Genomic DNA, 92,611 nt, shown 5'->3' on the forward strand with positions numbered 1-92,611 from the left:
AACGCGGCTTTCGCTCACCGTTGCGAGGTCCCGTATATTACGTTTTCCTCGTTCAGAGTCAAGTGATTATTTTCGCTTTTCTCTGCTGGTGTTCATCTCTGAACCCCGCTAACCCGGCGGCCTGTAAGCCGTTGTTCCGTGTCAGTGGAGGCGCATTATAGGGAGTTCTCAGACGTTGACAACCCCTCTTTTAAAAAAAACTTTCAACCGTCTCTTTTTTGCTCAAAACCGTGCTATAGCGCCAGTTTTTCGAGCGTTTCAAAGCCATAACGGCGTAAAACGGGTAAAAGTTGCTCAGTCTCTTTCGTGATAGCCATACAAAACGCGATATTCGCATCGGTAGATTTCGCATCCGGCGCTTCGTGTTCCAGCAGCCAGGCAGTACGACGAGCGATAGCCGCACCCGAATCCACCAGGCGCGTCCCCTCCGGTAACACCTCCAATAACTCTTCCTGTAATAGCGGGAAGTGGGTACAGCCCAGCACAACGGTATCCGGAGGTTCGGGCATCCGCAGCCACGGACGAAGAATACGACGCAGCTCGTCGAGTGATACCGCCTTTCCATGCAGCTTCGCTTCGGCCATCTCCACCAGCTCGGCCGAGCCCAGCATCGCAATCTGACATTCGTTAGCAAAACGGTCGATCAACTCGCGGGTATAAGGACGCTTTACCGTGCCTCGCGTTGCCAGCAAACCCACTATGCCGTTCGCCGTCAGACGCGCGGCAGGCTTTATTGCAGGGACAACGCCCACAACCGGGAACTGGAATTTTTCACGCAGGGCGGGAAGAGAAACGGTGCTCGCCGTATTACAGGCGATGACGGCCAGCGCAAGGGGATAGCGTTTTTGTACCGCAGTGACGATTTCAACCACACGCTCAACAATAAAATCTTCGCTCTTTTCCCCATACGGGAAAGCGACGTTATCGAAGGCGTAGATGTAATGGAGATCCGGCAGGAGATGCCGAATCTCATCATAGACCGAAAGCCCACCGACGCCGGAATCAAACACCAGCACGGTGGGACGCGGATTAGAAGGTGTAGCTGCCAGACAAGGTGTATTCCCGTCCTGCAGTTTGGTAGCCATAAACTGTCTCGTAATCTTTATCGAACAGGTTGGCTATTTTACCACGAACTGTGAGATGTGAGGTGACAGGATACGAAACTGCGACATCCCAAAGGCTGACACCGCCCATTTTCACGCGTTCTGACGAATAGGTGTCAGGATCAATCGCGACATCATAGCGGGTGCCCAGATAACGGTAGGCAAGGTTCCAGTCGAGATCCCATACCTGCCAGTCAAGCTGGTACTTAACCTGCTGCTTAGAACGGCGGGCCAGTACTTCGTTGGTTTTGGCATTACGCGGGTCGACGTAATCATATGAAATCTGATGTCCGACCGGGCCAGTATCGAACTGTGCCGTCGCTTCCACACCTTTAATACGTGCTTCGTCAACGTTGTAGTAACGATACGTATGCGGATCGCTGTTAATAAGATTATCAATGTCATTTCGATAGCCGGTGATACGCCAGTTGACCGGTCCCGTCAGACCTTCAAAGCCCCCTTCCCACTGCTTACTCTCTTCCGGTTTGAGGTCCGGGTTACCATAAGAGGCGCTGTGGATCTGGCTCATGGTTGGTGCTTTAAATGCGGTACCGTAGGAGGCAATCACGCGATAGCCATCCACAAACTCCCACGCCGCGCTGGTTTGCCATGTGCCATGGTTACCAAAGTTGGAGTTGTCGTCATTACGCGCCGCCGCTTCCAGCGTCACGCTGCTGAACTGCTGCATTGCCGAAACAAACACGCCGGTATTGCGTTGCTCGTACCCTTTATCCAGGTAGCCCGTTCCGGCCTGCGTCTTCTGCTTTTGCCAGTCCAGACCTGCGCCAATGTTGCCGTGACCGACTTCCACGGTGTTGAGCCATTGGGTGGTGTACTGCTTCACGTCATCCATGGTGGCGGAATCAGCGTAACGCCCTTTCTTCGGATCATAGTTCTGATCTTTACTGCGACCGTAACCCGCGACCAGCTGTGACTGGAAAATCCCCTGGTTGTAACGCAGACCGGTATCCCAGTTCTGGCTATAGAGCTGGCGAGTATCAGGTCGTCCATCCACCATAAAGTTGTCGTCGTAGTGATCGTAACCGTCGTACGCGGTGCGGTTGTCATAACCAAAGCCACGGAAGAAGCCGCTCACGCTATCGGTAATCTGCTGTTCCACGGAGCCGTACAGCGTTTTACTCATAAAGCCATCGCGGTCCGGCTGGCGCGGAGCATCTTTGGCATCAATATCAAAACCACGGGTATAGGTGTAGTTACCCGCCATGGTGATTTTGGTTTTATCCAGCACCTGCTGGAAAGCGCCGTCATAGGTCTGATAACCCTTAGAGCCGACGCCCGCTGAGATTTCCGCACCCGGCTTGTCACGTCCGGTGATGATGTTGATCACGCCGCCAATCGCATCGGAGCCATACAGGGCCGAACGCGGACCACGGATGTACTCAATACGCTGAATCAGCGAGGTTGGGATTTGGCTCAGATCGGGAACGTTGCTGATCCCGGCGTTATTCAAAGGAATACCGTCAATCAGCACCAGCACATGGCGAGATTCCGTTCCGCGAATAAAAGTCGAAGAGTTCGAGCCCATTCCACCGCTTTGCGCGATATCCACGCCAGGCAGACGTGACATGATTTCCACCACGCTTCTGGCCTGCCAGCGTTCAATATCTTCGCGCGTCACCACGGACGTCGGTGCCAGAACAGTTTTTGCCGGTTGTTCAAAACGATTTGCCGTCACCACCAACGAGTCTGCGCTATCCTGCGCCCAGCCCGAAAATGCCGTGACGGACAACGCCGTCAACAGCGATACTTTTTTAATCATTGTTAAAGCATCCACAATATAAGAAGGATGCCGCAGGCCTCATCGATAGCACGCGATGATGAAACCAAATGCGACGTGATCCCGGCAGGTCTTCGGGCTAGGTGGCTATATAAGGATGAAGACTTCCCATTTTCACAGTGTCTACAACGCTCATCCCGCCAGTCTTTACCGCTGCGCGTCAGCTCCAGATTTACACTGGATTCCCTTTTCACTCTCAGGAGACCGGAAACAGAATGCTACAATTAGACACGTATGGATGTCCAGACAGCTATTGGCCATTAAATCTGGACATCCCCTGAACAATGCCTACAATCGCCGCGTAATTCTTTATCACTCAGGACGCATCATGACCCCAGAACACCTCCCGACAGAACAGTACGACGCGCAGCTGGCAGAAAAAGTTGTCCGCCTGCAAAGTATGATGACGCCTTTCAACGCGCCCGTTCCCGAGGTGTTCCGCTCTCCAGTCAGCCACTACCGCATGCGCGCCGAATTCCGCATCTGGCACGACGGTGACGACCTGTACCACATCATTTTCGATCAGCAGACGAAGTCCCGTATCCGCGTGGACAGCTTCCCGGCAGCGAGTGAGCTTATCAACCAGCTGATGACGCTGATAATGGACGGCGTGCGCAACAATCCGATGCTGCGTAACAAGCTGTTCCAGATTGACTACCTGACCACGCAAAGCAATCAGGCGATTGTCTCCTTGCTATACCACAAAGCGCTGAACGACGAGTGGCGCGAGCAGGCAGAAGCGCTGCGCGATGCGCTACGGGCGCAGAATATCAACGTTCACCTGATTGGCCGGGCGACAAAAACCAAAATCATGCTGGATCAGGACTACGTCGACGAGCGCCTGCCTGTGGCGGGTAAAGAGATGGTCTATCGTCAGGTGGAAAACAGCTTCACCCAGCCGAATGCCGCGATGAACGTGCAGATGCTGGAGTGGGCGCTGAAGGCGACGGAAGGGTCAACGGGCGATCTGCTTGAGCTCTACTGCGGTAACGGCAATTTCTCGCTGGCGCTGGCGCGTAATTTCGACCGCGTCCTCGCAACGGAAATCGCCAAGCCGTCGGTAGCCGCCGCGCAGTACAATATTGCCGCTAACCATATCGACAACGTGCAGATCATTCGTATGGCCGCGGAAGAATTCACGCAGGCGATGAACGGCGTACGCCAGTTTAACCGCCTGGAAGGGATCGATCTGAAGAGCTACCAGTGTGAGACGATTTTTGTAGACCCGCCGCGCAGTGGCCTGGACAGCGAAACCGAGAAGATGGTGCAGGCGTACCCGCGTATTTTGTACATCTCCTGTAATCCGGAGACCCTGTGCAAGAACCTGGAAACGTTAGGCCAGACGCACAAGGTTGAACGTCTGGCACTGTTCGATCAGTTCCCGTATACGCACCATATGGAGTGCGGCGTACTTCTGACGGCTAAGTAAATATCCGGCATTTTGGCAGGTGGCGCTTCGCTTACCTGCCCTACAAAATTCTCTACTCCGGTAACTGGCTCTTGCGGCTACGCATGCGCGAGCCAATCCAGAACACCAGCGCCACAGACAGTACCGCAGGGAAGAAGTTAGAGCCGATATCCGGATACTCCGCGCGAACCACGGTGCTATACAGCAATACGCCCAGAATAAAGCAGGCAGCGGCCAGCCCCGGTAACCCCACCGGCATGGTGCGGTTCAGGTAACGTTGATGCAGGCAGTAAACCGTCAGCACCAGCGCTATAAGCGGGAAAATCGAAAATGGAACGATTGAGCTAAAAATAGCGGCAAACGTACCATTAATGGATAAGCCAGCGATCAATGCCAGCAACAGCGTCCCTTTATCCTGACCTGACTGTTTCATTACTCACCTTCACTCTTCGGTTTGATGTGCCAGTTTCTCTTGTTCACGGCGATACCAGTAGTACGCGCCTTTGGAGATCATCCTGAGCTGCAATACCAGTCGCTCTTCGAGCTGCTTGCGTTGTTCAATGCTGACGTCCAGCGCTTCGGCACCCGCGCTGAAAACAATCGTCACCATCGCCTCAGCCTGTGCTTCAGTAAAGGCACGCGGCATATGGTTTTCGAGTTCAAGATAGTCGGCAAGTTCCGCGATGAAATGCTGAATTTCACGCGCGACGGCGGCACGAAACGCCGCCGATGTGCCCGAACGCTCGCGCAGAAGCAGACGAAACGCGTTGGGGTTATTGCCGATAAATTCCATAAAGGTCGATACGGAGGTGCGGATCACGCTGCCCCCTTTGGCGATACGCTGACGCGCCTGGCGCATCAGCTGGCGCAGCATCAGACCGCTCTCGTCGACCATAGTCAGGCCCAGTTCATCCACATCACGGAAATGACGATAGAAGGACGTTGGCGCAATCCCGGCCTCGCGTGCGACTTCGCGCAGGCTCAAACTGGCAAAACTCCGCTCAGCACTCAGTTGACTGAATGCGGCTTCCACCAGCGAACGCCGGGTTTTCTCTTTTTGTTGTGCTCTTACGCCCATCACGATAGTTGAATCCTTCCAAAGGCCTGATGGCACTATACCAGAGAATAAAATTAATCTGTTTGTCTGGCTTTGTGAATGATTGTTTACGTGCGGTTTGTGCTCCACTGCCGGAAAAAAGCACAACGATAATTGGGTTACTCCGGCAATGATGTTATGATTCTGTTGCTTTTATGTATAAGAACAGGTAAGCCTTACCATGCCACATTCCTACGATTACGACGCAATAGTTATTGGTTCCGGCCCCGGCGGCGAAGGTGCTGCTATGGGTCTGGTGAAACAGGGAGCCAGAGTAGCGGTCATCGAGCGCTACCATAATGTCGGCGGCGGTTGCACCCACTGGGGCACCATCCCTTCGAAAGCCCTCCGCCACGCCGTTAGCCGCATTATCGAATTTAACCAGAACCCTCTTTACAGCGACCACTCCCGACTTCTTCGTTCCTCTTTTGCTGACATCCTGAATCACGCGGATACCGTTATTAACCAGCAGACACGCATGCGTCAGGGATTTTATGAGCGTAACCACTGTGAAATTTTGCAGGGCAACGCGCATTTTGTGGATGAACACACCCTGGCACTCGAATGCCACGACGGTTCGGTTGAAACCATCACGGCTGAAAAATTTGTGATTGCCTGCGGTTCACGCCCGTACCATCCCGCCGACGTCGATTTCTCGCACCCACGCGTCTACGACAGCGATTCGATTCTGAGCCTGCACCATGAACCCCGCCACGTCATTATTTATGGCGCAGGGGTCATTGGTTGCGAATATGCGTCGATCTTCCGCGGGATGGACGTCAAAGTTGACCTGATCAACACCCGCGACCGCCTGCTGGCTTTCCTCGATCAGGAGATGTCTGACTCCCTCTCCTACCACTTCTGGAACAGCGGCGTGGTGATTCGTCACAACGAAGAGTACGAGAAAATTGAAGGCTGTGACGACGGGGTGATCATGCACCTGAAGTCCGGCAAGAAGCTGAAAGCAGACTGCCTGCTGTACGCCAACGGCCGTACCGGCAACACCGATTCCCTGCAGCTGGAAAATATCGGGCTTGAGACCGACAGCCGTGGTCAGCTCAAGGTCAACAGCATGTATCAGACCGCCCTGCCGCACGTCTACGCGGTTGGTGACGTGATTGGCTACCCGAGCCTGGCCTCTGCTGCCTACGATCAGGGCCGAATTGCCGCTCAGGCGCTGGTGAAGGGTGAAGCAACGGCGCACCTGATTGAAGATATTCCGACGGGCATCTATACCATCCCGGAAATCAGTTCAGTCGGGAAAACCGAGCAGCAGCTAACGTCAATGAAGGTGCCTTACGAGGTGGGTCGTGCGCAGTTTAAACATCTGGCGCGGGCGCAAATCGTGGGGATGAGCGTGGGAACGCTGAAAATTCTTTTCCATCGCGAGACGAAAGAGATCCTCGGGATTCACTGCTTCGGTGAACGCGCCGCGGAAATCATTCATATCGGCCAGGCAATCATGGAGCAGAAAGGTGGTGGTAACACCATTGAGTACTTCGTCAACACCACCTTTAACTACCCGACCATGGCGGAAGCCTATCGGGTAGCCGCGCTGAACGGCTTAAACCGCCTGTTTTAACGCGCTGTCAAAATGGCCATCCATTGCACCGCGGATGGCCTCTGCCAGCTGCTCATAGCGGCTGCGCAGCGGTGAACCCGGACGATAAACCAGGCCAATCGTACGACGCGGTTCCGGCTTAATGCATGGCAGATAGACCACGCCATCACGTTTACGCTCGTGCGGCACCGCCAGCGCAGGCAGAAGCGTAATACCGCTTCCCGCCGCCACCATATTACGCAGCGTTTCCAGACTGGTTGCCCGGAAATGGGTATCTTCATCGGCACCCGCTTCGAAGCAGAAGCCCATAGCCTGGTCGCGCAGGCAGTGGCCATCTTCCAGCATCAGCAGCTTTTCTCCGGCCAGATCGGCCATCGGCACGCGATCGCGGTTCGCCCACGGGTGATCTTCATAGATCGCCAGTATCATCGGCTCATCGAACAGCGGTACTTCAATAAAGGCTTCACTCTCTTTTACCAGTGCAAGAATGGCGCAGTCGAGCTTGCCGCTGTCCAGCTGCGCCAGCAGCTGATGGGTTTGCGCTTCGTGCAGGTACATTTCGAGTTTCGGGAACGTCTGGTGCAGCATCGGAATGATGTGCGGCAACAGGTACGGGCCAACGGTTGGGATCAGGCCAATATGCAGCGGGCCGGACATGGCCTCCCCCTGCTGGCTTGCCATTTCCTTGAGCACTTTGACCTCGCGCAGCACGGTGCGCGCCTGATCCACCAGCAGAAGACCTGCCTGTGTGAACAGAACCTTACGACTGGTGCGCTCCAGCAGCATCACGCCCAGCTCGTCTTCAAGCTTGCGGATCTGGCCGCTCAGCGTGGGCTGGCTGACGTGGCAGGAATCTGCCGCGCGGCGAAAGTGACGATGCTCGGCTAACGCTACCAGGTATTCAAGATCACGAATATTCATTATTCATCCTCCGTCGCCACGATAGTTCATGGCGATAGATAGCATAGCAACGAACGATTATCCCTATCAAGCATTCTGTTGAATAATACACCACATAGACGAGGCGGCACGTGTTTGACCCTTGACGTCCCCGCACCGTCAACGAGTTTCTCTCAAAACTCGAACAACTAAAGCCAACGTGAACTTTTGCGGACCCCGTGGTCCGCTTTTTTTTTGCGTAAAAAACCGGAGATAAAAGCAAAATGGCAATCGCAGTTGCCATTTTTAGTGATTAATCCCTTTCCCCTGAAGATTTTCATAAGCATCTCTTATCTGGCGCAATGCGAATTAAATTTCGTAAATTGCCCTCATTTATTCGTTTGCTGAACCGTTTTCGCAGCAATTGACGACGGGGGTTTTACGTGGCTTTATAAAGGGAGATGACAAAATAATGTCCAGAAAATTTTCGCCTGGGCATAAACAAAAATGATGGGGTGACTGGGTTTTTATGAACGAACAATATTCCGCGTTGCGTAGTAATGTCAGTATGCTCGGCAAAGTGCTTGGAGATACCATCAAAGACGCGTTGGGGGAGAACATCCTCGACCGCGTTGAAACCATCCGCAAGCTGTCTAAATCTTCCCGTGCCGGTAACGAGGCCAGTCGTCAGGAGCTGCTCACCACCTTGCAGAACCTCTCAAACGATGAGCTGCTGCCCGTTGCGCGCGCATTCAGCCAGTTCCTGAACCTGGCTAACACCGCTGAGCAATACCACAGCATTTCGCCAAATGGCGAAGCGGCAAGCAACCCGGAAGTCATTGCCCGCACCCTTCGTAAACTGAAAGACCAGCCAGACCTCAACGAAGCCACCATCAAAAAAGCGGTGGAGTCACTTTCGCTGGAGCTGGTGCTGACCGCACACCCCACTGAAATTACCCGTCGCACCCTGATCCACAAAATGGTGGAAGTGAACAACTGTCTGAAGCAGTTGGATAACAAAGACATTGCCGACTACGAACGCAACCAGCTGATGCGTCGTCTGCGCCAGCTGATTGCCCAGTCCTGGCACACCGATGAAATTCGTAAGCATCGCCCAAGCCCGGTGGACGAAGCTAAATGGGGCTTTGCGGTAGTAGAAAACAGCCTGTGGGAAGGGGTGCCGAACTACCTGCGCGAGCTGAACGAACAGCTGGAAGAGAACCTTGGCTACCGCCTGCCGGTCGATTTCGTTCCGGTCCGCTTCACCTCCTGGATGGGCGGCGACCGCGACGGCAACCCGAACGTGACCGCGGAAATTACCCGTCACGTCCTGCTGCTGAGCCGCTGGAAAGCGACCGACCTGTTCCTGAAAGACATTCAGGTGCTGATCTCCGAGCTGTCGATGGTTGAAGCGACGCCGGAACTACGCGCGCTGGCAGGTGAAGAGGGTGCCAGCGAACCGTACCGTTTCCTGATGAAAAAACTGCGCGGTCAGCTGATGGCCACTCAGGCGTGGCTGGAAGCGCGTCTGAAAGGTCAGCGCCTGCCAAAACCAGAAGGCCTGCTTAGCCAGAACGAACAGCTCTGGGAGCCGCTGTACGCCTGTTATAAATCACTCCAGGCCTGTGGGATGGGCATCATCGCTAACGGCGAACTGCTCGACACCCTGCGCCGCGTGAAGTGTTTCGGCGTGCCGCTGGTGCGTATCGACGTACGTCAGGAAAGTACCCGCCATACCGAAGCGCTGGGCGAGCTGACCCGCTACCTCGGCATCGGCGACTATGAAAGCTGGTCCGAAGCCGACAAACAGGCCTTCCTGATCCGCGAGCTGAACTCGAAGCGCCCTCTGCTGCCGCGCAACTGGGAGCCAAGCAACGAAACCCGCGAGGTGCTCAACACCTGTAAAGCGATCGTGGACGCGCCGAAAGGATCGGTGGCCGCCTATGTGATCTCTATGGCGAAGACCCCTTCCGACGTGCTGGGCGTTCACCTTCTGCTGAAAGAAGCGGGAATTGACTACGCCCTGCCGGTCGCCCCGCTGTTTGAGACCCTCGACGACCTGAATAACGCCAACGACGTCATGACCCAGCTGCTGAATATCGACTGGTACCGCGGCTTTATCCAGGGCAAACAGATGGTGATGATCGGCTATTCCGATTCCGCGAAAGATGCAGGCGTGATGGCGGCATCCTGGGCGCAGTATCAGGCGCAGGATGCCCTGATCAAAACCTGCGAGAAAGCCGGTATTGAGCTGACCCTGTTCCACGGACGCGGTGGCTCGATTGGCCGTGGCGGCGCGCCTGCACACGCAGCCCTTCTGTCACAGCCGCCGGGAAGCCTGAAAGGCGGCCTGCGCGTCACCGAGCAGGGCGAGATGATCCGCTTCAAATACGGTCTGCCGGAAGTGACCATCAGCAGCCTGTCGCTTTATACCAGCGCTATCCTGGAAGCAAACCTGCTGCCGCCGCCGGAGCCGAAAGCATCCTGGTGCCATATCATGGACGAGCTGTCTGATATCTCCTGCGATCTGTACCGCGGCTACGTGCGTGAAAACAAAGATTTCGTTCCTTACTTCCGCTCGGCCACGCCTGAGCAGGAGCTGGGTAAACTGCCGCTGGGCTCACGTCCTGCGAAGCGTCGCCCGACCGGTGGCGTAGAGTCTCTGCGCGCGATCCCGTGGATCTTCGCCTGGACGCAAAACCGTTTGATGCTGCCCGCCTGGCTGGGTGCTGGTGCCGCGCTGCAAAAAGTGGTGGAAGACGGTAAACAGAGCGAGCTGGAGACCATGTGTCGCGACTGGCCATTCTTCTCTACCCGTCTGGGCATGCTGGAGATGGTCTTCTCGAAAGCTGACCTGTGGCTGGCGGAATACTACGATCAGCGTCTGGTGAAACCTGAGCTGTGGGCGCTGGGCAAAGAGCTGCGCGAACTGCTGGAAGGCGACATCAAGGTGGTGCTGGACATCGCCAACGACTCACACCTGATGGCGGACCTGCCGTGGATTGCCGAGTCTATTCAACTACGTAACATCTACACCGACCCGCTGAACGTCCTGCAGGCAGAGCTGCTGCACCGTTCGCGTCTGGCGGAAGAAGAAGGGAAAGAGCCGGATCCGCGTGTTGAACAGGCGCTGATGGTGACGATTGCGGGCGTTGCGGCGGGTATGCGTAACACCGGCTAATGCTTTACGCCCGGCGGCGCTGCGCTTGCACGGGCCTACGATAAGTAGGCCGGGTAAGCGTCGGCGCCACCCGGCAAAATTCGGTAGTCTCCTTATGCATTCCGATATCACCCAAATTTTGACTGACCTGGTGAACCGCACGTTACCGCTGGGTCAGATTCATTTCTCAGCGCTGGCTGAACAGCACCCCCGGACCTCTCCCTGCCTCGGCATTACCCTTGATACCCCCTGCGAGGCTATGTTTTCTTTTTTTGGACAAATCACGCCTCCCGCGCCTCACCCCCTGAGCATACATTTCGGTAAGCAGCTGCTGACTATCGAGTTACAGCATGACAATACGCTTTTACAGCAGTTCCAGATTGCCCGACGCGGCCCGCGAACGGGGGCTTTTCTTCTTCAAACGCTTACCGAATTACAGATGCAGCCTGAGGAGCAGGACACAGCAAGGCTGGTGGTTTTAAGCTTGCTCAGCCACTGCCGGGATCTGCTTGGCAGCGAAATTCATACCGACAGCCGTAGCCGGGCACTATTCGAAGCCGTTCGGAGCTATATCGAAGAAAATTATGCCTCTTTGTTAACTCGCAAATCCGTGGCACAGGCGTTCTACATCACACCAAACTACCTTTCCCATCTATTCCAGAAAGTCGGCAGCGTCGGATTCAATGAGTATTTAACAAAAACGCGCCTGGAACATGCGCGCCAGCTGCTGAAAGGCTACGATCTCAAAATTAAAGATATCGCCCCACGCTGCGGATTTACGGACAGCAACTACTTTTGCCGTCTCTTTCGCAAGCACACCGAACGTTCCCCTTCCGAATATCGACGTCAGTACCACAGTCAGCTGATCGCCAAAAAATAGCACTGTGATCGCTCTCGCACTTCGTTAAGGACATTACATTTGTCCAGTATTTAGCAAAATTGGCCTGTATCCGCTCTGCCTGCCCACGCCTTATCCTTTATTCAACCTTTCTGACTTAAGGAAAAATAATGGAACTGTACCTGGATACCGCCAACGTGGCGGAAGTTGAACGCCTGGCGCGCATTTTTCCCATAGCGGGCGTCACCACCAATCCGAGCATCATTGCCGCCAGCCGTGAATCCATTTGGGACGTGCTGCCGCGCCTGCAAAAAGCCATCGGGCCAGAAGGCACGCTGTTTGCTCAAACCATGAGCCGCGATGCAGAAGGCATGGTGGAGGAAGCCAAACGTTTAAGTAACGCCATCCCGGAAATTGTGGTGAAAATCCCGGTGACGGCTCAGGGGCTCATCGCGATTAAAGCATTGAAAAAAGAGGGGATAACCACGCTGGGAACCGCCGTTTACAGCGCGGCGCAGGGCTTGCTCGCCGCACTCGCAGGAGCGAAATATGTCGCGCCGTATGTAAACCGCGTTGACGCTCAGGGCGGGGACGGCATTCGCATGGTCCAGGAACTGCAGTCCCTTCTGGAGCTGCACGCGCCGGAAAGCAGGGTGCTGGCCGCCAGCTTCAAAACGCCGCGTCAGGCGCTGGACTGCCTGTTGGCGGGATGCGAGGCAATCACGCTTCCCTTAGACGTAGCGCAACAAATGCTCGGCACGCCAGCGGTAGAGTCAGCCATAGAGAAGTTCGAGCAGGACTGGAAAAACGCGTTTGGTAACCTCAACCTCTAAGGGAGAACTGTTATGGACCGTATCATTCAATCACCGGGAAAATATATCCAGGGCGCTGATGTGCTTACCCGTCTCGGCGACTATCTGAAACCCCTGGCCAATCGCTGGCTGGTTGTCGGCGATAAATTTGTGCTGGGTTTTGCCGAAGAGACCCTGCGTCAGAGTTTTAAAAATGCGGAACTCTATGCCGAAATAGCGCCATTTGGCGGCGAGTGTTCACAAAATGAAATCGATCGGCTGAAAAAACTGGCCGACGGCGCCGACTGCCTGGCAGTCCTGGGCATCGGCGGCGGTAAAACGCTGGATACCGCCAAAGCGCTGGCTCACTTTATGGACGTGCCCGTCGCCATTGCACCGACTATTGCCTCCACCGATGCGCCGTGCAGCGCCCTTTCCGTTATCTACACCGACAGCGGCGAGTTCGATCGCTACCTGATGCTGCCGCACAACCCGAACATGGTCATTGTGGATACCAAAGTGGTAGCAGGTGCGCCGGCACGTCTGCTGGCCGCCGGGATTGGCGATGCGCTGGCGACCTGGTTTGAAGCACGCGCCTGCTCGCGCAGCGGTGCGACCACCATGGCGGGCGGCAAATGCACGCAGGCTGCACTCGCGCTGGCCGAGCTGTGCTACAACACGCTGATTGAAGAGGGTGAAAAGGCCATGCTTGCAGCGGAACAGCATGTAGTAACACCGGCGCTGGAACGCATTATCGAAGCCAACACCTATCTTAGCGGCGTAGGATTTGAAAGCGGCGGACTGGCGGCGGCACACGCTATTCATAACGGTATGACGGCGGTACCGGACGCGCACCACTTCTATCACGGTGAAAAAGTGGCGTTTGGCACGCTGACGCAGCTGGTGCTGGAAAACGCGCCGGTAGAAGAAATAGAGACCGTCGCGGCGCTTTGCCACAGCGTGGGGCTGCCGATTACGCTGGCACAGCTAAATATTAAAGAAGATATTCCGGCCAAAATGCGGCTGATCGCAGAGGCGTCCTGTGCGGAAGGAGAAACCATCCACAATATGCCTGGCGGCGTGTCGCCGGATCAGGTTTACGCGGCGCTGCTGGTGGCTGACCAGTATGGGCAGCGGTTCCTGCAGGAGTGGGAGTAACTGGCATGAATAAAAATCCCCGCATCGGCGGGGATTTTTTTGCCCGTAGGCCGGGTAAGGCGTAGCCGCCACCCGGCACAAGGGTTACTTCACGTCAAACCGGTCCAGATCCATTACCCTCGCCCATGCTGCAACGAAGTCGCGGACAAACTTCTCGTGTGCATCATCACTGGCATAAACCTCGGCCAGCGCGCGCAGCACGGCGTTTGAACCGAAGACCAGATCGGCGCGGGTGGCGGTATATTTCACTTCACCGCTGGCGCGATCGCTTCCGGCAAACAGCTCATTTGATTCGTCGGTCGCCTTCCACTGGGTATTCATGTCCAGCAGGTTCACGAAGAAATCATTGCTCAGCACGCCTTCGCGGTTGGTGAACACGCCGTTCTTACTGCCATCAAAGTTGGCACCCAGCACGCGCAGGCCGCCGATCAGCACCGTCAGCTCCGGTGCGGTCAGCGTCAGCTGTTGGGCTTTATCAATCAGCAGGGATTCCGTCGTGGACACATCCACCTGAGCACGGTAGTTGCGGAAGCCATCAGCAACCGGTTCGAGCAGGTTAAACATCTCGATATCCGTCTGATCCTGACGCGCATCCACGCGTCCCGGCGTAAACGGAACGTTGACGTAAACGCCCGCCGCTTTTGCGGCCTGCTCAACGCCTACCACGCCCGCCAGCACGATAATGTCGGCCAGAGAGGCTTTGTTGGTGGTGCGCTGGATAGCTTCCAGAGCCGGCAGCGCACGAACCGCTGCGGCGTTCACGTCCCAGTCACGCTGAGGGGCAAGCGCCAGACGCGCACCGTTGGCGCCGCCACGCTTATCGCCACCGCGGAAGGTCGATGCCGACGCCCAGGCCACAGAAACCAGCTCGCTCACGGAGAGGCCAGAGGCCGCAATTTCCGCCTTCAGACTTTCAATGTCCTCTTTGGTCGGATTGAATACCGCCTCCGGCAGCGGGTCCTGCCAGATCAGATCTTCTTTCGGCACTTCCGGGCCGAGGTAACGCGATTTTGGTCCCATATCGCGGTGGGTCAGTTTGAACCACGCGCGCGCGAAGGCTTCGTTAAAGGCCTGCGGGTCGTTCAGGAAACGGCGGGAAATCTTTTCGAATTCCGGGTCAAAACGCAGCGTCAGGTCGGTAACCAGCATCGTCGGCTTACGTTTTTTGGACGGGTCGAACGGGTCAGGCATGATTTCCGGCGCATCCACGGCTTCAAACTGAATCGCACCCGCGGGGCTGCGGGTCTGCACCCATTCGAATTTGAACAGGTTCTCGAAGAAGTAGTTGCTCCACTGGGTCGGGGTTTGTGACCAGATGACTTCCAGACCGGAGGTAATAGCATCAGCGCCCACGCCCGTGCCGAGCGTGCTCGCCCAGCCGAGGCCCTGCGCTTCAATCGGTGAGGCTTCCGGGTCAGTACCCACGTGGGTGGCTTCACCCGCGCCGTGGGTTTTGCCGAGGGTATGGCCGCCTGCAATCAGCGCCACGGTCTCTTCGTCGTTCATACCCATGTTGCCAAAGGTGGCGCGAATCGCTGCCGCCGCTGACAGCGGCTCGCCGCTGGCGTTTGGCCCTTCCGGATTGACGTAGATCAGGCCCATTTCGGTGGCAGCCAGCGGACGCTTCGCCAGCGCTTCCGGGTCACGGTGGGTCAGCCAGGCTTTCTCATCACCCCAGTTCACGTCCAGATCCGGTTCCCAAACGTCTTCACGTCCGGCACCAAAACCAAAGGTGCGGAAACCCGAGTTTTCCAGCGCCACGTTACCCGCGAGGATAAACAGGTCAGCCCAGGAAATTTTTTGTCCGTATTTTTTCTTGATTGGCCACAGCAGACGGCGCGCCTTATCCAGGCTTACGTTATCCGGCCAGGAGTTCAGCGGCGCAAAGCGCTGTTGACCGCGTCCAGCCCCACCGCGCCCGTCAACGGAGCGATAGGTACCCGCGCCGTGCCAGGCCATACGGATAAACAGGCCCGCATAGCTGCCCCAGTCGGCAGGCCACCACGGTTGAGAGTCGGTTAAGAGTGCTTTGAGGTCGCCTTTAAGGGCGGAGTAATCAAGTTTGCTGAATTCTTTGCGGTAGTCGAAGTCTTCACCCAGCGGGTTCGAACGATTGGAATGTTGGTTAAGAAGATCGATGCGGAGTTGTTTTGGCCACCAGTCGCGGCTGCCTGTACCTGCGCCCGCGCTGTGATCGACGCCGCCCTGGTGGAACGGGCATTTGCCGACTGATGCCGCTTTATTGGTCTCGTCTGACGTGCTCATCGCTATGCTCCCTTTTACAGTGTTACCGTTACGATATACACCACTAGCAATAAGTTATAGTTGAATTAATCCACAGATTCGATAGCTGATACCTTTTAACTTTTTGCCCTATTAAAAAGCCCTCAATTTAAGAGGGCTTTTGGTGTTTTACGCGGGGCGAACGCCCAGAGTGTGGCAGATGGCGTAGCTCATTTCCGCACGGTTTAGCGTGTAGAAGTGGAAATCTTTCACTCCTTCACGGCTTAAAATTTTCACCATGTCCATCGCGATATTAGCCCCCACCAGCTTGCGGGTTTCCGGGTCATCGTCCAGCCCTTCGTACATTTTGGACATCCACAGCGGAATGCGGACATTGGTCATATCAGCGAATTTCTTCGCCTGCTTGAAGTTAGAGACCGGCAGAATACCTGGGATAATTTCAACGTCGATGCCCGCGGAGACGCAGCGGTCACGGAAGCGCAGATAGCTTTCGACATCGAAGAAGAACTGGGTAATGGCGCGATTCGCGCCGGCGTCCACTTTACGCTTGAGGTTAAGCAGATCGGCCTGGGCGCTTTTCGCTTCCGGATGCACCTCAGGATAAGCGGCAACGGAGATATCAAAATCAGCCACGTCTTTCAGCAGCGCGACCAGATCGGCGGCATACATGTCCGGCTTACCGCTGCCCGGCGGCAGATCACCGCGCAGTGCGACAATATGACGGATGCCGTTATTCCAGTAATCCTGGGCGATAGCCCGTAACTCGTCGCGGGTCGCGTCGATACAGGTGAGGTGCGGCGCCGCTTCCAGACCGGTACGATCTTTGATGCCTTTGATAATGCTGTGCGTACGATCGCGCTCGCCGGAGTTAGCGCCGTAAGTCACGGAAACGAACTTCGGCTTCAGGCTGCTGAGACGATCGATAGAGCTCCACAGGGTTTGCTCCATTTCACTGGTGCGCGGCGGGAAAAATTCAAAAGAGACGTTAATCTGACCGTTTACTTCGGCCAGGCTCTGATTCAGTGCTTCCCGCTGGTTGGCGTGAAAAAAGCTCATACCTTACCTCTATCAATCACATGTCGTTGTCTGTTGTCTTGTGAACTTCTATACGTTTAGACGTCCAGATGTAAAAATGACGGAAAAGCAGAGGGACGTCAACATAAATAATCAACAATAACGGTGAGGTTTGCTCAGACAAGATGAAGAAAGTTCATGATGGGGAGTGAGACATCCCCTGCCCAGGACCTTACTGCCCTTTGGGTAAAGGGGAAAAGACCGCACCAGGCAGTCTTCTCCCTATGGGGTGTACGGTGCGGTTTTAATGCCAGCAGAAGTGATGCACAACCTGAGTAATCAGTTCGCGGGTTGGCTTGATGAAGCGGGTTTCCAGATATTCATCCGGCTGGTGCGCCTGGTTGATGGAGCCGGGGCCAAGGACCAGCGTAGGGCAAAGCGTCTGAATAAACGGCGCTTCGGTGCAGTAGTTCACCACGTCGGTTTTCTCACCGAGCAGCTTTTCCACCACCTCAACCAGCTGATGGTCCGGCGGGCATTCGTAACCCGGGATCGGCGGATGCAGTTCGGAGACAGTCAGGCGGCCCGGCCAGCGCTCGCTCACCGGGGCCAGCGCCTCATTCAGCAGGCCGTCGAGATCGCTGAGGGTCATACCCGGCAGCGGGCGGATGTCCATATGCAGTTCGCAGCAGGCGCATATACGGTTCGAGGCATCGCCGCCGTGCAGGCTGCCGAGGTTCAGGGTCGGATACGGCACGGTGAACGCGTCATAGTGATAGCGCTCTTTCAGATCGTCGCGCAGGGCCATGATGCGCCCGATGGCGTCATGCATCAGCTCAATGGCGTTCACGCCGCGCGCCGGGTCGCTGGAGTGGCCGGACTGGCCGAGCACGCGCACGGCCGTAGAGATATGGCCTTTGTGCGCGCGAATCGGTTGCAACGACGTCGGCTCGCCGATGATCGCGCAATCCGGGCGAATCGACGTGTTTTCAGAGAAGTAGCGCGCGCCAGCCATGCTGGTTTCTTCATCAGCGGTCGCCAGAATGTAGAGCGGTTTTTTCAGCTTCGTCACGTCCACGTCACGCAGCGCGTCGAGGATAAAGGCGAAGAAGCCTTTCATGTCGGCGGTGCCCAAACCGTAGAGCTTGTTGTCATGCTCGGTCAGGGTGAACGGATCGCGCGTCCAGCGGCCATCGTCAAACGGCACGGTGTCGGTATGACCGGCCAGCAGCAGGCCGCCCGCACCGGTTCCGGTGCTGGCGAGCAGGTTAAATTTGTGGCGGGTTCCGGGAACGGGCTGAACCTCAACGTTAAACCCAAGATCGCTAAACCAACCCGCCAGCAGATTGATTAAAGACTCATTGCTCTGATCCAGCGCTTCTTCCGTTGCGCTGATGGACGGTGTGGCAATCAGGGCGCGGTAGATCTCGATAAATGGCGGTAAGTTCATTTTCATTGTTGACACACCTTAGGTCGTGATAGTATCAATATTCATGCAATAAATGTGAATAAAAATACATTAACGTTGAGCATAAAGGAACCCGATGTTGAATACGCTGATTGTAGGCGCTAGCGGTTATGCGGGCGCAGAGCTTGTAAGCTACGTGAATCGCCATCCACATATGACCATAACCGCTTTGACCGTGTCAGCGCAAAGCAATGATGCAGGAAAGTTAATTTCCGATTTGCATCCGCAGCTTAAGGGCCAGGTCGATCTGCCGCTGCAGCCCATGTCTGACATCAGCGAGTTTACCGACGGCGTCGACGTGGTGTTTTTAGCCACCGCGCACGAGGTCAGCCACGACCTGGCGCCGCAGTTCCTGGCGGCTGGCTGCGTGGTCTTCGACCTCTCCGGCGCGTTCCGCGTTAACGACGGCGCGTTCTACGAAAAATATTACGGTTTCACCCATCAGCATCCGGATCTGCTGGAAAAAGCGGTGTACGGCCTGGCGGAGTGGAGCGCAGACAAACTGAAAGAAGCTGACCTGATTGCCGTTCCGGGCTGCTACCCGACTGCAGCGCAGCTTTCCCTGAAGCCGCTGATCGACGCAGGCCTGCTGGATCTGAGCCAGTGGCCAGTGATCAACGCCACCAGCGGCGTGAGCGGTGCAGGCCGCAAGGCGGCGATCTCCAACAGCTTCTGCGAAGTGAGCCTTCAGCCGTATGGCGTGTTTAATCACCGTCATCACCCTGAAATCACGACGCATCTGGGCGCGGACGTCATTTTCACCCCGCACCTGGGCAGCTTCCCGCGTGGGATCCTCGAAACCATCACCTGCCGCCTGAAACCGGGCGTGACCAAAGAGCAGGTGAACGAGGCCTTCACGCAGGCGTATGCGGACAAACCGCTGGTGCGCCTGTACGACAAAGTCGTGCCGGCGCTGAAAAACGTGGTCGGTCTGCCGTTCTGCGATATCGGCTTTGCCGTTCAGGGTGAGCATCTCATCGTGGTGGCCGCAGAAGATAACTTACTGAAAGGCGCTGCCGCACAGGCAATGCAGTGTGCAAATATTCGTTTCGGTTTCCCGGAAACGCAGGCTCTTATTTAAGGTGTGATGATGAACCCATTAATTATCAAACTCGGTGGTGTACTGCTGGATAGCGAAGAAGCGCTGGAGCGTCTGTTTACCGCGCTGGTGAACTATCGCGAGTCACATCAACGCCCGCTGGTGATTGTACACGGCGGCGGCTGCGTGGTGGATGAGCTGATGAAAGGGCTCAACCTGCCGGTGAAAAAGAAAAACGGCCTGCGCGTGACGCCTGCTGACCAGATTGACATCATTACCGGCGCGCTGGCGGGTACGGCGAACAAAACGCTGCTGGCGTGGGCGAAGAAACACCACATCGCGTCCGTTGGCCTCTATCTGGGCGATGGCGACAGCGTAAAAGTGACCCAGCTCGACGAAGAGCTCGGCCACGTTGGACTGGCGCAGCCTGGTTCGCCTAAGCTGATTAATACGCTGCTGGAAGGGGGTTTCCTGCCGGTGGTGAGCTCAATCGGCGTGACCGAAGAGGGCGAGCTGATGAACGTCAACGCTGACCAGGCAGCAACCGCGCTCGCGGCAACGCTGGGCGCGGATCTGATCCTTCTCTCCGACGTGAGCGGCATTCTGGACGGAAAAGGCCAGCGCATCGCAGAAATGACGGCAGAGAAAGCCGAGCAGCTGATTGCGCAGGGCATCATCACCGACGGCATGATCGTCAAAGTGAACGCCGCGCTGGATGCCGCGCGCACGCTGGGCCGCCCGGTGGATATCGCCTCCTGGCGTCACGCGGAACAACTGCCTGCGCTGTTCAACGGTACGCCGATTGGCACGCGTATTCTGGCGTAATCGATTTAACGTTTTGTAGGCCCGGTAAGCGCAGCGCCACCGGGCAATGAAATTCAAAGATATTAAGGAAGCATGTTATGGCACTTTGGGGTGGGCGTTTTACACAGGCAGCGGATCAGCGGTTCAAACAGTTCAACGACTCTTTGCGCTTCGACTACCGCCTGGCCGAACAGGATATTGTCGGCTCTGTGGCCTGGTCCAAAGCGCTGGTGACGGTGGGCGTACTGACCGCAGACGAACAATTACAGCTGGAAGAAGCGCTGAATAATCTGCTGGAAGAGGTGCGTCTTAACCCGCAGCAGATCCTCGAAAGCGATGCTGAAGATATTCACAGCTGGGTGGAAGGCAAACTTATCGACAAGGTCGGCCAGCTGGGCAAAAAGCTGCACACCGGACGCAGCCGTAACGACCAGGTCGCCACCGATCTGAAGCTATGGTGTAAAGATACCGTTGGCGAACTGCTGGCGGCTAATCGTCAGCTGCAGAGCGCACTGGTGGAGACCGCGCAGAACAACCAGGACGCGGTGATGCCGGGATATACCCACCTGCAGCGCGCCCAGCCGGTGACCTTTGCGCACTGGTGTCTGGCCTACGTCGAGATGCTGGCGCGTGATGAAAGCCGTCTGCATGACACCCTTAAACGTCTGGACGTCAGCCCGCTGGGCAGCGGCGCGCTGGCCGGAACCGCTTACGAAATCGACCGTGAACAGCTGGCAGGCTGGCTGGGCTTTGCCTCCGCCACCCGTAACAGCCTGGACAGCGTGTCTGACCGCGACCACGTGCTGGAGCTGCTCTCCAATGCCTCGATCGGGATGGTGCACCTGTCGCGCTTTGCCGAGGACCTGATCTTCTTTAACTCTGGCGAAGCGGGCTTCGTCGAGCTGTCCGACCGCGTGACCTCAGGCTCATCCCTGATGCCGCAGAAGAAAAACCCGGACGCGCTGGAGCTAATTCGCGGTAAATGTGGCCGCGTGCAGGGCGCGCTGACCGGCATGATGATGACCCTGAAAGGGCTGCCTCTGGCGTATAACAAAGACATGCAGGAAGACAAAGAAGGACTGTTCGACGCGCTCGACACCTGGCTGGACTGTCTGCATATGGGCGCGCTGGTGCTGGACGGCATTCAGGTGAAACGTCCACGGTGCCAGGAAGCGGCGCAGCAGGGCTATGCGAACTCTACCGAGCTGGCGGATTATCTGGTGGCGAAAGGCGTACCTTTCCGTGAAGCGCACCATATTGTGGGTGAAGCGGTAGTGGAAGCTATTCGTCAGGGTAAACCGCTGGAAGATCTGGCGCTGGCCGACCTGCAGAAGTTCAGCGCGGTTATCGGGGATGATGTGTATCCGATTCTTGCGCTGCAGTCTTGCCTGGATAAGCGTGCCGCGAAAGGCGGCGTGTCGCCTAAGCAGGTGGCACAGGCGATAGCGGATGCGAAAAACCGTTTGGTTTAATCTGTCCTGACTGGAGCCCTCTCCCACCGTGCGGGGAGAGGGCCAGGGTGACGAGTTACAGCAGCTTAGCCAGACGGTTGATGTCGGACTGAATTGCTCCAGCGGTAACATCGCGGCCCGCGCCAGGACCGCGGATCACCAGCGGGTTATCGCGGTACCAGCGGCTTTCGATGGCGAAGACGTTATCACACGGCAGCAGCGCCGCCAGAGGATGCTCAGGACGCACCGCCTCGACGCCGACCCGCGCCTTTCCGTTGGCCTCAAAACGCGCCACATAGCGCAGTACCAGCCCCATCTCGTTCGCCGCTTCCAGACGCTGTACCATCTGCTCGTTAAGCTCTTCACCATTTTCAAAGAAATGGTCCACAGAACCTTCTTCACAGCCGGCTGGCACCAGTGATTCGACGCGTACGGAATCCGGTTCGATGTCGTAGCCGGCTTCACGCGCCAGGATTACCAGCTTACGCATCACGTCTTTACCGGAAAGGTCAACGCGCGGATCGGGTTCCGTTAAGCCCTGCTGCCACGCCTGATCCACCAGGTCGGTGAACGGTACGGTGCCGTCAAACTGCAGGAACAGCCAGGAGAGCGTGCCGGAGAAGATACCGCTCAGCGCCAGAATGCTGTCGCCGCTTTCAATCAGGTCACGCACGGTGTGGTTAACCGGCAGGCCCGCGCCCACGGTGGCGTTATACAGCCAGTGACGGCCAGTTTTTTCAAACGCGTCGTGGATCTGACGGTATTTATCGGTGCTGCTCGCCCCCGCCAGCTTGTTGGCGCTGATGACGTGGAAACCGTGGCTGGCGAAATCAAGGTACTGATCGGCAAGCTGTTCGCTGGCGGTAACGTCCAGCACCACCAGATCGTCATACGGGTGCGCGCGCATCCACAGGAACAGCGACTCTTCATCCTGCTCAACCGCTTCATCGTTAAAGAAGGCAAGCGCGCGGCTGGCGTCCAGCCCTTCGTAGTTCAGCAGGCTGCGACGACTGTCTACCACGCCCGCAAGAATAAATTCAAACCCGGTACGCGCCGAGAGCGTCACCTGTTCGCGGGCAAACAGCTCAAGCCAGCGGGAACCGATATTACCTTTCCCGAACAGCACCAGGCCGATGCGTTTTTCCGCGCGGAACAGGGAGGTATGCAGACCCTGAATCAGGCTTTCGGTTGGCCCTTTGCGCAGAACGGCAACCAGGCTGATGCCCTCTTCCGACTGCCAGGTGAACTCCACTGGCTGGCCTTTCAGCTGCTGCCAGAAGCGGTGGCAGTGCAGCGGGTTACGGGTGACGCCCGCGCCCACCATCGCCACCAGAGCCAGCCCCTGACGCAGGCGAAGTTCGCCCGGCAGGCCTGCTTCATCCAGAATTTTCAGCGCGCTGTCCGCCACTTCTGCGGTATAGCAGAACTGCAGCAGCTGGCGGTCATTGTGAACACCCACGGCCAGCGGACGCACCTGAGCACGTTTCAGGATCGTGTCGATCTCTTTATGCGCCAGCTTGAAGTCCTGCCCCGCAGGCACCTGGAACTCAATCAGGCAGATGTCGTCATGACTGGTGACAATACGTGCCCCGGTACCGGACGCCAGCACGCGCTCAATGCGCGTGGAGCCTTGATCCGGGGTGTAACTGCAGCGCAGCTGGAGGTCGATATCGCTGCCGGAAACCGGCTGCAGCGTGCGCGCGTGCAGTACCGGCGCAGCCAGACGCGCCAGTTCACTGGCTTCATCCAGGCGCAGCAGCGGCAGCAGGCAGGCATCCTTAACTTTACGCGGGTCCGCGCTGTAAACACCGGCCACGTCGCTCCAGATGGTGACGCGGGACACGCCCGCCAGGGCACCAATCTGCGTTGCCGAGTAGTCCGATCCGTTACGGCCCAGCAGCACGGTTTCGCCCGCGTTGCTGCGGCTGATAAAGCCGGTGACGACAATACGTTTGCCCGGGTGCTGCACCAGCAGCTGTTGCAGCAGCGGGTAGGACAACCCTTCATCCACCTGCGGCTGCGCGGCGCGTTCGGCGCGCAGGAAATCACGCGCGTCGAGCCAGGCCGCTTCCACGCCCAGGTGTTGCAGCACGGCGGCCATCAGGCGTGCGGACCACACTTCACCGTGGCCCACCACTTCGGCATACACCGCATCGGTAATACCGCTGTCCAGCAGGGCAGCCAGACGCTCAAGGTCATGGGTGAAGGCACCGATCAGCCCGTCCGCCACGTCCGCAGGCAGCAGGCCGGCAATCAGCTCGCTCTGGTAACGACGTAAGGACTGTTGCACCTGATGCGCAGAAAGGCGATCGGTCTGGCTCAGTTTCAGCCAGCTAATCAACTGGTTGGTGGTGCTGCCCGCTGCCGAGACAACCATCATGTCACCCGGCTGTGAATATTCCGTCATGATCCCTGCAACGCGCAGGTAACATTTCACATCAGCAAGACTACTACCACCAAACTTGTGCAGCTGACGACCCTTCGCCCCTGCCTGCGCTATCACACTCATGATTACCCCTTGGCTGCGATCCGGAAGCCATTTTCCAGATCGGCAATTAAATCTTCAGAATCTTCAATGCCGGTTGAGATACGCAGCAGCGTCTCAGAAATCCCGGCGGCGGCACGTGCTTCCGGTGCCATACCTGCGTGCGTCATGGTTGCGGCGTGGGAGATCAAGCTTTCAACCCCACCTAAGGATTCCGCCAGCGTAAACAATGACAGCCCGCTCAGGAAGCGACGCAGCGTTTGCTCGTCACCGTCCAGTTCAAAACTTAACATCGCGCCAAACCCTTTCTGCTGGCGCGCGGCAATCTCGTGCCCCTGATTTTCCGGCAGCGACGGGTGATAAAGCTTTTTCACCAGCGGCTGGGTTTTCAGGAAATCGACAATCGCCTGGGCATTGCGCTGCGCCACGTCCATGCGCGGCGAAAGCGTGCGGATGCCGCGCAACAGCAGATAGCTGTCGAAGGCGCCCGCGGTGACGCCAATGTTATTGGCCCACCATGCCAGTTCGGTGACAACATCCGGATCTTTGGCAATTACCACGCCTGCCACTACGTCAGAATGGCCGTTCAGATATTTAGTGCATGAATGCAATACCAGATCGGCACCCAGTGCGAGTGGGTTCTGAAGGGCCGGACTGAGGAACGTATTATCCACTACACTTATCGCTCCCGCATCCCTTGCGAGCTGACAAATTTTCGCAATATCGACAACGCGCAACAATGGATTGCTTGGACTTTCCACCAGAACCAGCTTTGGTTTCTCTGCCAGAGCCTGTTTCAGCGCCTGTTCGTCGTTTTGATCGACAAACAGCACGCGATAGCAGCCGCGTTTTGCCAGGCTATCAAACAGGCGATAGCTGCCGCCGTAGCAATCGTGTGGGGCAACCAGCAGATCGCCCGGTTTCAGGAACACGGTGGTCACCAGGTGAATGGCGGACATCCCGGTATTGGTTAATACAGCCCCTGCGCCCCCTTCCAGTTCCGCAAGCGCGCGCTGGGTCACGTCACGCGTAGGGTTGCCACGACGCGAGTAATCATGCGCGCGGGGTTCATTAAATCCGGTGAAGTTGTAGGTACTGGAAAGATGAATCGGCGGGACAACGCAGCCGTACTGCTCGTCATCATTTAATCCGCTACGCACTGCAATAGTGGCCTGTTTACGCGTCATGGTGAGGGCTTCCTGGCGAATGAGGTGAAAAGTCAGGCACCAGAGTAAACATTGAAAGTATGGACGTCAATACATCTGGACATCTAAACTTCTTTGCGTATAGATTGAGCAATGCGCAAATAGCCGTTAAAATTATATGCTTTAGTGCACGCTGCAGCGGCAATATCCGTGCCACGGTATCGTCTCTACGGTAAACTAGACAAGATTGCGGTTCAAAACGGGTGGTTACAGGTTTTGCACCTTTAGATAAATGACTGAGAGGATTAAAGGTATCTCATGGCTGAATGGAGCGGCGAATATATCAGCCCATACGCTGAGCACGGTAAGAAGAGTGAGCAAGTAAAGAAAATTACGGTTTCCATTCCTCTGAAGGTGTTGAAGATCCTCACCGATGAACGTACGCGTCGTCAGGTGAACAACCTGCGCCACGCGACCAACAGCGAACTGCTGTGCGAAGCGTTTCTGCATGCGTTTACCGGTCAACCGTTGCCGAACGATGAAGATCTGCGCAAAGAGCGTAGTGATGAAATCCCGGAAGAGGCGAAGGTGATCATGCGTGAACTGGGTATTGACCCGGAGACGTGGGAATACTGAGAAGCGGATACAAAAAAGGCACCTTGCGGTGCCTTTTTTTCGGGAAACTTATTTAGCGCCCGGGATGCTGAAACGCTTGTTGAAGCGGTCAACACGGCCACCGGTTGCAACATCACGCTGCTTACCAGTGTAGAACGGGTGGCATTTGCCGCACACGTCCAGGTTCAGATCGTGACCCACGGTAGAGCGGATCTGGATAGAGTTACCGCAAGAACAGTTTGCAGTAATCATTTCGTATTTCGGGTGAATATCTTTTTTCATGGGAGAACCTCAGTTAAGGCCGCGTCGCTCTTCCAGCCCTAACGCCAGACACCACGCGATGTTGATTGTAAGTTCTTTGGCGTAAAGTACACCAAAGGCGGCGAATCATACAGAATTTGACCAACGTATGCAAACTGATCCGCACGCCGCTTTTACTAATGTGTATACTAACGCGCCACTTTTCAAGTCAGGAAGATTCGATGCCCGTCGCTCACGTTGCCCTGCCCGTTCCGCTTCCCCGCACCTTTGACTATCTGCTGCCCTACAGCATGAGCGCCAAAGCGGGCTGCCGCGTGACCGTGCCGTTTGGCAAACAGCAGCGCGTGGGGATCGTCGTATCCGTCAGCGATAAAAGCGAGCTACCGCTTAATGAGCTGAAATCAGTCGTTGAGGTGCTGGACAGCGAGCCGGTTTACTCCACCAGCATATGGCGACTGCTGCTGTGGGCGGCGGATTATTATCATCACCCGATCGGCGACGTCCTGTTCCACGCTCTGCCAATTATGCTGCGTCAGGGCAAGAGCGCCAGCCATGCGCCAATGTGGTACTGGTTTGCCACGGAGGAAGGCCAGGCCGTCGACATCAACAATCTGAAGCGCTCGCAGAAGCAGCAGCAGGCGCTGGCGGCGCTGCGTCAGGGGAAAATCTGGCGGCATCAGGTCGACGAGCTTGAGGTCAGCGAAACGGCGCTACAGGCATTAAGAAAGAAAGGGCTAAGCGAACTGGCCAGCGAAGCGCCTGCTCTGAACGACTGGCGGGAGAGTTTCTCCGTTTCAGGGGATCGCCTGCGTCTGAATACCGAACAGGCCACCGCGGTAGGCGCGATTCATAGCGCCTCCGATCGTTTCTCTGCCTGGCTGCTGGCGGGGGTCACCGGTTCCGGCAAGACCGAAGTCTACCTGAGCGTGCTGGAAAACGTGCTCGCTCAGGGGAAACAGGCGCTGGTGATGGTGCCGGAAATTGGCCTGACGCCGCAAACCATCGCCCGATTTCGCGAACGCTTTAACGCGCCGGTTGAGGTGCTGCACTCCGGCCTGAACGACAGCGAACGCCTCAGCGCCTGGCTGAAAGCGAAAAACGGCGAAGCGGCGATTGTGATCGGCACCCGTTCATCGCTGTTTACGCCGTTTAAAAATCTTGGCGTTATCGTGATCGACGAAGAGCACGACAGCTCCTATAAACAGCAGGAAGGCTGGCGCTACCATGCCCGCGATCTGGCGGTCTATCGCGCGCACAGCGAGCAAATTCCCATTATTCTGGGTTCCGCCACGCCAGCGCTCGAAACGCTGCACAACGTGCGCCAGCGTAAATACCACATGCTTCGCCTGACGCGTCGGGCGGGGAATGCTCGTCCGGCCATTCAGCACGTGCTGGATCTGAAAGGTCAGCAGGTTCAGGCCGGGCTTGCGCCTGCACTGATTACCCGCATGCGCCAGCACCTGCAGGCGGGGAATCAGGTCATTCTGTTTCTGAACCGCCGCGGATTCGCCCCCGCCCTCCTGTGCCACGACTGCGGCTGGATTGCCGAATGCCCGCGCTGCGACCACTACTATACCTTCCACCAGGCCCAGCGGCATTTGCGCTGCCACCACTGTGACAGCCAGCGTCCGGTGCCGCGCCAGTGCCCGTCATGTGGTTCAACGCATATCGTGCCGGTCGGTCTGGGAACGGAACAGCTGGAACAGGCGCTTGGGCCCTTCTTCCCGGACTTGCCTATTTCGCGTATTGACCGGGACACCACCAGCCGCAAAGGCGCGCTTGAGCAGCAGCTGGCGGAAGTGCATCGCGGCGGCGCGCGCATCCTGATTGGTACCCAGATGCTGGCTAAAGGTCACCATTTTCCGGACGTGACGCTGGTCGCCCTGCTGGACGTGGACGGCGCGCTGTTCTCGGCAGATTTTCGTTCAGCCGAGCGCTTCGCCCAGCTTTATACCCAGGTAGCCGGACGTGCAGGACGCGCCGGTAAACAAGGCGAAGTGGTGTTGCAAACGCACCACCCGGAGCACCCGCTGCTGCAAACCTTGTTGCACAAAGGCTATGACGCCTTTGCCGAGCAGGCGCTGGCCGAGCGCCAGACTATGCAGCTACCGCCGTGGACCAGTCACGTCATCATCCGCGCGGAAGATCATAACAACCAGCAGGCGCCACTTTTCCTGCAGCAGCTGAGAAACCTTCTGCAGGCCAGCCCGCTGGTGGATAATCAGCTGTGGATTTTGGGCCCGGTGCCCGCCCTCGCGCCAAAACGCGGCGGCCGTTTCCGATGGCAGATTTTGCTCCAGCACCCTTCGCGTATTCGTCTTCAGCATATCGTCAGCGGCGCGCTGGTGCTGATTAACACCCTGCCCGAAGCGCGAAAAGTGAAGTGGGTGCTGGACGTCGACCCCATCGAAGGCTGAAGCTGGATCGAAAAATTTAACTCTCCTCACATTTTTTATGAAAATTCTGTAACCGATTCCATTAACAATCTGTAAAAATGGTGATGTCAGAAGTTCGGTGTTCAGGCGAGGAGAAGACGTTGAAGTCCAGGAAAGAGGTTGCACCGGCGACCATGAAAGACGTTGCCCAGAAAGCACAAGTCTCTACGGCAACGGTATCCCGCGCATTAATGAACCCGGATAAAGTCTCCCAGGCGACCCGTAACCGGGTGGAGCAGGCTGCGCTGGAAGTGGGCTATTTCCCACAGGCGATGGGGCGTAACGTTAAACGCAACGAGTCGCGCACCATTCTGGTGATTGTGCCGGACATCTGTGACCCCTTCTTCAGCGAGATTATCCGCGGTATTGAAGTCACCGCGGCGGAACAAGGTTACCTGGTGCTGATTGGTGACTGTGCTCATCAGAATCAGCAGGAAAAAACCTTCATCGACCTTATTATCACCAAGCAGATCGACGGCATGCTTTTGCTTGGCTCTCGTCTGCCGTTTGATGCCAGCATTGAAGAGCAGCGTAATTTACCGCCGATGGTCATGGCCAACGAGTTTGCGCCAGAGCTGGAGCTGCCGACGGTCCATATCGATAACCTCACCGCCGCGTTCAACGCCGTAAATTATCTCCAGGAGCTGGGGCATAAGCGTATTGGCTGCATCGCCGGACCGGAAGAGATGCCGCTGTGTCACTACCGTCTGCAGGGCTACGTTCAGGCGCTGCGCCGTACCGGCGTTACCGTCGATCCGCACTACATTGCGCGCGGTGATTTTACCTTCGCTGCAGGTGGACAGGCGCTGGAGAAACTTCTGGACCTGCCTGAGCCGCCAACCGCCGTATTTTGTCACAGCGACGTGATGGCGCTGGGCGCATTATCGTATGCCAAACGCCGCGGTCTTCGCATACCGAAAGATTTATCGATCATCGGATTCGACAATATTTCGCTTTCGGAATTTTGCGATCCGCCGCTCTCAACGGTCGCTCAGCCGCGCTACCAAATCGGCCGCGAAGCGATGCTTCTTCTGCTGGATCAGCTTCACGGTCAAACAGTTAGCAGCGGCTCGCGGTTGCTGGACTGTGAACTGATCGTCCGCGGCACTACCCAGGCATTGACTTAAAGTAAACGTCTTTCGGATACCCTTATCTGGTCAAAGCCCCGCCGCTTAAGTAACATGGCGGACTGACGAACGAATAAATACAGCGAAACGATAGTGGCACAACGAGATTATGTACGTCGCGGCCAGCCGGCACCTTCGCGACGCAAAAAGAGTAGCTCAAGGAAAAAGCAACGTAACCTGCCTGCTGTCTCGCCAGCAATGGTCGCTATTGCTGCGGCTGTAGTCGTCGCCTTTATTGGTGGCCTGTACTTCATCACGCACCATAAAAAAGAAGAGTCTGAGGCGCTTCAGGCCAGTAAAGTTGCCGGAAATGGCCTTCCTCCGAAGCCTGAAGAGCGCTGGCGCTATATCAAAGAGCTGGAAAGCCGTCAGCCTGGGGTACGTGCGCCAACTGAACCTTCTGCGGGTGGTGAAGTGCAGAATGCGAATCAGCTAACGGATGAACAGCGTCAGCTGCTGGCACAAATGCAGGCCGATATGCGCCAGCAACCTACGCAGCTGAACGAAGTGCCGTGGAATGAGCAGACCCCGGCACAGCGCCAGCAAACGCTGCAGCGACGTCAGGCGCAACAGCAGATCCAGCAGCAACAGCAGCAGTGGGCACAAACCCAGCCGGTGCAGCAGCCTAAGGCACAGCCGCGGGTAACGGAACAGCCGTATCAGCAGCCGACGCGTACGGTGCAGTCTCAGCCTGTCCAGCAGCAGCCGAAAACTCAGCCGCAGAAACAGGCGGCTCAGCCTTATCAGGATCTGCTTCAGACGCCAGCGCATACCACCGCGCAGCAGCCGAAAACTCAGCAGGCTGCGCCGGTGACCAAAGAGACCGAAGCGCCGAAGCAGACGGCTGAGAAAAAAGACGAACGCCGCTGGATGGTGCAGTGCGGTTCGTTCAAAGGCGCGGAGCAGGCGGAAACGGTGCGTGCGCAGCTGGCCTTCGAAGGGTTTGATTCGCGTATTACCACCAATAACGGCTGGAATCGCGTGGTGATTGGGCCGGTGAAAGGCAAAGAAAATGCCGATGGCACCATTTCGCGTTTGAAAATCGCCGGTCACACAAACTGCATTCGACTCGCCTCCGGGGGTTGAAACCCCCAAAATCCCCCCCATCTATCATTTAATTCAGCCCTGAGCACAGGCTCAGGGCTTCTGTTTCCCGATTCTGTAACCAGGGGGTCTGCTCGTGACAACAATAGTAAGTGTACGCCGTAACGGCCATGTGGTAATCGCCGGTGATGGCCAGGCCACGCTGGGTAATACCGTCATGAAAGGCAACGTGAAGAAAGTACGCCGTCTCTACAACGACAAAGTGATCGCCGGTTTTGCAGGCGGCACGGCGGATGCCTTCACGCTGTTTGAACTGTTTGAACGCAAACTGGAAATGCACCAGGGTCATCTGGTGAAAGCTGCCGTTGAGCTGGCAAAAGACTGGCGTACCGACCGCATGCTGCGCAAGCTCGAAGCGCTGCTGGCCGTGGCCGATGAAACCGCTTCGCTTATCATCACCGGTAACGGTGACGTGATTCAGCCGGAAAATGACCTGATTGCCATCGGCTCTGGCGGCCCGTATGCCCAGGCTGCAGCCCGCGCGCTGTTGGAAAATACCGACATGAACGCGCGTGATATCGCGGTGAAGGCGTTGGATATTGCAGGTGATATCTGCATCTATACCAACCACAATCACACCATCGAAGAATTGACCTCCAAAGCGTAAGGATCTCCCATGTCTGAAATGACCCCACGCGAAATTGTCAGCGAACTGAACAAACACATTATCGGCCAGGATAACGCCAAGCGCTCCGTGGCTATCGCTCTGCGTAACCGCTGGCGTCGTATGCAGCTTGACGAAGAGCTGCGCCACGAAGTGACGCCAAAAAACATTCTGATGATCGGCCCGACCGGGGTCGGTAAAACCGAAATCGCCCGTCGTCTGGCGAAGCTGGCTAACGCGCCGTTCATCAAAGTTGAAGCCACCAAGTTCACCGAAGTGGGCTACGTGGGTAAAGAAGTGGACTCCATCATCCGCGATCTGACCGACTCGGCGATCAAGATGGTGCGCGTCCAGGCGATCGAGAAAAACCGCTATCGCGCGGAAGAGATGGCCGAAGAGCGCATTCTCGACGTGCTGATCCCACCGGCAAAAAACAACTGGGGCCAGGCAGAACAGCAGGCAGAACCGTCTGCTGCACGTCAGGCGTTCCGCAAAAAACTGCGCGAAGGCCAGCTGGATGACAAAGAGATTGAGATCGATCTCGCTGCCGCGCCAATGGGTGTGGAAATCATGGCACCTCCGGGCATGGAAGAGATGACCAGTCAGCTCCAGTCCATGTTCCAGAACCTGGGCGGACAGAAGCAGAAAGCGCGTAAGCTGAAAATTAAAGACGCGATGAAGCTGCTGATTGAAGAAGAAGCGGCGAAGCTGGTGAACCCGGAAGAGCTGAAGCAGGATGCTATCGACGCGGTTGAGCAGCACGGTATCGTGTTTATCGACGAAATCGACAAAATTTGTAAGCGCGGCGGCAACAGCTCCGGCCCGGATGTGTCCCGCGAAGGCGTTCAGCGCGACCTGCTGCCGCTGGTAGAAGGCTGCACCGTCTCCACCAAGCACGGCATGGTGAAAACGGACCACATCCTGTTTATCGCATCAGGTGCCTTCCAGGTTGCCAGCCCGTCGGATCTGATCCCGGAGCTGCAGGGCCGTCTGCCTATCCGCGTTGAGCTGCAGGCGCTGACCACCGAAGATTTCGAACGTATCCTGACCGAGCCAAACGCCTCTGCTACCGTACAGTACAAAGCGCTGATGGCGACCGAAGGCGTGAACCTCGAGTTCACCGAAGACGGTATCAAACGTATTGCCCAGGCCGCATGGCAGGTGAACGAAACCACCGAAAACATCGGTGCGCGTCGTCTGCATACCGTGCTGGAACGCCTGGTCGAAGATATCTCTTATGACGCGAGCGACCTGAACGGTCAAACCGTTACCATTGACGCAGAATATGTGAGTAAACATCTGGATGCGTTAGTGGCAGATGAAGATCTGAGCCGTTTTATCCTATAATCGCGGTTACTGGATTCTCATCACGTTTAATGGGGGCTAATGCCCCCATTTTTATTGGCTAAATACTTATGACTGACATCAGCCGTACGCAGGCGTGGCTCGAAAGTCTGCGCCCTAAAACACTTCCTCTGGCCTTTGCCGCGATTATCGTCGGCACCGCCCTTGCCTGGTGGCAGGGTTATTTCGATCCGCTGGTTGCCGCGCTGGCACTGATTACCGCCGGCCTGCTGCAAATCCTCTCCAATCTCGCCAACGACTACGGCGACGCGGTAAAGGGCAGCGACAAGCCTGACCGCATAGGGCCACTGCGCGGAATGCAGAAAGGGCTGATTACCCAGGCGCAGATGAAACGCGCGCTGATTATCACCGTGGTGCTGATCTGCGTTTCCGGACTGGCGCTGGTAACGGTGGCGTCTAAAACCGCCAGCGATTTTATTGGTTTCCTGGTGCTGGGTTTATTAGCCATTATCGCGGCCATCACCTACACCGTCGGCACGCGTCCTTACGGCTATATTGGACTCGGGGATATCTCCGTACTGGTGTTCTTCGGCTGGCTGAGCGTGATGGGAAGCTGGTACCTGCAGGCGCATACGGTGATCCCTGCCCTGTTCCTGCCGGCGACCGCTTGCGGTCTGCTGGCGACAGCTGTGCTCAACATCAACAACCTGCGCGACATCGACAGCGATCGCGAGAACGGCAAAAATACCCTGGCGGTTCGTCTGGGGCCGGTTAATGCCCGCCGCTATCACGCCTGTCTGCTCATTGGCGCGCTGGTTTGCCTGGCGCTGTTTAACCTGATTTCCTTACAGAGCCTGTGGGGCTGGCTGTTTGTGCTTGCCGCGCCGCTGCTGATTAAGCAGGCCCGCTTTGTGATGCGTGAACTCAGCCCGTCCGCCATGCCGCCGATGCTGGAACGTACTGTAAAAGGCGCGTTGCTGACTAACCTGTTGTTCGTCATCGGGATTGTTTTAAGCCAGACGCTGCGTTAGCTGACAAATATCAATTAACAATTGATGATTTTGCCAACAACGCATTTCGCACGATATACTGAACACATTCGCAGCAACTGAGCGTTAAACCTATGAAATACGATACCTCCGAGCTTTGTGACATCTACCAGGAAGATGTCAACGTCGTTGAACCGCTGTTCTCCAACTTTGGTGGGCGGTCATCATTTGGCGGTCAAATCGTCACGGTGAAATGTTTCGAGGACAACGGGTTGCTGTACGATCTGCTCGAACAGAACGGCCGCGGCCGCGTTCTTGTGGTCGACGGCGGCGGTTCCGTGCGCCGGGCATTAATTGATGCTGAACTGGCCGGCATTGCCGTCCAGAACGAGTGGGAAGGCCTTGTGGTGTACGGTTCCGTGCGCCAGGTGGACGATCTGGAAGACCTGGATATCGGGATTCAGGCCATCGCGGCCATACCGGTAGGGGCGGCGGGTGACGGCATCGGCGAAAGCGACGTGCGCGTCAATTTCGGGGGCGTGACCTTCTTCTCCGGGGATCATCTCTACGCCGATAATACCGGCATTATCCTTTCCGAAGATCCGCTGGATATCGAGTAATTAAACCGTCAGCGTGAACCATAAAAAAACCGCCAACAGCAATGTGGCGGTTTTTTTGTCCCTCGGGATTCGCGGTCCGTTGGGGAGTTTTGCAACCTTTAACCAGGATTTTTATCTTACCCTGGTTCAAATCTCAGGTAACCCCATCGACCCTTTATAAATTCCTAATTTCCTTTGAAAACCTTAACTACGCTACTGTTGCTCATTATGATGCATCGTCCCTTTCCGCCATCTCGCACATGGGCATCGGTCCAGAGAAAGGTGTATTAACAACCGTAAAGCAACCTTTAACCGGGCTTGTGTCCACCGACTTATCACCGGTGGTGAACGGTGGAGCGGTTAGCTGCAGGGACCGCATAATGAAACGCTATTTATGTATCGCGTTCATTGTCGCCAGCGTACTCGTTGTAAAGAGTGATGAACCGAATGTGTTCGTTACTTTTGCTATGACAGCGCAGGACAAGTAGCGTTAAGGCCGCCTCTGGCGGCCTTTTTTATGGTTGGATGTCAGTTAGCAAGAACCATAAAAAAGCCGGGTGGCGGCATCGCCTTACCCGGCCTGTTCAGTTCATCCCAGTGGGGATCAGACTTCTTCCATACGTCCCAGCAGCGCCTGCAGGCGATCCTGCCAGCCGTTCTGCTGTTCGCGCAGCTGGTTGTTTTCGCGCTCCAGTTCTTCGCGGCCGTGCTGCGCGTTCTGAACTTCCTGCGCCAGGCTGTTGTTCTTCTCTTTCAGCTCTTCAATTTCCATCTGCAGCAGGGTGATGGTGTCAATCGCCTGCTGTACTTTCGATTCCAGTTTCTCAAACACTTCTAAAGACATGATGCTACCTCTCCTGAATTGCAAGGCGACGCTTTAACATAAACGCGCACGACATATACCGTCGATTGTATGGAGCGCGGCGCTCTGTGTCCAGCGACACACCGCGCAGATCGCGGTTTGCAACACTTTTAGGTCTGGTCCTGGTGTGTTCGCGTCATATACCCCTAAATTGTTAGCTGATTCGTTAATGAAATGATTCAGCTCACATTCCGGCACTGATCCTGTACTGCTGCAAAGATGTGCTTTATGGCGCGAAAACGCTCATTTTATTGACGCAGACCACACATTTCGATTTCGATATTTCTCGTTTTTGCTCGTTAACGATAAATTAACACTATGTCTACAGGGCATCGTGGCTGTCACGGGCGGTCATGCTAACAATAAACATCAATTTCTTCAGGATTCCGATTATGAGTCAGACATCAACCTTAAAAGGCCAGTGCATTGCCGAGTTCCTTGGTACCGGGTTGTTGATATTCTTCGGAGTGGGCTGTGTCGCTGCACTGAAAGTGGCGGGTGCCAGTTTTGGTCAGTGGGAAATCAGTATCATCTGGGGTCTGGGCGTGGCGATGGCCATCTACCTGACAGCAGGGGTTTCTGGTGCACATCTTAACCCGGCGGTGACAATCGCACTGTGGCTGTTCGCGTGCTTCGACGGACGCAAAGTAGTTCCTTTCATTCTTTCTCAGTTTGCCGGCGCGTTTTGCGCAGCGGCGTTAGTTTACGGGCTTTATTACAATCTTTTCATCGACTTCGAACAGACGCATCATATGGTACGCGGCAGCGTCGAAAGTCTGGATCTGGCAGGCATCTTCTCAACCTACCCTAACCCGCACATCAATTTTGTGCAGGCGTTCGCAGTTGAAATGGTGATTACCGCTATTCTGATGGGCGTTATCCTGGCGCTGACCGACGACGGAAACGGCATTCCGCGCGGCCCGCTGGCACCCCTGCTGATTGGTTTGCTGATTGCGGTAATTGGCGCATCCATGGGCCCGCTGACCGGCTTCGCGATGAACCCGGCACGTGATATCGGACCAAAAGCGTTCGCCTTTATCGCAGGCTGGGGCGACGTCGCCTTCACAGGTGGCAAAGACATTCCTTACTTCCTGGTACCGCTGTTTGCGCCGGTTGTCGGGGCTGCGCTGGGTGCGTTTAGCTACCGCAAATTAATTGGTCGCCACTTACCGTGCGACACCTGTGTGGAAGAGGAGAAGGAAACGACTTCTACCGCACAACAAAAAGCTTCGCTGTAATCTGACTACGGGACACATACCATGACCGAAAAAAAATATATCGTTGCACTCGACCAGGGCACTACCAGCTCCCGCGCTGTCGTAATGGATCATGACGCGAACATCGTCAGCGTTTCACAGCGCGAATTTGAGCAAATTTATCCTCGTCCAGGCTGGGTAGAACACGACCCGATGGAGATTTGGGCGTCACAAAGCTCCACGCTGGTCGAAGTGCTGGCGAAAGCCGATATCAGTTCCGACGAGATTGCCGCGATTGGTATCACTAACCAGCGTGAAACGACGATTGTCTGGGAACGTGAAACCGGTAAACCTATTTACAACGCCATCGTCTGGCAGTGCCGCCGTACCTCTGAGATTTGCGAACAGCTGAAGCGCGACGGTATGGAAGAGTACGTGCGCAGCGCCACCGGCCTGGTGGTTGACCCGTACTTCTCCGGCACCAAAGTGAAATGGATCCTCGACCACGTGGAAGGTTCACGCGAGCGTGCTAAACGCGGCGAGCTGCTGTTCGGTACCGTTGACACCTGGCTTATCTGGAAGATGACCCAGGGACGCGTCCACGTCACCGATTACACCAACGCCTCGCGTACCATGCTGTTCAACATCAACACCCTGGAGTGGGATGACAAGATGCTGGACGCGCTGGATATCCCACGCGCGATGCTGCCTGAAGTGCGCAAGTCTTCTGAGGTTTACGGCCAGACCAACATCGGCGGTAAAGGTGGCACCCGTATTCCTATCGCCGGTATCGCCGGTGACCAGCAGGCGGCGCTGTTCGGCCAGCTGTGCGTCAAGGAAGGGATGGCGAAGAATACCTACGGCACCGGCTGCTTTATGCTGATGAACACCGGTGAGAAAGCGGTGAAATCAGAAAACGGTCTGCTGACCACCATCGCCTGCGGCCCGCGCGGCGAAGTGAACTATGCCCTGGAAGGTGCTGTGTTCATGGCCGGTGCGTCTATCCAGTGGCTGCGTGACGAGATGAAGCTGATCAGCGATGCATTCGACTCCGAGTACTTCGCCACCAAAGTGAAAGACACCAACGGCGTGTACGTGGTGCCTGCATTCACCGGTCTGGGCGCACCCTACTGGGATCCGTATGCACGCGGCGCAATTTTCGGCCTGACGCGCGGTGTGAACTCTAACCACATTATTCGCGCCACTCTGGAATCCATCGCCTACCAGACCCGAGACGTGCTGGAAGCGATGCAGGCGGACTCCGGCATTCGTCTGCACGCCCTGCGCGTGGACGGCGGTGCGGTAGCGAATAACTTCCTGATGCAGTTCCAGTCCGACATTCTGGGCACCCGCGTTGAGCGCCCTGAAGTGCGTGAAGTGACGGCGCTGGGTGCGGCGTACCTTGCCGGTCTGGCGGTAGGCTTCTGGCAGAACCTGGACGAGCTGCAGGAAAAAGCGGTTATCGAACGCGAGTTCCGCCCGGGCATCGAAACCACCGAGCGTAACTTCCGCTACAGCGGCTGGAAGAAAGCGGTGAAACGCGCCCTGGCGTGGGAAGAACACGAGGAGTAAGACAAACTTACCCCTCACCCTAACCCTCTCCCCAAAGGGGAGAGGGGACTTAAAACACCCCTCCCCACTCTGTGATAAACTTCGTGCAATTCCTTTTGATTGCACGAGTACCTCATGAAACGTGAACTTGCTATCGAGTTTTCCCGCGTCACCGAAGCGGCCGCCCTTGCAGGCTATAAGTGGCTGGGTCGTGGCGATAAAAATACCGCAGACGGTGCAGCCGTCCATGCCATGCGCATTGTACTTAACCAGGTCAACATCGACGGCACCATCGTGATCGGCGAAGGCGAGATCGACGAAGCGCCAATGCTCTATATTGGTGAAAAAGTCGGTACCGGCAAAGGCGATGCCGTGGATATCGCCGTCGACCCGATCGAAGGTACCCGCATGACCGCAATGGGTCAGGCCAACGCCCTGGCGGTGCTGGCCGTGGGCGATAAGGGCTGCTTCCTTAACGCGCCGGATATGTACATGGAAAAGCTGATTGTCGGCCCTGGCGCGAAAGGCGCAATCGACCTTAGCCTGCCGCTGGAAGAGAACCTGCACAACGTCGCCAAAGCCCTGGGCAAACCCCTTAGCGAACTCACCGTGACGATTCTGGCGAAACCGCGCCACGACGCCACCATCGCGCAGATGCAAAAGCTCGGCGTGCGCGTGTTTGCCATTCCAGACGGTGACGTTGCCGCCTCGATCCTGACCTGCATGCCGGACAGCGAAGTAGACGTGCTGTACGGCATCGGCGGCGCGCCGGAAGGTGTGGTCTCTGCGGCAGTGATCCGCGCGCTGGATGGCGATATGCAGGCCCGTCTGCTGCCCCGCCACGAGGTGAAAGGCGACAGCGAAGAGAATCGCCGTATCGGTGAAAACGAGCTGGCGCGCTGCGAAGCGATGGGCATCGAGGCTAATAAAGTGCTCGCGCTGGACGAGATTGCCCGTAGCGATAACGTGGTCTTCTCGGCGACCGGCATCACCAAAGGCGATCTGCTGGACGGCATCACCCGCAAGGGCAATATGGCGACCACCGAAACGCTGCTGATCCGCGGTAAATCACGCACCATTCGTCGTATCCAGTCTATCCACTATCTCGACCGCAAAGACCCGGACGTACAGACGCACATTCTGTAAAACCGTTTGATCGATAGAGCTTTCCGGCCCTGACGGGCTGGAAATTGTCACCACAAGTACGGAAGATAGAACAGAGAAACAGCACAGGAGAAGATCATGGCGGACTGGGTAACAGGTAAAGTCACAAAGGTACAGTTCTGGACCGATGCGCTATTTAGTCTCACCGTACATGCTCCCGTTCACCCGTTTAAAGCCGGGCAATTTGCAAAGCTGGGACTGGATGTCGACGGCGAGCGCGTGCAGCGCGCCTACTCTTACGTTAACGCGCCTGATAACCCGGATCTCGAATTCTATCTGGTCACCGTTCCTGACGGTAAGCTCAGCCCGCGCCTTGCCGCCCTTAAGCCCGGCGACGACGTGCAAATTGTGAGTGAAGCGGCAGGCTTCTTTGTACTCGAAGAGATCCCGAATTGTGACACGCTCTGGATGCTGGCAACCGGTACGGCCATCGGCCCTTATCTCTCTATTTTGCAGTACGGCAAAGATCTGGAGCGCTTTAAAAACATCGTGCTGGTGCACGCTGCGCGCTACGCCGCGGACCTGAGCTACCTGCCACAGATGCAGGCGCTGGAGCAGCGGTACGGCGGAAAGTTAAAGATTCAGACGGTGGTTAGCCGCGAAACCGTAGCAGGAACGCTTACCGGTCGCGTGCCGGCGTTAATTGAGAGTGGAGCCCTGGAAGAGGCGGTGGGTTTGCCGCTGAACGCTGAAACCAGCCACGTCATGCTGTGTGGCAACCCGCAGATGGTACGGGACACGCAGCAGCTTCTGAAGGATACCCGGCAGATGACGAAACATCTTCGCCGCCGGCCGGGCCATATGACCGCTGAACACTACTGGTGATCAGCGGTATTTCACCTCAACGGTATCGTTACCGTATTTGTTTTCGCTCTGGGTGCCGATAAACGCACCCAGATCGACAATCATCATCACGAAGATGACCGAAGGCAGCAGCCTGCCCACAACCCACGGCAGGATGGACGGAAGCATCGCCCAGTTCCCCGCCACCAGCATCCACGCCAGAATAATCAGAAATGCCCACGCGCCGGAACGACCGCGATCGTGCAGGCGTTTAACAACAACAGCCGCCGTTGGCCATAGCAGGCAGACCAGCGCGAAGGCCGCCGTTTGCGTGCTCAGCCATGCGTTGTAAGCAACGAAAAACAGAAGCAGCATGGCGACAACCCACGTCACCATCCAGATCCAGAAATCACGGCGTCCAATACGCCCTTTGAATGAAAACAACCACTGCTGTATGGTCATGTAAGGTTCCTTATTATCGTATAGCGCGCATTTTACCCTGGAGTTGTGACCTTTTGACAAGCCGACCAGATATCGTTTTAATCATGAGCACTTACGGCCAGGGACAATGTTGATGAAAAGTTCGGCACATTCTCTTTTCCTGTGTTTAGCGGTGCTCAGCGCGGGTTTTCCCCTGCACGCCGCCGAAACCACTGCCCCGAGCACAGCGCCGTATCTGCTGGCGGGCGCCCCGTCGTTCGATCAGTCCATCAGCCAGTTTCGTGAAGCCTTCAATCAGGCCAACCCCACGCTGCCGCTGGATGAGTTTCGCGCCATTGATGGCTCCCGCGATACCCCCACACTGACCCGTGCGGCAAGCAAGATTAATGAGAATTTGTATGCCTCGACGGCGCTGGAGCGCGGAACGTTAAAAATCAAAAGCATGCAAATCACCTGGCTGCCGATACAGGGGCCAGAGCAGAAAGCCGCGAAGGCGAAGGCGCTGGAGTACATGAGCGCGGTCCTGCAGGCGTTTACCCCGGCACTGACGAAAAAGCAAAGCCAGCAAAAGCTGCAAAAACTCCTCGCTGCCGGTAAAAACAAGCGTTACTACGCCGATACCGAAGGCGCGATCCGCTATGTTGTGGCGGACAACGGCGAAAAAGGACTGACCTTCGCTGTTGAACCGATTAAGCTGGCACTATCTGACACTCTCGGCGGGGCGAATTAATGACAAAAAGCAAAGCCTTTCGAGGGAAAATCTCTATACTGATTCACAGACCATGCTGCCCGACAGGGCGGCCATATTCCTTAATTCGCTTATTTAGCGTGGAGAATTGAAATGCGACATCCTTTAGTGATGGGTAACTGGAAGCTGAACGGCAGCCGCCACATGGTAAACGAACTGGTTGCGAACCTGCGTAAAGAGCTGGCTGGCGTGACCGGCTGCGCGGTTGCGATCGCTCCGCCGGATATGTATCTGGATCTGGCTAAACACGCCGCTGACGGCAGCCACATCATTCTGGGCGCGCAGAACGTTGACGTTAACCTGTCTGGCGCTTTCACCGGTGAAACCTCCGCTGAAATGCTGAAAGATATCGGCGCGAAATACATCATCATCGGCCACTCCGAGCGTCGCACCTATCACAAAGAATCCGATGAGTTCATCGCGAAGAAATTCGCCGTGCTGAAAGAGCAGGGTCTGATCCCGGTTCTGTGCATCGGTGAAACCGAAGCAGAAAACGAAGCGGGCAAAACTGAAGAAGTGTGCGCACGCCAGATCGATGCAGTGCTGAAAACCCAGGGCGCGGCAGCGTTCGAAGGCGCGGTTATCGCTTACGAGCCAGTCTGGGCGATCGGTACCGGCAAATCAGCAACCCCTGCACAGGCTCAGGCTGTTCACAAATTCATTCGTGACCACATTGCGAAAGCTGACGCCAACGTCGCTGAGCAAGTGATTATCCAGTACGGCGGTTCCGTTAACGCTTCCAACGCTGCTGAGCTGTTCACCCAGCCAGACATCGATGGCGCGCTGGTTGGCGGTGCATCCCTGAAAGCGGACGCTTTCGCGGTGATCGTTAAAGCGGCAGAAGCGGCTAAACAGGCGTAATTGCCTTTGTGGCGGGTGGCGCTTCGCTAACCCGCCCTGCGGTTTTGTAGGCCCGGTAAGCGTCAACGCCACCGGGCTTTTTTACAGCCGTCCCAGCAGGCTAAACCACAGATAATCCAGCGGCAGCAGCACCAGATACGTTGCAATAGCCAGCGCCAGACAAAGCACCATCCCCGCCCTGGCAGGCACCTTTCCTAACCCCATCGCCACCACAATCGGCGACGCCTGATAGGGCAGCAGCGGCGTGGAATAGCCCAGCACCTGAATCATGATCACCGACAGCAGCGGAAAACCGGTCGCGTCCGAAAAACTCTGCGCCAGAGTGGTATACAGCGCCGGAACGCCGTTGGCGGTCATAATGAAGTTGAGTGCGGTGGTAATACCGGTCAGCGCCAGGAAACTGGTGAACGGTCGGCCTGCATCCAGCGGCATAATGCGGAGCAACGCCTCGCCCACCGCCGTTCCGATACCGGTTTGCGTCACGACGATCGCCAGCCCCAGAATACCGGCAACGTAGATACAGGTGCGCATATTCACCCCCGCAGAAAACTCTTCCCCGGTAATGAAACCAATGCGCGGCAGCATAACGATGATCGACGCCGCCAGCCCCGTCCACGCGGGCCCCACGCCGTGCCAGCTCTCCGTAACCCACATCCCCAGCACCACCGCCAGCAGCCAGGCAAGACGCTTTTCGTCCCGCCCCATAGGCTCAGACGGCGCCTGTTCTTTCGGCGGTTTTGGGCTGCCGGGAAATAGCCAGCAGATGAGGCCAATCAGAATCAGGCCTTTGAGAATGCCCAGCACCGGCGTGTGCAGCAGCAGATAAGGGACATAGTTCAGATGGATGCCGTACGAGCCTTCCGCCGCACCGCTCATCACCAGGTTAGGGACGTTAGCGGGCAGAATCGTCGCCGAAAGCTGGAAAGTCCCAAACCCTACCGCCAGCGCCAGACCAAACCACGCTCGGGAGCCGTCTGCGATACCGGCGCGTTTCGCCATCGCGGCGACAATCGGCATCAGTAGCGCAATACGTCCCATATTCGACGGCATCACAAACGCCAGCGCGTAGCTCAGCAGCACCACGCTCGCCACCATCAACACCCAGGAGTCGGTGAGCCTTGCCGACAGCGCCCTGGCGGCCCTGTCTGCCAGTCCGGTTTTACGGATCGCCACGCCGAGCACGAATCCGCTGAAGACCAGCCAGAAAGCAGACGAGGCAAAACCGCCGAAAATCACCTCCGGCGGGGCGATCTTCGCGGTCATTGCCGCCGTAAAGAACAGCAGCGCGGTGATAAATTCCGGCAACAGCGACGTCGCCCATAGCACGATAGTGACGCCAACGATCAGTGAGGGTACCAGCAGAGGAAACGTTGACCAGAGCGACATACCTGTCTCCTGTAGAATTTTTCAGCAAGTCTACGGCGACAGGCAGGGCGAGTAAACGCTATTTATGGTGGGGTCAATTCAGAATAGCGCATTGATGATCCTGCAGTTCCTCAGCTGACGCGCGGTTAAGCATCAGCAGGTTACGTTCGGTTGCCAGCAACACAAACGAACCATCGGACTGCTGTGCCATCGCCAGGGCGAAGCGCCCCATATGGTCGCGCGCTTCCGGCAGCTCTTCAGCCAGCATTATAAACGGGCTGCGCTGCACCAGCTCATTCTCCGTCACCCGACGAGCAAGATACTCATGCCCTTCCAGCCCGCCGGGAAGCGGCAGCCACTGGGTGCTGATTTCTGCCTGCGCGGCGTTGAGTTTCTCGCGCACGTCCGGGCGAAGGCAGGAGATATGAATATGAAAGTGGTTCTGCGTGCGCCCTGTCGGGGAGTTAATCGTCAGCGAAATGGCGCTGTCAGGCACCTCGGCTCCGCGCTTCAGGGTCATAAAGCTGCGCGACTGCCAGGCCAGCCAGAAAAAGTTCGGCGTATGCGCTTCGGTCAACAGCGGGCTCTCGGTGCCGTTGATGCGATAGGTCGGCATCAGCAGGTATTGCAGCGGCCCGTTGCGGTCTTTAAATATCACATAGCCTGCATCCGTTTTCACCTGCGCACACGGTGCCGGGTTACGATTCTGGATCTGATTCGGCACACACTGGTCGAGAACGATATGTCTTAACGCATTCGGATTACCCGCCTTCATCCAGTACACGCCGCCAGCGGCAAGGGCGATGACAATGAGGATCAATAAGATAATTTTTTTCACAACGCGTTCCCTGTTTTCGATTGAGGCAAAAGAGTAACGCAAAATGATGACCAAATAAAAAACCCGGCGGATTTCTCACGCCGGGTCACCGTGTCACAGGTTACTGGTTAGCGCTGGCTGATTTGGTCGAAGGTACCGCCATTAGAGAAGTGCTCTTTCTGCGCTTTCGTCCAGCCGCCGAACTCGTCATCGATGGTGAAGAGTTTCAGTTTAGGCAATACGCTTTCGTATTTCTTCGCAACAGCCGGATCGCGTGGACGATAGAAGTTTTTCGCCGCAATTTCCTGGCCTTCTGGCGAATAGAGATACTTCAGGTAAGCTTCCGCCACCGCTTTGGTATCTTTCTTCTCAACCACTTTATCGACCACGGAAACGGTCGGCTCAGCCAGAATCGATTCGCTCGGGGTCACGATCTCGAATTTGTCTTTACCCAGTTCGTTGGTCGCCAGCAGTGCTTCGTTTTCCCATGCAATCAGCACGTCGCCAATCCCGCGCTCGACGAAGGTGTTGGTGGCACCACGCGCGCCGGAGTCCAGCACCTCAACGTTTTTATACAGCGCCTTCACGAACTCCTGCGCTTTGGCCTGGTCGCCGTTGTTGTGATGCAGCGCGTAACCCCATGCGCCCAGGTAGTTCCAGCGAGCACCGCCGGAGCTTTTCGGGTTCGGGGTAATCACAGAAACGCCCGGTTTGATCAGGTCGTTCCAGTCTTTAATTTGTTTCGGGTTGCCTTTACGCACCAGGAAGACGATGGTCGAGGTGTAGGGTGCGGAGTTATCCGGCAGGCGTTTGATCCAGTTTTTGTCAATGCGACCGCGCTCGGCGATCGCGTCGACATCGTAGGCAAGCGCCAGGGTCACCACGTCGGCTTCAATGCCGTTGATGACGGAGGTCGCCTGCTTGCCAGAACCTCCGTGAGACTGGCGAACCACGACATTGTCGCCGGTTTCCTGCTTCCAGTGTGCCGCAAACGCTTTGTTGTATTGCTCGTACAGTTCACGCGTCGGGTCGTATGACACGTTTAGTAACTGAATGTCCTTAGCCAGAACGCTGGTCGATGCCAGCAATAATGTTAAACCCACGCCCCATTTATTCATCGCCCAGCTCTCTTGTGTAGTGTTTTGATGAATGCAGCGTGCCAGAAAGCGAATCGAGGATTAAAGAATAAAAAAAGATTGGCTATAACGTAGTGGAATAAAAAAGCGTCCACGCATAAAAAAAAGCCGGGTGGCGGCTACGCCTTACCCGGCCTACGTGTCGTGCTTTTGTAGGCCCGGTAAGGCGTAGCGCCACCGGGCAACAGAGCCGATCAGTACAGTTTTTTCGCGCAGTCCAGCCAGTCACCTTTGAACGGACGCTTCATGTTTTCAATCGCGTCGATGATGTCGTGGTGAACCAGTTTTTCGTTCTGAATACCGACGCAGCGGCCGCCGTGCCCCTGCAGCAGCAGATCGATCGCGTACGCGCCCATACGGGACGCCAGAATACGGTCGTAAGGGCCTGGGGAACCGCCACGCTGGATGTGACCCAGTACGGTCGCGCGGGTTTCGCGTTTGGTTTCGGCTTCGATGTACTTCGCCAGCTCGTCAACGTCACAGATGTGCTCGGTGATAGCGACGATCGCGTGTTTTTTACCCTTCGCGATGCCCGCTTTGATTTCAGCCACCAGATCTTCACGGCTAAATTCGACTTCTGGCACGACGATAAATTCGCAACCGCCCGCAATGGCAGCCGCCAGCGTCAGGTCGCCACAGTAACGGCCCATCACTTCAACGATAGAGATACGCTGGTGAGAAGACGAGGTGTCACGCAGGCGGTCAATCGCTTCAACAACGGTACCGAGCGCAGTAAAGAAGCCGATAGTGTAGTCAGTGCCTTTGATGTCGTTGTCGATGGTTCCAGGCAGACCGATGCACGGGAAACCCATTTCGGTCAGACGTTTTGCACCCATGTAGGAACCGTCACCGCCGATAACCACCAGGGCGTCCAGACCACGTTTCTTCATGTTTTCGATAGCCACTTCACGAACGTGTTCGTCGCGGAATTCCGGGAAGCGCGCAGAACCGAGGAAAGTACCGCCACGGTTGATCATGTCAGACACGCTGTAGCGGTCGAGCTGAACCATACGATCTTCATACAGGCCCAGATAACCGTCATAAACGCCAAAAACTTCCAGGCCTTCCGTCAGCGCTGCACGGACAACACCACGAATTGCCGCGTTCATGCCCGGCGCATCACCGCCGCTTGTCAACACACCGATTTTCTTAATCATGACTACCTCTGAACTTAGGAATGCAAAATTGAAATCTGTTGCCGGAAGAAACTTATCGACCAACGAATACTGCAAATAGTATATCAATCCCTTCCAGCTGAATTGATTCAGGTCAGACCAAACGGCGGTAATTTATACACAAAATGCTGGCCTGGCTCACTTTTTTACAACGAATTACGAAAGCCCAACATGACCGGGTACAACCGAGCAGGGATCCTGGTGAATGATGACGTCTGAACCAGGAAAACGCTGCAAAATCGCCTGCTCGACCTGCTCAGCAATAACGTGAGCCTGTACCAGTGGCAGGTTGTCTTCCATTTCAATATGAATCTGTATAAAGCGGGTCGGCCCTGACTGCCGCGTTCGAAGATCGTGTGCACCGCTGACGCCGGGCCAGGAGGTCACGATAGAAAAAATTTCATTACGTTCTGAGTCCGGGAGGGCGCGGTCAAGCAGTGATTGCACCGCTTCATACCCCATCCGCAGAGCGCTATATAAAATATAGATACCAATCCCTAACGCAAACAACGCATCGGCGCGATGCCAGCCATACCAGGCCAGACCGAGCGCAATAAGAATAGCCCCATTCATCATAACATCAGATTGATAATGAAGCATATCCGCCCTTACAGCCTGACTTTGCGTTTTGCGAACAACCCAGCGCTGGAACGTTACCAGAACGAGTGTGCATATAAGCGCGACTATCGTCACAACGACTCCCACGCCGGGATCGTTCATCGGTGTTGGCGAGACGAGATGCTGAATGCCGGTTAAAAACAGGAACAGCGCAGAGCCGGAAATGAACATACTTTGCGCCAGCGCGGCCAGCGACTCCGCTTTGCCGTGCCCAAAAGTGTGCTCTTCGTCCGCTGGCTGCAGCGAGTAACGCACCACCAGCAGGTTGGTCAACGAGGCGGCAATATCCATCAGCGAGTCCACCAGCGCCGCCAGAATACTGACCGAACCGGTATACCACCACGCAAAGATTTTAATCAGTAACAGGCTGGAGGCCATGACGGTCGCCGCAATGGCGGCCCGGCTGACCAGTCTTCCATAGGATTGATTCATAAACGCTCCTGTCATGTTATGCCGCTAGTATAACGGAAGCATTGGGAGTCAAAGGATGAATAAACGGTTAACAAAAGAAATGACGAGCAAAAGACCTGTCGCAGATGAAGAGAAATAGATTATGCAGGATTACAATCACACTATTGATAGAAATGGCTTTTATAACGAGATATTCGCCCGTGACGTTCATCAATAAGAAAGCCCCGTTTAAAAGGGGCTTTCCTGATTTGAAACCTGAAAATGCTAAGTCAGCACTTAACCATATTTTCTGGCAAAGTCGTCTTCAGAGGTGCACAGATAGATAATAAACTCAATGAAGGCAATGACTGACGGTATGAAGGTCCAGCAAAAGATGAGGTAAAGGAATCCCTGGCCAATCTTACCTAAGTAAAATTTATGTGCGCCCAGGCCTCCTAAGAAGAAAGCGAGCAATGCTGCGGTAAGCTTATTTTTACTTCCTGCTGCAACCTGGCTTGCGCCACAATGCGGACAGGCCTTAGCGGTACTGTGCAACTCCTTGCCACATCCTCGGCAAAAAACCATTCCTGACATGATATCCCCTTTTGTTTCTTATCAGTAGCTTGCATATTTTACAAACAATTCAGAAAAATACTATTTTAAAAAGAATATATCGTCGGAATGAAAATAATGAGCCCTTGATTTAGGGGGGTAGAAGAAGGAATAAAAAAAACCCCCACATCATGTGGGGGAAGACAGGGATGGTGTCTATGGCAAGGAAAACAGGGTTTACTGGTTACTACGGGTACTGCTATTGCTACTGAAAAACGTCGTTTCTGAGCTTCGCTGCATCCGTGCAACCTCTCGCAGCTGGTCCATTCTCTGCTGATGTCTGGTGTTCAAAACCGCTTGCTGCTCGGGCGTTAGCAGATGGAACATCTGGTTGCGGACCTTCGCCATCTCTACCTGGCGGGCAACCTGTTCCTGTGCCATTTTTTCGGCCTGAGCGCGTACAGCGCTTTCGTCAAAATTTTCTGCGGTGACAAGGCGATGCATTGTCTCCATTTCGCTAACATTAACAGGGGGCTGGTCGTGTCTTGCCCTCTGCATCAGATCTCGCATCTGTTGACGCTGATGTTCGGTTAAACTTATGCCGTCAAACATATGGCTTTGGCTGCTGTTCTGCGTTGCGCCCTCTTGTAAGGGACTGTTATCGCTGATGATAGCTTCAGCAGCCTGGCTAAACGCACTGAACGCCAGCGTTGAGGCCATGACGGCAGCGGTAACTTTGCGCATCACTTGCTCCCAAAAATCTTTCGTGTCGCGATTCAACGAGAGACAGTCTACGATTCAGGCTGCAAACATGCGTCAGGGGGTGTAAAACAACGTAAAGTCATGGATTAGACAGCCTTGATGTCGTAATTTCTGCCTCGGAGGTATTTAAACAATGAATAAAATCCTGTTAGTTGATGATGACCGAGAGCTCACATCCCTTTTAAAGGAGTTGCTCGACATGGAAGGTTTCAACGTCCTGGTTGCCCATGATGGCGAGCAGGCGCTGAGTCTCCTTGACGACAGCATCGATTTACTTTTGCTCGACGTGATGATGCCGAAGAAAAACGGTATTGATACGTTGAAAGAACTTCGCCAGACACACCAGACTCCCGTAATCATGCTGACCGCACGCGGCAGCGAACTTGATCGCGTACTCGGCCTTGAGCTTGGCGCGGATGACTATTTACCAAAGCCGTTTAACGACCGTGAACTGGTTGCCCGTATTCGCGCTATCCTGCGTCGTTCCCACTGGAGCGAACAGCAGCAAAATACCGACAACAGCTCACCTACACTAGAAGTCGACTCCCTGAGCCTCAACCCGGGCCGTCAGGAAGCGAGCTTTGATGGCCAGACGCTGGAACTGACCGGCACGGAGTTCACCCTGCTATATCTGCTGGCGCAGCACCTCGGCCAGGTGGTTTCGCGTGAACATCTAAGCCAGGAGGTGCTGGGCAAACGCCTCACCCCGTTTGACCGCGCCATCGACATGCACATCTCTAACCTGCGCCGTAAGCTGCCTGAGCGTAAAGACGGTCACCCATGGTTTAAAACCCTGCGTGGTCGCGGTTATCTGATGGTTTCCGCTTCATGATAGGAAGCTTAACCGCCCGCATCTTCGCCATTTTCTGGCTGACGCTGGCACTGGTTTTAATGCTCGTACTGATGTTGCCAAAACTCGACTCACGCCAGATGACGGAGCTTCTCGACAGCGAGCAACGTCAGGGCGTGATGATCGAGCAGCACGTGGAAGCCGAGCTGGCAAACGATCCGCCAAACGATTTAATGTGGTGGCGCAGGCTGTTTCGCGCTATCGACAAGTGGGCGCCGCCCGGACAACGCCTGCTGCTGGTGACCAGCGAAGGCCGCGTGATTGGGGCCGATCGCAATGAAATGCAGATTATCCGCAACTTCATTGGCCAGGCGGATAACGCCGATCATCCCCAGAAGAAGAAATATGGGCGCGTAGAGATGGTGGGGCCTTTCTCCGTCAGGGACGGAGAAGATAATTATCAGCTCTACCTGATTCGCCCCGCGAGCAGCTCCCAGTCCGACTTCATCAACCTGCTGTTTGACCGCCCTCTCCTGCTGCTGATTGTTACTATGCTGGTCAGCTCGCCGCTGCTGTTATGGCTGGCGTGGAGCCTGGCAAAACCGGCGCGTAAGCTGAAGAATGCCGCCGATGAGGTGGCACAGGGTAACCTGCGACAACACCCTGAACTGGAAGCCGGACCGCAGGAGTTCCTTGCCGCCGGGACCAGTTTTAACCAGATGGTGAGCGCTCTCGATCGCATGATGACCGCACAGCAGCGCCTGCTGTCGGATATCTCGCACGAGCTGCGCACCCCGCTTACGCGCTTACAGCTTGGCACCGCGCTGCTGCGTCGCCGCAGCGGGGAAAGCAAAGAGCTGGAACGTATCGAAACCGAAGCTCACCGCCTGGACAGCATGATCAACGATCTGCTGGTCATGTCCCGCAATCAACAGAAAAACGCGCTGGTTAGCGAAACGGTGAAAGCGAATCACCTCTGGCACGAGGTGCTGGACAACGCGGCATTCGAAGCAGAGCAGATGGGCAAATCCTTCACCGTCAACTTCCCGCCGGGCCCGTGGCCGCTCTACGGTAACCCCAACGCGCTGGAAAGCGCGCTGGAGAATATCGTGCGTAACGCCCTGCGCTACTCGCATACGAAGATTGAGGTGGCGTTCTCGGTGGATAAAGACGGGATCACCGTCATTGTCGACGACGACGGTCCTGGTGTCAGCCCGGAAGATCGCGAGCAGATTTTCCGTCCGTTCTATCGTACCGATGAGGCGCGCGACCGGGAATCCGGCGGCACGGGGCTGGGTCTGGCGATTGTTGAAACCGCCATGCAGCAGCACCGCGGCTGGGTGAAAGCCGACGACAGCCCGCTGGGTGGACTGCGGTTAACGCTGTGGCTACCATTGTACAAGCGTTCGTAACCCCCTCACCCTAACCCTCTCCCCGAAGGGGAGAGGGCCGGGATCAAGGGCACTACTTACCCCACAATCTCCGGGAATTATCCTCGATCCTGCTGCTCAAACGTCGCTTCTGCATCGTTCTTGTCCAGCTGGTCGATAGCCCCGCAGCCGACAGCAGGCGATGATACTGCTCGTCATCAAACGGCATATGCCACGCAATGGCGCAGGCGTCATAAACAGACACCTCACTCAGGCGTGATACCAGCTCGAGCGGCGCATCTGCTGAAACCTGCCCGGCCAGCACCACCCGGTACAGCCAGCCGGTTTTACCCGCGCTTTGCATCTGAGCCGACATGTCATGAATACCGAAATGGAAGTTGAGCTTGAAGCACGGCGAGCGCGGCTGCGTCACCTGGATCAGGGCATCGCCCCAGCGGTAGATATCACCAATAAATACATTCTTTTCGGTAAGTCCTTCGGTGGAGAGATTCTCGCCAAACGCGGGAGCAACGAAGAGATCCGCCTGCTCCGGGAACTCTGCCTTCCAGTGCTGATAGTGCTCGCGCGGGTAGTGGCACAGCGCGCGCTCCGGCCCGCCGTGGATTTTCTTTTCGGCCTGCTCGTCGCCAGCAAGCCCGAGGTCGGTCAACGTCAGCTCACCGTCGACCTGAATTTTGGCGATGGCGCTCGGGCGGCTGCCGTCGTACTCCCTTACCTTGCCTGTAAATACATTCACCGGATAATGCATCGCTGCTCCTTTCTGCAGATACAAAAAAAGCGAGCCATCAGACTCGCTTCTCACAGGCGTCAATGCAACCTTATTTTTTAGCGGCGAAACGCGCTGCTGCTTCGTCCCAGTTCACCACGTCCCAGAACGCTTTAATGTAGTCCGGGCGACGGTTCTGGAATTTCAGGTAGTAAGCGTGTTCCCACACGTCCAGACCCAGGATTGGGAAGCCGGATGCGCCAGAGATCGCTTCACCCATCAGCGGGGAGTCCTGGTTAGCAGTAGAAACAACCGCCAGTTTGTCACCTTTCAGTACCAACCACGCCCAGCCGGAGCCGAAGCGGGTTGCAGCGGCTTTCTCGAACTCCGCTTTGAAGTTGTCAACGGAACCGAAGTCGCGCTCGATAGCCGCTTTCAGGTCGCCCTGCAGGGTGGTACCGGTTTTCAGGCCTTTCCAGAACAGGCTGTGGTTTGCGTGGCCGCCCGCGTTGTTACGCAGCACGGTTTTCTTGTCCGCTGGCAGCTGGTCCAGCTTGGTGATCAGCTCTTCAACAGGCAGGTTAGCGAACTCTGGCAGGCTTTCCAGCGCGGCGTTCGCGTTATTCACATAGGTCTGGTGGTGTTTAGTGTGATGGATTTCCATCGTCTGCTTGTCGAAATGCGGTTCCAGTGCGTCGTAGGCATACGGCAGGGATGGCAGTGTATAACTCATAATCCTCTCCATTATTGTCGGGCGGCACAGCTGTTAATGCCGCGTAAGCAGTTGGTTCATTATAGTTAATTAAATGATATTGAAAATGATTATCAATGCCGTAGTTTTTATAAGGTTATTCATTTTTTGACCAACGCAGGAATAGTGAATGTGTTCAGGGCGTTAATGGACTTCCAGCGCCTTATTGCCTGCCGCAATCTCCTCCCTGCTGCTGAGCGTAAACGCCGACACCACCGTAATCGCCAGCACGAAACAGCCCAGCATCAGATACGTCTCCTGGAAGCCGATCCGGTCATACATATTTCCGGCAAACGCGGAGAGAAAGATCGCTGCCGACTGTTTGGCAAACTGGAAGCCAATCAGGTAGATAGTCGCCGAAAGACGCGTATCAAACACCCCGGTGATGTACTTGAAGGCCCCCACCAGCAGGAACGGCACCTCCAGCGCGTGCAGCATCTTCAGGGCAATCACTTCTACGGCGGTGGTGGCAAACGACGAGCCGATAATGCGCGTCGCCATAATCACCCCGGCGATGAGCAGCGTGTTTTTCGCGCCGATGCGGTTAATGATCCATGGTGAACAAAACATGATGATCGCGTTGCAGATTTCCCCGGCAGTGGTCGCAAAACCAAAGGCGCGAGTGCCCTCCTGCGGCGTGGCGAAGAACGTTTTGAAGAAGGTAGCAAACTGCTGGTCAAAGACGTCATAGACGCAGGCCACGCCAATCACGTACAGAATAAACATCCACATCCTGCGCTGACGGAACAGGCTAAAGACCGTTTTCGCGGTGATCTGCGGCTGGTTGGCACCCAGCGCATTCATCACCTGCGCCGTCTGGTTGGGTTTTGGCTTCGCGACCACCAGCAATAGCATCAACAGCAGCGCCGCCGCCGAACCCATCCAGAAAACATACGACGGATCGATGCCGAACAGGATCCCGCCCGTGGAGGCGCATAGCCCCCAGCCGAGGCAGCCAAACATGCGCGCCTTACCGTACTCAAAAAAACTGTTACGGCTCACGCGTTCAATGTAGGCCTCAATGGCCCCTGAGCCCGCCGAAAAGACAAAGCCGATATACATGCCGCCGCTCAGCGCGCCCAGCCAGATGTTGGCTTTTAGTAACGGCGCGAAGACGTAGAGGAAGAAAGGGGCAAACAGGAACAGCAGCACGGAGATGATCCACAGCAGGTGTTTTTTTAGCCCCAGTTTATCCGAGATCACCCCAAGCACCGGCTGGAAGGCAATGGCCGAGAGTGAGATGCAGGAAAAGACGATGCCGGTATGGGTTTTGTTCAGGCCGATGATATCCGACAGCCAGATCGGCAGGAACGGAAAGCAGGTGGCCATGATGAAGAAGTAGAGAAAGAAGAACAGCCCGAAGATCCAGAAGTTAGGGTTGTCTTTGTGGGTACAGGTTGTTGTGTTCATTATTTTTATCCTCAACGGAGGGCCGGCTGTCCGGCCCGTCACCTTTACACGCGTTCAACGCCAATCAGAACGGCGGTTTCCGGATCCAGAATCGGCAGCGCAATGCCCGCCTGCATCAGCCACTCGCCGCTCGCCGTTTGCGGTGTTTCCATCCATGCCGGCAGCTTGCGCATGGTATGTCCCCCCTCACCGGTGATGTGAATATCAGGGTGATCGAGCAGCGAAATACGATACTGCGCGCTGGGCTCAAGCCCCGGCATGCGCAGCGGCATCATCAACGTGTAGTCCGGCATGGCGAGCTGGCTGACGATAAACAGCCCCTGCGTTTTATCTTCGCTCACAATACCCTGTGCCAGCGTAGTGGCATCAGGCATATCCACGCGCCATTGTGTGCCCTGATGAATAACCTCGCGCCACTGCCTGTACAGCGCGGCGTAACGGCGATAGCCTTCGCGCTCCTTCTCATCGACGGTGAGGGGATCAAGTTCCAGCCCCATATGGCCAAACAGCGCCGTTAGACCGCGAAATTCAATGCTGTGCTGGCGGAAGGTGGCGTGACATTTATGATGACCGATATGCGCCCCCATCACCTCCGGCGGAAAGAAATAGCTCATGCCGCGCTGGATGGTGTTGCGCTCCAGCGCATCGTTGTTGTCCGAGGCCCAGAAGCGGTGGCAGCGCGTCAGCACCTCATAGTCAATTCGCCCCCCGCCGGATGAGCAGGATTCAAATTCGATGTGCGGAAAACGTTCACCCAGCACGTCCAGCAGGCGATAAAACTGGCGGGTTTGCGCGTCAGCGGCGGCCTTCCCGTCGTGACCCGGCTGTACCAGCTCACGGTTCATGTCCCACTTCACGTAGTCGACTTCATGTTCACCCAGAAGCCAGCTCATGCGTTCCACAAGATAATCAAATGCTTCCGGGATACTCAGATTGAGCACCAGCTGGTGCCGCCCGGTGTGTTGTTTGTAGCCCGGCAGTGCCAGCACCCAGTCAGGGTGCGTGCGGTACAGATCGGAATCCGGGTTGATCATCTCCGGCTCAACCCAGATGCCAAACTCCATACCGAGCCGTTTGACGTGGTCGATCACCGGCGTCAGGCCGTTCGGGTATTTTTTCTCATCCAGATACCAGTCGCCCAGCGCGGCATGGTCGTCATTACGGCCTTTGAACCAGCCGTCGTCAATGATGAAGCGCTCCACGCCCAGGGCGGCAGCCTCGTCGGCCATGCGCATGATGTAGTCCGGATCGTGGTTGAAGTAGATCCCTTCCCAGGTATTGAGGTGCACCGGGCGCGGTTTGTTTTCCGGGAAGCGGATAACGTTGTTGCGCAGGTAGCGATGAAACGGCTGGCTCATGCCGTTCAGGCCATGCGTGGAATAGCTGGCATACAGGCGCGGCGTCCAGAGCGTATCGCCCTCCTCAACCGCCATTTCGCCCGGCAGGTAGAGGGCTTCAGCCTGCAGATAGCGGCGGCCGTCGGTTTTGGCTTCCGCACGCAGGCGGTGGTTGCCGCTCCAGCCCAGATGCACGCCCCAGACGTCGCCGTGCATTTCGCTGAACGACGGCGTCCCGGCAATCAGCGCCGGGAAGTGTTCATGGGAGGTTTTACCCCGGCGGTTTTCAATCACAAAGCTGTCGTGTTCAAGCGTCACGCGATGCGGCTGAAATTCCCGGATCCAGCGACCGTGGAAGGCCATCACCTCCTGAGCGCGTTCGGCCACCGGCAGCGTGACGGCGAAACGGTCCACCTGCCACGCCTGCGCTTTCAGGTTCGTTAAACCGTGACGAACCACCAGCACGCCGCTGGCATCCAGCGCCAGCTCGCTGGTCAGACGCAGGCCCGCATGTTCATCTTCCGCCGTCACCGTCAGGGTTTGTCCTGACTGCTGTACGTCTGTGGTGGTGAACATGGGTGAACCGTCCAGCCCCTGCCGATGCCCCTCAATGCCGGGAGCACCAAACAGACCGTGCCCCAGCTCGGCCATCAGCGTGACCGGGGAGTCGACGTCAAGCCTGCCGTTGGCAACAGGGCGCGCGATCATAGCAACATCCTGTGGCGAAAAGTGCTGAAGGTGCGGCCCCCAGTAGAGAATTTCGGCGAACGGGTACGTTTTGATCACCACATCTACCGTGTTGCTTTCAAGTCGTAAAACGGAATCTTGCATCAGACATCTCCTGTCATCGGGATGATCTGAGTGTTGATCCGAAACGTTTCGGATACAAACCAAAACGTTTCGGTTTTGTGATCGGGTTTAGAAAATGGAGAGATTCAGGCCGTTTGGCCGGGAGAAAATTCGGGCTGCCAGAGCACCTGAAGCCGTTCAATATCGTCGCCGTTAATCAGCTGACGCACCATATCGGCAATCTGTTTCCCGACGCCCTGGCGGGTGGACTGGATCACTGCCGCCACGTCGGCATCGACGATACTGTCCTGCGGGAGCCCGTCATAAACAACCAGCGCAACGGCGCTCTCGCCGGTCAGACGGCCCAGCTCTGCCAGCGCCATCGCCGCGCCGTCACCGTGAGTGTTGCAGTCGGTAATGATGGCCGTGGGCGGCTGCGACAGCGAGAGAAGCTCTTTCGTGGTGGCATAACCCACGCGGCGCGAAGGGGGCATGGCGCGCAGCCATTCGCTGGAAAGCCCGGCTTCCCGCAACGCGTCCAGATAGCCCTGACGACGCTGGGTGATGAATGCCTGATTGTTGCTTTCGCCCAGTAGGGCAATGCGCTGATGGCCTTTCCCGATTAGCCAGCGTGTAGCATTGTACGTACCGGCATAGTTGTCGAAGTCGAACCACGCGTACGGCTGCGGTAGCTGGCTGCGACCAAGCGCCAGAAAGGGAAATCCGGCGGCCTGCAGCTGCTCAAGTCGCGGATCGCGATCCAACGTGTGGGCCACAATCAGCGCATCCACGCGGCGGCTTTGCACCATGCGCATATAGCTGTGCTTATCCGCCAGATCGTCGTCGGCGATAAGCAATAAGTCGATCTCATGTCGCGCCAGTTCGTGGCTAATTTCGCCGACCATGTCCATAAATACGCTGTTATTGAGCGGAACAGGATGGACCGGGAACACCAGCCCAACGGCATCAATTTTGCCCATCTTCAGGCGGCGGGCGAAAGTGTTAGGCCGATAGCCGCGTCGCTGGGCTTCCGCTTCTACGCGAGCGCGCGTCTCGGCGGAGACGTCGTCATATCCGTTGAGGGCGCGGCTGACGGTGGTGACTGACAGCCCCAGTTCTTTGGCAATGGCTTTAAGCGACATGAGTTTCCGTATCTCTGTTAGTTTTGTTCCGCCACCAGCAGCGCGTAAGTGTCTGGCTCCAGGGCCTTGAAGATGTGCGGCTGGTCGGCGGGATAACAAATGTAATCCCCTGCGCCGAGCTCTTCCGCCGCGTCGAGCAGGCCGACCAGCGCCCGGCCCTGCGTCACAATAATATGTTCAACAGAGCCCGGCGGATGCGGCTGAGAAATACGATCTGCGCCCGGTTGGGTCATCAGAAGATAGACATCGCGGCGCGCGCCGGGTGGGCATGCCGCCAGTAAAATGGCTTCATAATTAGCCTGTCCGGCGACCACTTTTGTCCCTTCACCACGGCGGATCACCTGCGTGGTCGGCAACTGCGGCTCAAGCAGGCGGGCGAAAGGAATATCCAGCGCCACGCAGAGCGACCACAGCGTTTCCAGGCTAGGGTTACCGTTGCCGGACTCCAGCTGGGAAAGCGTGGATTTAGCGATCCCGGCACGGCGGGCAATTTCCGCCAGCGAAAGCCCGGTGCGCAGACGTTCCCGCACCAGACTTTTAGCGATCAGGCTGATTGGCTGCGTCATATAACGGCCTCTTGTTCTATAAAACGAACGAATCGTTCGCCTTGAAAATCAGTTTCGTTGCGTTCATTATAATGGATACACGTTCGATATGGCTAAAAATGTATGAAGCATCATCTCTCTTGTCTGAAAGGCGACACCATAAAAGCAATCATCCTGGTCTGCCTCGCGGTGGGCGTGGTGGGAATGTCCTACGGCTCGCTGGCGATGGCCTACGGTTTCCCGGTCTGGGTGCCGTTTGTGCTCTCCATCACCGTACTCGCGGGCGCGTCAGAGTTTATGTTTATCGGCATTGTAGCAAGCGGCGGTAACCCGCTGGCGGCTGCAGCCGCGGGTTTGCTGGTCAACGCGCGCCACGTGCCGTTTGGCGTGACGGTGCGTGAGCTGGTCGGTAAGCGCGGTCTGAGCCTGTTGGGCTGCCACATCATGAACGACGAAAGCGTGGTGTTTGGCCTGTCGCAAAAAACCGCCGAGCAGCGTAAAGCCGCCTACTGGCTGTGCGGTTTAGGCGTCGCCATCGTCTGGCCGCTTGGCGCGCTGCTGGGTGCCATGGTCGGCAAACTGCTGCCGGACCCGGAAACCATAGGCCTGGATGCGGTATTCCCGGCGATACTGCTGGCATTAGTGGTTCCCGCATTTAAAAACCGCACCACGCTGATACGCGCCTGCAGCGGTGCCGTTCTGTCGCTGGCCGCCGTGCCGTTTGCCCCGGTAGGTCTGCCGGTACTGCTCTCTTTACTCGGTCTTGCCGCGAGGAAAAAATAATGGAAAACATGACGTTCTTTATTCTCGGCATCGCCATTTTGTCTGCGGGAACCTATTTGATGCGTCTTGGCGGAGCGAAACTGGGCAGCAGGCTGGCATTGTCAGAGCGTTCACAGGCGCTGCTGTCAGATGCGGCAACGGTATTGCTGTTTTCCGTGGCGCTGGCGACCACGTTTTATGAAGGTGACCACTTTGCCGGCATGGCGCGCGTGCTGGGCGTGGCGTTTGCAGTGTTTTTGGCCTGGCGGAAGATGCCGTTAATTGTGGTGATCGTAGCGGCGGCAGTGGTAACCGCGCTGCTGCGCGTGGCGGGCATAAACTAAAAAAGCGCCCCGGGGGCGCTCTTTCGACGGTGTGACAGCTTATTTAGTCAGTTCAGCGGTCATGTGTACGCGGTTACCTGAGAACGCCTGGGTAATTTTGTACGATGACGCGCCGGCTTCCTGAGCCTGAGCCGCGATTTTAGCTTCTGCGCCATCAATGGTAGAGGCGGTTGCGGTTACGGTCTGTGCAGCGAAAGAACCGAAAGAAGTAGCCAGAGCGATTACAGCGACAAAATTTTTGATGCTTTTCATGATATAAACCCTTTCATTAAGTTGTTTTGGTAAGGCACCGTGCCTTGATGAGATAAATAGTAGACCTCATCATGATCAACTAAAAGCGGAAGGATTTGCTATTATCATTCAAAATTACTGATCAACTATCAATCGTTGTGGATGGGTATAAATCGTCGCCCTTCCCGGCTTGCAGAAGCCCACCAGCGTCAGGTTGCAGCGCTCCGCCACCTCCACCGCCAGCGTTGTTGCGGCTGAGACCGCAAACAGAATTTCCACACCGCACATGGCGGACTTTTGCACCATCTCGTAGCTGGCCCGGCTGGAAACGAGTGCTGCCCCCTGCTTCCAGACCTCACTTTCACGTGCCCGGCGACCGAGCAGCTTGTCCAACGCCACGTGGCGGCCAACGTCCTCATGTCCCCCGGCAATATCCCCCGACGGCAACACCCATGCCGCCGCGTGCGTGCAGCCGCTCAGCTGGCCGATGGGCTGTACATCATTCAGGTGCTCAAGCGCAGGGTCGAGGTGCGCCAGATTAAAGGTCTGAGTAAACGGCAGTGGTGAAACAGGTTTGCCAATATCGTTGAGCTGCTCAACGCCACACACGCCGCAGCCGGTACGCCCGGCCAGCGCGCGACGGCGCTCTTTCAGCCCCATAAAGCGGCGGCTGGAGAGTTCGATCTGCACTTCAAGACCGTTGCAGGCCTGCACCACGTCCATACCGTAGATCTCCTGCGGATGCTCGATGATGCCTTCCGAGAGGGAAAAACCGATGGCGAACAGCTCAAGATCTTTCGGAGACGCCATCATCACCACATGCGAGATGCCGTTGTAAACGAGCGCAACGGGTACTTCTTCCGCCAGAAAATCGGGCGTGGCATGGGTGATGTGGGGCGGTCGGTGTACCGACAGTTCCACAATGCCGGCAGGCAGGGGTGACGAGTGGAGAACACGGTTTTGTTTAGACACAGCGGTATTCCTGAACAACCACGGAAGCGAGCGTGCTATTGCAGCATAAACCACAGGCTGTACGCATAGTATGGATCAACTTTTCGACAACCATTCTCCTACTCATTTAGCAGGGGTGCAACCTGCCACCGGCTACACCGCTTTAACATGCAGAGCTGTTAACGTGATCAATATCACACTTTATAATCAACATGGTGATAATACGTTCACTTTGTATTAACGCCATTAGAACAGCGGTACCGACAATGTGGTATTCTGATGATATCCCTCGTGGAATTGAGGGATTAACGCAAATTTTTCTCCTTTGCGGTCATTTCTCAACCGCGAAGTCAAAACTACATATGTAAGCAATGTCGAAACAAGGAGTGACCCATGCAGGTCAGCAGAAGGCAGTTCTTTAAGATCTGCGCTGGCGGTATGGCAGGCACCACGGCAGCGGCACTGGGCTTTGCGCCCGGCGTAGCGCTGGCGGAAACGCGGCAGTATAAACTGCTGCGCACCCGTGAAACCCGTAATACCTGTACGTACTGCTCTGTCGGTTGCGGGCTGTTAATGTATAGCCTCGGCGACGGTGCTAAAAACGCCAAAGCGTCTATTTTCCATATCGAAGGCGACCCGGATCATCCGGTTAACCGCGGCGCATTGTGCCCCAAAGGGGCCGGTCTGGTGGACTTTATCCACTCCGAAAGCCGTCTCAAATTCCCTGAATATCGTGCGCCTGGATCCGACAAATGGCAGCAAATCAGCTGGGAAGAGGCGTTTGACCGCATCGCAAAACACATTAAAGAAGACCGCGATGCCAACTTTGTTGAGAAGAATGCCGACGGCGTCACGGTCAACCGCTGGCTCTCCACCGGGATGCTGTGTGCCTCCGCTTCAAGCAACGAAACCGGTTATTTAACCCAGAAATTTACGCGCGCACTCGGTATGCTCGCGGTCGACAACCAGGCGCGTGTCTGACACGGACCAACGGTAGCAAGTCTTGCTCCAACATTTGGTCGCGGTGCGATGACCAACCACTGGGTCGACATCAAGAACGCCAACCTCATTGTGGTGATGGGCGGTAACGCCGCTGAAGCGCACCCTGTCGGGTTCCGCTGGGCGATGGAAGCCAAAATCCACAACGGTGCGAAACTGATTGTGATCGATCCCCGCTTTACGCGTACTGCGTCAGTGGCGGATTTCTACACCCCTATTCGTTCAGGTACTGACATCACTTTCCTGTCAGGCGTATTGCTGTACCTGATGACCAACGAAAAATATAACCGCGAATACACCGAAGCCTATACCAACGCCAGCCTGATCGTGCGTGAGGATTACCACTTCGAAGATGGCCTGTTCAGCGGTTACGACGCCGAAAAACGCAAATACGACAAAACCAGCTGGAACTACGAGCTGGATGAAAAAGGCTTTGCGAAGCGCGACACCACCCTGCAGCACCCGCGCTGCGTGTGGAACCTGCTGAAAGAGCACGTTTCCCGCTACACGCCTGAGGTTGTCGAAAACATCTGCGGTACGCCGAAGGCGGACTTCCTGAAGGTGTGCGAGCTTATCGCCGAAACCAGCGCGAAGGACAAAACCGCGTCGTTCCTGTACGCCCTCGGCTGGACGCAACACTCCATCGGTGCGCAGAACATCCGTACCATGGCGATGGTTCAGCTCCTGCTCGGCAACATGGGTATGGCTGGCGGCGGCGTGAACGCCCTGCGCGGTCACTCCAACATTCAGGGTCTGACCGACCTCGGCCTGCTGTCTCAGAGCCTGCCGGGCTACATGAACCTGCCAAGCGAGAAACAGACCGACCTGCAAACCTACCTGACGGCCAGCACGCCTAAACCGCTGCTTGAAGGCCAGGTGAACTACTGGGGCAACTATCCGAAGTTCTTCGTCTCGATGATGAAAGCGTTCTTCGGTGATAAAGCGACGGCTGAAAACAGCTGGGGCTTTGACTGGCTGCCGAAGTGGGACAAAGGTTATGACGTTCTGCAGTATTTCGAGATGATGCACCAGGGCAAAGTGAACGGCTATTTGTGCCAGGGCTTTAACCCGGTGGCCTCGTTCCCTAACAAGAACAAGGTTGTTGAGTCGCTGTCGAAACTGAAGTTCCTGGTGACGATTGACCCGCTCAATACCGAGACCTCGACCTTCTGGCAGAATCACGGCGAATCGAACGACGTCGATCCGTCGAAGATTCAGACCGAAGTGTTCCGTCTGCCATCGACCTGCTTCGCGGAAGAGAACGGCTCTATCGTCAACTCCGGACGCTGGCTGCAGTGGCACTGGAAAGGTGCGGACGCCCCGGGCATCGCCATGAACGACGGCGAGATCCTGGCCGGCATCTTCTTACGCCTGCGTAAGATGTATGCGGAAGAAGGCGGCGCGAACCCGGAACCCGTGCTGAACATGACCTGGAACTACTCGACGCCGGAAAATCCTGCGCCAGAAGAAGTGGCGATGGAGAGCAACGGTAAGGCGCTGGCGGACGTTATTGACCCGGCCACCGGCACCGTACTGGCGAAGAAAGGCGATCAGCTCAGCACCTTCGCGCACCTGCGCGATGACGGTACTACCTCCAGCGGCTGCTGGATCTTTGCCGGTAGCTGGACGCCGAAGGGCAACCAGATGGCCAACCGCGATAACGCTGACCCGTCGGGCCTTGGCAATACGCTGGGCTGGGCATGGGCGTGGCCGCTCAACCGCCGTATCCTCTATAACCGCGCATCCGCTGACCCGCAGGGTAACCCGTGGGATCCGAAGCGTCAGCTTCTGAAGTGGGACGGTGCGAAATGGGGCGGCGTGGATATTCCGGACTACAGCACTGCCGCACCGGGCAGCGACGTTGGGCCGTTTATCATGCAGCCTGAAGGGATGGGGCGTCTGTTTGCTATCGATAAGATGGCGGAAGGTCCGTTCCCGGAACACTACGAGCCGTTTGAGACGCCGCTGGGCACCAACCCGCTGCACCCGAACGTGGTCTCAAACCCGGCAGCCCGTATCTTCAAAGGCGACTTTGAAGCGCTGGGTAAAAAGGACAAGTTCCCGTACGTGGGCACCACCTACCGTCTGACCGAGCACTTCCACTACTGGACCAAGCACGCGCTGCTTAACGCGATCGCGCAGCCGGAACAGTTTGTGGAGATCGGTGAGAAGCTGGCGAACAAGCTCGGCATTGCCCATGGCGATACCGTGAAGGTCTCCTCTAACCGTGGCTACATTAAAGCCAAGGCGGTGGTGACTAAGCGTATTCGCACGCTGAACGTTCACGGTCAGCAGGTGGATACCATCGGTATTCCGATTCACTGGGGCTATGAGGGCGTGGCGAAGAAAGGGTTCATTGCGAACACCCTGACGCCGTTCGTCGGTGATGCGAACACGCAGACGCCGGAGTTTAAGGCCTTCCTCGTGAACGTGGAAAAGGTGTAACGGAGACGACTTATGGCTTATCAATCTCAAGACATTATCCGTCGTTCCGCGACTAATGGTTTCACGCCCGCGCCTCAGGCGCGGGACCACCAGCAGGAAGTGGCGAAGCTTATCGACGTGACCACCTGTATCGGCTGTAAAGCCTGTCAGGTGGCCTGCTCTGAGTGGAACGATCTGCGTGACGAAGTGGGTCACAACGTCGGGGTGTACGACAACCCGGCGGACCTGACCGCCAAGTCCTGGACGGTGATGCGTTTCTCGGAAGTTGAGCAGAACGACAAACTGGAATGGCTTATTCGCAAAGACGGCTGTATGCACTGTGCGGATCCGGGCTGCCTGAAGGCATGTCCGTCAGAAGGGGCTATCATTCAGTATGCCAACGGCATCGTCGACTTCCAGTCCGAACAGTGCATCGGCTGCGGCTACTGCATCGCGGGCTGTCCGTTCGACGTACCGCGCCTGAACCCGGAAGACAACCGCGTCTACAAATGCACCCTGTGCGTTGACCGCGTAACCGTCGGCCAGGAGCCTGCGTGCGTGAAGACCTGCCCAACCGGCGCTATCCACTTTGGCTCCAAAGAGGATATGAAAACGCTGGCGGCAGAGCGCGTGGGAGAGCTGAAAACCCGTGGTTACGACAACGCGGGCCTGTACGATCCGGCCGGGGTTGGCGGTACGCACGTGATGTACGTGCTGCACCACGCCGACAAGCCGAATCTGTATCACGGTCTGCCGGAGAACCCGGAAATCAGCGCCACCGTGAAGTTCTGGAAAGGCATCTGGAAACCGCTGGCAGCGGTCGGTTTTGCTGCCACCTTCGCAGCGAGCATCTTCCACTACGTCGGCGTCGGTCCGAACCGCGCGGAAGAGGAAGACGACAACCTGCATGAAGAGAAAGACGAGGTGCGCAAATGAGAAAACGTGACACCATCGTGCGCTACACCGCGCCGGAACGCATCAACCACTGGGTCACCGCCTTCTGCTTCATGCTGGCGGCGATAAGCGGGCTGGGGTTCTTCTTCCCGTCCTTCAACTGGCTGATGCAGATCATGGGGACACCACAGCTGGCGCGCATCCTGCACCCGTTTGTAGGCGTCATCATGTTCGCGTCGTTCATCATCATGTTTTTCCGCTACTGGCACCATAACCTAATCAATCGGGATGATATCTTTTGGGCGAAGAATATTCGTAAGATCGTCGTCAACGAGGAAGTGGGTGACACCGGGCGTTATAACTTCGGCCAGAAATGCGTATTCTGGGCGGCGATTATCTTCCTGGTCCTGTTGCTGGTGAGCGGCGTGATCATCTGGCGTCCGTACTTTGCGCCTGCTTTCTCAATCCCGGTGATCCGATTCGCGCTGATGCTGCATTCATTTGCCGCAGTGGCGTTAATTGTGGTTATCATGGTGCATATCTACGCCGCCCTTTGGGTGAAAGGCACCATTACCGCGATGGTGGAAGGCTGGGTAACCAGTACGTGGGCGAAGAAACATCACCCGCGCTGGTACCGTGAAGTCCGCCAGAAACAGGAAAAGTCATCTGAATGAGTATTCGCATAATCCCGCAAGATGAGCTGGGGTCGAGCGAGAAACGCACGGCGGATTATATTCCGCCGTTGTTATTCCCCAGACTCAAGAACCTCTACAACCGCCGCGCAGAGCGTCTGCGCGAGCTGGCAGAGAACAACCCGCTGGGCGATTTTCTGCGTTTTGCCGCGTTGGTCGCCCACGCGCAGGAAGTGGTGCTGTACGACCACCCGCTGCAAATGGATCTGACCGCGCGTATCAAAGAAGCCAACGCGCAGGGCAAGCCGCCGCTGGACATTCACGTCCTGCCGCGCGACAAGCACTGGCAAAAGCTGCTGCATTCGCTGATTGCCGAGCTGAAGCCGGAGATGAGCGGTACCGCGCTGGCGGTCATTGAGAATCTGGAAAAAGCCTCTGACCTGGAGCTGGAAGAGATGGCGAGCGCGCTGTTTGCCTCCGACTTCGCTCTGGTGAGCAGCGATAAAGCGCCGTTTATCTGGGCTGCGCTGTCGCTTTACTGGGCGCAAATGGCGAGCCTGATCCCCGGCAAAGCTCGCGCCGAATACGGCGAGGCGCGCCAGTTCTGCCCGGTCTGCGGCTCAATGCCGGTTTCCAGCATGGTGCAAATCGGCACCACTCAGGGGCTGCGCTACCTGCACTGCAACCTGTGTGAAACCGAGTGGCACGTGGTTCGCATCAAGTGCAGCAACTGCGAGCAGACCCGCGATCTGAATTACTGGTCGCTGGAAAATGAAGAAGCAGCAGTGAAAGCCGAAAGCTGCGGCGACTGTGGCACTTACCTGAAGATTCTGTATCAGGAAAAAGACCCGAAAGTCGAAGCGGTGGCCGACGATCTTGCCTCGCTGATTCTGGACGCGAAGATGGAGCAGGAGGGATTCGCCCGCAGCTCGATCAACCCGTTCCTGTTCCCGGGTGAAGGGGAATAACTCCCTGTTACAGTGCCGGGCGGCGCGTGCTTGCCCGGCCTGCAGTTCGACAGCATTACCCGCCGTCTTTCATGTCAGATGCTCTCCATTCTCGTTGAGAGACGCGTTATCGCCTTTGCGAGCCGCTTTCCAGATTGTTGCCCTCAACAATATTCTTGTTTTCTTTTGAATCAAACCAGGCTATAAAACTGTTTATCCATACAGTAAAAGGGAATTTTCATGGCGCTGGAACAGGGTATTGCACAGCTGGTTCAGGGATTTATCGCTGCAGGGCGACCCTCGTCACGTCGCCAGAGCGTTGAGGTGCGACGAGCAGGCTATATTGCCAGCACGGGGCTTGCCGGGGAGACCGAAACGCGCGTACAGGTGGAGACGCTCGTTCTTGACGGTCTTACCATTCGGGTGTTTTCACCTCTCAATGCACCTGAAATATTGCCTGCTGCCATTTACTATCATGGCGGATGTTTCATCAGCGGCGGCTTTGATACCCATGACAACCAACTCCGCCAGTTAGCCTGCTACGGCAATTGCCGGGTGATCGCGATTCAGTACAGGCTGGCCCCGGAGCATATTTTCCCCGCAGCACATGACGATGCGGAAAAAGGTGCAGATCTGGTCTGGCAATATGCGGACAAACTGGGCGTGGATAAAAACCGGATCACACTTTGCGGAGACAGCGCAGGAGGCCATCTTGCGCTGGTAACGTCATTGCGGCTCAACGCGAAAGGACGATGGAAACCCGCACAGCTCATTCTTATCTATCCCATGCTCGACGCCACCGCCAGTTTTGAAAGCTATGCCCTCAATGGCACGGATTACATTATTACCCGTGATACCCTGCTCAGCGGGTATGAAATGTACCTCGCCGACATCGAACGCCAGCATCCCGAAGCGAGCCCGCTGTGGCGCGATGATTTTTAAGGACTTCCGCCAGTTCACATCATTACCGCAGAGTACGATCCGCTGTGCGATGAGGGAGAAATGTTATATCAGCATTTGACTGAGCAGGGTGTGAAGTGTACCGCTCAGCGCTGGCTGGGCGTCATCCATGGCTTCTTTCAGCTTGGCGGCGTTAGCCAGTCTGCGCGAGACGTTATGCGGGATATCGCCGGGCGGATTCAGCACGCCCGGATAACGTGAACAGAAGATTACTCCTCCTCGTTCCCACCCTCTTCATACGCGCCAAAAGGCTTCGCCGGAAGAACGATATAGGTACCTTCAAAAACCGCGCCCGGTGTTTTATCGCCAAATAGTTCAACCTGCATTTGTACGCGAGCCTTGCGGCCGCGTGCCAGGCGGTCCAGATCGCCGCCCAGCGACCCCAGATCGGCCACCGCGCTCGGTTTACCGCTGATCGGTGCGCTATAGCGGATATGAGCATCAGCAAGAATGATGGTGCCACCCAGATGGCGCTCGCGCAGCATCAGCCAGATAAGCCCCCAGCCGGTAAGCGTGGCCAGTGAGAACAGACTTCCGGCAAAGAGGGTGTGGTGGGGGTTCTGATTGCCAGTTTCCGGCATGGTGGTAATAAATTTTTGTCCGGTGTACTGCTGAATGCGCACGCCCATTTTTTCGCTGAGCGGAATGTGCTGATACCAGGCCTGCTGCAGCTGTCCGCACCAGTCGGCGCGATGCAGAATATCGTCCAGCGTGGCGATGGGTTTGATCATCAAAAAATGACGAATCGGGGTGGTTTGCGGGGTTGTGATCTCCCCCTGATTCACAAAACCGAGTTTAGCGAAGAATTCTACTGCATCTTCGCGGGCGCTACAGGTAACGCGCTTAACGCCTTCCTGACGGGCGACGGATTCCAGGGTCATCGCCATTAGCGTCCCCAGACCTTTGTCCTGCACGGAGGGATGAACCGCCATAAAGCGAATAGACGCTTCGTTATCGGCGTTGATATACAAACGCCCGACGGCCACAAGGTTGCCCTCTTCGTCCATCACCATCTGATGGTGGGCCATCGCGTCCCAGGCGTCGCGCTCAGAGCCTTTTGGCTGATGTAATGGCTTGCGTAGCATTTCCCAGCGGAACTGGTAATAAGCGTCTAACTCTTCTTCCGTTTGCGGTACTCGAAGGTGATACATAGCTGTACTCTCTCTTGTTACCCGCGGCCATGCCGTAAGTATGCTCATACCTGGAGCCAGAATGTGACGGGACCATCGTTCACCAGCGATACCTGCATATCTGCAGCGAATCGTCCGGTTTGCGTATTCATTTCCTGCTGGCGACAACGCTCTACAAAGTACTCGTAAAGTGCTTCAGCACGATCTGGCGCGGCACCTTTCGAGAAACTCGGGCGCATGCCGCGCTCGGTATCCGCTGCCAGCGTAAACTGGGAAACCACCAGCACGCTGCCGCCCGCCTGCTGGACGTTCAGGTTCATCTTGCCTTCCGCATCGCTGAAAATACGGTAGCCCAGCACGCGCTCACACAAGCGGTTGGCTTTTTGTTCGTCATCATCCTTTTCGACACCTAACAACACCAAAAGTCCTGGGCCAATTTCACCCGTCACCTCTCCCTCCACGGTGACGCTGGCACGGGTTACGCGCTGTATCAATGCAATCATGGTTGGTCTGCTTCTTGTTGTTTTTCAGCTTCTGCTGCTTTTTTAAGTTCGCGGTATACACCGAGAGTGACAGTTATTTCAGCACCAAGCAAGACGATACACCAGGTCCAGTAGACCCAGACAAACAAAATGGGGATCACCGCCAGCACGCCGTAAATCAGCTGATAGGACGGAAACATGGTGATGTAGAGGGCAAACCCTTTCTTACCGAGCTCAAAGAGCAATGCCGCCACCAGCGCCCCCACGACCGCATCGCGGTTAGGCACGCGCGTGGTCGGCACCACGCTATAGAGCAGCCAGAACGAGAGCCACGACAGGATCAACGGAAAGATGCGAAGCACATTATCAATAGCGCCGTTTAAATCACTCGCCCAGCGCAGGGAGAGCAGATAAGAACTGATTGCCAGGCTCGCCCCGGCCAGCAGCGGCCCCAGCGTGAGGATCATCCAGTACACGGCAAAAGAATAGACCTTTGGCCGCGCTTTTTTACTCCGCCAAATCGTGTTTAGCGCGTTATCGATGGCGTACATCAACAGCAGCGCGGTGACGATAAGACCGCACGCCCCCACTGCCGTCATCTTGCTGGAATTGGCAACAAACTGCTCAATGTAGTTCTGGATAACATCCCCGGTTGCCGGAATGAAATTCGCGAAGACAAAATGACGAAGCTGCACGCTGACGTCCGCAAACATCGGAAAGGCGGAAAACAGGGCAAAGATAACCGCCACCAGCGGCACTAACGAGAGCAATGACACGTAGGCGAGGTTACCCGCCAGCGTGGTCATATTGTCCTCATCAATCCGGTGCCAAAGCAGTTTCAGCCAGGCCCGCAGCGGGCGAGTATGGTGCGTGGCTTTTTGATGAACGGTTTTTAGCATAGCTGCTTCGCAAAGTAGTCAGGTATCGTCTCTTTTCCGGTCACCAGAATTGACGTAATACCCAACTGGTTAGCTCCCTCTATATTATCGGCGTTGTCGTCGAAAAAGACCGCATCGGCCGCGGTGAATCCTTCTGACTGCAGAACAGCCTGATAAATTCGGGCTTCAGGCTTACGCATGCCCATCTCCTGCGAGAGATAGATTTTATCAGCCGCCGTCTTAACTTCAGGGTATTCTTCAGGCCAGAACGTGGTATGCAGGCGGTTGGTATTTGATAGCACAACGACACGATGCCCCTGATCGCGCAGTTTGTGCATGATGTCGATCACTTCAGGCCGGATGGCGACAAATACCGCCTGCCAACCGTGGGAAAACTGTTCATAGCTTAACGAAAGCCCCATCTCCTGACAGAAACGTTCAGCGAACTCTTCATCGCTGATTTCGCCGCGTTCATGCTGGTGGAAAGTCTCGCCCATCGCGAAATTCTGCTTTAAGGTCGCCAGCGGCACGCGGCTAAAATCGCTCCATGCGCCCAACACGCGATTAAAATCGATATCGACGATGACGTTTCCTAAATCAAAGATATAAAGCATGTTTATCTCCTGCTCGCCGTGGAGAGGTAACTGTAGCGGGAAAGATAAAGTTTGGCTATGCACGAGATTCAGCTTAGAGGGAGCAGTATGAAGAACAAAAATTTAGCCAGGAAGATGATATTGGCTTACGGGCGATAGGCAGGGATGAGTTTTATTTAAGTTCGATTTTGCGAAGATATACGTTTTAGTTCATTCTGCAAAAAATTATAGAAAAACGCTTCCGTAATATTTTTTCTCATCACCATATTCCCCCATTTTTGCCATGGCAATCCCATTTCGCGCGGCTTTGCTCGAAATCGCAACAAGTTCACTTTACTTAAATTTACATTTAGATACAAATACTCTATTTATCTTCTTTTTTATAATGATAAGTTTACATTACTTTACACATGGAGCTGCACTTTCGTGAAGATTAAAAAGGGATACGTCCTCAGTGCCGTTTTAATAGCTTTACTCTGCGCTTTCGCTATTTATTCATACAATGCCTACCGATTTAAAAAAGCCAGCAGAGATATTTTATATCAACTCTCTAGCCAACTGATTGTGAAGCAAGGGCTTGAACCAAAACTTTCAACCCACCTCGTTTTTGATATGTTATATATCGACGGAAACATATCCAAAGATGATGACAAAATCATTGTGGGGCTTATCAGAAAAAACCTTATCCCTGTCAGAACGATATCCATAAACAGTGGTGGCGGCGATGTCGAAACTGCAATAAAAATAGCACAAGTTATTCATGATAAAGAAATTAACATTGAGGTCAGGCGATTATGCCTTTCTTCCTGTGCTAACTATCTTTTCCCAGCGGCAAAAAACAAAATCATCAACTATGGTTCCATTATTGGTTTCCATGGGTCGCCTAATTCTGATGACAATAAGTTAACAACTACGGTTAACGGAGAAATCAATACAGACACAACGATAACAGATCGCATTTTCTCAGAAATAAGAAAAACGGATAAAGCATTCTACAAAGATATAAATGTGTCATGGATGATGCCACTTTGCGGGCAAAAAGAAAATATTGGTGATCCAGACACAGGTCTGTCGACGTACAGCGAAAAGGATTTTACGCGTTTTGGCGTAAAAAACATTTCATTCACGGATGGTGAAATGGTATGGAAAAAGTCTATGGATATTATGGGTATACCTTTTGCTCACTATTGCAAGGAAAATTAATAATGCGTGAACTCAATGAAAGTGAATTAAGTAACGTCAGCGGTGCAGGAATGTGGGGTTCTATCGGTAGTGCGATTGGTGGGATGTTCGGTGGTGGTAGCGCTGGTTGTAATGGCAGCTATTCTCACACCAGCACCACTAACAAAGATGGTTCTCACTCTGAAAGCACATCCTTTAGCGGTGGTTGCTCGGTTAACGTTGGTGGTAAAAGCGGTGGTTCATCAAAAGGTAATGGTGGTTCGAAAAGTGGCGGTGGCCGCCAGGGTAATGATCACGGTAGACATTAATTCCTGAACCATTATAACTCATAGCCGCTGATATTTGGCGGCTATTTCCACCCCGCAAGAGGCCAGATATGTTTCGCAAGGAAGCTATTGAATATCAGAGTACACGGTGGGAAGGGAAAGCTGTTCTTCTGCCGGGCATCCCTTTTGCTCTTATCATATTGCTCAGCATTTTTTTTATTGCTTCCATTTCTATTTTTATTACCAAAGGTTCCTACACCCGTCGCGTCATCGTTCACGGTGAAATAACCACTTTCCCTGGCTCAGTGAATATCTCTGCATCAATGCAGGGTACAGTCGTGCAGAGTTTTGTTAATGAAGGCGATCGCGTAAAAAAAGGTGATGCTCTCTTTCTCATTCATTCGGGTGTATCGACGCAATCAGGCCTGGTTGATGAGAATAAAAAAAAGGAGATCGCGCTACAGATAAAGAGTATCAGCGTAATGATGGCAAATTTGAACTCTTCGAAAAACCGTACGCTCAACGCGCTGACGACTCAAAAAGATCATTATCAGTCCAGTTTTAATACCTCATCTGGGCTACTGGTGCAGGCTGAGCGGGAACTGCATCAGATTGAGAAGAACGTTAACGATTACCGTGGTTATCAGGAAAAAGGTCTGGTCACCAAAGACCAGATGAGTAGCCAAAACGCACTACTCTACCAACAGCAGAGCAATGTTTCTGACCTGGTCGCCAGAAAATCACAGGACCAGGTTCAGATCGATGCGCTCAATCAGCAAATCCAATCCCAGAGCGCTGATTATGACCAACAGGTTTACCAGCTTGAGCAACAAATATACGAACTGCAAAAAGAAAAGTTAAATACAGAAGCGGAAGGTAATTATGTCATCGTGGCAACAGCCGATGGCTTAATCGACTCCATCAATACGGCGCAAGGTAAGATGATCGGCGCAGGCGATGTACTGGCGCGAGTTCAGCAGAATATCCATTCTCCATGCTATCTCGAAACCTGGGTTCCGGATGAAGTTCTTCCTTATCTGGCGATTGGCCAGCGCGTTAATGTTAGTTACGACGCCTTTCCTTATGAAAAATTTGGTCAGTTCAGGGCATCAATATCAGCAATATCCAGGCTTCCGGCATCGAAGCCAGAACTCCTGTCAAAGCAGACCATCGCACATGAATTCTATGACGATAAAAAGTCCTGGTACAAAATCATGATCAAACCTGACCTACAGTCTGTGCAAGTCCATGGAAAACAACTCTCACTGAGCCAGGGAGCCAAAGCGCAGATTTCTCTTTTCCTTGAAAAGAGACATATCTATGAGTGGTTATTATCGCCATTTTACGAAATGAAAATGAGCGTAACGGACGCAGGTAATGAATAATCTTTATACACTTGAGACGCTGCTGCGCAAGTTGGATCTGAAAATATTTAAACGCATCCCAGTTGTCTTTCAAACCGAAGCGTCCGAATGTGGCCTGGCCTGTCTTTCAATGATATGCAGTTTTTATGGCAAGCAGGTGGATCTACTGCAACTCCGGCAACAATTCAATTTGTCATCACGTGGGGTCAACCTCAATGCGATAAAAGCAATTGCCAGTGAACTGGAGATGTCGTCACGCGCATTGTCCGTGGACCTTCAGGAATTACATGACGTGCGTAAGCCCTGCATATTGCATTGGGATTTTAACCATTTTGTCGTACTGATTAAGGTCGATAAGAACAGCGCGGTGATCCACGACCCTGCGTTTGGACGACGGGTGATTAGCATGCCCGAATTGTCCCAACATTTTACTGGTGTTGTGCTTGAGGTATGGCCGGGAACCACTTTCTCAGTTCAAAAGAAGCAAAACAGGTTAAAAGCGACCACGTTATTAAAGAATATCAATGGACTGATAACTTCACTGACGAAGGTATTTTTCTTATCGCTGGTGATTGAGTTGATCAGCCTGCTAATGCCAGTGGGGACACAATTAGTCACGGATAATGTGATTGCATCCGGAGATTACGGTTTACTTAATATCATCTGTCTTGGGTTGTTTATTCTGATTCTGTTACGTTTGACGGTCAGTGTCATACGCTCCTGGACCACGCTGATACTGGGAACACTCATCGACGTCCAGTGGAGTTTTAGCCTCTTTTCTCACCTTATTAAGCTACCGACCACCTATTTTGAAAGACGCAAACTGGGGGACATTCAGTCTCGCTTCCACTCGCTTGATGTTATACGGGCCACTTTTACCACAGGTTTAACTGGTAGCATTATTGATACGCTAATGCTCATGGGTTTGCTGGTAATGATGTTTTTATACAACCTGCAGCTCAGCATGATAGTGGTCTCTTTTACCGCAATATACACCTTCATTCGGTTTGCTACCTATCGATACTATCGCCAGCTATCAGAAGAAGAGTTAATCAAGGAAGCACGCCTTAACTCTTATTTTATGGAAACCCTGTACGGTATCGCGACGATTAAGATTCAGGGGATGACTGACCTGAGAATCAATAACTGGTTTAATCTTTTTTCAGATAAGGTCAATACAGGCATTCGTTTGACGCGAATGGATCTTTTCTTTGGTGGCGTCGTCTCTTTTATCGCCGCCTGCGACCAAATTGTTATCCTGTGGGTTAGCGGCAGGCTGATGATGGATAGTCATTTAACCATCGGTATGTTTATCGCATTTAACACCTTCAGGAGTCAGTTCTATGACCGAATAAATGCCCTGATCAACTTTATCATTCAGCTGAAGATCATCAACTTACACAATGAACGCGTTGCCGATATTGCGCTGCAGGAAGCATCTTCTTCAACGGCCACCAGCCCGCTGCGTTTACCACACGGAGCCTTAACGCTCGAAACTCAGGATCTGACTTACCGTTATGATAACCATGCGGACCCTATCTTCAGCAAACTGAATCTGACCATTCATGCCGGAGAGAGTATTGCTATTACGGGCGTATCGGGTTCAGGTAAAAGCACCTTGATGAAAGTGTTGTGCGGTTTATTCGAACCGTCGAACGGCTGCGTCCGAATTAATGGCATTGATATTAAGCAACTTGGTTTCGAGCATTATGCTGAACGCATTGCCTGTATCATGCAGGAAGATAAGCTGTTTTCAGGCTCAATCAAAGAGAATATCGCCGGTTTTCGGCCTGACATTGACGAGCAGTGGATGGTGCAATGCGCTATCGCAAGCCATATTCATAATGACATTTTAAAGCTACCAATGGGTTACGAGACACTGATTGGTGAACTTGGGGAAGGGTTGTCCGGCGGTCAAAAACAGCGGATTTATATTGCCCGGGCATTATACCGTAAACCGGGTATTTTATTCATGGACGAGGCGACCAGCCACCTTGATAAAACCAGTGAAAGTCAGGTCAATCAGTCTATACAGGCGATGAACATTACGAGGATTATTATCGCGCATCGCGAAACCACGATTTCATCGGCAGATCGGGTGTTCGTGATAAATGGAGCAGAGTTACCCTAATCCGTGAATTTCGCAGGAAAAAGATAGCGTTGGGACATAACTCCCCCGGCTAATGAAGAATTCTGGCGATCATCCAATAAAAAAGCCGCTGAGGGATCAGCGGCTTTTTACCGGCCGGGTGGTACATGCGCTTACCCGACCTATAGATTGACCGTATTACTCTTCTTTCGCACCGCGCATTGCACGTTTACGATCGTTCTCGGTCAGGTGACGTTTACGGATACGGATAGACAGCGGAGTCACTTCTACCAGTTCGTCGTCATCGATGAATTCCAGAGCCTGCTCCAGGGTCATCTTGATCGGTGGAACCAGAACCGTTGCTTCGTCAGTACCGGACGCACGCATGTTGGTCAGTTTCTTACCGGTCAGGCAGTTTACGGTCAGGTCGTTAGAACGGCTGTGAATACCGATGATCTGGCCTTCGTAAACTTCAGCACCGTGACCCAGGAACAGCTTACCGCGATCCTGCAGACCGAACAGCGCAAACGCAACCGCTTTACCCTGACCGTTGGAGATCAGCACGCCGTTGTTACGCTGGCCCACTTCGCCCGGACGCACGTCGTCGTAGTGGCTGAAGGTGGAGTACAGCAGACCGGTACCGGAGGTCATGGTCATGAACTCAGAACGGAATCCGATCAGGCCACGGCTTGGGATCACGTAGTCGAGACGTACGCGGCCTTTGCCATCTGGATTCATGTTTTTCAGGTCGCCTTTACGCTCACCCAGCGCCTGCATCACAGAACCCTGGTGCTGCTCTTCAACGTCCAGCGTCACGTTTTCGAACGGCTCTTGTTTACGGCCGTCGATTTCGCGGAAGATAACTTTCGGACGGGAAACCGCCATTTCGAAACCTTCACGACGCATGTTTTCGATCAGAACAGACAGGTGCAGCTCACCACGACCAGAAACGCGGAATGCATCAGCATCTTCGGTTTCTTCAACGCGCAGCGCAACGTTGTGCACCAGCTCTTTGTTCAGGCGGTCAAGGATCTGACGAGAGGTAACGAACTTACCTTCTTTACCACAGAACGGAGAGGTGTTGACGTTGAAGAACATGGTAACGGTTGGTTCATCAACAGACAGGGCTGGCAGCGCTTCCACGTTCTGCGGGTCGCAGATGGTGTCAGAGATGTTCAGCTCGCCCAGACCGGTGATAGCGATGATGTCGCCCGCTTCAGCCAGATCGCTGTCGATACGCTCCAGACCCAGGTGAGTCAGCACTTTGCCAACTTTACCGTTACGGGTTTTGCCTTCGCTATCGATGATAGTAACCTGCTGGTTTGGCTTCACTTTACCGCGTTTGATACGACCGATACCGATGACGCCAACGTAGTTGTTGTAGTCCAGCTGGGAGATCTGCATCTGCAGTGGACCATCCAGATCAACATCCGGTGCCGGTACGTGATCGACAATCGCCTGATACAGCGGGGTCATGTCTTCCGCCATATCTTCGTGGTCCAGACCCGCGATACCATTCAGCGCCGAAGCGTAAATGATAGGGAAGTCCAGCTGTTCGTCGGTCGCGTCGAGGTTAACGAACAGGTCGAATACCTGATCAACAACCCAGTCAGGACGTGCGCCAGGACGGTCAACCTTGTTGATAACAACAATTGGTTTCAGGCCATGGGCAAATGCTTTTTTGGTCACGAAGCGCGTTTGCGGCATTGGGCCGTCAAATGCGTCAACCACCAGCAGCACGGAATCCACCATGGACATCACGCGCTCAACTTCACCACCGAAGTCGGCGTGCCCTGGGGTATCAACGATGTTGATACGGTAGTCATTCCATTTAATCGCGGTGTTTTTCGCGAGGATGGTAATCCCACGCTCTTTCTCCAAATCGTTGGAGTCCATCACACGCTCTTGAGTTTCGGCACGCGCATCAAACGTACCGGATTGCTGCAGCAGCTTATCAACCAGGGTAGTTTTACCATGGTCAACGTGCGCGATGATGGCGATGTTACGCAAATTTTCGATCACAACTTTGCCTCAGGCATTAGAAATAGCGCGTTATTGTACACGGATTAATCGCACTACAAAACAGGATCACAAACATCCTCCGCAAACAAGTATTGCAGAGATGCTTTGTGATCGCTTTCACGGAGCGAAAAAGGGCACTTTAACGTAAATTGCACCAATATGGTGCTCAATGTTCACATTGAAGCACTATACTGGTGCAACAAATCCATCGTGGTGCAGCCCTTTTGCACTATGGTGCGCATGATAACGCCTTTTTGGGGTGATTTAAAAGTTGGCACAGATTTCGCTTTATAAAAATTACATGGCAACAGCCAGTACAAACAGAAACTGAAGACCTCGTTACCACGACGACAATGACCAATCTGGAGAGTTAAGTATGTCCGCTGAACACGTTTTGACGATGCTGAACGAACATGAAGTGAAGTTTGTTGATCTCCGCTTCACCGACACCAAAGGTAAAGAACAGCACGTCACAATCCCTGCTCATCAGGTGAACGCCGAATTCTTTGAAGAAGGCAAAATGTTTGACGGCTCCTCCATTGGTGGCTGGAAAGGCATTAACGAATCCGACATGGTTCTGATGCCAGATGCAACCACTGCGGTCATTGATCCGTTCTTCGAAGAACCAACCCTGATCATCCGTTGCGACATCCTCGAGCCAGGCACGCTGCAGGGCTACGACCGCGACCCACGTTCTATCGCGAAACGCGCTGAAGAGTACCTGCGTTCTACCGGCATCGCAGACACCGTTCTGTTCGGGCCAGAGCCAGAATTCTTCCTGTTCGATGACATCCGTTTCGGTGCTTCTATCTCTGGCTCCCACGTTGCTATCGACGACATCGAAGGTGCATGGAACTCCTCCACCAAATATGAAGGTGGTAACAAAGGTCACCGTCCTGGCGTTAAAGGTGGTTACTTCCCGGTTCCTCCGGTCGATTCTGCACAGGACATTCGTTCCACCATGTGTCTGGTGATGGAAGAGATGGGCCTGGTTGTTGAAGCTCACCACCACGAAGTGGCGACTGCTGGTCAGAACGAAGTGGCAACCCGCTTCAACACCATGACCAAAAAAGCGGACGAAATTCAGATCTACAAATACGTTGTGCACAACGTTGCGCACCGTTTCGGTAAAACCGCGACCTTCATGCCAAAACCAATGTTTGGCGATAACGGTTCCGGTATGCACTGCCACATGTCTCTGTCCAAGAACGGTACCAACCTGTTCTCTGGCGACAAATATGCTGGCCTGTCCGAGCAGGCGCTGTACTACATCGGCGGCGTAATCAAACACGCTAAAGCGATCAACGCCCTGGCGAACCCAACCACCAACTCCTACAAGCGTCTGGTCCCGGGCTACGAAGCGCCAGTGATGCTGGCCTACTCTGCACGTAACCGTTCTGCTTCTATCCGTATCCCGGTGGTGGCGTCTCCTAAAGCGCGTCGTATCGAAGTACGCTTCCCGGATCCAGCGGCTAACCCATACCTGTGCTTCGCAGCACTGCTGATGGCAGGTCTGGACGGTATCAAGAACAAGATCCACCCGGGCGAAGCGATGGACAAAAACCTGTACGACCTGCCGCCAGAAGAAGCGAAAGAGATCCCACAGGTTGCTGGCTCTCTGGAAGAAGCCCTGCAGGCGCTGGACGCAGACCGCGAGTTCCTGACTGCAGGTGGCGTATTCACTGACGACGCTATCGATGCCTACATCGCCCTGCGCACTGAAGAGAACGACCGCGTGCGCATGACTCCGCATCCGGTTGAGTTCGAACTGTACTACAGCGTTTAATTAAGTTGTTTTACCCGGCGTGACAAGCGCCGGGAGTAGTTGCCGTGGAAACTTTTAGCCCATCTCCGGATGGGCTTTTTTCTCCACCAACAATCTGATCTCACGCGCTTTTTACGCCGAAAACGCTATACTGCACTAAATTAGTGCAAACGACTCCAGGAGACTGCTGAATGGCAACTGGCACGCTGCCCGATGCTGGGCAGATCCTCAATTCTTTGATTAACAGCATTTTGCTGGTCGATGACGAGCTGGCCGTTCATTACGCCAACCCGGCGGCACAGCAGCTGCTTGCCCAAAGCGCACGTAAACTATTCGGTACCCCGCTTCCGGAACTCCTGAGCTATTTTTCGCTGAATATTGGCCTGATGCAGGAAAGCTTACAGGCAGGCCAGGGTTTCACCGATAACGAAGTGACGCTGGTGATCGACGGGCGCTCGCACATTCTGTCGCTAACCGCGCAACGTCTTCCCGAAGGCCTGATCCTGCTGGAAATGGCGCCGATGGATAATCAGCGTCGACTGAGCCAGGAGCAGCTTCAGCATGCGCAGCAGATTGCAGCCCGTGACCTCGTGCGCGGTCTGGCGCATGAAATCAAAAACCCGCTGGGTGGGTTACGCGGCGCGGCGCAGCTTCTGACCAAGGCGCTGCCTGACCCTGCGCTGGCGGAATATACCAACGTCATCATTGAGCAGGCGGACCGTCTGCGGAATCTGGTAGACCGTCTTCTCGGTCCGCAGCAGCCGGGAATGCACGTCACTGAAAGCATCCATAAAGTGGCTGAGCGGGTGGTGAAGCTCGTCTCAATGGAGCTGCCGGAGAACGTCACGCTGGTACGTGATTACGACCCAAGCCTGCCGGAACTGGCCCATGACCCGGATCAGATTGAGCAGGTCCTGTTGAATATTGTGCGTAATGCTCTGCAGGCGCTGGGACCTGAAGGCGGCGAGATTATTTTACGCACCCGCACCGCCTTCCAGCTCACGTTACACGGCGTGCGCTACCGGCTTGCGGCCCGAATCGACGTTGAGGATAACGGGCCCGGCATTCCATCGCATCTGCAGGACACCCTGTTCTACCCGATGGTCAGCGGCCGTGAAGGCGGAACCGGCCTGGGCTTATCCATTGCCCGCAGTTTGATCGACCAACACTCCGGGAAAATTGAATTTACCAGTTGGCCGGGACATACCGAGTTTTCGGTTTTCCTGCCGATTAAAAAATAAAGGTGACGTTTATGCAACGAGGGATAGTCTGGGTAGTCGATGACGATAGCTCCATCCGTTGGGTGCTTGAACGCGCGCTCACAGGGGCAGGATTAAGCTGCACGACGTTTGAGAGCGGCAGCGAAGTGCTCGACGCACTCACCACTAAAACGCCCGATGTTCTGCTGTCGGATATCCGTATGCCGGGCATGGACGGGCTGGCGCTGTTAAAGCAGATCAAACAACGCCACCCTATGCTACCGGTCATCATAATGACCGCGCACTCCGATCTGGATGCCGCAGTGAGCGCCTATCAGCAAGGGGCGTTCGATTACCTGCCCAAACCGTTTGATATCGACGAAGCGGTGGCGCTGGTTGAGCGCGCGATTAGCCATTATCAGGAGCAGCAACAGCCACGCCACGCGCCCGATTTTGGGCCAACCACCGACATCATTGGCGAAGCGCCGGCGATGCAGGACGTGTTTCGCATTATTGGCCGTCTGTCCCGCTCGTCCATCAGCGTCTTGATTAACGGCGAATCGGGCACCGGTAAAGAGCTTGTGGCGCATGCACTGCATCGCCATAGCCCGCGGGCAAAAGCCCCGTTCATCGCCCTGAATATGGCGGCGATCCCGAAGGATTTAATTGAGTCCGAACTGTTCGGCCATGAAAAAGGGGCATTTACCGGCGCAAATACCATTCGCCAGGGGCGCTTCGAACAGGCTGACGGCGGCACGCTGTTCCTGGATGAAATTGGTGATATGCCGCTGGACGTTCAGACCCGCCTGCTGCGCGTGCTGGCCGACGGGCAGTTTTATCGCGTGGGCGGCTATGCGCCGGTGAAAGTGGACGTGCGTATTATCGCCGCGACCCACCAGAACCTGGAGCAACGCGTGCAGGAAGGCAAATTCCGTGAGGATTTATTCCACCGTCTTAACGTCATCCGCGTTCATCTGCCGCCGCTGCGTGAACGTCGGGAAGATATTCCCCGCCTGGCGCGTCATTTTCTGCAGGTGGCTGCCCGCGAGCTGGGCGTGGAAGCCAAGCAGCTTCACCCGGAAACCGATGCCGCTCTGACGCGTCTGGCGTGGCCGGGCAACGTGCGTCAGCTGGAAAACACCTGCCGCTGGTTAACCGTGATGGCTGCCGGTCAGGAAGTGCTGATTCAGGATTTACCGGCCGAACTGTTTGAGGCGACCGCGCCGGAAAGCAGTAGCGGACACGCGCTGCCGGACAGCTGGGCGACGCTGCTGGCGCAGTGGGCCGACCGCGCGCTGCGTTCCGGTCATCAAAACCTGCTGTCTGAGGCTCAGCCTGAGATGGAGCGTACGCTGTTGACCACCGCGCTTCGTCATACGCAGGGTCACAAGCAGGAAGCCGCTCGCCTGTTGGGATGGGGTCGCAATACCCTGACGCGCAAGCTGAAAGAGCTGGGAATGGAATGATCTCACGCCGCTGTGTAAAGGTTATTAATTGAACGCAAATCGTCGTTATTTTGCGCTTTACTGTTCCGATGAGTTTTGTATGATCGTGCCCGGAAATTGGGGGTGAACATCATGCTGGAAACATTCGTGAATATGCTCTCTAGCGGAGCCGCTGAAAGCCACACGCCACAAACAGCCGTTGCGGCTATGTTGTGCGCGGCGCTGGTTGGGCTGTTTAGCTAGCGAGTTGGCGATGAAAAGCCGGGTGACGCTTCGCTTACCAGGCCTACATTTCGCACTTTTGTAGGCCGGGTAAGGCGAAGCCGCCACCCGGCATTACAGTTTAAATCACTCGCGAGAACTGCTGCATTCGCGCTTTCTGACGCAGATACGCGTCAAAGCACATGCAGATATTACGGATCAACAGACGCCCTTTCGGGGTGACCTCTATCGCTCTCTCCGACACATCCACCAGCCCGTCTTTCGCCAGCGGCGCCAGCAGCTTCAGATCTTCCGCGAAATAATCGCTGAAGTTCAGTTCCCACTGCGCTTCCACATCGCTGAAATCGAGACGGAAGTTGCAGATAAGCGCCTTAATCACATCGCGACGGATACAGTCATCACGCGTTAACGCAATGCCGCGCCACAGCGCGTTGCCAGTCTCATCAACCTGCTGGTAATACAGCTTCAGCTCTTTCTGGTTCTGCGCGTAGCAGTCGCCAATCATGCTAATGGCGGAGACACCCATTCCCAGTAAATCGGTATCGCCCTGGGTCGTGTATCCCTGGAAGTTACGGTGCAGGACCCCTTCGCGCTGAGCAACGGCCAGCTCGTCATCCGGGCGGGCAAAGTGATCCATGCCGATAAACTGATAGCCGGTGTCGGTCAGCGAGGTGATGGTTTCCTGCAGGATATCCAGCTTCTGCTGGGCAGAAGGAAGATCGGCATCTTTGATTTTGCGCTGGGCGGCAAAGAGCGTTGGCAGATGCGCATAGTTAAAGACGCTCAGGCGGTCCGGGTTAAGTTCAGCCACGCGCTTCAGCGTGAAGGCGAAGCTTTCCGGCGTTTGCTTTGGCAGGCCGTAAATCAGGTCAATATTGGTCGAGGTGAAACCAATCTCACGCGCGTGATTGAGTAAGGCAAAGATAAATTCTTCGTCCTGCTCGCGGTTCACCAGACGCTGAACCTCTTTATTGAAATCCTGTACGCCCATGCTCAGACGGTTGAATCCTTCTGCGCGTAAATGATCCAGGACATCCAGCTGAATTTCACGCGGATCGACTTCGATCGAGATCTCAGCGTCAGCATTAAAACTGAAATTGCCGCGCAGAAGCGCCATCAGGCGGCTTATTTGCGCTTTGTTCAGATAGGTTGGCGTACCGCCGCCCCAGTGAAGCTGGCTCACGTGACGGCCTTTAAACAGCGGCGCGCGATGCACAATTTCCTGTTCGAGCGCATCAAGATACTGGTCGGCTTTATGCTGCTGGCGGGTCACGATTTTATTGCAGCCGCAGAAGTAGCAAAGCTTGTGGCAGAACGGAATATGGACGTAGAGCGACAGCGGACGCTCAGGATAGCGCGCGACAGCCTGCTGGAAATCACGCTCTCCGAAGGCATCGGAGAACTCCAGCGCGGTGGGGTATGACGTATAACGCGGCCCGGAATAGTTATATTTCTGGATTAGGGCCAAATCCCAGTCGATAGTTGATGCTGACATGCTCACTCCTTCCGTTGGTGTCGCGTTCGTATACGGCGGCCCGTTCTGACCCCATTGCGGGCCATCATTCGGGTGCGCAGCCACTTCTGTCGCCGCGACAACCGCCGTAGTTTAACGAATAACCACACCAGATAACATATAACCGGAAGGGTTATAAGCAGGACTATCGTGCCTGCCGGGTGCAAATGTTAGTTTCCACCCTTCAGAAGACGCATCATATCTTCCTGCTTCTCGTCTTCTTCTTCATCTTCGTCATCGTCGTATGACAGGCCCAGCTTCTGCATCAGTTCATCAATACGATCCAGTTTGGCATCCACCCATGACTGCTCTTCAGCGGTCAGGGTTTCACCCTCTTCAAGACGTTCCAGCAGCGCGTCCAGGCGCTCATCGTTCTCCAGCAAATCCAGCTCAGCCTGCGGTGAAAGCATAGGTTTCTCGCTCTTTGGTTTGTGCTGCTTAGTGACCGGGGTGTCTGTCACGCCCAGTGGAATGGGAGTTTTACTACCGATACGAGGATCTTTCTGCTGCTTGCCTTTTGCAGAAGCGCCCGCTGCACCACCACCGTTGGCACGGCTACCCGCAGCATGACCGCGATGTTTTTTGTCGCGTTTGCGGTCGCGCGCTTCCTGGTTCAGTTCTTCGCGCGTTTTGCGGCGTGCTTTTGCAGGGCGTTTCGCGCCCGCAGCGGAGGTTGGTTTTTTCATGATGTTTTATCTTTAAGTCGTTTTCTTCAGTATAGAATTGCGGCGAAATCTAGCAGAAAGCAAGCAAAGAAAAAAGGCGACAGAGCAATCTGTCGCCTTTTTTCCTGACTCACAACCCTTAGCGGGTCAGACATTCCATGTTTGCCAACAACAAACCCTGTTTATCCCTTGGCTAATACCGTCCGTGATACGGTTCCATTTCCTTTTAAAACGCCTCCAGGCGCTGGTCGTCCTGACAATCCTGCGTCTTCGCCTCCTGGCGCTCCTGACCCTAATCCTTAAGTCGATTTCCTGTTGGCTTCCTCGCCCTGACGCACACTTTACCTTGTTCCGTTAAACTAACAAGCAACGAAACGGCATAAAAAGAGATTTTCAGACAATTACCCGAAAATAAGCTTATGATTTAAAACAGTTTGCATTTTTTAACGCCTGCGAATTCTCTGAAATCTCCCATAGTCTCACTGGGCGATCTCTCACACCGGTGGGGGCATTCGCCTACACGGCATAGTAATCAGAAAAGCCTTTTGCCTGCATTCGGGTATAATCCCCCTCAGATTACGATTTTGGAGACGACCACGTGACTACCTGGAACTACCAACAGACGCATTTTGTCACCAGTGCGCCCGATATTCGCCACCTGCCTTCTGATACCGGTATTGAAGTGGCCTTTGCTGGCCGCTCCAATGCGGGGAAATCCAGCGCCCTGAATACGCTGACCAATCAGAAGAGCCTGGCGCGTACCTCAAAAACACCTGGCCGTACCCAGCTGATCAACCTGTTTGAAGTCGCAGAGGGCAAACGCCTGGTCGACTTACCGGGCTACGGTTACGCGCAGGTACCGGAAGAGATGAAAATCAAGTGGCAGCGTGCGCTGGGTGAATACCTGGAAAAACGTCTGTGCCTGAAAGGTCTGGTGGTGCTGATGGATATTCGTCACCCGCTAAAAGATCTCGATCAGCAGATGATCGACTGGGCTGTAGCAAGCGATATCGCCGTACTGGTGCTGCTGACGAAAGCCGATAAGCTGGCGAGCGGCGCGCGTAAAGCGCAGGTGAATATGGTTCGCGAAGCGGTGCTGGCGTTCAACGGTGATGTGCAGGTTGAGCCGTTCTCCTCGCTGAAAAAGCAGGGCGTGGACAAGTTGCGTCAGAAACTCGATACCTGGTTTAGCGAGCTGGAACCCGCGAAGGAAGCGGAAGAAGAGTAATACCGGGCGCGGCAATGGCCGCGCTTTTTTTGCCTGAACATTTCTTTGCCGCAATAAAAAACGCCCCAGTCATTACTGACTGGGGCGGCTAAAATATTCAGCCAAATCCGATTACGTGAAGTAAAAGGTCTGAAAGATAGAACATCTTACCTCTGTACCCTACGCCGATAACTCTACCCCTTTTTGTGCTGCAGAAAAAGCACTTTTTGTAGTTTTTTTTCATTCTTTACATAGGGAATTCTAATGATCGTCACAAAACGCGCGTTCTAATGTTGCAAACTTACATAAATAGCGCGTTATGCGAAGAATCGTTAGTGAGCCTGATCCCAGTTTTCACCACTTCCCACTTCCACCAGCAACGGCACATCAAGCGTCATGCTGCTTTCCATCAGTTCGTGGATCTTCTTCGACACGGCGTCGAGGTCATCCTTGTGCACTTCAAATACCAGTTCATCGTGTACCTGCATAATCATTTTCACGCGAGGTTTCTCTTCTTGCAGCCAGGCATCAACAGCGATCATTGCACGCTTAATAATGTCCGCCGCGGTACCCTGCATCGGGGCGTTGATCGCCGCACGCTCTGCGCCAGCGCGGCGCGCCGCGTTGCTGGATTTGATGTCCGGTAGGTAGAGACGGCGGCCATCCAGGGTTTCGACGTAACCTTTTTCCTTCGCCTGCGCGCGTGTGCGTTCCATATATTCCAGCACGCCCGGATAACGCTCGAAGTAGAGATCCATATACTTCTGCGACTCTTTACGCGGAATGTTGAGCTGGCGTGAAAGGCCGAACGCGCTCATGCCGTAGATCAGACCGAAGTTGATCGCCTTAGCACTGCGGCGCTGTTCGTTGGTCACGCTGTCCAGCGGCAAGCCGAAGACTTCCGCCGCGGTTGCCCGGTGGATATCCTTCCCTTCGGCAAACGCGGTAAGCAGGCCTTTGTCACGGGACAGATGCGCCATAATGCGCAGTTCGATTTGCGAGTAGTCAGCAGAGACAATCAGATAATCCTCTGGTGCGATGAAAGCCTGGCGAATACGACGGCCCTCTTCGTTACGTACCGGGATGTTCTGCAGGTTGGGATCGGTTGACGAGAGACGACCGGTCGCCGCAACAGCCTGATGATACGACGTGTGCACGCGACCCGTTTTCGGGTTGATCATAAGCGGAAGCTTGTCGGTGTAGGTCGACTTCAGCTTCGCGAGACCACGGTACTGCAGAATCACTTTTGGCAGCGGGTAATCCAGCGCCAGCTCTTCCAGCACCTCTTCAGAGGTTGATGGTGCGCCGCCAGGGGTTTTCTTCAGCGGCTTGATGCCCTGCTTTTCAAACAGAATGGTTTGCAGCTGCTTCGGTGAAGAGAGGTTAAACGGCTCGCCTGCAAGCTCATGCGCTTTTTGCTCAAGCTCGGTCAGGCGCTGCGCCAGCTCCCCGGAGTGGTTATGCAGCACCGTTGGGTCGATTTTCACGCCGTTGCGTTCAATGCGGGATAGCACGGGCACCAGCGGCATCTCGATATGCTGGAACACGTTCAGCGGACCTTCGTGCTTCTGCAGTTTTGGCCACATCTTCAGATGCAGCTGCAGCGTGACGTCAGCATCTTCCGCCGCGTAGCGACCCGCCTCTTCAAGAGCAATCTGGTTAAAGGTGAGCTGATTTTTCCCTTTTCCGGCAATCTCTTCGAAGGTAATCGTTTTGTGCTTAAGCCAGCGGTCAGATAAGGAATCCATATCATGGCGGCCCGCGACGCTGTCCAGAATGTAGGATTCAAGCATGGTGTCGAAGGCGATCCCACGCAGTTCAATGCCGTAGTTTTGCAGAATGCCGCGGTCGTACTTGAGGTTTTGCCCAACCTTGAGCGCCTTTTCGTCTTCCAGGATCGGCTTCAGCAGCTCAAGCACGCGTTCACGGGAGAGCTGCTCCGGCGCATCCAGGTAATCGTGCGCCACAGGAACGTAGGCTGCAATACCCGGCGCTGTCGCAAATGACAGGCCAACCATATTGGCTGAGATGTTATCGAGACTGTCAGTTTCGGTATCAAAGGCAAAGACCGGCGCCTTTTTCAGCTTCTCGATCCAGGCGATCAGCTGTGACTCTTCAAGAATGGTTTCGTAGTTGTCGAATGAAAGCGCCACGGCTTCTTCTTCAGCCTGATCTTCTGCTTCAACAACAATCGTCTCCTTCGGCTTTGCAGCAGGTTTGGCCCCTTTTGCCTGTAGCCATTTACCGGCTTCCACGTCGGTGATCCAGCGCTTGAATTCGTATTTCTTAAACAGGCTCAGCAGATCGTCAGCAGAAGGCTGTTGCACCTCAAGCTGCTCACAGCCCAGCTCCAGTTCGACATCGGTTTTGATTGTAGCCAGCTTATAGGAGAGATAAGCCACCTCTTTGTTCTCTTCCAGTTTTCCGGCCATGGTTTTTGCGCCACGGAAGGAGAGCCCGGCGATTTTGTCTGATTCCGCGTAGAGCGTATCCAGCCCGCCCAGCCCCTGAAGCAGAGCCTGCGCGGTTTTCTCACCAACGCCAGGGACACCCGGGATGTTATCCGAGGAGTCGCCCATCAACGCAAGGAAGTCGATAATCAGCTCAGGCGGCACGCCATACTTAGTGACAACCTCTTCAGGCCCCAGAATGGTATTGGTCATGGTATTAATCAGGGTGATACCTGGCGTCACCAGCTGCGCCATATCTTTATCACCGGTGCTGATCAGTACAGGACGACCCATCTTTTCTGCTTCACGCGCCAGCGTACCGATGACGTCATCGGCTTCAACGCCAGAGACGGCCAGCAGCGGCAGCCCCATCGCTCTTACCATGGTGTGCAGCGGTTCAATCTGCGCGCGCAGATCGTCAGGCATTGGCGGACGGTGAGATTTGTAATGCTCAAACAGCTCATCGCGGAACGTTTTGCCTTTCGCATCAAAGACCACAGCCGCATGGGTTGGCTGGTACTGAAGGATCAGGCTGCGCAGCATGTTCAGCACGCCGTACATTGCGCCGGTGGGTTCCCCTGCGCTATTGGTCAGAGGAGGAAACGCATGGTATGCCCGATACAGGTAAGAAGAGCCATCGACGAGAATAAGAGGGTTTTCTGGGATCTGAACCATAATGTCCGTGCCTTTAATCAATTTATGGGTAAAGGATGCCACAGAAGGATGAAAACATCAGTTATTAGCGCCTGATACAGGAAAAGATTTTGCGATCGTGAGGATCGCTCGCAAAATTCAAACTGTGGATAAGTTTGTGCATATTTTCACTTCATATGAATAACAGACACAAAATACACATATGACTTATTTTTTAGCTCTTAATTATCATGCTGTTATGGCATTAGATCTTATCTATATGGCCAACTGATGGCAATTTAGTCTATGTGGATATAAGCCTTGATAAGCGCGGAATCACAGTGAAATCGTCTACGACAGGGTAAAAGCGGTCAAATCATCACATGAAAGCGCCATTAATTTGTCCGTTTTCTGGTAAAATCAGCGCCCAGCGTCGAATAGCTGGCCGCTAACTTAAAGCTAACTACCTGAAAAAGCTCATCATGTCGAGATTGCTCGCTGCAATAACATTACTGTTAAGCATCATTTTAACTATTCTGGTGACTGTCGCATGTTCTGTGCCGATCATCGTAGCCGGGATCATTAAACTGCTGCTGCCTGTCCCCATGGTGTGGCGAGCCGTGTCCGCATTTTGTAATTTCATGATGTACTGCTGGTGCGAAGGGCTGGCGATCCTGCTGTGCCTGAACCCGCATCTGAAGTGGGATATCAAAGGGCTGGAGAGTCTTAACAAGAAAAACTGGTATCTGCTGATCTGCAATCATCACAGCTGGGCGGACATCGTGGTGTTATGCGTGCTTTTTCGCAAACACATCCCGATGAACAAATATTTTCTGAAACAGCAGCTCGCCTGGGTACCTTTTATTGGGCTGGCCTGCTGGGCGCTAGATATGCCGTTTATGAAACGCTATTCGCGCAGCTATTTGATTCGTCATCCCGAGCGTCGCGGCAAAGATGTGGAGACCACGCGCCGTTCCTGCGAAAAGTTTCGCGCGCATCCAACGACTATCGTGAACTTTGTTGAAGGTTCCCGGTTTACGGAAGAGAAGCGCCAGCAAACTCGCTCTCCTTATCAGCATCTGTTGCCGCCAAAGGCAGCGGGGATTGCGATGGCGCTTAACGTGCTGGGAGCACAGTTCGATAAACTTCTTAACGTCACGCTCTGCTATCCGGAAAACGACAGGACGCCATTCTTTGACATGCTCAGCGGCAAACTGACGCGCATTGTCGTGCATGTCGACCTGGTTCCGATTGACGCTGAACTGCACGGTGATTACGTTAACGACAAGAATTTCAAACGTCGTTTCCAGCAGTGGCTTAATACGCTTTGGAAAGAGAAAGACGAACAGATAGGCAAGATTAAATCTTCATACAAAAACGCCGGTCAGTGACCGGCGTTTTTACATCAGTGAAATTACTTCTTCTCAACCAGGTATTTCACGGTATCAGCATACTGCTGTACGAAGATATCCATGCTGCTGGTGTCCATGCCCTGCATGTTCAGCTGATATTTGCCGTTAACAAACATCGCCGGAACGCCCTGAAGCTGGAGGTCAGCAGCCGCTTTTTCCTGCTGGGCAACCAGTGATTTCACCACGAAGCTGTTCCATGCGGCATCATACTCTTCACCTTTCACGCCGGCATCAACGAACACTTTACGGATATCCGCAGTGGTCTGAACGGTCTGTGTTTTCTGTACGGCTTCAAACATTGGCGAAGTGATCTTATCTTCCACGCCCAGTGCCATCGCCACCGCCCATGCCTGAGTCAGGTCTTTACCCAATGGGCCCAGGAACTCGACGTGGTACTTGGTCATTTTTGTGCCTTCCGGCAGCTTTTTCTTCACGTTGTCAGAAACATGCAGCACCTGCTCGAACTGATAGCAGTGTGGGCAATAGAACGAGAAGAACTCCAGAACCTGTGGCTCGCCAGCGACCGGCTTGTCCAGCGTGATGTACTGTTTGCCGTCGGTAAACTGCGCAGCAGAAGCGCTAAATGCCAGAATCATACCTGCCAGCGCCAGCCAAATTTTTTTCATGATTAACTCTCTCCTGGGTGTGTCCATTAATACATCGGCGTTAATTGCAGAGGGGGCTCCTGAAGAACCTTAACCTGCTCAGTAAATGTAGATATCTGGCTACGCCAGTAATCCTCTCCGGTAAGCCACGGGAAATTGCGAGGAAATGCCGGATCGTCCCAACGCCTGATTAACCATGCGAGATAATAAACAAAACGCATCGCACGTAAAGGCTCAATCAGGGCAATTTCGTCTGAATTAAACGGGCTAAATTCTTCATAAGCTTCAATAATGGTTTCAAGCTGCATGCGCTGCTCGGCTTTATCGCCATTGAGCAGCATCCACAGGTCCTGAACCGCTGCCCCCATGCGCGCATCGTCGAGATCGACAAAGAGCGGGCCGTCACGCCAGAGAATATTCCCGGCGTGACAATCGCCATGCAGGCGCAGGACGGAAATATCATCGCGCCAGCAGGTTTTCACTGCAGCAATAAGCTTATCGGTGGCGTTGAGGAAATCATCCTTTAGCGCTGCGGGGATCATTGCAGACGTTTCGAATACTTGGCGCGGTTCAAGAAGGTATTCCTGAATCCCGATAGTCGGGCGGGCAATAAAGGCTTTTTTGCGTCCCGTCTGGTGTATACGCCCAAGATAGCGGGCAACCCACTCCATCTGATCGATATTATCCGCTTCAAACTGGCGCCCCCCCAGGCTCGGGAATACAGCGTAGTAAAACCCTTCGTGCATGAGGAGCGTTTGGTTATTGAATTTCAGCGGTGCGGCAACGGGAACATCGTCATCCAGCAGATCGTGAGCAAACTGATGCTCTTCCTGAATTTGTTCTGCGGACCAGCGTTCAGGACGATAGAATTTTACGATGTAGCGCTGACGATCCTCGTCCTGAAATTGATAGACGCGGTTTTCGTAGCTGTTTAAAGGTGTTAGCCCGGAATCCACCCGAATACCCTGTTCAAACAGGGCATCCATAATGGTGTCCGGGTGTAATGTCTGGAAAGTAAAAGCCTGGTCGTTCATCCGATCATCCGGAAATTATACGAATGATTCAGGATATCATCTTGTGGCGATTTCGGTGCCGCCGCTTACAAGCTTTTACTCTTTAATTACGCCTCGTGCGCGCAATAATGCGGTCTTAAAATCTTCCTCATAATCTTTCTGAATACCAGGAATAACAGCATCTTTGGCAGAGTCGCGCATTTTAAGGTGGTAGATCAGGATGTCGTCAGAAAGGTCAGCCAGATCGCCGTCAAAACCTGACTCTTTCGCCAGTTTCTGTAAAAATTGCATCAGATTTAGCTCTGGCTCTTTTTGCCAGGCGGGCTGTAGGAGTTCAATAACTTCATTCAGACGTTTACATTTCATGGTGGTGCTCCTTTCATTTAGAGTGACACGTTAGCAGGGTCAATCCCACAATAAAAGAGGCGATATTCGTGAATCTTAGCCAGGAAATCATCGGGGTCGTTCTGGCAGGCGGCAGAGCAACGCGAATGGGCGGAAAAGATAAGGGGCTTCAGCTTCTTAATGGAAAACCCTTATGGCAGCATGTCGCCGATACGCTCTCAGGCCAGGTGTCGACAATGGCCATCAGCGCTAACCGGCATATCGACACTTACCGAAGCAGCGGGTACGCCGTCTACCAGGATATCGTTGAGGATTACCCAGGACCGCTGGCCGGTATGCTTTCGGTCATACAACAGTCTCAAGGAGAGTGGTTTATCTTCTGCCCCTGCGATACCCCGTTTATTCCGTCCTGTCTTGCCGAGCGTTTATTACAGCTTCGCAGTACAGCTCCAGTGGTTTGGGTACATGACGGCGAGCGTGACCATCCTGCTATCGCATTAATGCACAGATCGCTAGCTCCTGCTCTGCAGAGCTATCTGGCTGGGGGAGAGCGCAGGGTAATGGTCTTCATGCGTGAGTCTGGCGGCCATTCCGTTGATTTTAGCGATGTGAAATCAGCGTTTGTGAATGTGAATACGCATGAAGATTTGCAGATGATGCAGGAGAAAAAATGATACCTGTTGTAGCCATATCCGCCTGGAGTGGAACCGGGAAAACCACGCTGCTGAAAAAGCTCATTCCTGCGCTGTGTACCAGAGGTATCCGTCCAGGATTGATTAAGCATACCCACCATAATATGGATGTCGATAAACCGGGAAAAGACAGCTTTGAGCTGCGTAAAGCGGGTGCAGCGCAAACGATGGTGGCAAGTTCTCAACGCTGGGCGTTAATGACAGAAACGCCGGACGAGGCGCCGCTGGATCTCGCTTATCTTGTCAGTCGGATGGATCACTCCACCCTGGATCTGGTGCTGATTGAGGGATTTAAGCATGAGGCCGTGCCTAAGATCCTGCTATTCAGAAGCGATGCCGGGCATGATTTTAGTGAGTTAACGCTGGATGAGCATGTGATTGCGGTGGCAAGTGATGTTGTATTGCCACTTGAAGTTCCGGTACTGGATTTAAATGATGTGGATGGGATTGCGGAGTTTATTATGGAGTGGAGTGCGATCTGACGACTTGCCGGGTAGCGGCTTCGCCTTATCCGGCCTACCATTTTTTGACT

Annotated in this window: 83 protein-coding genes, 1 pseudogene and 1 riboswitch; of the genes and pseudogenes, 44 read left to right on the forward strand and 40 right to left on the reverse strand. The window is 54.9% G+C overall.

What is annotated here, in order from left to right:
- Window positions 1-233: 233 nt before the first annotated feature.
- Complete coding sequence (gene murI / locus LRM19_RS19585) at window positions 234-1,085, reverse strand: glutamate racemase (RefSeq protein WP_023309660.1); 852 nt, start codon at window positions 1,083-1,085, stop codon at window positions 234-236.
- Complete coding sequence (btuB, locus tag LRM19_RS19590; RefSeq protein ID WP_271369668.1) at window positions 1,030-2,883, reverse strand: TonB-dependent vitamin B12 receptor BtuB; 1,854 nt, start codon at window positions 2,881-2,883, stop codon at window positions 1,030-1,032. Before btuB ends, murI begins: the two co-directional genes overlap by 56 nt.
- Window positions 2,884-2,949: 66 nt before the next feature.
- A riboswitch (cobalamin riboswitch) is annotated at window positions 2,950-3,125 on the reverse strand.
- A gap of 104 nt (window positions 3,126-3,229) precedes the next feature.
- On the opposite strand from btuB, the gene trmA reads away from it, so the two are divergent.
- Window positions 3,230-4,330 carry a tRNA (uridine(54)-C5)-methyltransferase TrmA gene (gene trmA / locus LRM19_RS19595; RefSeq protein WP_111963978.1) on the forward strand — a complete coding sequence of 367 codons (1,101 nt, stop codon included), beginning with the start codon at window positions 3,230-3,232 and terminating at the stop codon, window positions 4,328-4,330.
- Window positions 4,331-4,382: 52 nt separating this feature from the next.
- On the opposite strand, the gene LRM19_RS19600 is transcribed toward trmA, so the two are convergent.
- Window positions 4,383-4,742, reverse strand: a complete 360-nt coding sequence (locus LRM19_RS19600) for a YijD family membrane protein (RefSeq protein WP_008501783.1) — start codon at window positions 4,740-4,742, stop codon at window positions 4,383-4,385.
- Between the two features lie 9 nt (window positions 4,743-4,751).
- On the reverse strand, window positions 4,752-5,390 hold the full coding sequence (gene fabR / locus LRM19_RS19605) for an HTH-type transcriptional repressor FabR (RefSeq protein WP_008501784.1): 639 nt from the start codon (window positions 5,388-5,390) through the stop codon (window positions 4,752-4,754).
- A 196-nt stretch (window positions 5,391-5,586) separates the two neighbouring features.
- Between fabR and sthA the strand changes: the two genes are divergently transcribed.
- The gene (gene sthA / locus LRM19_RS19610; RefSeq protein WP_008501785.1) at window positions 5,587-6,987 is read left to right on the forward strand and encodes a Si-specific NAD(P)(+) transhydrogenase; all 1,401 of its coding nucleotides are present in this window, start codon (window positions 5,587-5,589) and stop codon (window positions 6,985-6,987) included.
- On the opposite strand, the gene oxyR is transcribed toward sthA, so the two are convergent.
- Complete coding sequence (gene oxyR, locus LRM19_RS19615; RefSeq protein WP_271369669.1) at window positions 6,970-7,887, reverse strand: DNA-binding transcriptional regulator OxyR; 918 nt, start codon at window positions 7,885-7,887, stop codon at window positions 6,970-6,972. The two genes, sthA and oxyR, sit on opposite strands and share 18 nt — an antisense overlap.
- 487 nt (window positions 7,888-8,374) lie before the next feature.
- Here oxyR and ppc point away from each other — a divergent pair, with 487 nt between their 5' ends.
- The 4 genes from ppc (at window position 8,375) to gldA (ending at window position 13,792) form a co-directional block, all read left to right on the forward strand.
- Complete coding sequence (ppc, locus tag LRM19_RS19620; RefSeq protein WP_047653049.1) at window positions 8,375-11,026, forward strand: phosphoenolpyruvate carboxylase; 2,652 nt, start codon at window positions 8,375-8,377, stop codon at window positions 11,024-11,026.
- A gap of 94 nt (window positions 11,027-11,120) precedes the next feature.
- Window positions 11,121-11,885 (forward strand): helix-turn-helix transcriptional regulator, encoded by a 765-nt coding sequence (locus LRM19_RS19625; protein WP_271369670.1) that lies wholly within the window; start codon window positions 11,121-11,123, stop codon window positions 11,883-11,885.
- A 128-nt stretch (window positions 11,886-12,013) separates the two neighbouring features.
- Window positions 12,014-12,676 (forward strand): fructose-6-phosphate aldolase, encoded by a 663-nt coding sequence (gene fsa, locus LRM19_RS19630; protein ID WP_271369671.1) that lies wholly within the window; start codon window positions 12,014-12,016, stop codon window positions 12,674-12,676.
- Between the two features lie 12 nt (window positions 12,677-12,688).
- Window positions 12,689-13,792: a bifunctional L-1,2-propanediol dehydrogenase/glycerol dehydrogenase gene (gene gldA / locus LRM19_RS19635; protein ID WP_111963968.1), complete on the forward strand. Its 1,104-nt coding sequence runs from the start codon at window positions 12,689-12,691 to the stop codon at window positions 13,790-13,792.
- An 84-nt stretch (window positions 13,793-13,876) separates the two neighbouring features.
- Here the strand turns inward: gldA and katG are convergent, their stop codons facing one another.
- The 3 genes from katG to argE form a co-directional block, all read right to left on the reverse strand.
- Window positions 13,877-16,057, reverse strand: coding sequence for a catalase/peroxidase HPI (gene katG / locus LRM19_RS19640; RefSeq protein WP_111963967.1), 2,181 nt, complete (start codon window positions 16,055-16,057; stop codon window positions 13,877-13,879).
- Window positions 16,058-16,204: 147 nt separating this feature from the next.
- On the reverse strand, window positions 16,205-17,092 hold the full coding sequence (metF, locus tag LRM19_RS19645; RefSeq protein ID WP_023309676.1) for a methylenetetrahydrofolate reductase: 888 nt from the start codon (window positions 17,090-17,092) through the stop codon (window positions 16,205-16,207).
- A gap of 262 nt (window positions 17,093-17,354) precedes the next feature.
- Window positions 17,355-18,506 (reverse strand): acetylornithine deacetylase, encoded by a 1,152-nt coding sequence (gene argE, locus LRM19_RS19650; protein ID WP_047653031.1) that lies wholly within the window; start codon window positions 18,504-18,506, stop codon window positions 17,355-17,357.
- Window positions 18,507-18,594: 88 nt separating this feature from the next.
- On the opposite strand from argE, the gene argC reads away from it, so the two are divergent.
- The 3 genes from argC (at window position 18,595) to argH (ending at window position 21,833) form a co-directional block, all read left to right on the forward strand.
- Window positions 18,595-19,599: an N-acetyl-gamma-glutamyl-phosphate reductase gene (gene argC, locus LRM19_RS19655; protein ID WP_271369672.1), complete on the forward strand. Its 1,005-nt coding sequence runs from the start codon at window positions 18,595-18,597 to the stop codon at window positions 19,597-19,599.
- A gap of 6 nt (window positions 19,600-19,605) precedes the next feature.
- Window positions 19,606-20,382, forward strand: a complete 777-nt coding sequence (gene argB, locus LRM19_RS19660) for an acetylglutamate kinase (RefSeq protein ID WP_090420882.1) — start codon at window positions 19,606-19,608, stop codon at window positions 20,380-20,382.
- A 77-nt stretch (window positions 20,383-20,459) separates the two neighbouring features.
- A complete protein-coding gene (gene argH, locus LRM19_RS19665) occupies window positions 20,460-21,833 on the forward strand; it encodes an argininosuccinate lyase (protein ID WP_271369673.1) in 1,374 nt (457 codons plus the stop codon).
- Window positions 21,834-21,888: 55 nt separating this feature from the next.
- On the opposite strand, the gene LRM19_RS19670 is transcribed toward argH, so the two are convergent.
- Window positions 21,889-24,321 (reverse strand): bifunctional aspartate kinase/homoserine dehydrogenase II, encoded by a 2,433-nt coding sequence (locus LRM19_RS19670; RefSeq protein ID WP_115876989.1) that lies wholly within the window; start codon window positions 24,319-24,321, stop codon window positions 21,889-21,891.
- Between the two features lie 2 nt (window positions 24,322-24,323).
- A complete protein-coding gene (gene metB, locus LRM19_RS19675) occupies window positions 24,324-25,484 on the reverse strand; it encodes a cystathionine gamma-synthase (protein ID WP_045909121.1) in 1,161 nt (386 codons plus the stop codon).
- Between the two features lie 276 nt (window positions 25,485-25,760).
- On the opposite strand from metB, the gene metJ reads away from it, so the two are divergent.
- Window positions 25,761-26,078 carry a met regulon transcriptional regulator MetJ gene (gene metJ / locus LRM19_RS19680; RefSeq protein WP_015966498.1) on the forward strand — a complete coding sequence of 106 codons (318 nt, stop codon included), beginning with the start codon at window positions 25,761-25,763 and terminating at the stop codon, window positions 26,076-26,078.
- Between the two features lie 48 nt (window positions 26,079-26,126).
- Here the strand turns inward: metJ and rpmE are convergent, their stop codons facing one another.
- Entirely contained in the window at window positions 26,127-26,339 is a 213-nt protein-coding gene (gene rpmE / locus LRM19_RS19685) for a 50S ribosomal protein L31 (RefSeq protein WP_003862040.1), read from the reverse strand.
- Between the two features lie 200 nt (window positions 26,340-26,539).
- Here rpmE and priA point away from each other — a divergent pair, with 200 nt between their 5' ends.
- From priA to rraA, 7 genes are all read left to right on the forward strand, one after another.
- On the forward strand, window positions 26,540-28,735 hold the full coding sequence (priA, locus tag LRM19_RS19690; RefSeq protein WP_271369674.1) for a primosomal protein N': 2,196 nt from the start codon (window positions 26,540-26,542) through the stop codon (window positions 28,733-28,735).
- 119 nt (window positions 28,736-28,854) lie between these two features.
- Window positions 28,855-29,880 carry a DNA-binding transcriptional regulator CytR gene (gene cytR / locus LRM19_RS19695; protein WP_023309683.1) on the forward strand — a complete coding sequence of 342 codons (1,026 nt, stop codon included), beginning with the start codon at window positions 28,855-28,857 and terminating at the stop codon, window positions 29,878-29,880.
- 93 nt (window positions 29,881-29,973) lie between these two features.
- Window positions 29,974-30,966: a cell division protein FtsN gene (ftsN, locus tag LRM19_RS19700; protein ID WP_271369675.1), complete on the forward strand. Its 993-nt coding sequence runs from the start codon at window positions 29,974-29,976 to the stop codon at window positions 30,964-30,966.
- 94 nt (window positions 30,967-31,060) lie between these two features.
- Window positions 31,061-31,591 carry an ATP-dependent protease subunit HslV gene (gene hslV / locus LRM19_RS19705; RefSeq protein ID WP_008501802.1) on the forward strand — a complete coding sequence of 177 codons (531 nt, stop codon included), beginning with the start codon at window positions 31,061-31,063 and terminating at the stop codon, window positions 31,589-31,591.
- Window positions 31,592-31,600: 9 nt separating this feature from the next.
- A complete protein-coding gene (gene hslU, locus LRM19_RS19710; protein WP_023309685.1) occupies window positions 31,601-32,935 on the forward strand; it encodes an HslU--HslV peptidase ATPase subunit in 1,335 nt (444 codons plus the stop codon).
- 68 nt (window positions 32,936-33,003) lie between these two features.
- A complete protein-coding gene (gene menA, locus LRM19_RS19715) occupies window positions 33,004-33,924 on the forward strand; it encodes a 1,4-dihydroxy-2-naphthoate polyprenyltransferase (RefSeq protein WP_115876987.1) in 921 nt (306 codons plus the stop codon).
- 92 nt (window positions 33,925-34,016) lie between these two features.
- Window positions 34,017-34,502: a ribonuclease E activity regulator RraA gene (rraA, locus tag LRM19_RS19720; protein WP_023309687.1), complete on the forward strand. Its 486-nt coding sequence runs from the start codon at window positions 34,017-34,019 to the stop codon at window positions 34,500-34,502.
- A gap of 583 nt (window positions 34,503-35,085) precedes the next feature.
- Here rraA and zapB read toward each other — a convergent pair.
- A complete protein-coding gene (zapB, locus tag LRM19_RS19725; RefSeq protein WP_010436935.1) occupies window positions 35,086-35,325 on the reverse strand; it encodes a septal ring assembly protein ZapB in 240 nt (79 codons plus the stop codon).
- Window positions 35,326-35,735: 410 nt separating this feature from the next.
- On the opposite strand from zapB, the gene LRM19_RS19730 reads away from it, so the two are divergent.
- The 4 genes from LRM19_RS19730 to fpr all read left to right on the forward strand — a co-directional run bounded on the left by LRM19_RS19730 (window position 35,736) and on the right by fpr (window position 40,079).
- Window positions 35,736-36,581: an MIP/aquaporin family protein gene (locus LRM19_RS19730; protein WP_014885705.1), complete on the forward strand. Its 846-nt coding sequence runs from the start codon at window positions 35,736-35,738 to the stop codon at window positions 36,579-36,581.
- Between the two features lie 21 nt (window positions 36,582-36,602).
- Window positions 36,603-38,111 carry a glycerol kinase GlpK gene (glpK, locus tag LRM19_RS19735; RefSeq protein ID WP_023309688.1) on the forward strand — a complete coding sequence of 503 codons (1,509 nt, stop codon included), beginning with the start codon at window positions 36,603-36,605 and terminating at the stop codon, window positions 38,109-38,111.
- A gap of 114 nt (window positions 38,112-38,225) precedes the next feature.
- Window positions 38,226-39,236: a class II fructose-bisphosphatase gene (gene glpX, locus LRM19_RS19740; RefSeq protein ID WP_271369676.1), complete on the forward strand. Its 1,011-nt coding sequence runs from the start codon at window positions 38,226-38,228 to the stop codon at window positions 39,234-39,236.
- A gap of 96 nt (window positions 39,237-39,332) precedes the next feature.
- A complete protein-coding gene (gene fpr / locus LRM19_RS19745; protein ID WP_136196037.1) occupies window positions 39,333-40,079 on the forward strand; it encodes a ferredoxin--NADP(+) reductase in 747 nt (248 codons plus the stop codon).
- On the opposite strand, the gene LRM19_RS19750 is transcribed toward fpr, so the two are convergent.
- Entirely contained in the window at window positions 40,080-40,499 is a 420-nt protein-coding gene (locus LRM19_RS19750) for a DUF805 domain-containing protein (protein ID WP_271369677.1), read from the reverse strand.
- A 112-nt stretch (window positions 40,500-40,611) separates the two neighbouring features.
- Between LRM19_RS19750 and LRM19_RS19755 the strand changes: the two genes are divergently transcribed.
- Together LRM19_RS19755 and tpiA are read left to right on the forward strand one after the other, a co-directional pair.
- Window positions 40,612-41,208 (forward strand): DUF1454 family protein, encoded by a 597-nt coding sequence (locus tag LRM19_RS19755; RefSeq protein ID WP_252093675.1) that lies wholly within the window; start codon window positions 40,612-40,614, stop codon window positions 41,206-41,208.
- Window positions 41,209-41,319: 111 nt separating this feature from the next.
- Window positions 41,320-42,087 (forward strand): triose-phosphate isomerase, encoded by a 768-nt coding sequence (gene tpiA, locus LRM19_RS19760; protein WP_115876981.1) that lies wholly within the window; start codon window positions 41,320-41,322, stop codon window positions 42,085-42,087.
- Between the two features lie 81 nt (window positions 42,088-42,168).
- Here the strand turns inward: tpiA and LRM19_RS19765 are convergent, their stop codons facing one another.
- From LRM19_RS19765 to cpxP, 7 genes are all read right to left on the reverse strand, one after another.
- A complete protein-coding gene (locus LRM19_RS19765) occupies window positions 42,169-43,473 on the reverse strand; it encodes an SLC13 family permease (protein WP_271369678.1) in 1,305 nt (434 codons plus the stop codon).
- A 73-nt stretch (window positions 43,474-43,546) separates the two neighbouring features.
- Window positions 43,547-44,290: a CDP-diacylglycerol diphosphatase gene (locus tag LRM19_RS19770; protein ID WP_271369679.1), complete on the reverse strand. Its 744-nt coding sequence runs from the start codon at window positions 44,288-44,290 to the stop codon at window positions 43,547-43,549.
- 107 nt (window positions 44,291-44,397) lie between these two features.
- The gene (locus tag LRM19_RS19775; RefSeq protein WP_271369680.1) at window positions 44,398-45,387 is read right to left on the reverse strand and encodes a sulfate ABC transporter substrate-binding protein; all 990 of its coding nucleotides are present in this window, start codon (window positions 45,385-45,387) and stop codon (window positions 44,398-44,400) included.
- 212 nt (window positions 45,388-45,599) lie between these two features.
- On the reverse strand, window positions 45,600-46,562 hold the full coding sequence (gene pfkA / locus LRM19_RS19780; protein ID WP_023309696.1) for a 6-phosphofructokinase: 963 nt from the start codon (window positions 46,560-46,562) through the stop codon (window positions 45,600-45,602).
- A gap of 174 nt (window positions 46,563-46,736) precedes the next feature.
- Complete coding sequence (fieF, locus tag LRM19_RS19785; protein WP_023309697.1) at window positions 46,737-47,630, reverse strand: CDF family cation-efflux transporter FieF; 894 nt, start codon at window positions 47,628-47,630, stop codon at window positions 46,737-46,739.
- A 255-nt stretch (window positions 47,631-47,885) separates the two neighbouring features.
- A complete protein-coding gene (locus tag LRM19_RS19790; RefSeq protein ID WP_115876978.1) occupies window positions 47,886-48,182 on the reverse strand; it encodes a TM2 domain-containing protein in 297 nt (98 codons plus the stop codon).
- A 195-nt stretch (window positions 48,183-48,377) separates the two neighbouring features.
- A complete protein-coding gene (gene cpxP / locus LRM19_RS19795) occupies window positions 48,378-48,884 on the reverse strand; it encodes a cell-envelope stress modulator CpxP (protein ID WP_024909200.1) in 507 nt (168 codons plus the stop codon).
- Window positions 48,885-49,035: 151 nt separating this feature from the next.
- Between cpxP and cpxR the strand changes: the two genes are divergently transcribed.
- Entirely contained in the window at window positions 49,036-49,734 is a 699-nt protein-coding gene (gene cpxR / locus LRM19_RS19800; protein ID WP_006179159.1) for an envelope stress response regulator transcription factor CpxR, read from the forward strand.
- The gene (cpxA, locus tag LRM19_RS19805; RefSeq protein ID WP_045329509.1) at window positions 49,731-51,104 is read left to right on the forward strand and encodes an envelope stress sensor histidine kinase CpxA; all 1,374 of its coding nucleotides are present in this window, start codon (window positions 49,731-49,733) and stop codon (window positions 51,102-51,104) included. Before cpxR ends, cpxA begins: the two co-directional genes overlap by 4 nt.
- Window positions 51,105-51,156: 52 nt before the next feature.
- Here the strand turns inward: cpxA and yiiM are convergent, their stop codons facing one another.
- From yiiM to LRM19_RS19835, 6 genes are all read right to left on the reverse strand, one after another.
- Complete coding sequence (yiiM, locus tag LRM19_RS19810) at window positions 51,157-51,831, reverse strand: 6-hydroxyaminopurine reductase (RefSeq protein WP_442876252.1); 675 nt, start codon at window positions 51,829-51,831, stop codon at window positions 51,157-51,159.
- A gap of 70 nt (window positions 51,832-51,901) precedes the next feature.
- Window positions 51,902-52,522, reverse strand: coding sequence for a superoxide dismutase [Mn] (sodA, locus tag LRM19_RS19815; RefSeq protein ID WP_003861999.1), 621 nt, complete (start codon window positions 52,520-52,522; stop codon window positions 51,902-51,904).
- Between the two features lie 162 nt (window positions 52,523-52,684).
- Window positions 52,685-53,950 (reverse strand): MFS transporter, encoded by a 1,266-nt coding sequence (locus LRM19_RS19820; RefSeq protein WP_149367353.1) that lies wholly within the window; start codon window positions 53,948-53,950, stop codon window positions 52,685-52,687.
- 44 nt (window positions 53,951-53,994) lie between these two features.
- Window positions 53,995-56,118: an alpha-galactosidase gene (locus LRM19_RS19825; RefSeq protein ID WP_271369682.1), complete on the reverse strand. Its 2,124-nt coding sequence runs from the start codon at window positions 56,116-56,118 to the stop codon at window positions 53,995-53,997.
- 104 nt (window positions 56,119-56,222) lie between these two features.
- Window positions 56,223-57,218, reverse strand: coding sequence for a LacI family DNA-binding transcriptional regulator (locus tag LRM19_RS19830; RefSeq protein ID WP_127732649.1), 996 nt, complete (start codon window positions 57,216-57,218; stop codon window positions 56,223-56,225).
- A gap of 17 nt (window positions 57,219-57,235) precedes the next feature.
- A complete protein-coding gene (locus LRM19_RS19835; protein ID WP_023309744.1) occupies window positions 57,236-57,784 on the reverse strand; it encodes a helix-turn-helix domain-containing protein in 549 nt (182 codons plus the stop codon).
- Between the two features lie 102 nt (window positions 57,785-57,886).
- On the opposite strand from LRM19_RS19835, the gene LRM19_RS19840 reads away from it, so the two are divergent.
- Both LRM19_RS19840 and LRM19_RS19845 read left to right on the forward strand, forming a co-directional pair.
- A complete protein-coding gene (locus tag LRM19_RS19840) occupies window positions 57,887-58,546 on the forward strand; it encodes an AzlC family ABC transporter permease (protein WP_008501825.1) in 660 nt (219 codons plus the stop codon).
- Entirely contained in the window at window positions 58,546-58,869 is a 324-nt protein-coding gene (locus tag LRM19_RS19845; RefSeq protein ID WP_111963949.1) for an AzlD domain-containing protein, read from the forward strand. Before LRM19_RS19840 ends, LRM19_RS19845 begins: the two co-directional genes overlap by 1 nt.
- Window positions 58,870-58,908: 39 nt before the next feature.
- On the opposite strand, the gene LRM19_RS19850 is transcribed toward LRM19_RS19845, so the two are convergent.
- Together LRM19_RS19850 and fdhD are read right to left on the reverse strand one after the other, a co-directional pair.
- On the reverse strand, window positions 58,909-59,121 hold the full coding sequence (locus LRM19_RS19850) for a DUF1471 domain-containing protein (protein ID WP_059446009.1): 213 nt from the start codon (window positions 59,119-59,121) through the stop codon (window positions 58,909-58,911).
- A 114-nt stretch (window positions 59,122-59,235) separates the two neighbouring features.
- Window positions 59,236-60,072: a formate dehydrogenase accessory sulfurtransferase FdhD gene (gene fdhD / locus LRM19_RS19855; protein WP_271369683.1), complete on the reverse strand. Its 837-nt coding sequence runs from the start codon at window positions 60,070-60,072 to the stop codon at window positions 59,236-59,238.
- A 372-nt stretch (window positions 60,073-60,444) separates the two neighbouring features.
- On the opposite strand from fdhD, the gene fdnG reads away from it, so the two are divergent.
- The 5 genes and pseudogenes from fdnG (at window position 60,445) to LRM19_RS19880 (ending at window position 67,108) form a co-directional block, all read left to right on the forward strand.
- Window positions 60,445-63,495: a formate dehydrogenase-N subunit alpha gene (fdnG, locus tag LRM19_RS19860; RefSeq protein WP_090420837.1), complete on the forward strand. Its 3,051-nt coding sequence runs from the start codon at window positions 60,445-60,447 to the stop codon at window positions 63,493-63,495.
- A 12-nt stretch (window positions 63,496-63,507) separates the two neighbouring features.
- A complete protein-coding gene (fdxH, locus tag LRM19_RS19865; protein ID WP_008501831.1) occupies window positions 63,508-64,410 on the forward strand; it encodes a formate dehydrogenase subunit beta in 903 nt (300 codons plus the stop codon).
- A complete protein-coding gene (gene fdoI, locus LRM19_RS19870; RefSeq protein ID WP_008501832.1) occupies window positions 64,407-65,042 on the forward strand; it encodes a formate dehydrogenase cytochrome b556 subunit in 636 nt (211 codons plus the stop codon). The genes fdxH and fdoI overlap by 4 nt, the downstream gene beginning before the upstream one ends.
- Window positions 65,039-65,968 (forward strand): formate dehydrogenase accessory protein FdhE, encoded by a 930-nt coding sequence (gene fdhE / locus LRM19_RS19875; RefSeq protein ID WP_023309751.1) that lies wholly within the window; start codon window positions 65,039-65,041, stop codon window positions 65,966-65,968. Before fdoI ends, fdhE begins: the two co-directional genes overlap by 4 nt.
- A gap of 219 nt (window positions 65,969-66,187) precedes the next feature.
- Window positions 66,188-67,108: pseudogene (locus tag LRM19_RS19880) on the forward strand (alpha/beta hydrolase).
- 8 nt (window positions 67,109-67,116) lie between these two features.
- On the opposite strand, the gene fabY reads toward LRM19_RS19880, so the two are convergent.
- From fabY to yihX, 4 genes are read right to left on the reverse strand one after another with little or no spacing between them, the layout of a single operon-like run.
- Window positions 67,117-68,058, reverse strand: coding sequence for a fatty acid biosynthesis protein FabY (fabY, locus tag LRM19_RS19885; protein ID WP_023309755.1), 942 nt, complete (start codon window positions 68,056-68,058; stop codon window positions 67,117-67,119).
- A 44-nt stretch (window positions 68,059-68,102) separates the two neighbouring features.
- On the reverse strand, window positions 68,103-68,540 hold the full coding sequence (dtd, locus tag LRM19_RS19890; RefSeq protein ID WP_008501836.1) for a D-aminoacyl-tRNA deacylase: 438 nt from the start codon (window positions 68,538-68,540) through the stop codon (window positions 68,103-68,105).
- Window positions 68,537-69,418 (reverse strand): virulence factor BrkB family protein, encoded by an 882-nt coding sequence (locus LRM19_RS19895; protein ID WP_115876970.1) that lies wholly within the window; start codon window positions 69,416-69,418, stop codon window positions 68,537-68,539. The genes dtd and LRM19_RS19895 overlap by 4 nt, the downstream gene beginning before the upstream one ends.
- Window positions 69,412-70,011, reverse strand: a complete 600-nt coding sequence (gene yihX, locus LRM19_RS19900; RefSeq protein ID WP_115876969.1) for a glucose-1-phosphatase — start codon at window positions 70,009-70,011, stop codon at window positions 69,412-69,414. Before yihX ends, LRM19_RS19895 begins: the two co-directional genes overlap by 7 nt.
- A gap of 405 nt (window positions 70,012-70,416) precedes the next feature.
- Between yihX and LRM19_RS19905 the strand changes: the two genes are divergently transcribed.
- The 4 genes from LRM19_RS19905 (at window position 70,417) to LRM19_RS19920 (ending at window position 74,933) form a co-directional block, all read left to right on the forward strand.
- Window positions 70,417-71,193, forward strand: a complete 777-nt coding sequence (locus LRM19_RS19905; RefSeq protein ID WP_271369684.1) for a hypothetical protein — start codon at window positions 70,417-70,419, stop codon at window positions 71,191-71,193.
- 2 nt (window positions 71,194-71,195) lie between these two features.
- Window positions 71,196-71,480 carry a hypothetical protein gene (locus tag LRM19_RS19910; protein ID WP_023309759.1) on the forward strand — a complete coding sequence of 95 codons (285 nt, stop codon included), beginning with the start codon at window positions 71,196-71,198 and terminating at the stop codon, window positions 71,478-71,480.
- Window positions 71,481-71,548: 68 nt separating this feature from the next.
- Complete coding sequence (locus LRM19_RS19915; RefSeq protein ID WP_181899777.1) at window positions 71,549-72,823, forward strand: HlyD family secretion protein; 1,275 nt, start codon at window positions 71,549-71,551, stop codon at window positions 72,821-72,823.
- A complete protein-coding gene (locus LRM19_RS19920; RefSeq protein WP_024909216.1) occupies window positions 72,816-74,933 on the forward strand; it encodes a peptidase domain-containing ABC transporter in 2,118 nt (705 codons plus the stop codon). Before LRM19_RS19915 ends, LRM19_RS19920 begins: the two co-directional genes overlap by 8 nt.
- 156 nt (window positions 74,934-75,089) lie before the next feature.
- On the opposite strand, the gene typA is transcribed toward LRM19_RS19920, so the two are convergent.
- A complete protein-coding gene (gene typA / locus LRM19_RS19925; protein ID WP_008501854.1) occupies window positions 75,090-76,913 on the reverse strand; it encodes a ribosome-dependent GTPase TypA in 1,824 nt (607 codons plus the stop codon).
- A 376-nt stretch (window positions 76,914-77,289) separates the two neighbouring features.
- On the opposite strand from typA, the gene glnA reads away from it, so the two are divergent.
- From glnA to LRM19_RS19945, 4 genes are all read left to right on the forward strand, one after another.
- Entirely contained in the window at window positions 77,290-78,699 is a 1,410-nt protein-coding gene (gene glnA, locus LRM19_RS19930) for a glutamate--ammonia ligase (RefSeq protein ID WP_008501856.1), read from the forward strand.
- A 170-nt stretch (window positions 78,700-78,869) separates the two neighbouring features.
- On the forward strand, window positions 78,870-79,919 hold the full coding sequence (glnL, locus tag LRM19_RS19935; RefSeq protein ID WP_008501857.1) for a nitrogen regulation protein NR(II): 1,050 nt from the start codon (window positions 78,870-78,872) through the stop codon (window positions 79,917-79,919).
- Window positions 79,920-79,930: 11 nt separating this feature from the next.
- Window positions 79,931-81,343 (forward strand): nitrogen regulation protein NR(I), encoded by a 1,413-nt coding sequence (glnG, locus tag LRM19_RS19940; protein WP_008501858.1) that lies wholly within the window; start codon window positions 79,931-79,933, stop codon window positions 81,341-81,343.
- Window positions 81,344-81,454: 111 nt separating this feature from the next.
- The gene (locus tag LRM19_RS19945) at window positions 81,455-81,565 is read left to right on the forward strand and encodes a YshB family small membrane protein (protein WP_136196048.1); all 111 of its coding nucleotides are present in this window, start codon (window positions 81,455-81,457) and stop codon (window positions 81,563-81,565) included.
- 100 nt (window positions 81,566-81,665) lie between these two features.
- On the opposite strand, the gene hemN is transcribed toward LRM19_RS19945, so the two are convergent.
- Both hemN and yihI read right to left on the reverse strand, forming a co-directional pair.
- Window positions 81,666-83,039, reverse strand: a complete 1,374-nt coding sequence (hemN, locus tag LRM19_RS19950; protein ID WP_115876966.1) for an oxygen-independent coproporphyrinogen III oxidase — start codon at window positions 83,037-83,039, stop codon at window positions 81,666-81,668.
- A 188-nt stretch (window positions 83,040-83,227) separates the two neighbouring features.
- Window positions 83,228-83,743: a Der GTPase-activating protein YihI gene (yihI, locus tag LRM19_RS19955; protein WP_032644299.1), complete on the reverse strand. Its 516-nt coding sequence runs from the start codon at window positions 83,741-83,743 to the stop codon at window positions 83,228-83,230.
- 577 nt (window positions 83,744-84,320) lie between these two features.
- Here yihI and yihA point away from each other — a divergent pair.
- Entirely contained in the window at window positions 84,321-84,950 is a 630-nt protein-coding gene (gene yihA, locus LRM19_RS19960) for a ribosome biogenesis GTP-binding protein YihA/YsxC (protein ID WP_111963937.1), read from the forward strand.
- Between the two features lie 97 nt (window positions 84,951-85,047).
- Here the strand turns inward: yihA and LRM19_RS21250 are convergent, their stop codons facing one another.
- Both LRM19_RS21250 and polA read right to left on the reverse strand, forming a co-directional pair.
- Complete coding sequence (locus tag LRM19_RS21250) at window positions 85,048-85,095, reverse strand: spot 42 RNA, inhibition of DNA synthesis (protein ID WP_071892919.1); 48 nt, start codon at window positions 85,093-85,095, stop codon at window positions 85,048-85,050.
- Window positions 85,096-85,261: 166 nt separating this feature from the next.
- On the reverse strand, window positions 85,262-88,054 hold the full coding sequence (polA, locus tag LRM19_RS19965) for a DNA polymerase I (protein ID WP_271369685.1): 2,793 nt from the start codon (window positions 88,052-88,054) through the stop codon (window positions 85,262-85,264).
- Between the two features lie 440 nt (window positions 88,055-88,494).
- On the opposite strand from polA, the gene LRM19_RS19970 reads away from it, so the two are divergent.
- Window positions 88,495-89,403: an acyltransferase gene (locus LRM19_RS19970; protein WP_133295371.1), complete on the forward strand. Its 909-nt coding sequence runs from the start codon at window positions 88,495-88,497 to the stop codon at window positions 89,401-89,403.
- Window positions 89,404-89,426: 23 nt separating this feature from the next.
- Here LRM19_RS19970 and dsbA read toward each other — a convergent pair whose 3' ends face one another.
- The 3 genes from dsbA to LRM19_RS19985 all read right to left on the reverse strand — a co-directional run bounded on the left by dsbA (window position 89,427) and on the right by LRM19_RS19985 (window position 91,408).
- Window positions 89,427-90,050 carry a thiol:disulfide interchange protein DsbA gene (gene dsbA, locus LRM19_RS19975; RefSeq protein ID WP_045285687.1) on the reverse strand — a complete coding sequence of 208 codons (624 nt, stop codon included), beginning with the start codon at window positions 90,048-90,050 and terminating at the stop codon, window positions 89,427-89,429.
- Window positions 90,051-90,076: 26 nt separating this feature from the next.
- Window positions 90,077-91,063, reverse strand: a complete 987-nt coding sequence (locus LRM19_RS19980) for a serine/threonine protein kinase (protein ID WP_271369686.1) — start codon at window positions 91,061-91,063, stop codon at window positions 90,077-90,079.
- A gap of 75 nt (window positions 91,064-91,138) precedes the next feature.
- Window positions 91,139-91,408, reverse strand: a complete 270-nt coding sequence (locus LRM19_RS19985) for a YihD family protein (protein WP_008501866.1) — start codon at window positions 91,406-91,408, stop codon at window positions 91,139-91,141.
- Between the two features lie 68 nt (window positions 91,409-91,476).
- Here LRM19_RS19985 and mobA point away from each other — a divergent pair, with 68 nt between their 5' ends.
- Both mobA and mobB read left to right on the forward strand, forming a co-directional pair.
- Window positions 91,477-92,061: a molybdenum cofactor guanylyltransferase MobA gene (gene mobA, locus LRM19_RS19990; protein ID WP_115876963.1), complete on the forward strand. Its 585-nt coding sequence runs from the start codon at window positions 91,477-91,479 to the stop codon at window positions 92,059-92,061.
- On the forward strand, window positions 92,058-92,561 hold the full coding sequence (gene mobB / locus LRM19_RS19995; RefSeq protein WP_127732679.1) for a molybdopterin-guanine dinucleotide biosynthesis protein MobB: 504 nt from the start codon (window positions 92,058-92,060) through the stop codon (window positions 92,559-92,561). The genes mobA and mobB overlap by 4 nt, the downstream gene beginning before the upstream one ends.
- The last annotated feature ends 50 nt before the right edge of the window (window positions 92,562-92,611 follow it).

This window comes from Enterobacter sp. PI-10 (assembly GCF_027947695.1).
In the GTDB taxonomy this organism is placed as follows: domain Bacteria; phylum Pseudomonadota; class Gammaproteobacteria; order Enterobacterales; family Enterobacteriaceae; genus Enterobacter; species Enterobacter vonholyi.

Excerpts from the sequence above, each read along its gene's own strand:
- fieF (WP_023309697.1), bottom strand. The coding sequence starts at position 47,630 with ATGAATCAATCCTATGGAAGACTGGTCAGCCGGGCCGCCATTGCGGCG.
- fdxH (WP_008501831.1), top strand. The coding sequence starts at position 63,508 with ATGGCTTATCAATCTCAAGACATTATCCGTCGTTCCGCGACTAATGGT.
- LRM19_RS19915 (WP_181899777.1), top strand. The coding sequence starts at position 71,549 with ATGTTTCGCAAGGAAGCTATTGAATATCAGAGTACACGGTGGGAAGGG.
- fpr (WP_136196037.1), top strand. The coding sequence starts at position 39,333 with ATGGCGGACTGGGTAACAGGTAAAGTCACAAAGGTACAGTTCTGGACC.
- metJ (WP_015966498.1), top strand. The coding sequence starts at position 25,761 with ATGGCTGAATGGAGCGGCGAATATATCAGCCCATACGCTGAGCACGGT.
- LRM19_RS19755 (WP_252093675.1), top strand. The coding sequence starts at position 40,612 with ATGAAAAGTTCGGCACATTCTCTTTTCCTGTGTTTAGCGGTGCTCAGC.
- LRM19_RS19850 (WP_059446009.1), bottom strand. The coding sequence starts at position 59,121 with ATGAAAAGCATCAAAAATTTTGTCGCTGTAATCGCTCTGGCTACTTCT.
- yiiM (WP_442876252.1), bottom strand. The coding sequence starts at position 51,831 with ATGCATTATCCGGTGAATGTATTTACAGGCAAGGTAAGGGAGTACGAC.
- fabY (WP_023309755.1), bottom strand. The coding sequence starts at position 68,058 with ATGTATCACCTTCGAGTACCGCAAACGGAAGAAGAGTTAGACGCTTAT.
- polA (WP_271369685.1), bottom strand. The coding sequence starts at position 88,054 with ATGGTTCAGATCCCAGAAAACCCTCTTATTCTCGTCGATGGCTCTTCT.
- sthA (WP_008501785.1), top strand. The coding sequence starts at position 5,587 with ATGCCACATTCCTACGATTACGACGCAATAGTTATTGGTTCCGGCCCC.
- yihX (WP_115876969.1), bottom strand. The coding sequence starts at position 70,011 with ATGCTTTATATCTTTGATTTAGGAAACGTCATCGTCGATATCGATTTT.
- LRM19_RS19825 (WP_271369682.1), bottom strand. The coding sequence starts at position 56,118 with ATGCAAGATTCCGTTTTACGACTTGAAAGCAACACGGTAGATGTGGTG.
- dtd (WP_008501836.1), bottom strand. The coding sequence starts at position 68,540 with ATGATTGCATTGATACAGCGCGTAACCCGTGCCAGCGTCACCGTGGAG.
- glnL (WP_008501857.1), top strand. The coding sequence starts at position 78,870 with ATGGCAACTGGCACGCTGCCCGATGCTGGGCAGATCCTCAATTCTTTG.
- gldA (WP_111963968.1), top strand. The coding sequence starts at position 12,689 with ATGGACCGTATCATTCAATCACCGGGAAAATATATCCAGGGCGCTGAT.
- cpxR (WP_006179159.1), top strand. The coding sequence starts at position 49,036 with ATGAATAAAATCCTGTTAGTTGATGATGACCGAGAGCTCACATCCCTT.
- LRM19_RS19970 (WP_133295371.1), top strand. The coding sequence starts at position 88,495 with ATGTCGAGATTGCTCGCTGCAATAACATTACTGTTAAGCATCATTTTA.
- trmA (WP_111963978.1), top strand. The coding sequence starts at position 3,230 with ATGACCCCAGAACACCTCCCGACAGAACAGTACGACGCGCAGCTGGCA.
- sodA (WP_003861999.1), bottom strand. The coding sequence starts at position 52,522 with ATGAGTTATACACTGCCATCCCTGCCGTATGCCTACGACGCACTGGAA.
- metF (WP_023309676.1), bottom strand. The coding sequence starts at position 17,092 with ATGAGCTTTTTTCACGCCAACCAGCGGGAAGCACTGAATCAGAGCCTG.
- rraA (WP_023309687.1), top strand. The coding sequence starts at position 34,017 with ATGAAATACGATACCTCCGAGCTTTGTGACATCTACCAGGAAGATGTC.
- cpxP (WP_024909200.1), bottom strand. The coding sequence starts at position 48,884 with ATGCGCAAAGTTACCGCTGCCGTCATGGCCTCAACGCTGGCGTTCAGT.
- metB (WP_045909121.1), bottom strand. The coding sequence starts at position 25,484 with ATGACGCGTAAACAGGCCACTATTGCAGTGCGTAGCGGATTAAATGAT.
- LRM19_RS19840 (WP_008501825.1), top strand. The coding sequence starts at position 57,887 with ATGAAGCATCATCTCTCTTGTCTGAAAGGCGACACCATAAAAGCAATC.
- mobB (WP_127732679.1), top strand. The coding sequence starts at position 92,058 with ATGATACCTGTTGTAGCCATATCCGCCTGGAGTGGAACCGGGAAAACC.
- argH (WP_271369673.1), top strand. The coding sequence starts at position 20,460 with ATGGCACTTTGGGGTGGGCGTTTTACACAGGCAGCGGATCAGCGGTTC.
- murI (WP_023309660.1), bottom strand. The coding sequence starts at position 1,085 with ATGGCTACCAAACTGCAGGACGGGAATACACCTTGTCTGGCAGCTACA.
- tpiA (WP_115876981.1), top strand. The coding sequence starts at position 41,320 with ATGCGACATCCTTTAGTGATGGGTAACTGGAAGCTGAACGGCAGCCGC.
- fsa (WP_271369671.1), top strand. The coding sequence starts at position 12,014 with ATGGAACTGTACCTGGATACCGCCAACGTGGCGGAAGTTGAACGCCTG.
- LRM19_RS19670 (WP_115876989.1), bottom strand. The coding sequence starts at position 24,321 with ATGAGTGTGATAGCGCAGGCAGGGGCGAAGGGTCGTCAGCTGCACAAG.
- hslU (WP_023309685.1), top strand. The coding sequence starts at position 31,601 with ATGTCTGAAATGACCCCACGCGAAATTGTCAGCGAACTGAACAAACAC.
- LRM19_RS19910 (WP_023309759.1), top strand. The coding sequence starts at position 71,196 with ATGCGTGAACTCAATGAAAGTGAATTAAGTAACGTCAGCGGTGCAGGA.
- glnA (WP_008501856.1), top strand. The coding sequence starts at position 77,290 with ATGTCCGCTGAACACGTTTTGACGATGCTGAACGAACATGAAGTGAAG.
- cpxA (WP_045329509.1), top strand. The coding sequence starts at position 49,731 with ATGATAGGAAGCTTAACCGCCCGCATCTTCGCCATTTTCTGGCTGACG.
- fdhE (WP_023309751.1), top strand. The coding sequence starts at position 65,039 with ATGAGTATTCGCATAATCCCGCAAGATGAGCTGGGGTCGAGCGAGAAA.
- rpmE (WP_003862040.1), bottom strand. The coding sequence starts at position 26,339 with ATGAAAAAAGATATTCACCCGAAATACGAAATGATTACTGCAAACTGT.
- LRM19_RS19980 (WP_271369686.1), bottom strand. The coding sequence starts at position 91,063 with ATGAACGACCAGGCTTTTACTTTCCAGACATTACACCCGGACACCATT.
- glnG (WP_008501858.1), top strand. The coding sequence starts at position 79,931 with ATGCAACGAGGGATAGTCTGGGTAGTCGATGACGATAGCTCCATCCGT.
- btuB (WP_271369668.1), bottom strand. The coding sequence starts at position 2,883 with ATGATTAAAAAAGTATCGCTGTTGACGGCGTTGTCCGTCACGGCATTT.
- LRM19_RS19845 (WP_111963949.1), top strand. The coding sequence starts at position 58,546 with ATGGAAAACATGACGTTCTTTATTCTCGGCATCGCCATTTTGTCTGCG.
- glpK (WP_023309688.1), top strand. The coding sequence starts at position 36,603 with ATGACCGAAAAAAAATATATCGTTGCACTCGACCAGGGCACTACCAGC.
- pfkA (WP_023309696.1), bottom strand. The coding sequence starts at position 46,562 with ATGATTAAGAAAATCGGTGTGTTGACAAGCGGCGGTGATGCGCCGGGC.
- ppc (WP_047653049.1), top strand. The coding sequence starts at position 8,375 with ATGAACGAACAATATTCCGCGTTGCGTAGTAATGTCAGTATGCTCGGC.
- dsbA (WP_045285687.1), bottom strand. The coding sequence starts at position 90,050 with ATGAAAAAAATTTGGCTGGCGCTGGCAGGTATGATTCTGGCATTTAGC.
- oxyR (WP_271369669.1), bottom strand. The coding sequence starts at position 7,887 with ATGAATATTCGTGATCTTGAATACCTGGTAGCGTTAGCCGAGCATCGT.
- LRM19_RS19765 (WP_271369678.1), bottom strand. The coding sequence starts at position 43,473 with ATGTCGCTCTGGTCAACGTTTCCTCTGCTGGTACCCTCACTGATCGTT.
- LRM19_RS19790 (WP_115876978.1), bottom strand. The coding sequence starts at position 48,182 with ATGTCAGGAATGGTTTTTTGCCGAGGATGTGGCAAGGAGTTGCACAGT.
- LRM19_RS19920 (WP_024909216.1), top strand. The coding sequence starts at position 72,816 with ATGAATAATCTTTATACACTTGAGACGCTGCTGCGCAAGTTGGATCTG.
- priA (WP_271369674.1), top strand. The coding sequence starts at position 26,540 with ATGCCCGTCGCTCACGTTGCCCTGCCCGTTCCGCTTCCCCGCACCTTT.
- LRM19_RS19895 (WP_115876970.1), bottom strand. The coding sequence starts at position 69,418 with ATGCTAAAAACCGTTCATCAAAAAGCCACGCACCATACTCGCCCGCTG.
- LRM19_RS19625 (WP_271369670.1), top strand. The coding sequence starts at position 11,121 with ATGCATTCCGATATCACCCAAATTTTGACTGACCTGGTGAACCGCACG.
- LRM19_RS19775 (WP_271369680.1), bottom strand. The coding sequence starts at position 45,387 with ATGAATAAATGGGGCGTGGGTTTAACATTATTGCTGGCATCGACCAGC.
- LRM19_RS19600 (WP_008501783.1), bottom strand. The coding sequence starts at position 4,742 with ATGAAACAGTCAGGTCAGGATAAAGGGACGCTGTTGCTGGCATTGATC.
- menA (WP_115876987.1), top strand. The coding sequence starts at position 33,004 with ATGACTGACATCAGCCGTACGCAGGCGTGGCTCGAAAGTCTGCGCCCT.
- argB (WP_090420882.1), top strand. The coding sequence starts at position 19,606 with ATGATGAACCCATTAATTATCAAACTCGGTGGTGTACTGCTGGATAGC.
- katG (WP_111963967.1), bottom strand. The coding sequence starts at position 16,057 with ATGAGCACGTCAGACGAGACCAATAAAGCGGCATCAGTCGGCAAATGC.
- argE (WP_047653031.1), bottom strand. The coding sequence starts at position 18,506 with ATGAAAATGAACTTACCGCCATTTATCGAGATCTACCGCGCCCTGATT.
- argC (WP_271369672.1), top strand. The coding sequence starts at position 18,595 with ATGTTGAATACGCTGATTGTAGGCGCTAGCGGTTATGCGGGCGCAGAG.
- LRM19_RS19985 (WP_008501866.1), bottom strand. The coding sequence starts at position 91,408 with ATGAAATGTAAACGTCTGAATGAAGTTATTGAACTCCTACAGCCCGCC.
- LRM19_RS19835 (WP_023309744.1), bottom strand. The coding sequence starts at position 57,784 with ATGACGCAGCCAATCAGCCTGATCGCTAAAAGTCTGGTGCGGGAACGT.
- LRM19_RS19820 (WP_149367353.1), bottom strand. The coding sequence starts at position 53,950 with ATGAACACAACAACCTGTACCCACAAAGACAACCCTAACTTCTGGATC.
- LRM19_RS19945 (WP_136196048.1), top strand. The coding sequence starts at position 81,455 with ATGCTGGAAACATTCGTGAATATGCTCTCTAGCGGAGCCGCTGAAAGC.
- glpX (WP_271369676.1), top strand. The coding sequence starts at position 38,226 with ATGAAACGTGAACTTGCTATCGAGTTTTCCCGCGTCACCGAAGCGGCC.
- fdoI (WP_008501832.1), top strand. The coding sequence starts at position 64,407 with ATGAGAAAACGTGACACCATCGTGCGCTACACCGCGCCGGAACGCATC.
- LRM19_RS19730 (WP_014885705.1), top strand. The coding sequence starts at position 35,736 with ATGAGTCAGACATCAACCTTAAAAGGCCAGTGCATTGCCGAGTTCCTT.
- LRM19_RS19750 (WP_271369677.1), bottom strand. The coding sequence starts at position 40,499 with ATGACCATACAGCAGTGGTTGTTTTCATTCAAAGGGCGTATTGGACGC.
- yihI (WP_032644299.1), bottom strand. The coding sequence starts at position 83,743 with ATGAAAAAACCAACCTCCGCTGCGGGCGCGAAACGCCCTGCAAAAGCA.
- zapB (WP_010436935.1), bottom strand. The coding sequence starts at position 35,325 with ATGTCTTTAGAAGTGTTTGAGAAACTGGAATCGAAAGTACAGCAGGCG.
- hemN (WP_115876966.1), bottom strand. The coding sequence starts at position 83,039 with ATGTCAGCATCAACTATCGACTGGGATTTGGCCCTAATCCAGAAATAT.
- LRM19_RS19830 (WP_127732649.1), bottom strand. The coding sequence starts at position 57,218 with ATGTCGCTTAAAGCCATTGCCAAAGAACTGGGGCTGTCAGTCACCACC.